This is a genomic window from Dyella nitratireducens (genome assembly GCF_014642835.1).
GTDB lineage: Bacteria > Pseudomonadota > Gammaproteobacteria > Xanthomonadales > Rhodanobacteraceae > Dyella_B > Dyella_B nitratireducens.
Genome location: NZ_BMJA01000003.1, coordinates 479,252 through 594,111, shown reverse-complemented (window position 1 = coordinate 594,111; position 114,860 = coordinate 479,252). Strand labels below are relative to the sequence as shown.

106 protein-coding genes, 1 tRNA gene and 1 pseudogene (1 of these 108 cut by a window edge) are annotated in these 114,860 nt (G+C 60.5%); 70 read left to right on the top strand and 38 right to left on the bottom strand.

What is annotated here, in order from left to right; all coding sequences use genetic code 11:
• Positions 1-2,114 carry the 5' portion of a TonB-dependent receptor plug domain-containing protein gene (locus tag IEX75_RS18475; RefSeq protein WP_188796445.1) on the bottom strand. It extends 706 nt beyond the left edge of the window, so the window shows 2,114 of its 2,820 coding nt (coding positions 1-2,114); it begins with the start codon at positions 2,112-2,114; the stop codon falls past the left edge of the window.
• A 300-nt stretch (positions 2,115-2,414) separates the two neighbouring features.
• Here IEX75_RS18475 and IEX75_RS18470 point away from each other — a divergent pair, with 300 nt between their 5' ends.
• Complete coding sequence (locus tag IEX75_RS18470) at positions 2,415-3,611, top strand: glycoside hydrolase family 27 protein (protein ID WP_188796443.1); 1,197 nt, start codon at positions 2,415-2,417, stop codon at positions 3,609-3,611.
• A 326-nt stretch (positions 3,612-3,937) separates the two neighbouring features.
• Here the strand turns inward: IEX75_RS18470 and IEX75_RS18465 are convergent, their stop codons facing one another.
• Both IEX75_RS18465 and IEX75_RS24245 read right to left on the bottom strand, forming a co-directional pair.
• A complete protein-coding gene (locus tag IEX75_RS18465) occupies positions 3,938-5,158 on the bottom strand; it encodes an SGNH/GDSL hydrolase family protein (protein WP_188796441.1) in 1,221 nt (406 codons plus the stop codon).
• Positions 5,159-5,427: 269 nt separating this feature from the next.
• Positions 5,428-5,604, bottom strand: a pseudogene (locus tag IEX75_RS24245) (response regulator transcription factor); the annotation flags it as partial.
• A 633-nt stretch (positions 5,605-6,237) separates the two neighbouring features.
• Here IEX75_RS24245 and IEX75_RS18455 point away from each other — a divergent pair.
• Positions 6,238-7,857, top strand: coding sequence for a glycoside hydrolase family 28 protein (locus tag IEX75_RS18455; protein WP_188796437.1), 1,620 nt, complete (start codon positions 6,238-6,240; stop codon positions 7,855-7,857).
• Positions 7,858-8,727: 870 nt separating this feature from the next.
• Positions 8,728-9,768: an AraC family transcriptional regulator gene (locus tag IEX75_RS18450; RefSeq protein WP_188796435.1), complete on the top strand. Its 1,041-nt coding sequence runs from the start codon at positions 8,728-8,730 to the stop codon at positions 9,766-9,768.
• Positions 9,769-9,971: 203 nt separating this feature from the next.
• Here IEX75_RS18450 and IEX75_RS18445 read toward each other — a convergent pair whose 3' ends face one another.
• Genes IEX75_RS18445 through IEX75_RS18430 form a run of 4 tightly spaced genes read right to left on the bottom strand, consistent with a single transcriptional unit; the run spans position 9,972 to position 12,390 of the window.
• A complete protein-coding gene (locus IEX75_RS18445) occupies positions 9,972-10,502 on the bottom strand; it encodes a GTP-binding protein (RefSeq protein ID WP_188796433.1) in 531 nt (176 codons plus the stop codon).
• Positions 10,495-11,427 (bottom strand): hypothetical protein, encoded by a 933-nt coding sequence (locus IEX75_RS18440; RefSeq protein ID WP_188796431.1) that lies wholly within the window; start codon positions 11,425-11,427, stop codon positions 10,495-10,497. The genes IEX75_RS18445 and IEX75_RS18440 overlap by 8 nt, the downstream gene beginning before the upstream one ends.
• 39 nt (positions 11,428-11,466) lie before the next feature.
• Positions 11,467-11,826 (bottom strand): roadblock/LC7 domain-containing protein, encoded by a 360-nt coding sequence (locus tag IEX75_RS18435; protein ID WP_188796429.1) that lies wholly within the window; start codon positions 11,824-11,826, stop codon positions 11,467-11,469.
• 45 nt (positions 11,827-11,871) lie between these two features.
• Complete coding sequence (locus IEX75_RS18430) at positions 11,872-12,390, bottom strand: roadblock/LC7 domain-containing protein (protein WP_229720947.1); 519 nt, start codon at positions 12,388-12,390, stop codon at positions 11,872-11,874.
• 387 nt (positions 12,391-12,777) lie between these two features.
• Between IEX75_RS18430 and IEX75_RS24235 the strand changes: the two genes are divergently transcribed.
• The 7 genes from IEX75_RS24235 to IEX75_RS18395 all read left to right on the top strand — a co-directional run bounded on the left by IEX75_RS24235 (position 12,778) and on the right by IEX75_RS18395 (position 22,320).
• Positions 12,778-13,194, top strand: a complete 417-nt coding sequence (locus tag IEX75_RS24235; RefSeq protein ID WP_188796424.1) for a type IV pilin protein — start codon at positions 12,778-12,780, stop codon at positions 13,192-13,194.
• Positions 13,195-13,197: 3 nt separating this feature from the next.
• Positions 13,198-13,710 (top strand): pilus assembly FimT family protein, encoded by a 513-nt coding sequence (locus IEX75_RS18420; RefSeq protein ID WP_188796422.1) that lies wholly within the window; start codon positions 13,198-13,200, stop codon positions 13,708-13,710.
• Positions 13,694-14,143 carry a type II secretion system protein gene (locus IEX75_RS18415; RefSeq protein WP_188796420.1) on the top strand — a complete coding sequence of 150 codons (450 nt, stop codon included), beginning with the start codon at positions 13,694-13,696 and terminating at the stop codon, positions 14,141-14,143. The genes IEX75_RS18420 and IEX75_RS18415 overlap by 17 nt, the downstream gene beginning before the upstream one ends.
• Entirely contained in the window at positions 14,122-15,072 is a 951-nt protein-coding gene (locus tag IEX75_RS18410) for a PilW family protein (RefSeq protein WP_188796418.1), read from the top strand. The genes IEX75_RS18415 and IEX75_RS18410 overlap by 22 nt, the downstream gene beginning before the upstream one ends.
• Positions 15,072-17,261, top strand: coding sequence for a hypothetical protein (locus IEX75_RS18405; RefSeq protein WP_188796416.1), 2,190 nt, complete (start codon positions 15,072-15,074; stop codon positions 17,259-17,261). The genes IEX75_RS18410 and IEX75_RS18405 overlap by 1 nt, the downstream gene beginning before the upstream one ends.
• 83 nt (positions 17,262-17,344) lie before the next feature.
• Positions 17,345-19,711: a winged helix-turn-helix domain-containing protein gene (locus IEX75_RS18400; RefSeq protein WP_188796414.1), complete on the top strand. Its 2,367-nt coding sequence runs from the start codon at positions 17,345-17,347 to the stop codon at positions 19,709-19,711.
• A gap of 221 nt (positions 19,712-19,932) precedes the next feature.
• The gene (locus IEX75_RS18395) at positions 19,933-22,320 is read left to right on the top strand and encodes a winged helix-turn-helix domain-containing protein (RefSeq protein ID WP_188796412.1); all 2,388 of its coding nucleotides are present in this window, start codon (positions 19,933-19,935) and stop codon (positions 22,318-22,320) included.
• A gap of 199 nt (positions 22,321-22,519) precedes the next feature.
• On the opposite strand, the gene IEX75_RS18390 is transcribed toward IEX75_RS18395, so the two are convergent.
• The gene (locus tag IEX75_RS18390; RefSeq protein WP_188796410.1) at positions 22,520-22,705 is read right to left on the bottom strand and encodes a hypothetical protein; all 186 of its coding nucleotides are present in this window, start codon (positions 22,703-22,705) and stop codon (positions 22,520-22,522) included.
• A 179-nt stretch (positions 22,706-22,884) separates the two neighbouring features.
• Here IEX75_RS18390 and IEX75_RS18385 point away from each other — a divergent pair, with 179 nt between their 5' ends.
• The 11 genes from IEX75_RS18385 (at position 22,885) to IEX75_RS18335 (ending at position 33,852) form a co-directional block, all read left to right on the top strand.
• Positions 22,885-23,259: a hypothetical protein gene (locus IEX75_RS18385; protein ID WP_188796408.1), complete on the top strand. Its 375-nt coding sequence runs from the start codon at positions 22,885-22,887 to the stop codon at positions 23,257-23,259.
• 76 nt (positions 23,260-23,335) lie between these two features.
• Positions 23,336-23,560: a hypothetical protein gene (locus IEX75_RS18380; RefSeq protein ID WP_188796405.1), complete on the top strand. Its 225-nt coding sequence runs from the start codon at positions 23,336-23,338 to the stop codon at positions 23,558-23,560.
• A 170-nt stretch (positions 23,561-23,730) separates the two neighbouring features.
• Positions 23,731-25,389, top strand: coding sequence for a PQQ-dependent sugar dehydrogenase (locus tag IEX75_RS18375; RefSeq protein ID WP_229720946.1), 1,659 nt, complete (start codon positions 23,731-23,733; stop codon positions 25,387-25,389).
• 308 nt (positions 25,390-25,697) lie between these two features.
• A complete protein-coding gene (locus tag IEX75_RS18370; RefSeq protein ID WP_188796403.1) occupies positions 25,698-27,104 on the top strand; it encodes an NfeD family protein in 1,407 nt (468 codons plus the stop codon).
• A complete protein-coding gene (locus IEX75_RS18365) occupies positions 27,101-27,850 on the top strand; it encodes a slipin family protein (protein WP_188796401.1) in 750 nt (249 codons plus the stop codon). The genes IEX75_RS18370 and IEX75_RS18365 overlap by 4 nt, the downstream gene beginning before the upstream one ends.
• A gap of 98 nt (positions 27,851-27,948) precedes the next feature.
• A complete protein-coding gene (locus IEX75_RS18360; protein ID WP_188796399.1) occupies positions 27,949-28,110 on the top strand; it encodes a hypothetical protein in 162 nt (53 codons plus the stop codon).
• Positions 28,111-28,476: 366 nt separating this feature from the next.
• Entirely contained in the window at positions 28,477-29,754 is a 1,278-nt protein-coding gene (folC, locus tag IEX75_RS18355; protein WP_188796397.1) for a bifunctional tetrahydrofolate synthase/dihydrofolate synthase, read from the top strand.
• 135 nt (positions 29,755-29,889) lie between these two features.
• The gene (locus IEX75_RS18350; RefSeq protein ID WP_188796395.1) at positions 29,890-30,849 is read left to right on the top strand and encodes an SPOR domain-containing protein; all 960 of its coding nucleotides are present in this window, start codon (positions 29,890-29,892) and stop codon (positions 30,847-30,849) included.
• 32 nt (positions 30,850-30,881) lie between these two features.
• Positions 30,882-31,484: a CvpA family protein gene (locus IEX75_RS18345; RefSeq protein ID WP_188796393.1), complete on the top strand. Its 603-nt coding sequence runs from the start codon at positions 30,882-30,884 to the stop codon at positions 31,482-31,484.
• A gap of 7 nt (positions 31,485-31,491) precedes the next feature.
• Positions 31,492-32,967 carry an amidophosphoribosyltransferase gene (purF, locus tag IEX75_RS18340; protein WP_188796391.1) on the top strand — a complete coding sequence of 492 codons (1,476 nt, stop codon included), beginning with the start codon at positions 31,492-31,494 and terminating at the stop codon, positions 32,965-32,967.
• Positions 32,968-33,042: 75 nt separating this feature from the next.
• Positions 33,043-33,852, top strand: coding sequence for a ferritin-like domain-containing protein (locus IEX75_RS18335; protein WP_188796389.1), 810 nt, complete (start codon positions 33,043-33,045; stop codon positions 33,850-33,852).
• A 70-nt stretch (positions 33,853-33,922) separates the two neighbouring features.
• On the opposite strand, the gene IEX75_RS18330 is transcribed toward IEX75_RS18335, so the two are convergent.
• Positions 33,923-34,789: a transporter family protein gene (locus tag IEX75_RS18330; RefSeq protein WP_229720945.1), complete on the bottom strand. Its 867-nt coding sequence runs from the start codon at positions 34,787-34,789 to the stop codon at positions 33,923-33,925.
• Positions 34,790-35,064: 275 nt separating this feature from the next.
• Here IEX75_RS18330 and pdxR point away from each other — a divergent pair, with 275 nt between their 5' ends.
• Together pdxR and IEX75_RS18320 are read left to right on the top strand one after the other, a co-directional pair.
• Positions 35,065-36,537: a MocR-like pyridoxine biosynthesis transcription factor PdxR gene (pdxR, locus tag IEX75_RS18325; RefSeq protein WP_188796386.1), complete on the top strand. Its 1,473-nt coding sequence runs from the start codon at positions 35,065-35,067 to the stop codon at positions 36,535-36,537.
• Between the two features lie 259 nt (positions 36,538-36,796).
• Positions 36,797-37,774, top strand: a complete 978-nt coding sequence (locus IEX75_RS18320; protein WP_188796385.1) for a hypothetical protein — start codon at positions 36,797-36,799, stop codon at positions 37,772-37,774.
• Between the two features lie 173 nt (positions 37,775-37,947).
• On the opposite strand, the gene IEX75_RS18315 is transcribed toward IEX75_RS18320, so the two are convergent.
• Positions 37,948-38,024 (bottom strand) — tRNA-Pro (locus IEX75_RS18315).
• A gap of 183 nt (positions 38,025-38,207) precedes the next feature.
• Here IEX75_RS18315 and hisS point away from each other — a divergent pair.
• Both hisS and IEX75_RS18305 read left to right on the top strand, forming a co-directional pair.
• Positions 38,208-39,581, top strand: coding sequence for a histidine--tRNA ligase (hisS, locus tag IEX75_RS18310; protein ID WP_188796384.1), 1,374 nt, complete (start codon positions 38,208-38,210; stop codon positions 39,579-39,581).
• 162 nt (positions 39,582-39,743) lie between these two features.
• On the top strand, positions 39,744-41,636 hold the full coding sequence (locus IEX75_RS18305; protein WP_188796383.1) for an HAL/PAL/TAL family ammonia-lyase: 1,893 nt from the start codon (positions 39,744-39,746) through the stop codon (positions 41,634-41,636).
• Here the strand turns inward: IEX75_RS18305 and IEX75_RS18300 are convergent.
• Positions 41,633-42,268, bottom strand: a complete 636-nt coding sequence (locus IEX75_RS18300; RefSeq protein ID WP_188796382.1) for a DUF998 domain-containing protein — start codon at positions 42,266-42,268, stop codon at positions 41,633-41,635. The genes IEX75_RS18305 and IEX75_RS18300 overlap by 4 nt on opposite strands.
• A gap of 205 nt (positions 42,269-42,473) precedes the next feature.
• Here IEX75_RS18300 and IEX75_RS18295 point away from each other — a divergent pair, with 205 nt between their 5' ends.
• The 9 genes from IEX75_RS18295 to hisIE all read left to right on the top strand — a co-directional run bounded on the left by IEX75_RS18295 (position 42,474) and on the right by hisIE (position 50,093).
• Positions 42,474-42,809, top strand: coding sequence for a YerC/YecD family TrpR-related protein (locus tag IEX75_RS18295; RefSeq protein ID WP_188796381.1), 336 nt, complete (start codon positions 42,474-42,476; stop codon positions 42,807-42,809).
• On the top strand, positions 42,806-43,699 hold the full coding sequence (gene hisG / locus IEX75_RS18290; protein WP_188796380.1) for an ATP phosphoribosyltransferase: 894 nt from the start codon (positions 42,806-42,808) through the stop codon (positions 43,697-43,699). Before IEX75_RS18295 ends, hisG begins: the two co-directional genes overlap by 4 nt.
• 10 nt (positions 43,700-43,709) lie before the next feature.
• Complete coding sequence (gene hisD, locus IEX75_RS18285; protein ID WP_188796378.1) at positions 43,710-45,017, top strand: histidinol dehydrogenase; 1,308 nt, start codon at positions 43,710-43,712, stop codon at positions 45,015-45,017.
• Positions 45,014-46,102, top strand: coding sequence for a histidinol-phosphate transaminase (gene hisC / locus IEX75_RS18280; RefSeq protein ID WP_188796376.1), 1,089 nt, complete (start codon positions 45,014-45,016; stop codon positions 46,100-46,102). The genes hisD and hisC overlap by 4 nt, the downstream gene beginning before the upstream one ends.
• 9 nt (positions 46,103-46,111) lie before the next feature.
• The gene (gene hisB / locus IEX75_RS18275) at positions 46,112-47,176 is read left to right on the top strand and encodes a bifunctional histidinol-phosphatase/imidazoleglycerol-phosphate dehydratase HisB (protein ID WP_188796374.1); all 1,065 of its coding nucleotides are present in this window, start codon (positions 46,112-46,114) and stop codon (positions 47,174-47,176) included.
• The gene (hisH, locus tag IEX75_RS18270) at positions 47,176-47,766 is read left to right on the top strand and encodes an imidazole glycerol phosphate synthase subunit HisH (RefSeq protein ID WP_188796372.1); all 591 of its coding nucleotides are present in this window, start codon (positions 47,176-47,178) and stop codon (positions 47,764-47,766) included. The genes hisB and hisH overlap by 1 nt, the downstream gene beginning before the upstream one ends.
• Positions 47,767-47,954: 188 nt before the next feature.
• Positions 47,955-48,683 carry a 1-(5-phosphoribosyl)-5-[(5-phosphoribosylamino)methylideneamino]imidazole-4-carboxamide isomerase gene (gene hisA / locus IEX75_RS18265; RefSeq protein ID WP_188796370.1) on the top strand — a complete coding sequence of 243 codons (729 nt, stop codon included), beginning with the start codon at positions 47,955-47,957 and terminating at the stop codon, positions 48,681-48,683.
• Positions 48,677-49,468 carry an imidazole glycerol phosphate synthase subunit HisF gene (hisF, locus tag IEX75_RS18260; protein ID WP_188796368.1) on the top strand — a complete coding sequence of 264 codons (792 nt, stop codon included), beginning with the start codon at positions 48,677-48,679 and terminating at the stop codon, positions 49,466-49,468. Before hisA ends, hisF begins: the two co-directional genes overlap by 7 nt.
• Positions 49,461-50,093, top strand: coding sequence for a bifunctional phosphoribosyl-AMP cyclohydrolase/phosphoribosyl-ATP diphosphatase HisIE (gene hisIE, locus IEX75_RS18255; RefSeq protein WP_188796366.1), 633 nt, complete (start codon positions 49,461-49,463; stop codon positions 50,091-50,093). Before hisF ends, hisIE begins: the two co-directional genes overlap by 8 nt.
• Positions 50,094-50,209: 116 nt before the next feature.
• On the opposite strand, the gene IEX75_RS18250 is transcribed toward hisIE, so the two are convergent.
• The 4 genes from IEX75_RS18250 to IEX75_RS18235 all read right to left on the bottom strand — a co-directional run bounded on the left by IEX75_RS18250 (position 50,210) and on the right by IEX75_RS18235 (position 53,271).
• On the bottom strand, positions 50,210-51,226 hold the full coding sequence (locus IEX75_RS18250) for a C13 family peptidase (RefSeq protein ID WP_188796609.1): 1,017 nt from the start codon (positions 51,224-51,226) through the stop codon (positions 50,210-50,212).
• A 19-nt stretch (positions 51,227-51,245) separates the two neighbouring features.
• A complete protein-coding gene (gene mtnC / locus IEX75_RS18245; protein ID WP_188796364.1) occupies positions 51,246-51,932 on the bottom strand; it encodes an acireductone synthase in 687 nt (228 codons plus the stop codon).
• A gap of 134 nt (positions 51,933-52,066) precedes the next feature.
• The gene (locus IEX75_RS18240) at positions 52,067-52,627 is read right to left on the bottom strand and encodes a 1,2-dihydroxy-3-keto-5-methylthiopentene dioxygenase (protein ID WP_188796362.1); all 561 of its coding nucleotides are present in this window, start codon (positions 52,625-52,627) and stop codon (positions 52,067-52,069) included.
• On the bottom strand, positions 52,624-53,271 hold the full coding sequence (locus IEX75_RS18235; RefSeq protein WP_188796360.1) for a methylthioribulose 1-phosphate dehydratase: 648 nt from the start codon (positions 53,269-53,271) through the stop codon (positions 52,624-52,626). The genes IEX75_RS18240 and IEX75_RS18235 overlap by 4 nt, the downstream gene beginning before the upstream one ends.
• A 155-nt stretch (positions 53,272-53,426) precedes the next feature.
• Here IEX75_RS18235 and IEX75_RS18230 point away from each other — a divergent pair, with 155 nt between their 5' ends.
• On the top strand, positions 53,427-53,759 hold the full coding sequence (locus IEX75_RS18230) for a high-potential iron-sulfur protein (protein WP_188796358.1): 333 nt from the start codon (positions 53,427-53,429) through the stop codon (positions 53,757-53,759).
• Positions 53,760-54,173: 414 nt separating this feature from the next.
• Here the strand turns inward: IEX75_RS18230 and IEX75_RS18225 are convergent, their stop codons facing one another.
• The 3 genes from IEX75_RS18225 to IEX75_RS18215 form a co-directional block, all read right to left on the bottom strand.
• The gene (locus IEX75_RS18225; RefSeq protein WP_188796357.1) at positions 54,174-55,643 is read right to left on the bottom strand and encodes an amino acid permease; all 1,470 of its coding nucleotides are present in this window, start codon (positions 55,641-55,643) and stop codon (positions 54,174-54,176) included.
• A gap of 78 nt (positions 55,644-55,721) precedes the next feature.
• Positions 55,722-57,206 carry an amino acid permease gene (locus IEX75_RS18220; RefSeq protein WP_188796355.1) on the bottom strand — a complete coding sequence of 495 codons (1,485 nt, stop codon included), beginning with the start codon at positions 57,204-57,206 and terminating at the stop codon, positions 55,722-55,724.
• 199 nt (positions 57,207-57,405) lie between these two features.
• The gene (locus tag IEX75_RS18215; RefSeq protein WP_188796353.1) at positions 57,406-58,383 is read right to left on the bottom strand and encodes a transporter; all 978 of its coding nucleotides are present in this window, start codon (positions 58,381-58,383) and stop codon (positions 57,406-57,408) included.
• 153 nt (positions 58,384-58,536) lie between these two features.
• On the opposite strand from IEX75_RS18215, the gene IEX75_RS18210 reads away from it, so the two are divergent.
• On the top strand, positions 58,537-59,064 hold the full coding sequence (locus IEX75_RS18210) for an NUDIX hydrolase (RefSeq protein WP_423373286.1): 528 nt from the start codon (positions 58,537-58,539) through the stop codon (positions 59,062-59,064).
• Positions 59,065-59,067: 3 nt separating this feature from the next.
• On the opposite strand, the gene IEX75_RS18205 is transcribed toward IEX75_RS18210, so the two are convergent.
• From IEX75_RS18205 to parE, 3 genes are all read right to left on the bottom strand, one after another.
• Entirely contained in the window at positions 59,068-59,589 is a 522-nt protein-coding gene (locus IEX75_RS18205; RefSeq protein ID WP_188796349.1) for a 3-hydroxyanthranilate 3,4-dioxygenase, read from the bottom strand.
• Positions 59,590-59,886: 297 nt separating this feature from the next.
• A complete protein-coding gene (locus tag IEX75_RS24230; protein WP_229720944.1) occupies positions 59,887-60,303 on the bottom strand; it encodes a hypothetical protein in 417 nt (138 codons plus the stop codon).
• 216 nt (positions 60,304-60,519) lie between these two features.
• A complete protein-coding gene (gene parE, locus IEX75_RS18195) occupies positions 60,520-62,409 on the bottom strand; it encodes a DNA topoisomerase IV subunit B (RefSeq protein ID WP_188796347.1) in 1,890 nt (629 codons plus the stop codon).
• 288 nt (positions 62,410-62,697) lie between these two features.
• On the opposite strand from parE, the gene IEX75_RS18190 reads away from it, so the two are divergent.
• Positions 62,698-63,252, top strand: coding sequence for a hypothetical protein (locus IEX75_RS18190; RefSeq protein WP_188796345.1), 555 nt, complete (start codon positions 62,698-62,700; stop codon positions 63,250-63,252).
• Between the two features lie 176 nt (positions 63,253-63,428).
• Here IEX75_RS18190 and IEX75_RS18185 read toward each other — a convergent pair whose 3' ends face one another.
• Positions 63,429-65,228 carry an aminopeptidase P family protein gene (locus IEX75_RS18185; RefSeq protein WP_188796343.1) on the bottom strand — a complete coding sequence of 600 codons (1,800 nt, stop codon included), beginning with the start codon at positions 65,226-65,228 and terminating at the stop codon, positions 63,429-63,431.
• A 209-nt stretch (positions 65,229-65,437) separates the two neighbouring features.
• Between IEX75_RS18185 and cyoA the strand changes: the two genes are divergently transcribed.
• From cyoA to truD, 11 genes are all read left to right on the top strand, one after another.
• Positions 65,438-66,367 (top strand): ubiquinol oxidase subunit II, encoded by a 930-nt coding sequence (gene cyoA, locus IEX75_RS18180; RefSeq protein WP_229720943.1) that lies wholly within the window; start codon positions 65,438-65,440, stop codon positions 66,365-66,367.
• 3 nt (positions 66,368-66,370) lie between these two features.
• Positions 66,371-68,386 (top strand): cytochrome o ubiquinol oxidase subunit I, encoded by a 2,016-nt coding sequence (gene cyoB / locus IEX75_RS18175; RefSeq protein WP_188796341.1) that lies wholly within the window; start codon positions 66,371-66,373, stop codon positions 68,384-68,386.
• Positions 68,387-68,389: 3 nt separating this feature from the next.
• A complete protein-coding gene (gene cyoC, locus IEX75_RS18170) occupies positions 68,390-69,010 on the top strand; it encodes a cytochrome o ubiquinol oxidase subunit III (protein ID WP_188796339.1) in 621 nt (206 codons plus the stop codon).
• Between the two features lies 1 nt (position 69,011).
• Positions 69,012-69,383 (top strand): cytochrome o ubiquinol oxidase subunit IV, encoded by a 372-nt coding sequence (gene cyoD / locus IEX75_RS18165; RefSeq protein WP_188796337.1) that lies wholly within the window; start codon positions 69,012-69,014, stop codon positions 69,381-69,383.
• 359 nt (positions 69,384-69,742) lie between these two features.
• Complete coding sequence (locus tag IEX75_RS18160; protein WP_188796336.1) at positions 69,743-70,753, top strand: terpene synthase family protein; 1,011 nt, start codon at positions 69,743-69,745, stop codon at positions 70,751-70,753.
• A 184-nt stretch (positions 70,754-70,937) separates the two neighbouring features.
• On the top strand, positions 70,938-72,611 hold the full coding sequence (gene pyrG / locus IEX75_RS18155; RefSeq protein ID WP_188796334.1) for a CTP synthase: 1,674 nt from the start codon (positions 70,938-70,940) through the stop codon (positions 72,609-72,611).
• Complete coding sequence (kdsA, locus tag IEX75_RS18150) at positions 72,608-73,441, top strand: 3-deoxy-8-phosphooctulonate synthase (RefSeq protein WP_188796332.1); 834 nt, start codon at positions 72,608-72,610, stop codon at positions 73,439-73,441. The genes pyrG and kdsA overlap by 4 nt, the downstream gene beginning before the upstream one ends.
• Positions 73,442-73,454: 13 nt before the next feature.
• Positions 73,455-73,670 carry a hypothetical protein gene (locus IEX75_RS18145; RefSeq protein ID WP_188796330.1) on the top strand — a complete coding sequence of 72 codons (216 nt, stop codon included), beginning with the start codon at positions 73,455-73,457 and terminating at the stop codon, positions 73,668-73,670.
• Positions 73,671-73,690: 20 nt separating this feature from the next.
• Positions 73,691-74,989 (top strand): phosphopyruvate hydratase, encoded by a 1,299-nt coding sequence (gene eno / locus IEX75_RS18140; protein ID WP_188796328.1) that lies wholly within the window; start codon positions 73,691-73,693, stop codon positions 74,987-74,989.
• Positions 74,990-75,009: 20 nt separating this feature from the next.
• Positions 75,010-75,336 (top strand): cell division protein FtsB, encoded by a 327-nt coding sequence (ftsB, locus tag IEX75_RS18135; RefSeq protein ID WP_188796326.1) that lies wholly within the window; start codon positions 75,010-75,012, stop codon positions 75,334-75,336.
• Positions 75,337-75,464: 128 nt separating this feature from the next.
• Positions 75,465-76,481, top strand: coding sequence for a tRNA pseudouridine(13) synthase TruD (gene truD / locus IEX75_RS18130; protein WP_188796325.1), 1,017 nt, complete (start codon positions 75,465-75,467; stop codon positions 76,479-76,481).
• A 96-nt stretch (positions 76,482-76,577) separates the two neighbouring features.
• Here truD and IEX75_RS18125 read toward each other — a convergent pair whose 3' ends face one another.
• Together IEX75_RS18125 and IEX75_RS18120 are read right to left on the bottom strand one after the other, a co-directional pair.
• A complete protein-coding gene (locus tag IEX75_RS18125; protein ID WP_188796323.1) occupies positions 76,578-76,958 on the bottom strand; it encodes a gamma-glutamylcyclotransferase family protein in 381 nt (126 codons plus the stop codon).
• Positions 76,959-76,968: 10 nt separating this feature from the next.
• Positions 76,969-77,514: a Smr/MutS family protein gene (locus tag IEX75_RS18120; RefSeq protein WP_188796321.1), complete on the bottom strand. Its 546-nt coding sequence runs from the start codon at positions 77,512-77,514 to the stop codon at positions 76,969-76,971.
• Positions 77,515-77,672: 158 nt separating this feature from the next.
• On the opposite strand from IEX75_RS18120, the gene surE reads away from it, so the two are divergent.
• The 4 genes from surE to IEX75_RS18100 are packed head-to-tail and all read left to right on the top strand — an operon-like array spanning position 77,673 to position 80,752.
• The gene (surE, locus tag IEX75_RS18115; protein ID WP_188796606.1) at positions 77,673-78,464 is read left to right on the top strand and encodes a 5'/3'-nucleotidase SurE; all 792 of its coding nucleotides are present in this window, start codon (positions 77,673-77,675) and stop codon (positions 78,462-78,464) included.
• The gene (locus IEX75_RS18110; protein WP_188796319.1) at positions 78,461-79,153 is read left to right on the top strand and encodes a protein-L-isoaspartate(D-aspartate) O-methyltransferase; all 693 of its coding nucleotides are present in this window, start codon (positions 78,461-78,463) and stop codon (positions 79,151-79,153) included. The genes surE and IEX75_RS18110 overlap by 4 nt, the downstream gene beginning before the upstream one ends.
• Positions 79,153-79,761, top strand: coding sequence for a YqaA family protein (locus tag IEX75_RS18105; protein WP_188796317.1), 609 nt, complete (start codon positions 79,153-79,155; stop codon positions 79,759-79,761). Before IEX75_RS18110 ends, IEX75_RS18105 begins: the two co-directional genes overlap by 1 nt.
• A gap of 28 nt (positions 79,762-79,789) precedes the next feature.
• A complete protein-coding gene (locus IEX75_RS18100; protein WP_229720942.1) occupies positions 79,790-80,752 on the top strand; it encodes a peptidoglycan DD-metalloendopeptidase family protein in 963 nt (320 codons plus the stop codon).
• A 145-nt stretch (positions 80,753-80,897) separates the two neighbouring features.
• Here the strand turns inward: IEX75_RS18100 and IEX75_RS18095 are convergent, their stop codons facing one another.
• A complete protein-coding gene (locus IEX75_RS18095) occupies positions 80,898-81,275 on the bottom strand; it encodes an Mth938-like domain-containing protein (protein WP_188796315.1) in 378 nt (125 codons plus the stop codon).
• A 10-nt stretch (positions 81,276-81,285) separates the two neighbouring features.
• Positions 81,286-81,582: a ribosome assembly RNA-binding protein YhbY gene (yhbY, locus tag IEX75_RS18090; protein WP_188796313.1), complete on the bottom strand. Its 297-nt coding sequence runs from the start codon at positions 81,580-81,582 to the stop codon at positions 81,286-81,288.
• Between the two features lie 77 nt (positions 81,583-81,659).
• Here yhbY and rlmE point away from each other — a divergent pair, with 77 nt between their 5' ends.
• The 3 genes from rlmE to IEX75_RS18075 all read left to right on the top strand — a co-directional run bounded on the left by rlmE (position 81,660) and on the right by IEX75_RS18075 (position 84,975).
• Positions 81,660-82,310, top strand: a complete 651-nt coding sequence (rlmE, locus tag IEX75_RS18085) for a 23S rRNA (uridine(2552)-2'-O)-methyltransferase RlmE (protein WP_188796311.1) — start codon at positions 81,660-81,662, stop codon at positions 82,308-82,310.
• Entirely contained in the window at positions 82,307-84,244 is a 1,938-nt protein-coding gene (gene ftsH / locus IEX75_RS18080; RefSeq protein WP_188796309.1) for an ATP-dependent zinc metalloprotease FtsH, read from the top strand. Before rlmE ends, ftsH begins: the two co-directional genes overlap by 4 nt.
• Before the next feature lie 134 nt (positions 84,245-84,378).
• Positions 84,379-84,975 carry a DUF2239 family protein gene (locus IEX75_RS18075; RefSeq protein ID WP_188796307.1) on the top strand — a complete coding sequence of 199 codons (597 nt, stop codon included), beginning with the start codon at positions 84,379-84,381 and terminating at the stop codon, positions 84,973-84,975.
• A 163-nt stretch (positions 84,976-85,138) separates the two neighbouring features.
• Here the strand turns inward: IEX75_RS18075 and IEX75_RS18070 are convergent, their stop codons facing one another.
• Positions 85,139-85,519: a hypothetical protein gene (locus IEX75_RS18070; protein ID WP_188796305.1), complete on the bottom strand. Its 381-nt coding sequence runs from the start codon at positions 85,517-85,519 to the stop codon at positions 85,139-85,141.
• 208 nt (positions 85,520-85,727) lie between these two features.
• Between IEX75_RS18070 and IEX75_RS18065 the strand changes: the two genes are divergently transcribed.
• On the top strand, positions 85,728-86,444 hold the full coding sequence (locus IEX75_RS18065) for an AraC family transcriptional regulator (RefSeq protein ID WP_188796303.1): 717 nt from the start codon (positions 85,728-85,730) through the stop codon (positions 86,442-86,444).
• Positions 86,445-86,509: 65 nt separating this feature from the next.
• On the opposite strand, the gene arsC is transcribed toward IEX75_RS18065, so the two are convergent.
• Genes arsC through IEX75_RS18045 form a run of 4 tightly spaced genes read right to left on the bottom strand, consistent with a single transcriptional unit; the run spans position 86,510 to position 90,156 of the window.
• Positions 86,510-86,860, bottom strand: coding sequence for an arsenate reductase (glutaredoxin) (arsC, locus tag IEX75_RS18060; RefSeq protein ID WP_188796301.1), 351 nt, complete (start codon positions 86,858-86,860; stop codon positions 86,510-86,512).
• A gap of 6 nt (positions 86,861-86,866) precedes the next feature.
• Positions 86,867-88,225 carry a pseudouridine synthase gene (locus IEX75_RS18055; RefSeq protein WP_188796299.1) on the bottom strand — a complete coding sequence of 453 codons (1,359 nt, stop codon included), beginning with the start codon at positions 88,223-88,225 and terminating at the stop codon, positions 86,867-86,869.
• A complete protein-coding gene (scpB, locus tag IEX75_RS18050) occupies positions 88,222-89,172 on the bottom strand; it encodes an SMC-Scp complex subunit ScpB (RefSeq protein WP_188796297.1) in 951 nt (316 codons plus the stop codon). The genes IEX75_RS18055 and scpB overlap by 4 nt, the downstream gene beginning before the upstream one ends.
• A gap of 51 nt (positions 89,173-89,223) precedes the next feature.
• A complete protein-coding gene (locus IEX75_RS18045) occupies positions 89,224-90,156 on the bottom strand; it encodes a segregation and condensation protein A (protein WP_423373165.1) in 933 nt (310 codons plus the stop codon).
• 770 nt (positions 90,157-90,926) lie between these two features.
• Here IEX75_RS18045 and IEX75_RS18040 point away from each other — a divergent pair.
• Entirely contained in the window at positions 90,927-91,298 is a 372-nt protein-coding gene (locus tag IEX75_RS18040; RefSeq protein WP_188796295.1) for a PilZ domain-containing protein, read from the top strand.
• A gap of 115 nt (positions 91,299-91,413) precedes the next feature.
• Here IEX75_RS18040 and IEX75_RS18035 read toward each other — a convergent pair whose 3' ends face one another.
• Complete coding sequence (locus IEX75_RS18035) at positions 91,414-93,099, bottom strand: AMP-binding protein (protein ID WP_188796294.1); 1,686 nt, start codon at positions 93,097-93,099, stop codon at positions 91,414-91,416.
• Positions 93,100-93,248: 149 nt separating this feature from the next.
• On the opposite strand from IEX75_RS18035, the gene IEX75_RS18030 reads away from it, so the two are divergent.
• A complete protein-coding gene (locus IEX75_RS18030; RefSeq protein WP_188796291.1) occupies positions 93,249-93,683 on the top strand; it encodes a nuclear transport factor 2 family protein in 435 nt (144 codons plus the stop codon).
• 102 nt (positions 93,684-93,785) lie between these two features.
• Here IEX75_RS18030 and acnA read toward each other — a convergent pair whose 3' ends face one another.
• On the bottom strand, positions 93,786-96,536 hold the full coding sequence (acnA, locus tag IEX75_RS18025; RefSeq protein WP_188796289.1) for an aconitate hydratase AcnA: 2,751 nt from the start codon (positions 96,534-96,536) through the stop codon (positions 93,786-93,788).
• Between the two features lie 299 nt (positions 96,537-96,835).
• On the opposite strand from acnA, the gene acnB reads away from it, so the two are divergent.
• On the top strand, positions 96,836-99,427 hold the full coding sequence (gene acnB, locus IEX75_RS18020) for a bifunctional aconitate hydratase 2/2-methylisocitrate dehydratase (RefSeq protein ID WP_188796287.1): 2,592 nt from the start codon (positions 96,836-96,838) through the stop codon (positions 99,425-99,427).
• A 103-nt stretch (positions 99,428-99,530) separates the two neighbouring features.
• Positions 99,531-100,430 carry a LysR family transcriptional regulator gene (locus IEX75_RS18015; protein WP_188796285.1) on the top strand — a complete coding sequence of 300 codons (900 nt, stop codon included), beginning with the start codon at positions 99,531-99,533 and terminating at the stop codon, positions 100,428-100,430.
• A 66-nt stretch (positions 100,431-100,496) separates the two neighbouring features.
• Here IEX75_RS18015 and hflD read toward each other — a convergent pair whose 3' ends face one another.
• From hflD to IEX75_RS18000, 3 genes are read right to left on the bottom strand one after another with little or no spacing between them, the layout of a single operon-like run.
• Positions 100,497-101,111: a high frequency lysogenization protein HflD gene (gene hflD, locus IEX75_RS18010; RefSeq protein WP_188796602.1), complete on the bottom strand. Its 615-nt coding sequence runs from the start codon at positions 101,109-101,111 to the stop codon at positions 100,497-100,499.
• A gap of 10 nt (positions 101,112-101,121) precedes the next feature.
• Positions 101,122-102,249, bottom strand: coding sequence for a tRNA 2-thiouridine(34) synthase MnmA (gene mnmA, locus IEX75_RS18005; RefSeq protein ID WP_188796283.1), 1,128 nt, complete (start codon positions 102,247-102,249; stop codon positions 101,122-101,124).
• Positions 102,246-102,737, bottom strand: a complete 492-nt coding sequence (locus tag IEX75_RS18000; RefSeq protein WP_188796281.1) for an NUDIX hydrolase — start codon at positions 102,735-102,737, stop codon at positions 102,246-102,248. The genes mnmA and IEX75_RS18000 overlap by 4 nt, the downstream gene beginning before the upstream one ends.
• A gap of 135 nt (positions 102,738-102,872) precedes the next feature.
• Here IEX75_RS18000 and clpS point away from each other — a divergent pair, with 135 nt between their 5' ends.
• On the top strand, positions 102,873-103,199 hold the full coding sequence (gene clpS / locus IEX75_RS17995) for an ATP-dependent Clp protease adapter ClpS (protein WP_188796280.1): 327 nt from the start codon (positions 102,873-102,875) through the stop codon (positions 103,197-103,199).
• Positions 103,200-103,320: 121 nt separating this feature from the next.
• On the top strand, positions 103,321-105,591 hold the full coding sequence (gene clpA / locus IEX75_RS17990) for an ATP-dependent Clp protease ATP-binding subunit ClpA (protein WP_188796279.1): 2,271 nt from the start codon (positions 103,321-103,323) through the stop codon (positions 105,589-105,591).
• A gap of 71 nt (positions 105,592-105,662) precedes the next feature.
• Here the strand turns inward: clpA and infA are convergent, their stop codons facing one another.
• Together infA and IEX75_RS17980 are read right to left on the bottom strand one after the other, a co-directional pair.
• Complete coding sequence (gene infA, locus IEX75_RS17985; RefSeq protein ID WP_126686694.1) at positions 105,663-105,881, bottom strand: translation initiation factor IF-1; 219 nt, start codon at positions 105,879-105,881, stop codon at positions 105,663-105,665.
• 100 nt (positions 105,882-105,981) lie between these two features.
• The gene (locus IEX75_RS17980) at positions 105,982-106,260 is read right to left on the bottom strand and encodes a polyhydroxyalkanoic acid system family protein (RefSeq protein ID WP_188796278.1); all 279 of its coding nucleotides are present in this window, start codon (positions 106,258-106,260) and stop codon (positions 105,982-105,984) included.
• Between the two features lie 261 nt (positions 106,261-106,521).
• On the opposite strand from IEX75_RS17980, the gene IEX75_RS17975 reads away from it, so the two are divergent.
• The 8 genes from IEX75_RS17975 to pgsA all read left to right on the top strand — a co-directional run bounded on the left by IEX75_RS17975 (position 106,522) and on the right by pgsA (position 114,846).
• Positions 106,522-107,295, top strand: coding sequence for an FHA domain-containing protein (locus IEX75_RS17975; RefSeq protein WP_188796277.1), 774 nt, complete (start codon positions 106,522-106,524; stop codon positions 107,293-107,295).
• A 57-nt stretch (positions 107,296-107,352) separates the two neighbouring features.
• Positions 107,353-108,438 (top strand): 3-phosphoserine/phosphohydroxythreonine transaminase, encoded by a 1,086-nt coding sequence (gene serC, locus IEX75_RS17970; protein ID WP_188796276.1) that lies wholly within the window; start codon positions 107,353-107,355, stop codon positions 108,436-108,438.
• Positions 108,439-108,477: 39 nt separating this feature from the next.
• Positions 108,478-109,566 (top strand): prephenate dehydratase, encoded by a 1,089-nt coding sequence (pheA, locus tag IEX75_RS17965; protein WP_188796275.1) that lies wholly within the window; start codon positions 108,478-108,480, stop codon positions 109,564-109,566.
• Entirely contained in the window at positions 109,563-110,870 is a 1,308-nt protein-coding gene (gene aroA, locus IEX75_RS17960; RefSeq protein WP_188796273.1) for a 3-phosphoshikimate 1-carboxyvinyltransferase, read from the top strand. The genes pheA and aroA overlap by 4 nt, the downstream gene beginning before the upstream one ends.
• A gap of 198 nt (positions 110,871-111,068) precedes the next feature.
• Positions 111,069-111,839 (top strand): 3-deoxy-manno-octulosonate cytidylyltransferase, encoded by a 771-nt coding sequence (gene kdsB, locus IEX75_RS17955; RefSeq protein ID WP_188796600.1) that lies wholly within the window; start codon positions 111,069-111,071, stop codon positions 111,837-111,839.
• Positions 111,821-112,303, top strand: coding sequence for a low molecular weight protein-tyrosine-phosphatase (locus IEX75_RS17950; RefSeq protein WP_229720941.1), 483 nt, complete (start codon positions 111,821-111,823; stop codon positions 112,301-112,303). The genes kdsB and IEX75_RS17950 overlap by 19 nt, the downstream gene beginning before the upstream one ends.
• Positions 112,304-112,357: 54 nt before the next feature.
• Entirely contained in the window at positions 112,358-114,184 is a 1,827-nt protein-coding gene (gene uvrC, locus IEX75_RS17945) for an excinuclease ABC subunit UvrC (RefSeq protein WP_188796271.1), read from the top strand.
• A 44-nt stretch (positions 114,185-114,228) separates the two neighbouring features.
• Complete coding sequence (gene pgsA, locus IEX75_RS17940) at positions 114,229-114,846, top strand: CDP-diacylglycerol--glycerol-3-phosphate 3-phosphatidyltransferase (RefSeq protein WP_188796269.1); 618 nt, start codon at positions 114,229-114,231, stop codon at positions 114,844-114,846.
• Positions 114,847-114,860 lie beyond the last annotated feature (14 nt).

The window sequence follows — 114,860 nt, the reverse complement described above, 5'->3', positions numbered from 1 at the left end:
GCGATATGCAGGAAATCCGCACTCAGGCTCAGGTTTCGCACCGGTGCCCACACAGTGCCGAAGGTCCAGCTTGCGGAGTTGGTGGGTTGCAGCTTCTTGCTGGGCAGCACATTGATCTTCACGCCATCGGTGTAGTCGGCCGTGCAGTTCTGGTTGTTGCCCTTCGTTGCGCACTGGTAGTAATCCGTCACGCTGTTGTATTGCCCGGACGGCCCAAGAAAGATCGACGACATGTCCGGTGCAATGAAGCCCGTGGCGTAATTGCCGCGAATCAGCCATGTCTCGAACGGGCGGTATTCAAGGCCGATCTTATAGGTGAACTTGGTATTGGGTGATCCGTCCTTGACGGTGTAGCGATCGGTGCGCCCCGAAAGATCGAGCGTGAGCTGGGAAAGCACCGGCAAGTTCAGCTGGAACGCAGAGGCGACATGGTCGCGCTGTCCGCCGCCGGATACGCCGGTATTGCCCCAGAGCAATCCGTCCGCCACCAGCGGATTCACCGGGTTGTACCAGGCCTGGTTGCCACCTTCCACCAGCCATGCAAAGCCTGCGTCGCCGCCCGGCAAATGGAATAGGCTGTCGTTGCTGACGGTGCCGCGCAGGTCATTGATCCAGGTGTTGTACAGCGCGTTCACGTTGATCGTGAAGCTGTTGTATTGCGCCGGCGTGATGGGTGAAAAGAATGCAGCGTAGTTGGGGTGATACATGTTGTAGCCGGTGTTGGGATCGACACCCACCACCGGCCCGAGCATGGATTCGAAAAAGCCGTCCACGGCCGCGGCCGGATGCAGGGGGCTGAGATCGGTGGTGCGTTCGCCGGAGCGCAGGAAATACACATCCCAGTTCCAATCCGAATCGCCGAAGGTGCCATTGGCGCCGAGGTCGGCCTGGTACATCAGATCGTCCTGGCGCAACAAGCCGTTGTAGTTGTTGTCGCCCACTTCTTCCGGTGCAAAGAAACGCTCGGGATACAGCACGTGGTGCGTGGTGGCATCTTCGATCATGCCGCCGGGAAGATCAGCCGGACCCCACCAGTTATAGGCGATGCCCGCGGTGAACTTCTGCTGTTGCCAGCTCGCCAGCACGTCGCCATACAGGCGTACGTAGTCGTTGAGCGCGTAGCGCAGCTTCAGCATGCTGCTGTAGCTGCGGGCCTGGTTGATGAAGGTGCCGTAGCTATAGGTTTTGGGCGAGCCGCAGAAGCTGCCGCTATATGGCGCGCGGTATACCTGCGTGGTGGTGCCCGCGAACAAGCCGCTCAACGCGCCGCATCCATTGGGTGGCGGAACAAAACCCTGCAATGGGCTGCCCAGCCCTGTGCCGTAATCCCACATCGCTGCCACGATGATGGGACGCGGCGCCGCCGTGGTGAGGTCGCGCTGGTAATACCACGCGGGCGATTGATTGAAGAATTCGAACGTGCCGACCACATCCAGCCTGCCGAACTGATGCCCGAACGATACGGAAACGCGCTGATTGGCGCCGCCGCCGAGGCTGTAGTTGCCGGTGCGTACGCTTACATCGGCGCCGTCCATATGTTGCTTGGTGACGATGTTCACCACGCCCGAGATCGCCTGCGAGCCGTAGATCGACGAGCCGCCACCGGGCAGGATGTCGATGTGGTCGACGATGCTCATCGGGATATTGCCGACATTGGTGAAATCGCTCACGCCGCCGTAGAGCTGGCCGAATTGCGAGATCGGCTTGCCGTCCAGCAAGGTGAGCGTGTATTCCGGATTCAGTCCGTAGAAGCTGAAGGTTTGCGAGCCCTGGTTGAACCCCGGCGTCTGCGAACCCGGCACCGTGCCGGTGGCGAAGACCGAGTTCTGCAGCACGTCTGCGACGCTGTTGTAGCCGCGCGCCTGCATGTCCTGTGCCGTGATGGTGTAGGTGGGGGTGGCTGTCTGGATTTGCGCGTTGTTGATCAGCGACCCGCTGACGATCACCGTATCCAGGTTCTTGGCCTTGTCTTTTTTGTTGCTGCCGGACGATGGCCCGTTGTCTTGCGACGATGTGCTGTCCTGCGGCGTTACCGTCGTTTGCGCTTGCAGACCGGCAGCCATGACGAGCGACAGCGCGGCCAGGATCGCCACGGCGATCGGATGTTTCGACATGTTGTTCTCCCCTTCGTTCTTGTCTGCCAACGCATTTCAATGACGCGTTGCCGTGTTGGATGGATGCCTGCACGACGGCACACATCCGTGTGCGCCGTCACGGCGAAGATCATTGGCCAGGCATCAGGAGCGGGTCTTGATCAAAATTTTTCACGAGAGATGCGCATGTCTGCACAATCGAACACATTGCGGCGAGAATGCGAAAAAATGCTTGCGTTCGTGTATCGCGAACTTAATATCTGGCGCGCAAAGCGGCATGCACGTTGCTATGCCTGCCAACACTCAACAGCGAGGTCATCCATGCGCTTTTCGTGTATTGCTGTCGCAGTGCTCACTCTGCTGGCCACCAGCGTGCGTGCTGAAACGCCCGTGGCGAAAACACCACCCATGGGCTGGAACAGTTGGAATTATTTTGCCGAGAAAGTCACCGACGCCGACGTGCGCGCAGCAGCCGATGCGATGGTCAGCAGCGGCATGCGTGATGCCGGTTATATCTATGTGAATATCGACGATGGCTGGCAGGGCGAGCGCGATGCCAAGGGCGTGATTCATTCCAACGCACGTTTCCCGGATATGAAGGCATTGGCCGATTACGTGCATGCCAAAGGCCTCAAGCTCGGCATCTACAGTTCGCCGGGCCCCAAGACTTGCGCGGGCTACACCGGTTCGCTCGGCCACGAAAAACAGGATGCGCAGACTTACGCCGCATGGGGCGTGGATTATCTCAAGTATGACTTGTGCAGTTATCTGGACGTGATGAAGGCCAAGGCGCCGAACGATCCAGAAGCGCAGATGCGGCTGATGGAAAGTGCTTACGAGACGATGCGCGATGCCTTGGACACCACGCATCGTCCCATCGTGTATTCCTTGTGCCAGTACGGCATGGATGCGGTGTGGGAGTGGGCATCCGATCCGCGCGTCGGCGGCAACCTGTGGCGTACCACGGGTGATATCTCCGCTGACTGGGATCGCATCTACGCGCTGGCTTCGCAGCAGGCGGGGCTGGCGGCTTATTCACGTCCTGGCCATTGGAACGATCCGGATATGCTGGAGGTTGGCAACGGCCAGCTCACCGCCGCAGAAAATCGTTCGCATTTCAGCTGGTGGGCGATGCTTGCCGCGCCGCTGCTGGCGGGTAACGACCTGTCGCACATGTCACCGGCGGTGCGGGATATTCTCACTCGCCGCGATGTGATCGCGGTGGATCAAGATGCGCTCGGCAAGCAGGCAACCCGCGCCTATGCCGACGGCGAAACGGAAGTGTGGACGCGCCCCTTGCAGGGCGGTGCACTGGCGGTGGCCGTATTCAATGTTGGCGGTACGCGTTATGCAGGTACGCACCCGTTCCATCTGGATCTGGCCAAGCTTGGCTTGCGTGGAACGCAGCAGGGCGAGGATTTATGGACGGGGAAGGCGGTGACGCTGCAGGATCACCAGCCGATTGCACTGCATACGCATGATGTGTGGCTGGTGCGGATCGCTGTGCCGAAGCGGTGAGAGAACTACGCTGTAGCGCGATGGTTTACATCTTGCCCGATGTCATTCCGGCCTGCGCCCATTGCTGTCCGGGGAAGTTTCGTAGTACCTCACCGTCATTCCGGCGAAGGCCGGAATCCATGCTTCGCACTTGCCATGGATTCCGGCCTTCGCCGGAATGACAATAAGGCAAGGTTGAAGACTATGTTGAGAACAAGTTCCTCGCTGCATTCCTTTGCCAAAGCCGCCCATAGAAGGACAGTTTTCCGAGCTCGGCAAAACTTTCCCCGGACAGCAGTGGACCCGCATCAGAATGACGACTCGCTTTATGCGAGTCGTCCGATGGTTTATGGCGCGCTAAACCACTTCAAATCAATCGCCTGAGCCATCACCTTGTAGCCCGCACTGCTGGGATGCAGATGATCGCCGCTGTCATAGGCGGGTAGCATTTTTTCCGGCGCGGATGGATCGCGAATGGCTTTGTCGAAATCCGCCACGCCGTCAAACGCGCCGGCGTTGCGGATCCAGTCATTCACTTCCTCGCGTGTCTTTTCGCCTGCAACGCTGTGATAAGGCCAGCCGTTGCCGCCGTAAGGCGTCAAGGTGGCGCCATAGATCTTCACGTGTTTCGCATGGGCACGGGCGATCAGGGTTTTCATGCCTTCGATAAGCTGCTGCGCGGAGATCTTGTCCTTGGCATCCCACGCGTAGCCCGAGCCGCCGATATCGTTGATGCCTTCCAGCAGCACGATCCAGCGCACGCCGGGCTTGTCCAGTGCATCGCGATCGAAGCGGGAGAGGGCACTGGGGCCGTAGTTGTCGTGCAGGATGCGGTTACCGCCGATGCCGGCATTCGCCACGCCGATGGATGAGCGCTTTGCATCGGCTTGCAGGCGTGCAGCCAGGTAGTCGGGCCAGCGCGTGTTGGCATCCGACGTCGAGCCCACGCCATCGGTGATGGAATCGCCGAAGGTGACGACGGTGGATGTTGCGGCAGGGCCGGAGACTTCCACGTCGGTAAGGAAGAAGCGCATGCCACTCACTTCACCCTGCGGGTACTGCGTGGTGGCGGTAGCATCACCGCTTTCAGTGATGAAGGCGGTGGCCAGGCCGGCATTGTGGGTGGTCGACGCGTGGTATGGCGCGTCAGCCGGTGCGTAGAGGCTCACGGCCAATTCCTGCAGCGGCTTCACCTCCATCTTTACCGGATCGCTCAGCACGCTTTCGCCTTTCGCGATGGTCACCGTGGACTGGCCGTTGAACAGCAGCGCGTGATCGCTGCCGGGCACGGTATTGGCGCCGTCAGCATGCAACGCAATATGCGCCGGCCCGAGGGTGACGGGCACGTTGCCGAACAGGTTGGAAAGCCGGATGCGTACTTCCGAGCCGCCCACGCTGGTGCGCACGATCTGGCGCACGGTTTGCGCGTTCAGTACAGGGCCGGCGGTGTCTGGTGCAGCTGCCCAGGTGTCCACCCAGGTGTGACGGTCGGCGCCTGCTGCCATCGTGCACGCCGTGAATCCGCATACCGAGCCGGTCAAAACCCATTTCAAAAGCCGATGACGCATGCCGTTCCTCCCATGTGATCGTGGCATCGAGCACGTATAGCAAAAGGCGGTTTATCTTAATTGTCGGTCGGTATTACAAAAGTGTCTGTTGCGGCGCAAAAATCATCGCAGTCGACGTTTGCCGCAAGGCATGTCCTTGCCTCACGTCATTCCGGCGAAGGCCGGAATCCATGCTTCGCACTTGCCATGGATTCCGGCCTTCGCCGGAATGACGACTCGCGCTGAAATACACCGACGCGGGCGGCCGTGTATCTCGCAGAGATGCGTTTTCAGTGAAAGCCGCACTTGGCCGCATGCACCGCCGCCTGCGTACGATCCGCGCAACCAAGCTTCTGCAAAATGCGTTCGACGTGGCTTTTCAACGTGCTCGCAGCGATACCCAACCGCTTGGCGATGGCCGCATTGGTCAACCCGCGCGGCAACAGTGCGAACACTTCCAGCTCGCGTGATGGCTCATGAGCACAAGCATGCCGACATTCTTGCGGTCGAAGCGCAACGGAATGCAGATCTCGAAGCACGGCAGGGCATCCGTTTCCGGCCGCCAACGGCTGCTTGTTTGCCGATGCACGAGCGGCGGCGCGGAAGCTTCCATCACACTGCGCTTGTTCGACGCTCCGGCAGCATGGCTGCCGGAGCGTTTCTTTTTGCGAGTGTAATTTCGAAGGCTACGCGCAGAATTGTCAGTTAAGGACAATGTGAAAAATCACCTGACAATCGTGATTTATGTGATTTATGAGAGCCATCAATAAAAGTCGTTGTGCGCATCGCTAGCATGTGTGCATCACGGCAGCGGCGCCATGGCGCTGACTTGTCACGCACACGACTCAGGGGGCTGATGGTGCGGGAACAACGAGTGCCTGCTGGCATGGCTACATGTGCGCGGCGGCTGCGCGTCGGGCAAAACATGTCATAGCGTCGACATCGTTAGCTGTCTGGCTCGAATGTCCTTCGGTCGGTCCATCGTGAGACCGATGCATCGATCCCTTCCATTGTTTTCACGAGTGCATGCGCGGCGCTCTGAGTCTTGTTGCGCCGGTTTTGAAAAAAATCTTTGTTGTACCCACCCATCGGAGCATTGCATGAGAGCACGTCCCTTATCGCAGAAAGTATTGTCTCGCACGGTTTGCGCTGTGCTGGGAACGGTTGCGTTTGCCTGCGCGGCGCAAACCACCAGCCTGCAGACGCCGTGGGGCACCACGGTCAATGAACCGTTGCTGCCTGCTGCCACGGCAGTGTGCGCTGTTGTCAAAGCCACGCAGACGCCGGTAAACGGCTTGCTGCCGGCTTCGCTCGATAGCGATCCGGCCAAGTCGGCGCCAGACACCGCCAGCATGCAGGGCAAGATCAATCAGTGCGCCTCGGGCGAAGCGGTGCATCTGGTGCAAGGTGATGCGGGTCAATCCGGCTTCCTGATCGGGCCGATCACGCTGAAGTCCGGCGTGACGCTGTGGATCGACAAGGGCGTGACCGTGTTCGGTTCGCGCAATCCGGCTGACTACGACAATGGCGTGGGTCTGTGCGGCATTGCCAACACCGATGCCACCGCGTCGTGCAATGCGCTGATCAGCGCGAGCAAGGTGACGGGTGCCGGTATCGTCGGCGAGGGTGTGATCGATGGACGCGGTGGCGCCGTGCTTACCTCCGGCCAGAATGCCGGCGTGAAAACCTGGTGGGATGTTGCCTATCAGACCAAGACTGCCAATGTGACGCAGCACAATCCGCGCCTGCTGGACGTGGAAGGCGGCAGCAACTTCACGCTGTATGGCGTGACGTTCCAGAACTCGCCGAACATGCATGTCGTGCTCGACAAGCTCGATGGCGTGACGGCGTGGGGCATCAAGATTCTGTCGCCGAGCGCGGCTTATACGCAGGGTGCGTATGCTTGCCCGAAGAACACCACGCCTGACCAGGTGTCCGGAACCTACGCCACCTGCTTCACGCCGGATACGGTGAAGAACACGGATGGTTTCGATCCGGGCGAATCCAGCCACATCGTGCTGGCGTATTCATACATCAGCGACGGCGACGATCACGTGGCGGTGAAGGCCGGTTCGGGTACTGGTTCGCAGCATCTGCTGTTCGCACACGATCATCTGTATTACGGGCACGGCCTGTCGGTCGGCAGCGAAACCAACACCGGCGTGAGCGATGTGACCGTGCAGGACCTGGTGGTGGATGGCCACGACAGTCCCAATGGCGTGGGTATTCGCATCAAGTCCGATGCATCCCACGGCGGCGTGGTGAATGGCGTGACCTATCAGGGCGTGTGCATGCAGAACGTGCGCCAGCCGCTGGTCTTCGACAGCTACTACAGCTCTTCCAAGGGCAAGAAGTATCCCTGGTTCAGGAACGTCACGATCAATGGCCTGCATGACCTGGGCAGCGTGGCTTACGGTGGTGGCCAGGCCGTGTTCGCCGCCTATGCGAAAGAACCGCTGCAGATCGCGTTGAGCAACGTGCAGTTCGATGGCGCACAGCCGACCACGTACATGAAGGGCCACAACGGCAGCCCGAGCGTGTTGCCGGCCAATACGGTTTTTACCTTCGGGCCGGGCCCAGTCAGCTTTGCGCAGGATCTGACGCAGCAGCACGGTACGGGTGTGTCGTTCGACGGTTCCATCACCGCGAGCCCGGCGCCGGTGGATTGCAGCCATGCGTTTGTGAAGTTCAGCAGCGTGCAAGCCAACGCGCCGATCTGATCGGGAACCATCGTGCCGCGGCCGTCGGTCGCGGCACGATCGTAGGTTGGGGTGCAAACCCCAACTTTGGGTTGGATGGAGAAGGCGATGTTGGGGTTTGCACCCCAACCTACGCGCTGAATCGAAGGTGCTCGGATAGGCCGCAACCAGCGGCGCGATAAAAACGGGGCCGACAAAGCCAGACAACACGCTCTGCCGGCCCCGCCAGTCCAACCGGAGACTCTGCGGGAGAAAGCCACATCAGTTTCAGAGTCGGGAACTCGCCGCGATTCGCGCCATGAAGTCCGCGAAACCGCATGGACGGAATGGATGCGGCGAGTGATTGGGTGGATGGGAAGTGTAGGAGCCGGCACGACGGAATCGCAGGGCCTGGTGGGACACATTGCTGTGCTTAGGGGCCGTTGTGAGGGACGCTGCGGCCCGGAACCATACATACATATGTATGAGCGTGCTCGTAGGTTGGGGTGCCAACCCCAACATGGAGGGCGACGTTGGGGTTGGCACTCCAACCCACGACGATTAGGCAATCCGGCCGATTCGGAAAAACGCAGGCATCGGTCACTACAGGTCACCGCTTGTCCGAAGGGGTCATATATCCCTGAAACGACCGGACAAGCCCATGACCCGTCATCACCAGACATGACAGGCCATGTTCCGGGCTGTTTTAGCCGGCTCGAACGGCGCGAATCCAGTGCTTTTTTGTACGCCTAACTTGCTGATTTAAAAGCTTGTCATGGCAAACGCATAGTCCGCATAGGCAAAGCGCATGCGTGACATGACATCCGTCCCGATGATCCACACCGCTTCCGAGGGTGACAGGTCGAAACTGGGTCGGCCGGCCTTCGGAGATTGAACACAGAGGGCTGGGTCATGAACGAGTGGTACCGGGGCGACGTCTCGGCGGAATATGCGATTGGGTTGCTTGAGTACCTTGAGCTGTTGGGTATCGGCGTGGATCAGGCATTGGCCGACACGGGCATCGGATCGGCCCAGTTGGAAGGCGATTTGCGTCTCACCACGCAACAAGACGCGGCGTTGAGTGAAAACGCGGTGCGCCTGACCGGCGAACAGGGTCTCGGCTTCGAGCTCGGCCTGCGCTGCACGCTGACCTGGCACGGCATCCTGGGACTGGGGCTGATGAGCTGCCGCACCCTGCGTGATGCGCTGCGCCTGTGGACCGGCTATCTGGACGTGCGCACCACCTCGTTCTGCATCTACCTGCACGAACACGACGGATTGGCCGAGCTGAACATCCAGGACCTGGCCCCCGGCGCCCTCATGCGCAACTTTGCGCTGGAGCGTCTGGCCACCATGACGGCACGCCTTTCCACCCACCTGACCCAGCAGGAGTTGCCGGAAGTGGAGATGTGGTTCAAGGACGAAGAGCCGTCCTACGCCGCCACTTACGCCGATCGCCTGCCGAAGGTGCGCTTCTCCACCGGGCTGTGCCAGGTACGCATGCCCAGCACCTACCTCGATCTGCCGCTGTCCACCGCGCACACGCTGGTGCTGAATCAGGTGAAACAGCATTGCGAGCGCGAGCGCATCTCGCTCGGCCAGAACAACTGCCTGATCGCGCGCATCAAGGGCTTGTTGCCGCTGGAAGACGGCACGTATCTCGGCATGGAAGAAGTGGCGCAGGCCTTGTGCATGTCCAGCCGCACGCTGAAGCGCAAGCTGCGCCATCTGGGCTTCAACTTCCGCCAGTTGGTGGACGAGGCGCGCAAGCAGGAAGTGTTGCGTGATGTGTTGAATACGACGATGACGATCGATGAGATTGCCAATCGCCGTGGATATTCGGATGCGGCGAATTTGACGCGTGCATTCCGGCGTTGGACGGGGGAGTCGCCGAGTCAGTATCGGGCGAAGTTGCCGTACAAGTTGGAGCGGGGGATGGCGCAGGTGGCGTGATGGTGAATGCAGAGGTTGGGGTGCAAATCCCAACATCGCTATGCATGTAGCTTGATGTATGTAGCTTGCGTTGAGCGTCGATCTTTAGCGAGCCGTCATTCCGGCGAAGGCCGGAATCCATCGCCAGTACGAAGCATGGATTCCGGCCTTCGCCGGAATGACGGTGAGGAAGGGGAGAGAGGACTGGTTTGCCGGAAGCGGTGTCACAGCAAATACAACAACGCCCGCACCAACTGCCGCACCTGCGCCGGATCGCGCGGATCGATACAGAACATCGGCACGTACAAACTCATCCGTCGCGCGAGCGCGTACATCGTTTCCATCGAAAAGCTGGGGGTGATATCGCTCTTGCTGATGCCGATCACGAACTTGAGGCTCGGGTCGATGCGCGCCAGCTGTTCGACCACCGTGCGGCAATCCTGCGCGAGGGTTTGCGAGGAGGCATCAAGCAGCAACACGGCGCCGAGTGCGCCGGGGCCGACGATCGGGCCCATGAAGTCCAGGTAGTCCTGACCCGGCAAGCCATACACATGCAAGGTCTCGTCCGGGTTGAGTTGGATGGTGCTGTAGTCGAGCGCAACTGTCGTACTGGTTTTTTCGCTGGACCCGGCATCCGTCCATGGCACTTCCGACGACACGGGAGGGGTATCGGAAATGGCGCGAATCGCCGTGGTTTTACCGGAGCCAAGCGGGCCTGCGAACAGGAGTTTGATCGTCTTTTCAGAATCAAGCATGCGAATAACCGAGCTTCAGCCCGAAGTGCCGTGCTACGCGTTGAATGAGGGAAGAGGCCGTGGAAGCTGCCGCAGGCGGCGCAGCGAATGTCACCGTGCTGCCGTCGGCGCAAGCGAGCGCGCCACTGGCCAGCGTCGCCCAGAAGAACGCATTGATGTGGTGGGCGGCGATGCCGGTGTGTTGCGCCAACGCATCGGCCGACCAGGCGGAGCGTTGCAGCAGCGCGGAAAGGCGCAGCGCTTCTTCGTTCTCCGTCACGCTGCCAAGATCGGGCCAGCGCGTAAGCCGATACAACTTGCCGCCGAGCGAGGGCAGGCTGGCCCGGTGCCTCGCACAGGCATTGATAAGAAAGCTTTCCAGGCTGCGCGATACCAGCCACTCGTTGGCATAAGGATCGTTCGCAGGGCGCACCACGCACAGCCAGGCGTTTTCCAGCAGGCGCGTTTCCGCTGCCGGCACGTCGCTGACCGAACGCGTGATGATGCGGCCCGCGGCATGCCGCAAGATCAGTGCAATGCTGCCGCGCTTTACCAAGAGATCCTGATGGCAGCCGGCTTCGCGGATGCAAATGCCCAGCAAGCCTTGCACGTCGTCGGAGGTCGGTTCCGACGAAGGCTGCAGCTTTTCTTGCAGCGCCCGTGCAATGGCGGCGGCGGGAGCGTCCCGGTCGAGTTTCGAAGGGTAGGATGTTTCGCTATCGCCGCTGCGCGGAAAAACCATCACTGGAAGATTGCGCCGCGCCGCCACTTCATAAGCCAGGCGGCCATGGCCACTGTCGATGTCGACGATCAGGATGTCGCTTTCGTTGCCCCGCCAGTCCTGGATGTCGACGTGGATTTGCGAGGCAGCCAGCAATCCGCACGCCAGCGACAAGCGCAATGCCAGCTCGTCGGAGAGACCCGCCGTGCCGAGCTTGATATGCATGGTATTTGCTTCCGTCATGATGCAGCCGGGCGCTTTCGATCAAGAAAAGTCGAGCGTCTTCTCGAATGCTTTCAAGTGATGGCGCGCCATCGCCAGGTTCGACTTCTGCCGATCGATGATCACGTACAGGAACACGTGCTTGTTGGTCGCCAGTGGACGAATGAGGTGGTACTGGCGCTCGAGGCTGATCAGGATGTCCTCGATCGTGTCGTTGAGTTTCAACGCCGCGGCCACCTTGCGCTTGGCGCGCACCACTTCGGCATTGCCGGCCGCGGCCAATTCCAGGTCGATGTCGGCGAGGCTGTCGCCCGCCATCAGCATGCCGCTGTCGTCGTCGACCAGGGCGCCGGCGATGTAACCGTCGATGGTGCGCAGCGTTTCAAGGCTGAAATGACTCATGTTGTTCGTTCCGTACGCAAGAGGAGGAAGGGGAGTGAGGCGTGCTTACGTCATGTTCTGCACGTGGGAAGAAATGCGCGTGGCCAGATCCAGCGCCAGGCGGCGCGAAAGCGCCAGCAGGATGTTGTGTCCCACGCCGATCGCCAGCGCCAGCGGGTGGCGTGGATCGGCAATGCGCACGAAGATGCAGGTGTACTGGTCCATCGACACCACGGTGGATTGGCAACTGCCGGCAGCAAGCTCGCGCGCCAGCGATTCGCACAAGCCCAGCAGCGAGCCGGCCATGGCTGCAATGCGATGGCCATCTTGCTGGATGGAAGAACGCATGCTGATCAGCCGCGCATCGGCCGTAGCGACCACGGCAAGACTGATTTCAGGATAGTTCTGGCAAAGATCGGCCAGCTCCCGGTCGCAAATCGCGCGGAGCTCCGCCAGCCTTCGAAAGGTGGCATTGGCGACAAGAGGTTCGTGCATGTGTTTCAACCAGGCGGCGGCGTAACGGTCGTGACTGTAGGGAGTCGTGATGAGCGCGGTGCGATATCCATGCCGCTGCAGTGCGCTCATCGTGGTGTGGTGCGCATGATCGCTTTACGTATGGATGACGACCATCGCCTTTGCGGGTCGATTAACTGTCACTTGAGGTCATCGGCGCCCGGTCGCGCAAATAACGGGGAAAAATTATGTGTCGCATGTCCCACTGTGACAGAGATTGGGTTGGGTAATGCCATGGTTTGCTTGGCAGCACAGCTCTACGATTCTTAACAATCGGAATCGAGCAAATCATCGCCATCCGGTACCGGAAACGTTGCGAAGAAAACGCTGTAAAAAACTGTAGAAAAATGGCTTGTGCATGTCTGGCACGCATCGTTCGCTGCCGCGTGGCACGGTTAGTTGGCCGTGCAGGCTGCAAGACGATGCTCACGTGACATAAGTAAGTTAGGGGAAATCCTTATGAACAGTACGCGCTCGCAGCGCGGCTTCACCTTGATCGAGCTGATGGTGGTGATTGTGATCGTCGCCATCCTGGCGGTGATCGCGGTGAATGCCTACGGCAATTACCTCACCCGCGCGAAAGTGCAGGCAGCGAAGGCTGATCTGATGGCGCTGGCGCTCAATCTCGAAAACGAGTTGCAGCGAAATCTGGTGTATGGCAGCCACGGCAGTATTACGACCGACGACATCAAGGGTTTCTATAAGGGTTGGTCTCCTTCGCAAGCGGCCAATTTTACGTACACGCTCAAATCCACGGCGACGTCTTACACGCTGACGGCGCAGGGTATTGGCGGCTCGCTTGCAACCTGTCAGTTGACGCTGGACAGCACTGCAACGGGTTCCGTTTCCGGCTGCGGTTCCATAACCACCTGGTGAGCCATGACGATACGCAACAGGGGCGTAGCGCTCGGCTTCTCGCTGATCGAGCTGATGGTGGTCATCGGATTGGTGGCCTTTCTTCTCACATTGGGCGTGCCGCTGGCGCGTGAATGGGTGCAGTCCGCGCATCAGCGTGACAGCGCAGGCAAGCTGGCCGAAGCGCTGGGGCGCGCGAAAGCACTGGCGCTGCGCAATCCGCAAGCGTTGACCGACCAGAGCTTGCCGGCCGCTGCCGTGTGCTTGATCGGACAGCAACTGAGTGTCGTCGGTGCGGATACGAACAAGCAGATTGCTTGCACCAACCAGTCCGACTGGACGCAGCAAATTTCGTCGGATGCGTCGGTCGTGCTGACCAATACGAATATTCCGTTCCAATGCGCGGCCTATAACGAGCGAGGGGTGTTGCTGGTGACGTCGTTGTCCGGCCTCTCGTGCATGCAGGCATCGCCAAACCACGCATACGTTGACGTCAATGTTGGTTCGGAGGAGGCATTCAATGTATTTCAGCCGTAAACCAAGGTCGCAACGCGGCGACGTGTTGCTGGAAGCATTGATCAGCGTACTCGTGATGGGTTTCATTGGCGCAGGTACGGCCTACGCGGTGGGCCGCATGACGGTGAGCGCAAAAAACACGCGTGTCGACGGCGTGGCGGCGAGCCAGATGCGCTTGCTGCTGCAGCAATACGGATCGACGCTTTGCCCGGGACAGGCCAACAACGCCCAAGCCAAGATCACCTTGCCGCTGACTAATACGTCGTATCCCGTACAAGTGCAGTGTCTCCCGGGCAGCTCGATCACCGTGGGCGGCATTGCCGTGACGCAGCCTTCCAGCGTGGTGTTGTGCATTCCTCAGAGCAACACGGCTTTCGACGGCTCTATCGTGGTGGGAACGGACGCCTCTGCCATTGCGACGGGAGTGACGGCATGCGCTACCAAGCAAAGCTGATCGCTGCACGCGGGCGGTCTACCGGTTTCACTCTGATCAGCACGCTGGTGGGTTTGGCCGTCGGGCTGATCAGCATCGCTGCCATGCTGACGCTTTATCGCAACCTGGTTACCGAAGCGCGCAGTATCAACGAACAATCCTTGCGCGATGGGCAGGTGGCGACCAGTTCGCTGGCCGCGCAGGAGGAAATCCAGCAGGCGGGCTTTGGCATTGCCGGAGCCGCGGTGGGTACTGACCTGGTGGTGTTGAGCAATGCCACGTTGACGACCGATAGCAAGCTCAAGGGCACTGCGTTGACCTCCTACAGCGCGGCGGCCAACGGCAATGCGGTGATTTGGGGCTTCAACCCCACGGCGGCAACTGGCACGATCGATCCTGCGGGCTATATGTGCGAAGGGCTGATCGTCACCGCGGACGGTCTGCAGTTACTGCCGCCGACGAGTTGCAAGAGCGCCGCCAATTGGCAGAGCGTGACATGGAAACCCCAGCAGCTTGCACCGACAAAAAGCCTGGGGCCACTGTCGATGTTCCAGGCCAACGCGGGCAGTTGCTGGCCTTATCAGCAGCAGACCACGTCAGGCAGCAGCCTGCAGCTGAGTTATTACCTGCCGACGCAACAGCAGGCGAACAGTGGGCAGACCAATCTTCCCGGCAGTTCCGGCGATTCGAGCAGCGGTTCGAGCAATTCAGGCGACGGTAGCCAACACAGCGACAACGGCCAGGGCAACGACTACGGCGCCGACAAGGGCAACGGGAACGGTGGATCAGGTTCTTCCGGTTCCTCCGGCGGTTCATCGGGTTCCTCCGGATCTTCCGGTGACAACCCCGCCGGTTCGTCCACCAGCGCCACGTCAACCAGCTCCGCCGTCACCAACGTGCCGACCTTCTCGGTATGCCTGCCCAATTTCCAGCAGCAAGGAACCAACTAATGCGACGTGCCAAGCAACACGTCTCGCCGTCGCGCCAGCGAGGCGTGATGAACCTGCTGCTGGTCTTGCTGGTGGGTTTGGCGATGACCGTCACCACCATGGGCGTGGTGCACACTGTGCGCAGCTCGCAGGAAGGGCAGCTCAGCCTGCACTCGATCACGCCTGCGCAAGGTTCCACCTGGATGGATGCGGAAGTGGTGCGCCGCTATCTCGCCGCGGCGAACATGGCCACGTTGAAATCCGGCCCGTTGCAGGTTTCTGGCGATGACATGACCGTCACCATTCTCAACATCAAGCCGACGTCGTCCAGCTCGGGTACAAGCGGTACGACCTACCAGGTGGTGGCGAACATCACGGCCGGCGCGGCCACGGGAACGCCAGCCGCCAGCAAGGCCACCCTGCAGGTGGTCTATAACGTCACGCCGAATGCGACCAAGGGAACCGGCAGCAACAACAGCAACGGGAATGCTTCCGTCAATGTCGACACGCTCAACTTCTACAAGGATTTGAATCTTACCGGCGGCATCACCGTGCTTGGTGGCGCGCAGAACGCCAACTTGAACGTGCAGGGCAACGTGACACTGGACAATGCCACGATCACGGGCGTCAACAGCATCCGCTCCACCGGCAACGTGACGGTGGGCAGCGGTATTCACGTCAATCAGATTTATGCCAATGGCGATGTTACGGTGACGGGCGCCGCGAGTGCCGATCTGATCAATGCATTGGGCAACGTCACCATCGACGGCGGCGCCAATCCGTTCGTCATCCAGGCCAACGGGTCGGTGACTTTCAATGGCGGCAATGCCACCAGTGTCACCGCGATTGGCGACGTCAACGTGCCGGCCGGCGGCGTGAAGATCGGTACCATCACCACTCAGGGCAACGTCGATTGGACGGGATCGGGCGGTAGTGTTTCCACCATCCAGGCCAATGGCAATGTGATCTATGACGGTGGTAACAACCAGACCAGCATCACCGCCGGTGGCAATGTCACCTTGAACGGCGCTGGCGTGGCAACCGTTACGACGCCAGGCAATGTGTTCGACAACGTCAACGACGGCGAGAGCACAACGATCAAGGCCGGCGGCGATCTCACGCTCAATAGTTGGCAGCCCGGTTCGGCGACGATCGGTGGCAAGTTCAACAACGTTTTGAATCGTTCTTCGGGGTTCACCGTTACGCAGCAGTCCGGCTATGTCGTGACCGTACCGACCATTACCATTACGCCGCTGCCGCCGGTCACGATTTCCCAGCCAGGCATCGACGCTTACGCATTGCAATCGCTCGCCAACTATCAGTTTCAGTTCGTGCAAGGCGCCATCCAGGTAACGGTGTCGAATGTCGCCAATATTCCTAACGGCACGTATTACCTGGGCTGGTATCCGGGCTCATCCTTGAATGGAGCGCCCTGGCGCGGCTACGAGGATTTTCTGTGCACCAAGCTGGTTCCCAATAGCGTGAACAACGGTATCGGTCAATGCCTGGAGCCGGTGACGCCGGCGCATACGATTTGCCAGGGCCAATCGGAAGAGAACAATTGCTTCTCCTATAACAATGGTGTGTGGACCCTCAGCGGCAAGAGCCTGGCGCGCGGCATCCTGTGGTTCCAGGGCGATCTCGATTTCAACGGCGGCTACTACCTCGATACGGCGATTGCCACCGGCAACATCAACACCGCTGGTGCGTTTCGCATCGATGCACCGAATTACGCCGGCTACGACGAAATGTGCGCCAACGTCACGCCCGCAGGACTCACCTTGGACGCGACACAGCAAGCGGATTTCGCCGGCATGTATCCGACCAATCTGTGCGATACCGCCAACAAGCAGCTGTTCGACAATTCGATCGGTAACGTCGCCTTGCTGGCCGGCGGCTATGTCGACGGCACGTTCTCCGGCGGCGATATCAACGTGGGTGCGAGCTCGGTGATCAACGGCAGCGTGATGGCCGGCAACGTGCTCAATACCGGCGGCAGCACCACCATCAACGGTTCGATCACCGCGGCTGCGCAGAACCCGAACGACAACACGCCGAACAACATCAGCGGCGCCACGCTGATGAACATGAATCAGCTGCCCGGCACCTACAAACCAGGCACCGTACCGTGCATGCAGAGTTGTACCTCGGCCACGGCGGGTTCCAATGGCAGCAATACCAGCACGATTACCTGGACACGCTATTTATAAAGCTATGCGATGTCGCCGCAGCAAGGCGCTTCGGCGACGAGGCAACGTGGCAGTCGCACCGTATGAAACAAGGGGCGTGATCCGTGGATGGTAGACTTCAGGCCATGGGGACCCACGTTTACTATTTCGGCGATTTCTCGCTCAATCCTCTTACCAGGGAATTGCGCCGAAACGATGAACCGGTCGTCTTGGCAGCGAGCGCGTTCGACTGCCTGGTCTATCTGATCGAACACCGCGAGCGCCCGGTAGGTCGGGACGAACTTATTTCCGCGGTGTGGGGACGCGCGGACGTCAGCGACAACCTGCTTGCGCAAACCATCGTGCGCTTGCGGCGTGCGTTGGGCGATGCGGGCACCGAGCAACGCTGCATCAAAACGATGGCGCGCGTGGGCTATCGCTGGATGCTGGAGACCTCGGTGGAGGTCCAGTCTGCCGGGTCGACGATGCCTGTGCCGGAGCCGGAATCGGATGATGCAGGCGCCATCGTTGTCGACGCGCCTGAGCAACGCGTGCGGCGCCCGTTCTTGCTGGCGCTGGCGCTTACCTTGATCGTTGCGACCGGCTACGTGGTTTGGCAGTTCTCGCAGCCCAGGCAGGCGCATTCGCCGATGCATTTCAACCAGGGTACGGCCATCGTGCTGCCGGTCGAGGTGCAGGCATCCGACGACTGGCAATGGCTGCATCTTGGGCTGATGGATCTGATCTCCATGCAGCTGCGTCAAGCCCAGGTGCCGACCGAGAACAGCCGGGACGTGCTCAACATGCTCAAGCAGGCAGACACGGCGACCAGCGCTCAGTTGGCGCCATTTGCGCTGGTGGTGACGCCACGCGTCGCGCTGTCCGATAACCGGTGGCATGTACATCTGGATGCCAAGGCCAAGGATGGTCGCGATTGGCAGGCAGAATCCTCATCCGAGGATGTGCTGGCCGCCGCGCGCGCAGCCAGCGATCTGCTGCTGGCGCAGCTTGGCTTCAATGCCGAGCCCGGGAACATGGCAGGTGGCGGCGAATCGCAGCAGGAATATCTGTTACGTGTTCAAGCCGCGCAGCTGGCGGGGCAGCCTCAGCTTGCCCATCAGCTGATCGACAAGGCGCCGCCGCCGCTGCGCCATACACCCGAACTGGCCTTTGCGCAGGCTCAGCTTTATTGCGTGGAAGGGAATATCGACGCGTGCGAAACATCGCTGACCGATCTGCGCAAGCAACTGTCTCCTGCCACCCAGCCAGTGTTGCGCGGCAAGGTGCTCACGGCGCTATGGTTTCCCTATCGGCGCAGGGATCAGTTGGATAAAGGAGAAACGGCGCTCGACGAAGCGGTGCGGCTGCTGCAGGGCCAGAAGGACGCCGATGCACTCGCCGAGGCCTATCTGGATCGTTCCCACCTGGAGAATTACCAGGGCAAGTTGGACGAAGCGAGTGCCGATCTCGGCCGCGCCCGTATCAATTTCGCCTTGGCCGGCGATACGGTCGGCCAGGCGAGGGTGGATCGCGCGATGGGCGAAATCGCCATCGAGCGTGGTCAGTTCGGTACGGCGCTGCCTTTATTGCAGCGTGCTTACGATCAATATCAGCGCATGGGAATGCGGCAGCTGCTTTCGTCGGCGCTGGATGCGATGGCCGATGCACAGAAAATGTCGCTGCAATATACCGACGAACTGGCGACCACCGACCGCTTCTGGCCATTCGACCAGAAACATATGGATTTTGTGGACAACTACACGCGTCACCAGCTCAGCAAAACGCGCGCTGTCGCGCTGGCCGACAACGGCCATACAGCGGATGCAACCAGCCTGCTCGAGCACACGCTGGCCGATGCGAATGCCGATGTGGAAGCTGGCCTGCGTGCGGAGACGAACATGCTGCTGGCCAAGCTTGCGTTGCAGCGTGGCGATGATCGAGCCGCGCTGTCATGGATAAGCAAAGCCTTGCAAGGATCGGTGCTTGAGGCGTACGACCAGCGCGATTACGCCGAAGCTTGCTATATCCATGCCGTTGCTTTGCAGCGCGCCGGCCAGACGGATGAACTCAGGCGCGCCGTATCCGCGATGCAAGCGTGGGTGACCAGCCTGTCGAAACCCGATGATTGGGTGGCGATTTGGTTGCTGCGCGCGAAAGCCGTGCAAGCCTGGGGTGAAGGGCAGCGCGAGCAGTCACTGGCGCAGCTGAGGCTTGCCATGACCGCGGCGGATTCGTCGGGTGTGCCGGAGTTTATGGTGGGTGTCGGCCAGTCTTATGCCTTGGCTTTGCTGGCTGCGGGGCATACCGATCAGGCGGCGGCGGTGAGTGGTCAGCTTTCCACTTGGAGCAACGTGGATTGGCGTGCCGCTCAGGTGGAGGCGAGTGTGTTTCAGGCGCTGGGGCAGGGGGATCCGGCGCAGACGTCGTGGAACAAGACACGGAAGCTGGCAGGCGACAGGCCCATAGAGACATCGCTGGCGATGGTTTTCTGAATGGATGAGGCATTTGTAGGTTGGGGTGAAAACCCCAACATCGCTATATCCGCATACATGACAACGTTGGGGTTTGCACCCCAACCTACGCAACCATCGCGGCGTAGCAAGGCACCCATGCCAACGTCATATCAATAGCCACGGCAGCATGCACACCGTCATCACCGGCTTGTCATGAGGCATGTATCATCCCCAAAAATGGGTCGATGCAGACAAGGACAATGACGGACAAGGGGGCGGCTACCGTTGTTTTTTGCTTCGAAGAGTTCCAGCTCAATCCGCTGGCGCGCGAGCTGAGCCGTAACGGTGAGCCGGTCGAACTGGCGGCGAGCGCGTTCGACTGCCTGGTCTATCTGATCGAGCACCGCGAGCGTCCCGTGGGAAGGGACGAGCTGATCTCCGCCGTCTGGGGGCGTGCAGATGTCAGCGACAACCTGCTTGCACAAACCATCGTGCGCTTGCGCCGCGCGCTCGGTGATGCGGGCACCGAACAGCACTGCATCAAGACGGTGCCACGCGTGGGTTATCGGTGGATGCTGGAGACGCAAGTGGTGCGGCTGGAGGCTGTGTCCACGGAGGGCGCAGTACCCGACCAGGCATCGCATGACGGCACGTTCGATGCCACCCAGCCGACGCCAGCACCGGCGCTGCGCCGTTCCATGCTGGCAGCGCTGCTCTTCACGTTTTTGTTTGCCTTGCTCTACGCCAGTTGGCAACTGCTCAGCAGCCGGGCGGCCAAGGCCAGCTTTCAATTCAATCGCAGCGCGGCGATCGTATTGCCGGTCGACGTGCAGGCGCCGGACGATTGGAAATGGCTGCACCTGGGCATGATGGACATGATCGCGAATCGCCTGCGCGATGCGAAGGTACCGACCGAAAGTAGCCAGGAGGTGCTGGAGTTGCTCAAGGAGAACGGTGACGAGTCGGACACCAGGCTTTCTTCCTTCGCTTTGGTGATCCGTCCGCGCGCGGAGTTGTCGGGCGATGGTTGGCACATTCACCTGGATGCGAAAAGCAAGGACGGCCGCAGTTGGACATCCGAATCCACGGCCGGCGACGTGCTGGCGGCAACCCGTGCGGCCAGCGACTTGCTATTGGCGCAGCTTGGTTATGGCGCTGGCGAGCCGTCGTCCACGCGTGGCGACGCGCTGGAGGAATTCATGCAGCGCGTCGACGCCACGCGGTTGGCCGGCCAGCCGCAGTTGGCAAAAGAGCTGCTTGAGAAAGCGCCGCCGGCGTTGCGCGAGCAGCCCGAACTGGCCTATGCCTTGGCGTCGATTGATTGCGATGAAGCGCGTAACGATTCGTGCGAACAACGGCTCGAGGCATTGCTGAAGCGCTTGCCCGAAGACCAGCATCCCATCCTGCGCGGCCAGATTCTTACAGTGCTTGGTCAAATCTATCTCGACCAGCGTCGCAACGCGGACAGTGAAGCGGCGCTCGAACAGGCGGTGCGGATACTGGAAGCGGCCCGCGCTGCGCACGGGCCAAGAGATATGGAGGCGCTCGCGACGGCCTATCTGGTTCGCTCCTACATCCATACCGACTTGTGGCGGCTGGAAGAAGCAACGGCGGATATCGGTCGCGCACGAGTGAACTACACCCTGGCGGGCGACCTCGTCGGCGTTGCCAAGGCAGACCAGGCCATGGGCGATTTGGCCTTGCGCCGCTCACAACCCGATGCGGCCGTGACCTTGCTGCAGCATGCGTACGATCAGTTCGTAAGCATGGGCATGCGTTCGATGCTGCCGTCCACGCTGGATGGGCTGGCTTATGCGCAGCAGATGCTGCTGAAATTTCCAGATGAATTGAGCACCACGGATCACTTCTGGCCGCTGGAGGAAAAAAGCAAGGATTTCGGCTTTATCGGCGATGACATGCGCCACGAGCTGACGATGGTGCGTGGCGCTGCATTGGCCGATAACGGGCGTACCGCCGAAGCCATCGCATTGTTCCAGCAAGTGCTGGATGAAACCGATGCTGCCAAAGAGGCGGGCCTGCGTGGCGAAGTCAACAAATGCCTGGCGCGTTTGGCCCTGGATCGTGGCGACAATGAGCACGCCGCCGCGTACGCGACCGACGCACTTACTCCTGCCTTGCAGGACGACGACCAGCGCGATTACGCCGAAGCATGGCTGATCCGCATTTCAGCGCTGCAGCGTGCCGGCAAGAGCGACCAGGCCAAGCACGAGATTGCCGCGATGCTGGATTGGGACGCGCACTTGCCGGTCAAAAACGACTGGACCCATATCTATGTGCTGCGCGCGCAAGCTGCGCAAGCCTGGATCGATGGCGAACACGACAAGGCGCTCGACCAACTCAAGCAGGCGATGGCGCTGGCGGATCGGCTGGGTGTGCCGGAAGCGATCGTGAGCGTCGGCAAATCCTATGCGCTGGCGTTATTGGCGGCAGGGCACGTGGATCAGGCCGTCGCGATCAGCGGCCAGCTTTCCTCGTGGCGCCAGGCCGATTGGCGCGCAGCGTGGGTGGAAGCGCGCGTGTACCAGGCGCTGGGGCAAAACGATTCCTGGGAGAAGTCGCACGATATGGCACGGCAGCTGGCCGGTGATCGGCCCGTGCCGGCGGCTTCCACGGCATTTGAATTCTGAGCTGCGCGGACTGGGCGTCTGGCAAAAAAAGAGGCGCGGCAGCGAGAAGCGGAGAATCGCTGCCAACGCCATCAGTCTGGAAGACTGTTAAGGGTGGATGTCCGTTGACTATAGAGCCGGGGGTCATCCATATGGCATTCCGGAGGGTGCCACCTGGCTGTCAAATTGGGCCGATATTTTGTTCGCTAGGGTTTGTTCGCTAGGGCAGGACGGCGTGCTGCTCTTCCAGCGTGCTGATCTTGCGCAGACTTGAGGCGGCTTCCAGCGCTACGCGGCGCGGCCAACTGTCCTCGATGTGTTCGGCAACCAGACATGGCTCGGCCGCCCGGCATTGGGGGCAGGAGAGGTTGTGCAGCATCAGATCTTCGACTACCGATAGGGTCATGGCGGATTCCCCTTGGTGTGGTGTGCGAAGCCTCGCCGAAGGGCGAGGGCTGTGAGTGCTATCGGCTGATGTGATGAGCAACTTGAGCAGTCGTTTCCCGTTGCCCTGGCGAACCCCGAACAGGCACGACCTATGCATGAATCCTTGCATTCATGACGTCGATTCGCCGGGGCATGCCCATGACAACCAAGCGCTTGGAAGAACTGGCTCGCGAAGGCTTTTCCTTTGCGCTATGGCTGGCCGCGGTGATGCTGAACATGGCATCGGTGTTGTGGTTGGGTTTTCAGGGTTTGCAGTGGCTGCATGACGGGCATTGGACCAAGCAGCCGCCGGTGATGGCATGGGTTCATGGGGTTTGCCCGGGGGCCTGCGATTTCGTGACCAATCCCCATTCCTGGTACGGCGTCGCCAAGCTGGTCCGGTTCCTGTACGACGTGCCGTCCGGTCTTGCGCTGGCGCTGATCGGGATCGCCCTCGGTGTACTCAGCGTGTCAGTTTCTGACCGCCGGCCCCTGGCGCCCAGCGTCACGAAGGTACGCATCGGGGCGTTTTGATCGTCGACTTGTTCTGCCAGGAAGCCTGCTTCACTTACACTTGCGGCCTCACGAACCACCGGCAGGCACGCAACGCATGAGTTCCGATCAGCAGTCCGGCGAGTACCGCGGTATCAAGTTCACGCACGAAGACGATGGCGGCGCCGGTTCGCGCAGCGGCGTCATCTATTTTCCGGAAGAGCCCCAGCACCACGGCGTGGCGAGTGGCGGCGGCGCGCAATGGGAAGCGGAAGCGCGCAGCCTGATCGATCACTACTTCCGTGAAATTGACGTGGAGCCCGATGACGATTCAGAAGCCTGACGCGCCGCGCATCAGGCATGACTCATGGCAGGGGTCACTGGAATCGGCAATTTTCACGTAGCATCGTGCACCCACCTGCAACGGTAATGGTCTGACAATTCCCATGGCTTGCGCCAGTTCGCGACACGCATGGCGCAGCTCCTTCCGTTTACCGCGATCCGAGGCAGCTCATGACGAAGCATTCTTTCGTGTGGTCGGCAGCATCTCGCGCAGTACCCCTGGTTCTCGCAAGTGGCCTTGCTTTCGCGGCCATGGCGTATGCCGCCGACAGTTTCCATGATGCACCGGCTGCTGCGTCATCCGTACGCAATCCCTATCACGGTCAGGCGGATGCCGCGCGTGCAGGTGGCCAGGCTTATGGCATGTATTGCGCCAGCTGCCACGGCGCCACGGGGCAGGGCAGCGGCAATATTCCCGCGTTGCGCCAAGGGGCTACGCAGCAGGCAACGGAGGGCGCGTTGTTCTGGTTCATCACCCAGGGCTCGGTGGCCAACGGCATGCCTTCCTGGGCCAGCTTGCCGGAGCAGCAGCGCTGGCAGATCGTGACGTATCTGAAAACGCTGCCGACGGTGAAGGCTGCGGCAGCGGAAACAGCTGCCGTCAACTCACCCATCAACACGCCGCCGCCGACACCGCCGTTCACGGATTTTCGCTACGAAGAACCCGGCCGGTCGCGCAAGATCACGCTGAATGATCTGCCGCCGCCTTACGCCACCCGCTCCGCCGGCAACGCGCCGCAAATGGCACCGCGTCCCGACGGTGCTTTGCCCAAGGCGCCGGCGGGCTTCAAGGTCAATCTGTTTGCCGAGGGCCTGCATACGCCGCGCGTTATTCGCACGGCGCCCAATGGCGACATCTTCGTCGCCGAAAGCGGCAGCGGCCAGGTCCGCATCTATCGCGGCATGACGGCGGATGGCAAGCCTGCGCAAACGGCCGTGTTCGCAACGGGTCTCAATCGTCCGTACGGCATCGCGTTCTATCCGGTGGGACCGAATCCGCAGTGGGTATACGTGGGTGACACGGATGCCGTAGTGCGCTTCCCCTATCGCAACGGTGACCTCAAGGCGCGCGGTGCATCGGAACACATCGCCGACCTGCCGGCCGGCGAAGGACATTGGACGCGCGACGTCGCTTTTTCGCTCGACAACAAGACGATGTTCGTCGCGGTTGGCTCGGCCTCCAACGTCAATGATCCGGACACGTCGCCCGCAGAGAAAAACCGCGCGGATATTCTTGCGTTCAATCCTGATGGCTCCAATCAGCGCGTGTATGCCTGGGGCATCCGCAATCCTTCCGGCATCGCGATCGATCCGAACAACGGGCAACTTTGGACCACCGTCAACGAGCGTGATGGCCTGGGCGACAATCTTGTGCCGGACTACATCACGTCCGTGCGCGAAGGCGGCTTCTATGGATGGCCGTGGTGGTACATGGGCGGCCATCAGGATCCGCGCCACGAAGGCAAGCATCCTGAGTTGAAAGACAAAGTGATCACGCCGGATGTGATCCTGCAGCCGCATAACGCATCGCTGCAAATTACCTTCTATGAGGCCAATCATTTCCCTGCCGAGTACCATGGCGATGTGTTCGCTGCCGAACACGGTTCCTGGAACAAGGCGACGCGCGTGGGTTATGAGGTGATCCGCATTCCGCGTCATCACACTGGCAAGGCGAGTGGCGAGTATGAGGATTTCCTCACCGGTTTCGTGTTGCCGGATGGACGCGTATGGGGGCGGCCGGTGAGTCTGACTACCGCACCGGATGGTTCGTTGCTGGTGACGGATGATGGGTCGGATTCGATCTGGCGGGTGGATTGCGTCGGGAAGTAAAGCTTTTACTCCTCCCTTATCAGGGCGAGCATCTGCATAACTTTCGACACGCTTCCCACGTGCCTCACCGTCATTCCGGCGAAAGCCGGAATCCAGTTCAATACGTCGTGCGCAGCACTCAGCATAAAAGGTGTTGTGTCCTTCGGACGCGTATTTACACTGGATTCCGGCTTTCGCCGGAATGACAACCCGCAAGCGCATGGCTTGAGACGCTAACCTACGCGCTTGCATCGATCGGCGTAATATCCCACCCACAGCCGCCACGCACGACGGCTGCGCGTTGAACATGCCGGCCGAGGGCCAAAGCCATGTCACGGAAAGGCTGGATCGTGTGGGGAGCCATTCTCGGCGCTGCATTGGCGCTGGCATGGACGCGCCCGGCCACAGAAGCGCCGGCTGATGAAAGCTTCGTTGCACGCATCGAATTGAACGGCCCGATCGGCCCGGCTGCTGCCGAATACGTCGACAACGCCATCCAGCGCGCCACGAACGACGGCGCGAAAGCCATCGTGCTGCAAATGGATACGCCGGGTGGTTTGCTGGAATCCATGCGCGGCATCATCGCGGACATTCTTGCGGCAAAGATTCCCGTGCTTGGCTATGTGGCGCCAAGCGGTGCGCGTGCTGCGTCAGCCGGCACATACATTCTTTATGCGTGCCCGATCGCAGCCATGGCGCCTGCGACACATTTGGGCGCGGCCACACCGGTGGAATTGGGCGGTCGCTCGCCGATGCCGTCGCCGTTGAACGACAGTGCACCGTCATCGGGCAAATCGAGCGATAAGGCCGGCAGCAACAGTGAGGACGACGCCGAAAGCCACAAGATTCTCAATGACGCGATCGCCACTATCCGTTCGCTGGCGCAAATGCACGGACGCAACGCCGCATGGGCGGAACAGGCCGTGCGCGGCGCGGCTACGCTCACCGCAACCGAAGCGGTGTCGCAGCACGTGGTCGATTTCATCGCATTGGATAGCGAGGCGTTGCTCGCACAGGCGGATGGCCGCACGGTGCATGTGAATGGCGGCGCGATGACGCTCAGCCTGCGCGGCTTGCCGGTCCGCGATTATCCGCCGGATTGGCGCGCGCACTTCCTAGGCATCATCACCAATCCCACGATTGCGTACATTTTGCTGCTGGCCGGCATTTATGGCTTGATTCTGGAAGCCTTTCACCCGGGTTCGTTCTACCCGGGCGTTACCGGCGGTATCTGTCTGCTGATCGGCCTGTATGCCTTGCAGCTGTTGCCGGTGAACTATGCGGGACTCGCGTTGATGGCGCTGGGCGTTGCGCTGTTGCTGGCGGAAGTATTCATACCTACCGCAGGCGTGTTGGGCGTAGGTGGCGTGATCGCCTTCGTGCTCGGTTCGATCATGTTGTTTCATGCCGGTGTGCCGGGTTACGCGGTGAACCTGGGCGTGATCGCCGGCATTGCGTTCTGCGCCATGGCGATACTTGCGATGTTGTTGCGCCTGGTCATGCGCGCACGCCGCGCACGCGCCTTCAACAGCGAGGAGAAGATGCTGCAGAACACGGGCGAATTGTTGCAGCCCGTTGCGGCTGACGGTGAAGGCTGGGCGCGCATCGACGGTGAACGCTGGCGTGTGCATAGCGATGTGCCGCTTCCAGCCGGCGCACGAGTGCGGGTGATCGGCCGCCAAGGCTTGCTATTGCAGGTGGCGGCATTGGGTACGGGCAAAGGAGAATCTTCATGATCGGTTTTGTTGGCGTCATCGTGATTTTCGTGATTGCGCTGCTGTCGTCGTCGATCAAGGTATTGCCGGAATACCAGCGTGGCGTGGTGCTGACGCTGGGCCGTTATACCGGTACCAAGGGGCCGGGCCTGGTGATCCTGGTGCCGCTTGTGCAGCGGATGATCCGCGTGGACTTGCGCGTGACGGTGATGGACGTGCCGCCGCAGGATGTGATTTCCCGCGACAACGTTTCCGTACGCGTGAACGCGGTGGTGTACTTCCGCGTGGTGGAGCCGGACAAGTCGGTGCTGAAAGTGGAGAGCTTCTACCAGGCCACCAGCCAGCTGTCGCAAACGCGTCTGCGCTCGGTGCTGGGCCAGCACGATCTGGATGACATCCTTTCGCAGCGCGATTCGATCAACCACAGCTTGCAGCAGATACTCGACGAGGCGACCGATCCGTGGGGCATCAAGATCACCAACGTCGAGATCAAGGACGTGGACATCAACGACACCATGGTGCGCGCGATCGCCCGCCAGGCCGAGGCCGAGCGCGAACGCCGTGCCAAAGTGATTCATGCCGATGGCGAACTGCAGGCCGCCGAAAAACTGCGCGATGCGGCAACCATGCTGGCGCAGCAGCCGCAGGCCTTGCAGCTGCGCTATTTGCAGACTCTGGCGAGTATGTCGAGCAGCGGGCAGTCCAGCACCATCGTGTTTCCGTTGCCGCTGGATTTGTTGAAGCCGTTGCTGGATAAGGGAACATGACGTCTGTCAGATTCGACTGATGACTCGCGCACCTGCCACCGTTCGGCCTCGAAGCAGATGATTCCTCACGCACCAACGGGGTGCGGGGAGGACAAGCCATGAACACCATCAACGACACGCGCAGCACGCTCGACAAATACATGCCCTGGCTGCTCGCCCTGCTGGCGGCATTCCTGGCCGGCAAGGCGCTCAAGCGCATGTTCTGGACGGTGTTCGGCATGTATTGGATGCTGCATGCAAGCGGTATACGTATTTTCTGACGAAGGTTTTACTAGGGATGCTCTGATCTATTCCACGCACCCGGCATGACGTCCAGAAGGCCTGCAGGGTGTGCCGCGTGGCGCAGGGCAGACTGGCCGTCTGTTCAAGCCGCGCGGTGCAGCCTGCAGGCCTTCTGGACGTCACCCCGTCATTTAAATTCAAAATATTGGGGCCGCACGGTATGCGCCTCTCACGGCGTTCCGGCGTCTCGACAGACAGCCAGTCTGCCTTCACCGCCGGAACGCCGTGAGAAGCGCATACCGTGCGGTGACGGGTGCGTGGAATAGATCAGAGCATCCCTAGGGGAGGATTGTGCAACCACGCCACTCCCTTTATGTTGCGCGAGCTTGAAACCGGAGCCGCGCGTGAAACCCACCACGAAACCTTCCACGCTTGCCGAATGGCTGGATTACCAACAACACGTCCATGCATTGGGTGTGGATATGGGTTTGGATCGGGTGCGCGCCGTGTGGCAACGCATGGGCGCACCGGCGATCGCGCGGCAGGTGATCACGGTCGGCGGTACCAACGGCAAGGGTTCCACCGTGGCGTTTCTGGAAGCCATGTTGGCGGCGGCGGGACAGCGCGTGGGCTGCTATACCTCGCCGCATCTCATTCATTACAACGAGCGCATTCGGGTGGCCGGCGTGGATGCCGACGATGCGATGCTGATCGAGAGTTTCGAGCGCATCGATCTGGCGCGTGGCGACATCACCTTGACCTATTTCGAATTCGGCACGCTGGCCGCGCTCGATCTGTTCGCGCGGGCAGATCTGGATGTGGCCGTGCTGGAAGTAGGTCTTGGCGGGCGTCTCGATGCGGTCAACATCATCGACGCCAATGCGGTCATCGTCACCACGGTGGACCTGGATCACGTGGAATGGCTGGGGCCAGACCGCGACAGCATAGGACGTGAGAAAGCCGGCATCGCGCGCCGCGACCGGCCGGCCATCGTGGGTGAAACCGAGCCGCCGCAAGGCTTGCTGGAAGCATTGGCTAAACAAGGTGCCCACATCGAGCGGGCGGGGCACGATTTCTATGTGGAGCGCGAGGTGCATCGCTGGCGCTGGCATCATCGCGACGGCACCGTGCTGGATTTGCCCGCACCCGAACTCGCCGCGCCGGTGCAATACGCGAACGCATCCGCCGCCATCGCCGCGTTGCACGCTCTGCAGGCGGTCAGCGAGGTGGAACTGGAGCGGATCGCCGCGCTGGGCATGCACTTTCCGCATGCGCCGGCGCGCTTGCAGTCGTTGGGTGGTGATCCTGCGTTGATCGTCGACGTTGGCCACAACCCCCAAGCGGCGCGGGCATTGGCGGCGTGGCTGGATGCGCAGCCGGGCGGCCGTGTGCATGCCGTGTACGGTGCGCTGGCCGACAAAGACGTGGGCGGCGTGATGACAGCGCTGGGATCGCGCATTGCGCACTGGCACTTGGCGAACTTGGATCAGGACACCCCGCGCGGACTTACCGCTGACGTGCTGGCAGGTGTCCTGCGCCAGGTGTTGCCGCGCGCGAATTTCGATACGCACGACAACGTGCATCAGGCGCTCACCGCCGCGCGTGCCTCGGCACGGCGCGGGGAGCGCATTCTTGCGTTCGGTTCGTTTTTCGTGGCGTCGGCAGTGCTGACTGAATCGTAGGTTGGGGTGCAAACCCCAACATCGCGATGCTATGAGATTGGCCTGCACGCCGGATCGTCGTCCATTTGTCATGTAACCCAGCATGGGCAGGTATAATCCGCCGCGTCACGCACAAGTGGTTGTCTGGAGTCCGTCTTGAACACACGCCTGTTGGGAGCTGCCGTACTCGTTGCGTTGGCCATCCTGTTCGTGCCGATGATGTTTTCGAGCAAGCCGCCCTCGACCAGCAGCACCGACCAATCGGTCAGCCTGGCAATTCCCCCGGCACCCGATCGCGACCTGCAAACCAAGACGATGAGCTTGTCTGGCCCGGCTGCCGCGAGCAGTGCCATGCCGGCACCGGCCAGCACGGCGGCCAACGTGGAAGGCATGACGCCGGTGAACACGGCTGCCGCCAACCCAGCCCAACCGGCCCCGGCCCCGCAACAACAAGCTGCGGCACCCCAGCCGTGGCAGCCGGTCATTCCCGCCCTCCCGCCGAAGACGGCTGCTGCGCCAAGTCGCCCGGTCACGCCGCCTCCCGCGCCTGCGACGCCGGTCATCCCGGACACCCCGCCGGCCACCGCGGCGCGCGGCATTTATGCCGTCAACCTGAGTGCTTACGGCACCGCCGATGGCGCCAATCGCCTGATGCAAAAGGTGCGCGCCATGGGCTATCCGGTGCGCAGCCAACCCATCCAGCGAGCCGGCAAGACGCTGACCCTGGTCAGCGCTGGCCCGTTCGAGACCCGCGCCCAGGCCGAAGCCGCGCGGCTGAAGATCGCCCAGACCATTCCCAGCGTGCCGGCTCGCCTGGAAAGTGGCGCCACCACACCACAAGGCGACGCGCCGGCACCGGCCGCGGGCGCGCCGGTCAGGGCAGGCGCCTGGGCTGTGCAGGTGGCGGCCATGGGCAGCCAGTCCGATGCGCTGGCGCTGCGCGACAAGCTGCGCGCCAATGGCTTCGATGGTTTTGTGGATTCGGTGAACGCCGGTGGCCGCCAGCTGTGGCGCGTGCGCGCCGGTCCGCAGACCCAGCGCAGCGATGCCGTCTCGCTGCGCGACCAGATCAAGGCCAAGCTGGGTCTTGACGGCAATATCGTCAGCGCCAACTAACATCCATTAACAAGCCGGAAACGACTTCATACATGAACGCGGTTGACCTGATCATCATCGCGGTGCTGGCGCTTTCGGTCCTTGTAGGTCTGTGGCGCGGCCTCATATCCGAGGTATTGGCGCTGGCGACGTGGGTCGCGGCGTTCTGGGTGGCATGGACGTACGGCCCGTCGGTATCGATGCATTTCGAGCACTCGATCCAGACCCCGTTGCTGCGCCTGCTGATTGGCTACGGTTTGTGTTTCATCGCCGTACTGATCCTTGGTGCCCTGGTACGGTTCGCCATCCGGACACTGGTGGACAGCACGGGCTTGGGCGGCACGGATCGCTTGCTCGGCATGATTTTCGGTTTTGCGCGTGGCCTGTTGCTGGTGACGCTGATCGTGTTCCTGGTCAACCAGACGGGTTTTGCGCGCGAACCGATGTGGCAGCAATCGACCCTGTTGCCGCAGTTCAACAGCTTGGCGACGTGGCTGGAAAGCGAAATGCCGCCTGACGTACGTCAGCACCTGCGCCCGGAAAATTTCCCGGTGCATCTGCCCAACGTGTTGCCGAAGGGAATGCCGGCGCACCTTTCCACTTCACCGGCTGCAGCTTCGAGCGCGACCGGTACAACGCATCACACTAACGGGTAGCAACACCATGTGCGGAATCATCGGCATAGTCGGTACCACCGAGGTGGCATCGGCGCTTTATGACGGCCTCACCGTCCTGCAACATCGCGGGCAGGATGCGGCTGGTATCGCCACCGTGGACGGTGCGCGGCTGCGGCTGCACAAGGACAACGGCTTGGTGCGCGACGTCTTCAACCAGTCCGCCATGAACCGTCTGCGCGGTCGCGTGGGCATCGGGCATTGCCGCTATCCCACGGCGGGCTCCGAGGGCGCCACCGAGGCGCAGCCGCTCTACGTGAACTCGCCCTACGGCATCGCCATTGTGCACAACGGCAACCTGGTGAACACCGAAACGCTGCGGCGCGAAATGTTCGAAGACGACCGCCGCCACATCAACACCGATTCCGATTCGGAAGTGCTGCTCAACGTGCTGGCGCATGAGCTGCAGATCCAGGATCGCATGGCGTTGACGCCGGACCATATCTTCAAGGCCGTGGCGGGCGTACACGCACGTGCGCGCGGCGGTTATGCCTGTCTTGCTCTGCTGTTGGGCTACGGCCTGCTGGCGTTCCGTGATCCGAATGGCATTCGTCCGCTGGTGCTGGGTGAGCGCATCAGCTCGGAAGGCCGTGAATATGCGCTGGCTTCCGAATCGGTAGCGCTGGACATTCTCGGCTTCAAGCGCTTGCGCGACGTGGCGCCGGGCGAAGCGGTATTCATCACCAACGATGGCCAGCTTCACACCCGCCTGTGCGCGGAAGGCGCGGTGCATGCACCGTGCATCTTCGAATACGTCTACCTGGCGCGTCCCGATTCGATGATCGAGAACGTGTCGGTGTACAAAGCACGTCTGCGCATGGGTCAGAAGCTGGCGGAAAAAATCCTGCGCGAGCGGCCCGATCACGGCATCGACGCGGTGATTCCGATTCCCGACACCGCGCGCACGGCAGCCAGTGCACTGGCCGAAATGCTCGGCGTGCCGTTCCGCGAAGGCTTCGTCAAAAACCGTTACATCGGCCGCACCTTCATCATGCCGGGGCAGGGCGAACGCGTAAAATCCGTGCGCCGCAAGCTCAATCCGGTGGAACTGGAATTCCGCAAAAAGAACGTGCTGCTGGTGGACGACTCCATCGTGCGCGGCACCACCTCGCGCCAGATCATCCAGATGGCGCGCGACGCCGGCGCCAAGAACGTGTATTTCGCCTCTGCCGCGCCGCCGGTGCGCTATCCCAATGTGTACGGCATCGACATGCCCGCCGCTTCGGAATTGGTCGCTGCTGGCCATAGCGAAAAAGAAGTGGAGAAAATGCTTGGTGCCGATTGGCTGATCTACCAGGACTTGAAGGATTTGATCTGGGCAGTGCAGGACGGCAACGAAAGCATCAAGCATTTCGATACGTCATGCTTCTCGGGCGAATACATCACTGGCCTGGACCAGCATTACTTGGAGCAGATCGAAATGCTGCGTTCGGATGATGCGAAGGCAGCGCGGCGCAGCGCGTAGTTTTTAGTTTTCCTTCTACCGGCATCTGTTCGGCTCCCTCCCCTACAAGCCGGGGAGGGAGCGATACTTCGCGCCATGACTGATCTCCACACCGCCGCCAAGCGCTGCCTCGACGCCACGGATCCCGCCGAGAAACTTCGCCTCACGCACGCGACATGGGATGCCTTGCAATCAGGCCTGTTGCGCGCGGATTCAACATCACCCGCACCTGATCCCATCGGCGCACCCGGCCGCCCGGCACTCCCGCGACTCGTCCCGCAACGCCAAGTGCCTCACCGCGGCCTAGGCACTCCCGAAGGCCGCGCGGCACTCGTGCATGCCGTCGCGCATATCGAATTCAACGCCATCAACCTCGCCTGGGACGCGGTCTACCGCTTCCGCGGCATGCCACCGGACTACTACCGCGATTGGGCCAGCTGCGCCAACGACGAAGCTCGCCATTTCGCCATGCTGTCCCAGCGCCTGGCCGAACTCGATCACGCATATGGCGATTTCGACGCACACAACGGCTTATGGGAAATGGCCGAGAAAACCGCTCATCACGACACCGCGCGCATGGCTTTAGTACCGCGCGTGCTGGAGGCGCGTGGCCTCGATGTCACGCCCGGCATGATCGAACGCCTGCGCGGCGTCGGCGATGAAAACACCATTGCGATATTGGAAGTGATTTTGCGCGAAGAAGTCGCGCACGTAGCCGCCGGCACACGCTGGTTCAAATGGTGCTGCGAGCGTGATGGTGTTGATCCGCGTGAAACGTTTCTCGATTTCGTGCGCGATTACATGGGGCGTAACTTGCGCGGTCCGTTCAATCGGCCGGCACGTTTGCAGGCGGGTTTTGATGAGGCGGAGCTGGATCAACTCACCCAACTGGCACTCGCTTCGTAGCGTCGTAGGCTGGGATGAAATCCCGGCATTACCATGCATGGCGATGCCGGGATTTCATCCCAGCCTACGGTCAATACACATAATTGACTGCCACCGCCGGCGTCACACTCCCCGTACTGTTGTGCCCCCCAAAAATCACCCGCGTCCCCAACAACACGCCAATCCTCGGCGACCAGTTGTACTCAATCGCCGGCGCCACTCCAAACGACGTGCTGGGGCCTGAATTCAAGCGCACATCCTGCGGATAAGGCACGCCATTCGGATCCACCATGTCCACCCCCGCCAGACGCGTGTTGTCGCTGTGGCTATAAGTGAAATCCATCGCCAGCACCCATCGCTGCGTCAGGCTATATTCGAACGCCAGATCGGCAAAGAAACCATTCCCGGGTTTTACTCTTCCGTTAAATCCCTCATCCGTGTCGTATACGCTCACGCCTTTCACCGATGCACTTCGCGAAAACGACCGCGATACATTGAAACGCGTACGCAGGATGCGCCCATTCGGCAGCCAGAAATACATCTGCGAATTGAGCCATATCGTGGTGGTATAGATACCGCTGCCAAGCCCATTGCCGGGCCGGCTGCCAAGCTGATCGTATCTGCCGGTGGGCAAGGTTTCCTGCAGCAAGATGGCCGTGGTTGGCATCCAGCTGCCTTGCTGGAATTCAGTCAACCGGTACTGTGCCTGCAAGGTCCAATCGCCGATGCCAACGCTTGAACTGTTCGGGCCATGGCTGACCTTGTTGTAGCCGATCACGGGAATCATCCCGATCGAAAGCCGGTCGACCAAACCGTAAAGAATGTATGAGTTCGAGCCGAACGTATCGGTATGCGAGCGCCGGACGTCATAAACATAGGGCTCGAACAAAAAGTGCCCCGGCGGCAGCGTTTCGGCCGAGTTCGCCAGCATGGGGCCCGTCCACCAGGCATCGCTCATCGCCTCCTGTCCGGATGGCGTGGCCATTGTTTGCGCGAAGGCACGAAGCGGAGCGATACAGCCAAGCATGCAGAGCAAAAGTGCGGTGCGTTGCCTTGTTCTCATGATGGGCCTTGTGTCGGATGACCGACAAGCTTCGGGTGGCGGCTCTACGTTCGCCATCCGGAACATGCGCGTTGCTATGGGCGGGGATAGGGGCAAAAAGTAAGCCCGCCAGTGGTTCGCGAAAATAGCCACTTCGGTATGATTTGGGGCGACCACTTCAGGCCACTGGTATGAAACGACTCTCCAAGGGTTTCCTGCCCCCGGTCGCGCTCGATGCCGCCAGCGCCGTACCGATGTATGACCAACTCTCCGAGTGGTTTCGCCGCGCCATTCTCGAGGGGCAATTGCGACCCGGACAGCGCGTTCCCTCCACCCGCAGCCTGGCGAAGGAACTGAACATTTCCCGCGTGCCGGTGCTGAGCGCTTACGAGCAATTGTTCGCGGAGGGCTATCTGGAAACCTTCGTCGGCGCCGGCACCTGCGTGGCGCGTGCAATACCTACGGACACTAAGCCGGTGAATCCCGCGCAGCGCGCATCGCAGCGGCTTTCACAAAGCGCCCCACGTAACATTGCCCGGCGCGTGGAGAGCTTGCGCACGCCACCGCAAACCTGGGCCAACAATCAAGGCGCGTTTCGCATCGGCTTGCCTGCGATCGATCACTTCCCAAACACCGCCTGGGCCAAGCTCGTCAATCGCTATGCTCGCCAAGCACCCATCGACCACATGGTCTACGCAGGTCCGATGGGCTACCGGCCATTGCGCGAAGCCATCGCCGAATACCTGGGCACCGTGCGCGCCGTGCGCTGCGACGCGTCGCAAATCATCATCACCACCGGATCACAACACGGCTTGCAGCTGTGCGCTCATGCGTTGCTGGAAGCGAAAGACCATGTGTGGATGGAAGACCCCGGTTACCCCGGCGCACGCCAGGCATTGCGCACCGTAGGCGCGCATATCGTTCCGGTTCCTGTCGATGACGAAGGCTTGAACGTCGACCAAGCCATCAAGCTAAGCCGCCATGCACGCGCCGCCTACATCTCCCCATCGCACCAGTTCCCACTCGGCGTCACCATGAGTGCCGCACGACGCATGCAACTGCTGAACTGGGCCGCACGCACTGGTGCATGGATCATCGAAGACGACTACGACAGCGAATACCGCTTCGGCGGCCGACCACTTGCCTCGCTGCAAGGCATGGACACCGACGACCGCGTCATCTACGTCGGCACCTTCAGCAAAGTGATGTTCCCTGCGCTGCGTGTCGGCTACATCGTAGTCCCCCAAGACCTCGTCGATGCCTTTGCGGTCGTTCGCGACGCTTTCGATACATTCTCGTCCACGCTCTATCAAGCCGCACTGACCGATTTCATCCGCGACGGCCAATTCGCACGACACATCCGCCGCATGCGCACGCTCTATCTGGAACGTCGCATGGCTTTGCTCGAAGCCATTGATCAATACATGGACGACAAACTCGAAGTCATCGGCACTCACGCCGGCATGCAACTGGCGGCACTGTTACCGCGCGGCGTCGATGATGTCGCGCTTTCCATCAAGACCGCCAAGCTGAGTGTCTCCACGCGGCCGCTGTCCCTTTGCTATGCCAAGCCGCCGAAGCGGGGCGGGATGATTCTTGGTTATTCGGGGGCGAATGTGCAGGAGATTCGGGAGGGGGTGCGCAAGCTCAAATCTTGTTTATAAGGAGCCGTTTACTCCCGTACAAAATCAATGGCGCGCGAACGGTAGCTGACTGCTGGACAATGCATTCCCTCAACACATGACCGCGTCAGTAGGAAACGCAGGGGTATCTCAGGTTTTACTTTTTCCCTTGGCAATTTCCCAGCGGTTGCGTAAAACTCTGCTTGTACAGGGGAAATTCGTTGCACGCTATCCATGCTCCAGTAAGGGGACAGCATGACGTGCGCCAGCATTCCCCCTGTACTCGAAGCGCTTGCGTCGCATGGCGCAAGAAAATGAGGACGAAGACATGGCAGGGGACCCAATGAAGCGCTTTGTATTGATCGCTGCACCGTTAACTTTGGCTTTGACCGGCTGCGCACCTCCCATCACGCTTAACTACGCACCCAGCTCCACGATGATTGTTTCCGGGAGCGAACAAGTTGGCACTTTTAAATACACTCCCGGCGATTCCGGCAAGGTGAAGGAAAACCAGCTCCGTAATACGGCGCTCGGGAACATCATGATCGACCGCAACGTAGGTGATTACTTTAAACAGGCATTCTTTGAAGAATCACGTTTCGTAGGCATCAAAATGGACCAAGGTCCGCTAGTCCACGGAACCATCAACGACCTGCTCATCGACGATCTTGGCTATAGCGTGGACTGGACACTGGATGTCACCTACGTGGTCGATACTGTTGGAGGTGGCGCGTCTTGTTATAACCAGCAAAAGGTTTTCAAGAAGCACACCGCCAAATTCGTGAATGCGTTCGGTACGCTCAACGAAGTCATCAAGGACGGTATTGAAGAGGTATTCAAAGATTCTGCTTTTGTGAGTTGCATTCAAGGGCATGCAGGCTCTTCGGGCATCGCGATAGCCACCGTAGCTAATACTGTCACGCCAACGCCAACGCCAACGCCAACGCCAACGCCAACGCAGGCATCGGCACCGGCACCGGCACCGGCACCGGCGTCTGTAGCTACGACCACGTTACCAGCAGCCGATCCATCGTCCGCGCCCGCCGCCAATCCTGAGCCTGCTCAACAAGTGACACCTGTGGTCGCAGCCTCCGCTCCAGATGGCGATGCCAACCTCGCGCTTGCTCAGTCCGTCGCGAACGGTCTGGGGTGTGGCGCAGTTCAAGCGAACGGAGGCACGACATTCACAGCGCCTTGCGGCAGCTACAGCGTGTTGATTGATTGCAACGGCGGTCAATGCCGTCCCATGCATACGGTCAGCGCCAAGCATGATGAGTAGTTGGGTTGTAGCGGAGGCTTAGCTCAATACGCGCAGTTACGTGGCATCTGTTCCATCGCTCGCCGAAACAGTGCGCACAGGCGTGGCACTGTGCAGCTGATGCTAACGAGACAGCGGCTTCGTCGCCCTAACAAAAAAGCCGGCCACAAGGGCCGGCTTTTTTTAAGAAACTTTGGTCGGGGTGACATGATTCGAACATGCGACTTCTACGTCCCGAACGTAGCGCTCTACCAGGCTGAGCTACACCCCGCGGGAGCCGCGTATCTTAACGGTCCTAAGGGGTATTGGCAACAGGCGGCCGGTGCCGGCGACTGGATTCTGATGGAGCAAGGGCGGGGTAGGCGGGTGCTTCTGCTACGCTATTGGGCTGCCAGCGGGATGCTCTGAATCGGGGAATCCCAACGCGGCATTTTCCACCTTCAACGAGGATTCCATGGCGCTTACCCAGGCCCGCACCATGCCCGGCGTGCTCGAGCTGTTGCCGCTCGACCAGATTGCTTTCCAGCGCATGCTCGACGTGATCCGTCGCAACTATGAGCGCTTCGGCTTCCTGCCGGTCGAGACGCCGGTGATCGAATATTCGGATGTGCTGCTGACCAAGACCGGTGGAGAGACCGAGCGGCAGGTGTATTTTGTACAGTCGACCGGCGCGCTGGAGCAGGGCGAGAAGCCGGAACTGGCCTTGCGCTTCGATCTGACCGTGCCGCTTGCCCGCTACGTGGCCGAGCACGAGCACGATCTCAACTTCCCCTTCCGCCGTTACCAGATGCAGCGCGTTTACCGCGGCGAGCGTGCGCAGCGCGGGCGGTTCCGCGAGTTCTACCAGTGCGACGTCGACGTGATCGGCAAGGACAGCTTGTCGGTCCGCTACGACGCCGAAGTGCCGGCGGTGATCTACAGCGTGTTCCGTGAACTGAACATCGGTGCGTTCACCATCCAGCTGAACAACCGCAAGTTGATGCGTGGCTTCTTTGAAAGCCTCGGCGTGACGGATCCGGAGCAGCAGACCCTGGTGCTGCGCGAGGTGGACAAGCTGGACAAGCGCGGCGCCGATTATGTGCGCGACACTTTGACCGGCGAGGCGTTCGGCCTCAGCGCGGAGGTGGCGCAGAAGGTGCTGGATTTCGTGCAGGTGCGTTCTAGCTCCTTGCAAGATGCCTTTGCCAAGCTCGATGCCCTGGGCGCTGGCCCGGAGGCGATGGAGCAGGGCCGTGCCGAGCTGAAAGAGGTGCTGGGCCTGATCCACGATTTCGGCGTGCCGGAAACGCATTACGCGTTGAATCTGTCGATCGCGCGTGGCCTGGATTACTACACCGGCACGGTTTACGAGACCACGCTCAACGATCACCCGCAGATCGGCTCGATTTGTTCGGGCGGGCGATACGAGAACCTGGCCGGGCAGTACACCAAGTCACACCTGCCGGGCGTGGGTATTTCCATTGGCCTGACGCGCCTTTACTGGCAGTTGCGCGATGCCGGCCTGATCAACACGGCGCGCAGCACGGTGGATGTGCTCGTCACGCAGATGGATGCGGCGCAGTTGCCGGCGTACCTGGCGCTGGCGAGTGAGTTGCGCGCGGCTGGCATTGCCACGGAGGTGGTGCTGGAAGGCGGCAAGCTTGGCAAGCAGTTCAAGTATGCCGACCGCGCTGGCATACGCTTTGTGATCGTGCTGGGTGAAGACGAGTTGGCGAAGGGCGTGGTGACGGTGAAGGATTTGCGTCGCGAGGACCAGTTTGAGGTATCGCGTGCGGAATTGGTGAAGACGCTGCGGGTGGAGCTGGAGCAGGCGGCGGTGATGGGGTGAGGAGTTTTCTATCGCTCTGCGCGTAGGGCTGGAATGCCGATTGTAGGTTGGGTTAGCGCAGCGTAACCCAACAATGCCGCCCAAATATGTTGGGTTACGCTGCGCTAACCCAACCTACGCAACTGCGCGTAGTCATGACATCGACAACACGTTGGAGTTCTTGTGAAGCAAACCATTCTCCTCGACGGTAATAGCCTCAGCCGCCAACAACTCGTTGCTGTGGCGCGTCATGGTTACGGTGTAAGACTTGATACCGAACAGCTCACGCGCGTGCGCCGCACGGCGGATTTCCTGTCGGAGAAGGTGAGCTGCGGCGAGCCGATCTACGGTGTGACCACCGGCTTCGGCAGCAATGCAGACAAGTTGCTGGGTGCTTATCGTTTGCGCGATGAGTTGCCCGGCGGCAATCCGCACAAGCCGGAAGGCACGCTGCTGGAGGAGTTGCAGCACAATCTCATCACCACGCATGCCGTATGCGTGGGCAAGCCGTTTTCTGCCGAGGTAGTACGCGCGTTGTTGGTGATCCGCATCAACACGCTGATGCGCGGCCATTCGGGTATTCGCGTCGAGACGCTGGAGGCGCTGACCGAATTGCTCAACCGCGATGTGATTCCGGTGGTGCCGGAGAAAGGTTCCGTTGGTGCCAGTGGCGACCTGGCACCGCTTTCCCATCTGGCGATCGTGCTGCTTGGTGGTGGCGAGGCGTTCTATAAGGGCGAACGTTTGCCGGGTGCCGAAGCGCTGCAGCGTGCGGGCCTGAAGCCGATTCGTCTTTCCTTCAAGGAAGGCCTGGCGCTCAACAACGGCACGGCGCAGATGCTGGCCACCGCGGCGCTGGCGTTGGATACATTGGAATATCTGCTCAACGTGGCAGACCTTGCCGCGTCGATGACCTTGGATGCCTTTGCCGGCCGCAGCGGCGCCTTGCGTCCGGAAGTGCATGCACTACGTCCGCATCCGGGCCAGGTGCATGCCGCCGACCATGTGCGTGACCTGCTCACCGGTTCCACCCTGGTCGACATCCCTTATCACTTGGTGCCGCGTTTCCGTCCCTGGAGTGCTGAAGCGTGGAGCACGCCGGAAGATCACGCGTTGAGTTTCGACATCGGCTGGGATTGGGTGCCGGCCAACCAGCGTCACGGCCGCGAGGCGTTCTACAGCCGCTTCCTGCCATTCAAGGGCGGCAAGAAGCATCAGCCGCAGGATGCCTACTGTCTGCGCTGCATGCCGCAGGTGCACGGCGCGGTGCGCGATGCCTGGGCGCAGGCTTGCCGCATCATCGATATCGAGTTGAATGCGGTGACCGACAACCCGCTGATCTTCCCGGATAACACCGATGCCCAGCATATCGAGGAGCAGGTGATTTCGGCGGGTCACTTCCACGGCATGCCGCTGGCGCTGGCGATGAGCTATGTGAAGGCAGCGATTCCGGTACTGGCTTCGATTTCCGAGCGCCGTCTCAACAAGCTGGTCGATCCGGCCACCAATGATGGCTTACCGGCTTTCCTTACCGGCAACGAAGACGGCACCGATTCGGGCTTCATGATCGTGCAGTACACGGCAGCGGCGCTGGTGAATGATCTGGCCACGCGCGCGCATCCGGCCAGTGTGTATTCGGTACCGACCAGCGCGAATGCCGAAGACCATGTTTCCATGGGCGCCAACGAAGCACGCCACGTGCTTGAGATGACTGAAGACCTCAGCCATGTGCTGGCGCTGGAGCTCTACACCGCCGCCCAGGCGCTGGACTACCGCCAGGAAATGCTCAACGCTGCCCGCCGCCTTGCCGCGCGTGGCGATTGGCAGGCGCTGGCCTCCAAGGTGAACAACGCGCCGCGCGAGGATCATGCGCACTATGCGCAGTTCGTGGAAGAAGTGAAGCAGTTGACTGCCGCGCTGGCCGAAGTCGGCGAATTCCATGCGGGTGAATCCGTGCGCAAGGCTTATGAAACGCTGCGCGGGCGGATCAGCTTCATCCATCGCGACCGTGCGATGGATGGGGATGTGCGTACCGTCTGCGAGCTGGTGCAGCAGCGCGCGTTCGCAAGCGCTTAAACGCCTGCGTACCGTGGCCGGGCTGCACGCAGCAATTGGCGTGCAGCCCAGGCCAGCCACAGCAGGATCAATACGATCAGCAGCTTCTGCATCAGCCCATGCGGAAGCGTGCGCATGAAGGTTTGCAGCCAGAGTATGGCCGTGGCCAGCCAGGCGAGCGACACGCCCAGGTAGCGGCTTGCGCGCAGGCGCGGATCGCGGCGCCAGCGGCTGGAAAGCAGCAGCATGCCGAAGCTCAGTGTCAGAAAAGTGGACTGCGCTGCCAGGCCGTGAATCAAGGCAGCCTGGCCTTCATAGGGCGTGTCTTTGAATAGTTCGGTAGCTGCCACGATGGGTAGCAACAGTCCGGGCACGGCGAACAGCACGAGTGCCAAGCCACTACGCAACGGCACTGCGGTGGCGCGATAGCTGCTTACGGCAAAGAAGATCAGCGCAATGCCCATCAAGTAGTACGTCATGCGCACGTACGCACCGCCAGGGCCGGTGAGATAGATGCTTAGTGGCACGGCGATGGGATCCAGGTCCGTGCGCCAGAACTGCGCGGCACCGCAGATGGCGGCAAATGCAATGACCGCAACGGTCATCAGATGGGCGGCATAGCGCGTCGTTGGGGAAGCAGCGCCGTTATTCATAACGTCTCCATGTCAAGGCGGTAGGGATGGCCGCTCAACCCTGAATGATACAGATGCCGGTTGCCTTTCGTAGGTTGGGGTGAAAACCCCAACGTCGCCACGCTCATGCGTCCTGATGTTGGGGTTTTCACCCCAATCTACGAACTTGCGTCGGTCACGTCGGGTCGCTAGAATGCGTTCCACTGTGTTAACGCGTTAGTACACTATGAAGCGCCGATCGATCGATCCCGAAACCCCGGAAGAGTCCGCCAGGCTCAGCCTGTGCCGCGCCTTGCTCTCGCTGAAGAACGCCGAGGAAATGAATGCTTTCCTCAACGACCTGTGTACGCCGGCCGAGCTGGAGGTACTGGTCGATCGTTGGCGGGTGGTGCCATATCTGCTGGAAGGGGTGTCCTATCGCGAGATTCACGATCGCACTGCGGTGAGCATCACCACCATCGGGCGCGTAGCGCGTTATCTCAACCAAGGTAGTGGCGGGTATCTCGCTGCGGCGGCGCGTGCGACGCGTGCTCGTGCGGCAGCAAAAAGGGCGCGCGCATGAAGCCGCGGGATCGTTTGCGTATCGCCATGCAGAAATCCGGCCGGTTGACCGAGCCGGCGCTGGATCTGCTCAATCGCTGTGGCCTTACCTTTCGTCAGAGCCGCGACAAGCTGTTCTGCTTCGGTGAGGGCGAGCCGGTGGACCTCTTGCTGGTGCGCGATGACGACATTCCTGGATTGATTGCCCAGGGCGTATGCGATCTCGGCATCGTCGGGCGCAATGTGCTCAATGAGTTCAAAGGCACTGCCGGCGACGGCGCTGCGACGCTGACGGAATGGCGGTCGCTGGGCTTTGGCCGCTGCCGTCTTTCCATCGCCGTGCCGCAGGATGTGGCATACAACGGGCCGAATGATCTTTCCGGGCTGCGCATTGCGACGTCGTATCCAGGGCTGCTTGGCACCTGGCTGCGGGAGCAGGGTGTGGTGGCCACCACCATTACCTTGGCCGGCTCGGTGGAAATTGCGCCCAAGCTTGGCACGGCCGATGTGATCTGCGATCTCGTGCAAAGCGGCGGCACGCTGGTCGCCAATCAATTGCGCGAAACCGACGTGTTGCTGCAGAGCGAAGCCGTGCTGGCCGGCCCGGATGCGCTGCCCACCGACGAGCGTGGCGACATGATCGAGCTGCTGCTCAAGCGTTTGGACGGCGTGATCCAGGTGCGTGAATCACGACTGCTGCTGCTTCAGACCTCACGCAACACGCTCGATGCGGTAACCCGTCTGTTGCCGGGTGGTCCGCAGCCCACCTTGTTGCCGGTGGCTGGGCAACCCGATCAACTGATGCTGCAGGCCTTGTGCGCAGGTGAAGTGAGCTGGCGGCAATTGGAAGAAATCAAGAAGGCCGGTGCGCGCGAGATGTTCGTGCTGCCGGTCGAGAAGATGCTTGCTTGAGACGTTTGGGATGAAGCGAATCGATTGGAATACGTTGAACGACGCCGAGCGTAACGACGCACTGGCGCGGCCTGCACAATCACGTGCGGAGGAGCTGCGCCACGGTGTGGAGCGGATCATTGCGGAAGTGCGTGCCAAAGGCGATACGGCCTTGCGCGAGCTTTCTACGCGTTATGACCGCTGCACGCTGGATGCCATCGAGGTCAGCGAAGCAGAATTCGCGGCAGCCGAGGTCAAGCTGGCGCCGGAATTGAAAGCGGCCATCCGTGAGGCCGCTGCGCGCATCGAATCCTTTCATAGCGCCGCCGCGCCACAGCCGATCGGTGTGAATACCGCTGTGGGCGTACGCGTGGAACGCATTCTTCGCCCCATCAATCGTGTTGGCTTGTATGTGCCGGCTGGCAGCGCGCCTTTACCTTCCACTGCGCTGATGCTGGGTGTGCCCGCGCGCATTGCAGGTTGCCGCGAAGTGGTGTTGTGTTCGCCGGCACGTGCGGATGGCACATGCGATGAAGCCGTATTGTTTGCTGCACGCACGGTAGGCGTGCATCGCATATTCAAACTTGGCGGTGCGCAGGCGATTGCGGCGATGGCTTATGGCACCGAGAGCGTACCGCGTTGCGACAAGCTGTTTGGTCCGGGCAACGCGTGGGTGACTGAGGCGAAGCTGCAGGTATCGTCCGACCCTAACGGCGCGGCCATCGATATGCCCGCCGGACCTTCCGAAGTACTAGTGATTGCCGACGCCCAGGCCAATCCCGTGTTCGTGGCGGCGGATCTGCTGTCGCAAGCCGAGCACGGGCCGGATTCACAGGTAGTGCTGGTCAGCCCGTCTGCGGCGTTGCTCGATAAAGTGGCTGAAGAAGTGGATCGCCAGTGCGCGCAATTGCCGCGCGGCGCCATCGCGGAGCAGGCCTTGGCGCAAAGCCGTCTGATTGAAGTTCAATCGCTGGCCCAGGCTGTCGAAGTCAGCAATCGCTATGCACCAGAGCATTTGATTCTGCAAGTGAATAACGCACGCGAGCTGGTGGCCAGCATCGAAAGCGCGGGTTCCATTTTTGTGGGCGCATGGACGCCTGAATCCGTGGGCGATTACTGCAGCGGCAGCAACCACGTATTGCCGACGTATGGTTACGCGCGCAGCTACAGCGGTGTGTCGGTGGCCAGCTATCTGAAGCAGATTACGGTACAGGAACTGGACCCCAATGGCTTGCGCGCGATAGGTCCGTGCACGGCCACGTTGGCCGCCGCGGAGCAGCTTGAGGCGCATCGCCGTGCCGTCACGCTTCGTTTGGCTGCGCTGGGGACTCGTCTATGAGTGTCCTGGATCTGGCACGACCGGAAATTCGCACGATGCAGCCGTATTCCTCGGCACGTACGGAGGCAAGCGGCGGGCAGGTCATGCTCAATGCGAATGAATCCGCCTGGGAACCGACCGGCGAGGCGGGCGCAGGATGCAATCGCTACCCTGATCCGCAGCCGCAGGCCTTGCTACAAGCCTTGGCCATGCTCTACGGCATACGGACCGAGCAATTGCTGGTGGGGCGTGGCAGTGACGAAGCGATCGATTTGCTGGTTCGCGCTTTTTGCCGCGCTGGGCAGGATGCGATCGTGATCCAGCCGCCAACCTTCGGCATGTATGCCGTCTGCGCGCGCATTCAAAATGCTGTGGTGATCGACGTGCAACTGGCCGATGACTTCAGCCTCGATATTCCCGCTCTGCTTGCTGCGATCACGCCGGCAGTAAAGCTGGTGTTTCTCTGCACGCCGAACAATCCCAGCGGCAAGTCGATGTCGCTTGCGGATATCGAACAGGTAGCGCAGGCCCTGGTTGGTAAAGCCTTGCTGGTCGTGGATGAGGCTTATATCGAGTTTTCCGATCAAACGAGCGCGATCGAACTGATTGACCGCTACGAACATCTTGCCGTGTTGCGTACCTTGTCCAAGGCATGGGCGCTGGCTGGTGCGCGCATCGGCAGTCTGCTGGCAAATCCAGAAGTGATTGCGCTGCTCAGGCGAATCATGCCGCCGTATCCGCTGCCGTTGCCTTGTGTTGCGGCAGCGCTGGCGGCGCTCTCGCCATCGGGACAGGCTGCGGCAAGCGCGCATATCCAGATCGTGCGTGAGCAGCGCGCCTTCATGCGCCGCTCGCTGGCCGAGTTGCCAGGTGTGCGGGAAGTGCTGTCTTCCGATGCGAATTTTCTTGCTGTGCGCTTCGATGATGCGGGTGCGGTTTACCAGCGCTTGCTGCAGGCTGGCATCGTGGTGCGCGATGTGCGCCGCTATCCCAAGTTGCAGGATGCGCTGCGTATCACGATCGGTACGCCTGACGAGAACGCCAAGGTGCTGGCTATTTTAAAGAGCATGGTCGATGACCGGCGTTTTGCCGATGGATCGGCATAAGGTAATGAGATGAGCCGCAAGATATTATTTGTTGACCGTGATGGCTGCCTGATTGAAGAGCCGGCTGACGAGCAAATTGATAGCTACGAAAAGCTCGCCCTTTTGCCGGGTGTGATCGCAGCCCTGCAGCGTATCGTGGCGGCTGGCTATGAATTGGTGATGGTGACCAATCAGGATGGTCTGGGCACCGACAGCTTTCCGCAGGCGCATTTCGAGGGGCCACACAATCTCCTGATGCGTATCTTTGCCTCGCAAGGCGTGCGTTTTCGCGAAGTGCTGATCGATCGTAGTTTCCCGCACGAAAGACTGGATACGCGCAAGCCAGGCATTGGCATGATGCGCGACTATCTGGCCGACGACGGCTGGACGCGTGCCGAATCCGCGATGGTAGGCGACCGTGAGACGGATCTGCTGTTTGCGGCCAACATGGGTGTGCGTGGTTTTCGTGTCGGGCCGAACGGCATCAGTTGGGAAGCCGTCGCGCATCAATTGCTCGATCGGCCGCGTATTGCGGAGGTAGTGCGCAATACGAAGGAAACACGCATCAAGGTGCGAGTGGATTTGGATGCGCAGACGGAACCGGTGGCGCATACGGGCTTGGGCTTTTTCGACCATATGCTGGAGCAGATCGGCAAGCACGGCGGTTTCGCGCTCAGTCTTCAATGCGATGGCGACACCAAGGTGGATGAGCACCACACCATCGAGGATTGCGCGCTCGCTTTGGGTCAAGCCTTGCGCCAGGCGTTGGGTGACAAGCGCGGTATCGGCCGTTATGGCTTTACGCTGCCGATGGACGAGTCGCTGGCCAGTGCCGCGCTGGACCTCTCGGGCCGCCCGTACTTCGTGTTTGAAGGCCAGTTTCCGCGCGAACGCGTGGGCGATGTGCCTACCGAACTGGTACCGCACTTCTTCCGTTCACTGTGCGACACGCTCGGTGCCAATCTGCGTCTAAGCGTGCAGGGTGAGAACGCGCACCATATGGTGGAAGCCTGCTTCAAGGTGACCGCGCGTGCCTTGCGCCAGGCGATCCGCCGCGAAGGCGATGAATTGCCAAGTACCAAGGGGGCCTTGTAATGAGTGTGGTGCTGGTCGATGCCGGCGGTACCAATATCGGTTCGGTGCGTTATGCCTTGCAGCGGCTTGGCGTGGATGCCGCGTTGACGGCTGATGCCAAAAGTATTCGGGCAGCGGACAAGGTCATTCTGCCTGGCGTCGGTGCGGCGGCGCCGGGCATGGCGCGATTGCGCGAGCTGGGCCTGGTGGATGTGATTCGTTCGCTGACGCAGCCGGTGTTGGGTGTGTGCCTGGGGATGCAACTGTTGTGTGAGCACTCCGAGGAAAGTGACACCGCTTGCCTGGGGGTGATCCCTGCCAGTGTTCACAAGTTCGAGGAAACGCCGGAACGGTGTGTACCGCATATGGGTTGGAATCGCCTGTCGCCGGTGAGCAGCCATCCGTTGCTCAAAAATCTGGAAGAGGGCGATTGGGCCTACTTTGTTCACAGCTATGCGGTGCCGACGGGTAAGTACACCTTGGTGAGCAGCGATTACGGTGGCCTGTTTTCGGCGGTGATCGCGAGCGGGAATTTTCATGGGATGCAGTTTCATCCGGAGCGCTCGGCAAGGGTGGGGGCGAAGCTGTTGAAGAATTTTCTTGAGCTTTGATGAACCCGGAAGGCTCATCGGTACAAGAAGGCCGTCATTCCCGCGAAAGCGGGAATCCATTTTCACGGAGGCATCAGAGCAAGATGGATTCCCGCTTTCGCGGGAATGACGGCCGGGCAGGATTGAGCGTTGTCGGATGCGTGTAGAGCCTGTGTCTCTTTGCATAGGGAATTTAAGAGCTGATCAGCATGAATTTTGAAGTCATCCCTGCCATCGACCTGCGCGGTGGCCAAGTAGTCCGCTTGCGACAGGGCGATTACGCGCAAGAAACGCAATACGCCTCTGCGCCGAGTGATCTGGCTGCCAGATATGCACAGGCTGGTGCACGCTGGCTGCACGTGGTGGATCTCGACGGTGCGCGTGCAGGTAATCTGGCCAATCTCTCGGTTATCGAAGCGCTGGTTAAAGCCGGCATGCAGGTGCAAGCGGGGGGCGGTGTGCGTGCAGACGATGACGTACGCCGGTTGTTCGATGCAGGTGTAAGCCGGGTCGTGGTAGGCAGTGTTGCCATTCGCGAGCCGGAGCGTGTGGTGGAGTGGCTGAACATATACGGTGAAGAAGGTTTCACCATCGCGCTGGATACCCGCCGTCGTGAGAATCGTTGGACCTTGCCGAGTGCCGGCTGGACGGAAGACGAAGCGCGTACTTTGGACGAACTGGCACCGTGGTATGCCGCGCGCGGTGCGCGTCATCTGCTGTGCACGGATATCGAGCGGGATGGCATGCTGGCCGGTTTCAATCTGGAGCTTTACCGGCATCTGGCGCAAACCGTTCCGCAGCTGGCGGTGCAGGCCTCCGGTGGCGTGCGTTCATTGGATGATATCCGCGCGGCACGCGACGCTGGTGCACGGGGGGTGATTCTTGGACGCGCCTTGCTGGAACAGCGCTTTACGCTGGAGGACGCTTTGGCATGCTGAGTCGCCGCATCATTCCCTGCCTGGACGTGCGCGACGGCAAGGTCGTCAAAGGCGTGCGTTTTCGCGATCACGTGGTGATGGGCGAAATTGTCGAGCTGGCCTTGCGCTATCGCGATGAAGGCGCCGACGAACTGGTGTTCTACGACATCACCGCCAGTCCGGAAGGGCGTCGCGTGGATCGCGGCTGGGTGGAGCGTGTCGCGCGTGAGATCGATATTCCCTTCTGCGTGGCGGGTGGTATCCGCTCGGTCGCGGATGCGCGCGAGGTGTTGCATGCGGGCGCAGACAAGGTTTCGATCAACTCGCCAGCATTGGAACGCCCTGAGCTGATCGACGAATTGGCGGCAGCGTTCGGCGTGCAGTGCGTGGTGGTGGGTATCGATTCCATGCGTGATGCGGATGGCGAGTGGCGTGTGCGCCAGTACACCGGCGATCCGTCCAAGACGCGTTCGCTGGCACGTCGCACGCTGGACTGGATGATGGAGGCGCAGCGTCGTGGTGCGGGCGAGATCGTGCTCAATTGCATGGACACGGATGGCGTGCGTGAAGGTTATGACTTGGTACAGCTGACGGCAGCGCGAAAAGGGTGCACGGTGCCGCTGATTGCATCGGGCGGTGCGGGGGCTATGACGCATTTTCGCGACGCATTCACGCAGGCTCGTGTTGATGGTGCTTTGGCGGCCAGCGTTTTCCATGGCGGCGCCATCGCCATTCCCGAACTCAAGCGTTATTTGCAGCGGGAAGGCATCGTGATTCGCTTGCAAGAGACAGTCGACCATGAGTGAAACCGTGAGCAATTTTGATTCGCTTGATCTGAGCCAGATCGACTGGGAAAAGTCAGATGGACTGGTGCCCGCCATCGTGCAGCACTGGTTAACCGGCGAGGTGTTGATGCTTGGTTATATGGACGCCAAGGCGCTGGCTCTTACCCAGACCAGCAGCAAGGTGACGTTCTACAGCCGTAGCAAGCAGCGCTTGTGGACCAAGGGCGAAAGCTCGGGGCACGTGCTGCACGTGAAGTCGATTCGTGCTGATTGTGATGGCGATACCTTGCTGGTGCTGGCCGATCCGCATGGGCCGACCTGCCATCTTGGCACTCGCAGCTGTTTCGGCAATGAAGTGCGACCGCCACTGGGTTTTCTGGCGCAATTGGATGCGTTGGTGGAAAGCCGGAAAAGGGAGTTGCCCCAGGACAGCTACACCACGAAATTATTCGAGGGTGGCACGCGACGGATTGCGCAGAAAGTGGGCGAGGAAGGCGTAGAGACGGCGCTTGCTGCCGTGGCACAGGGGGATGATGAGTTGCTGGGCGAAGCGGCCGATCTGGTGTTTCATCTCACCGTGTTGCTGCGTGCACGGGGATTTGGGCTTGCTGATGTGGCGCAGGTGTTGGTGGAGCGGCATGGGTAATCTTTACTGCCGCCATTTCCGCGAATGCTGGGCTGCGTAAGTTTGTTGGTTGGGGTGTAAATCCCAACATGGCCTTGCACACACATCCGGATGTTGGGGTTTGCACCCCAACCAACCTACTGGGCACTCGCATTGCTAGCCGATGGCGGCGGTGGCATGAATGGCACGGCCGGTGCTGGCGCCACTTCCTTGCGCCATGCTTCCAACTGCTGGGCAATGCCCGCACCAACATCCATCTGCGGCTCGGACGGTGTGAGCTTGTCCTGAGCCTCCCAACCGGAAATATCGCGCTTGGCGATCTGAAAGGCGTCGACGAGGTTGTCTGTCTTGTTCAGCGCATCCACCAGCCAGGCCTTGCCGAAGTAGGTGATATCGGAATCGCTGCCGCAGCCGAAGGAGCTGCGATCCGTGCGGGCTGCGGTTAGCACCAGCGTGCCTGGGCCACGCAGGTCGGGCACGAAGCCGCCGGAGTAGCAGGCGTTTACCACCACCACTTTCCATTTGAACGCGCGCTTTTTCAGAATACCGGCAAGATCGGGCGCGCCGATCTGGTCCAGCGGCAGTGGATCCATATCGACCAGCAGGTTGTGGTCTTCATCGCCGTGTGAGGTCATGTACAGCACCAGGATGTCCTGGTCTGGTTTCATCACGGTGGTGAGTTGATCGAGCGTGGCTTCGAGATTGCTCCAGCTGGCCAGCGGGTGCGATTGCAAGGTGGTGGGGTTGTTTTCCAGCACCACGGCATGGGCGGTCGGGCCGAAGCGCTGGGTGAATAGCTGTGCGGCGTATTCGGCTTCGTTGCGGAACACGTCCTCGCCGCCATCGCCGGCAAAGGTGACCAAGTAGAGGTTGGTCTTGTCGGGTACGCGCGGCGAGAGTTTCGACACCGCTTGGCTGACCATGGTCGGCTGCGAGTAGATCACCTGCTCAGGCGAAGGGCCCTGGCTAGGCCAGTTATCGTTGTCATCGTTATCGTCCGTATCGCTACTGGACGAGGCGGGCGCCGGCGCTGCACTGCTGCTGGCTGCCACGCTTGGTTTTTCCTGGTTGGGCGGCGCCCGGTGGCCGGTCACCAGCAACATCACCAGCACGCCGGCGGCGAAGGAGAGCAAGGCGGTTAGTAGGGTGCGCATGCGCATGGCGAACTCACGCTCAGGGCTGGATGGCGTCGAAGCTGGCGTAGGCAGGATGCGCAGGCTGGGGCGGAACCTCCAGCGGTGGACGCAGCAGCCAGCCGGTATGCAGGCCGGCGGCGCGTGCAGCGTCGAGTTCCTGCACCACGTCAGACAGGAACAACACGTGCTCGGGCCGCTCACCGATGGCTTCTACGATGCGCTGGTAGGAGACCTGCTCACGCTTGGGGCCAGTCTCGGTGTCGAAGTAACCGGCGAATAGCGGGGTGAGATCGCCCGATTCGCTGTAGCGGAAGAACAGCTTCTGCGCTTGCACCGAGCCTGAGGAGTACACGTACAGATGCAGCCCCTCGCCGCGCCACGCGTGCAGGCGCGAGGCGACTTCCGGATACATGTGCGCGCGGTATTCGCCGGATTCGTAGCCTTCCTGCCAGATCATGCCCTGCAGGGCCTTGAGGGCGGTGGATTTGCGGTCCTCGTCGATCCAGCCCAGCAGCAGCTCGATGATCTCCTGCCGGGTTGCCTCCACGATATCGGCTTCCTTGGCGGCTTCGTGCAGCCAGTGCTGCACTTCGGACGTGTCGCCATGGGTTTCCACATAGGCCGGCAGGCGTTGGCGGGCGTAGGGAAACAGCACGTCCTTGACGAAGCTGATCGAGCTGGTGGTTCCTTCGATATCGGTGACGATGGCGCGGATGGCGGTCATGGGAGCATCGGGGGATGGGGGCTCCCAAGCTTAGCGTGGGCTTGCGTGGGCGCAAGCGGTTGATTTCCTGGGCTGGGATGCAAATCCCAGCATTGCCATGCACATACGCCCGAATGCTGGGTTTGCGCCGCGGCTTACGCCGCGGTCGCCAACGGCTGCATCCGCGGGAACTGCCCTGCAATGTCCGATCCGGTGAAATTGGCTACCCAGCCTTCCTTGTTGGTGAACAGGCGGATAGCCACGAAGTAGGGCGACTCGCTCATGTCGAACCAGTGACGGGTGCTGTCGGGGACGCCGATTAGATCGCCCTGTTCGCACAGGACGTCATAAACCTTGTCGCCGATGTGCAGGGTGAACTGCCCCGCGCCGGCGACAAAGAAGCGCACTTCGTCTTCGCTGTGCGTGTGCTCGCTGAGGAACTTCTGGCGCAGCGCGGCGCGGTCGGGGTGGTCTGGCGTCAAGCTGATCACGTCGACCGATTGGTAACCTTCTTCGCGCATCAGGCGATCGATGTCGGCACGGTAGGCGGCGATGACTTCGTCCTGGCCGGCACCGGGTGCAACCGGCTGGTTCGCTTCCCATTGCTCGAAGCGCACGCCCACTTTGCCCAGCTCGCGAGCGATGCCAGAGTCATCCTCGTGCACCGATAGCGGGCTTTGCGGGTGGCGCTCGTCGAAAATGCGCAGGCGGCTCATGCGTTCAGTCTCCTCAAGTCCAGTTCGCAGCCGAGCAGGAATTCCAGCGCCTCCAGATGGCGGCGCGCTTCGGCCATGTCATGACCCCACGTATAGATGCCGTGGCCATTGATCAAGTAGGCGTGCAGCGGTTTGCCGGAATCGATCCAGGCATCCACCTGCGCCACCAGTTCGGGCATATGTTGCGTGTTGGGGAAGACGGGGATGTTCAGCACGCTTTCGTGTGTGGTATGGCCGCGGATCGCTTTCTGCAATTCCCAGCCTTCCAGCCGGATCACCTGATCGGCGGCGAACAGGCGCGATGCGACGCTTTGCGTGCGCGAGTGCGTATGCAGCACTACATTCACATCGGGCCAACGGCGATATACCTGGGTGTGCAATTCGGTTTCTGCACTGGGGCGCGAGGCAGTGCCGACGGCTTTGCCTTGCATATCCACCAACATGATGTCGTCGCGTCCAAGCTTGCCTTTGTCGCGTCCGGAGATTGTTATCGCTGCGTGATCGTCATCGACACGCATCGAAAAATTGCTGCTGGTTGCGGGCGTCCAGCCGTGTTGCGCAAGTTCACGCGCAGCGTCGGCGATGGCGTCGGCACGTTCGTAGAAAAGCGCGGCGGGAATGGAGACGGGCAGATCTTGGCTCATGGCAAATGGACGTCCAAATGAGCGGCGACTATAGCATGGACGGGAACTGGCGAAATGCGAGTTATTCGCGAAAAGGCTTCGGCATGGTGCGTGGCGTTAGGATGCCGAAAGCATCGCCGCAGCCCCGCGGCGAACAACGTGCCATGAGGGTGGTTATGTCAGAACGAGAAGATATCGAAGCACGCCGTCGTTTCCTCAAGTTTGCAGCAGGTAGCGCCGCCGCGGCGATGCTGGTGAGCGGATTGCCGCGTGTCGCACGCGCCGATGATCTGCCGCACGTTTCCGACGCTGATCCGACAGCCAAGGCGCTCGGCTACGTCGACGACGCCTCGACCACCAAGGACCCCAAGCACAAGGCTGGCGATACATGCGCCAACTGTCAGTTTTACACCGGCGGTGCGACAGGTTACGGACCGTGTCAGCTGTTTCCAGGCAAAGCGGTGTCGGCGAAGGGATGGTGCATCTCGCACACTGCCAAGCAAGCGTGACGCTTTGCTTGACGTTGGCAAGGCCGGCCTCGCGCCGGCCTTTTCGTTTGTACGAACGTGTCCATAAAAAAATGCGCGCATAAAAAAACGCCTGTACGAGACAGGCGTTTGTAAAAGAAACGAAGGGGTGTTGCTGAAAGGTGCTTCCCGGACGCGTCAGGACGAGGAGCTAACTGGCCTGACGCGCCGGGTCGCGATCCGGGGCCCACTGCCAAGTGATCAACCCACGGGCCACCGATGATACTCCGGTTGACCGAAATGCGGCGGGGTGGGGCAGGAAATTTGTATGGTCAAAAAAATTTATTCTTTAAATTCAAATAGTTAAGAGATAAATCGATGATTCAACATTTAGTTCATTAAAACGTCGTTAGCGGCAGTTTGGCGGAAGTTCGCGGCACCTGACCGCAGATCGCGTCAAATTGCCGACGTTTGGCTCTTTATTGAATCATTGGCAATTCGCAGCCGACTATGGCGAACCCCATAGGTGAAATAAATCGCAAAGCCGAACAGCGTCCAGACCACCATCAACGCCCAGTTGAACCAGTCAAACGTGGCCAGCAAGCCCCCGCAGCTCAGCACGCCGGCAACACAGATCACCGGAGCCCACGGCACCCGGAACGTGCGCGGCAACTCCGGCGAGGTGTAGCGCAGGATCAACACGCCTGCGCACACGGCAACGAAGGCGATCAGCGTACCCATGGAGGTGAGGTTCGCGAGCAGATCGAGCGGGAATATGGCGGAAAGCAACGCAATGCTCCCGCCCGTGATGAGCGTGTTGATGTGCGGCGTGCGATGACGCGGATGGATACGGCTGAACACGCGCGGCAACAGTCCATCACGCGCCATGATCATGAAGATGCGCGGTTGCGCGATGATCATCACCAGGATCACGGACGACAGGCCGATCATGGCGCCGATTTCCACGATCAGGCGCAGCCAACCGAGTTCGGGGTGCACCTTGATCGCCGTGACGACCGGCTCGGCGGTGCCAAGTTGCGTGTAAGGAATGAGTCCAGTCAGTACGGCGGCCATCGCCAGGTACAGCACGGTGCAGATCACCAGTGACACCAGCGTGCCAAATGGCAGATCGCGCTGCGGATTCTTGCATTCTTGCGCGGCGGTCGAGGTTGCCTCAAAGCCGATATAAGCAAAGAACACCATGCCTGCACCGCGCAGGATGCCGTCCCAACCGTATTTGTGCTCACCTTGGGAGGGTGGAATGAAGGGATGCCAGTTGGCCGGGTTGACGTAGCGATAACCGGCAACCACAACCACAATGATCAGGCCGACCTTCAGCAACACCATCAGGAAGTTGATGCCGGCAGATTCGCGGATGCCGATATAGCACACCCAGGTCAATGCCAGCACGATGGCGACAGCAGGCAGATTGAACAGGTGGCCCGTGCTGACAAGCGTGCCGTTGGTGTAAGCGAATGGGGCATCCGTTAGCGTGGCCGGCAGTTCGATACCGACGTGATCGAGCAGGCTGACGAAATAGCCGGTCCAACTCGTCGCCACGGCTGACGCGGAAATGCCGTATTCCAGCACCATGTTCCAGCCGATGAACCACGCTACCGATTCGCCGAGTGTGGCGTAGGCATAGGAATAGGAACTGCCGGAAATCGGAATCAGCGTGGCGAATTCCGAATAGCAAAGCGCGGTGAAGCCGCTGCAGATCGCGGCCAGGATGAAGGAGATGAGTACCGCCGGCCCTGCATGATCCGCCGCCGCCTGACCTGTCACCACGAAAATGCCGGTGCCGATGACGGCACCAATACCCAATGCGGTAATGCCCCAGGGACCGAGTGTCCGGCGCAGGCTTGGGCCGTGCGCGTTCTCATCCTCGGAAAAATCGGTTTTGCGGGCGAACAGCTGTTTCAGCATAGGGTCCCCTGAAAGAAAGTCGGCACGGTGTTGTACACCGTGCCGGACCGGATTCACTTTATAGCGTGGCGCACGACCTCAGGCAGGTTCGGTGCCGTTGGCCAGATGACTCTTGCGACGGCCATACAGGTAGTACACCACCAGGCCAACGATACCCCAGCCGAAGAACACTTCCAGCGTCCTCAGCGGCAGGTTGACGAAAAGCAGCAGGCAACCCGCCACTGCGAGCGGACACACCACCCACACCAGTGGCGTGCGGAACGGACGCTTGCGATCAGGTTGCGTCACGCGCAGCACCATCACGCCGACGGCTACCATCATGAACGCGAACAGCGTGCCCGAGTTGGTGATGTCGGCAAGTTGACCGACAGGATAGATCGCGCCGAACAGCGATACGAACAGGCCGGTGGTCAGTGTGATCACGTGCGGCGTGTGGAAACGTGGATGGATCTTGGAGAATGATGCGGGGAGCAGGCCGTCGCGCGCCATGGTGAAGAAGATGCGCGTCTGGCCGTAGGTCATGGTGAGGATCACCGAAGGCAACGCAATGCTCGCTGCCGCGCCGATCACGTCACCCCACCAGTTGTGGTGCAGCACGCGCAGGGCATGCGCAAGCGCTTCCTTGCTGCATACCAGTGCGGCGGAGCCATTGCAGGCTTCCGCCATTTCCGGCGTGCCTGGCTGCAGCATGATGCCGCCGGGACCGGTTACCGGCTGCGCACCTACCGAACCAATCGCGCCATAGCTCACCAACAAGTAGTAGACAGTGCAGATGCCGAGCGAACCGATCAGGCCGATGGGGATGTTCCGATTGGGGTTCTTGGTTTCCTCGGCAGCGGTGGAAACGGCGTCGAAACCTATGTAGGCGAAGACGATGGAGGCGGCCGCCCCCAGCACGCCGATGCCACCCATCGGGCTGCCCCAGCCGTTGGGAGTGAAAGGATGGAAGTTGGTGTCTTGCACCTTGGGCAGGGCGATGACGATGAAGACAGTCAAGGCGATGACTTTGATCAGCACCAGAATCGAATTGACTTTGGCGGACTTCGACGTACCGATGATCAGCAGGAAAGTGACCACGGCGCCGATAAGGAAGGCCAGCAGATTGAACATGCCGCCATCCATCGGACCGGCGCGCAGGAAGGCTGGCAAACCGAGTCCATGATTGGCGAGCAGGCCGTTCATGTAGCCGGACCAGCCCACGCACACGGTACTGGCCGCGATCGTGTATTCAAGCACCAGCGCCCAGCCGACGATCCAGGCCAGGCCTTCACCGAGCACGCCATAGGTGTAGGTGTAAGCGGAGCCGGCCACCGGCACCATCGATGCAAGTTCTGCATAGGCCAGTGCGGCCAGCGCGCAGACGACTGCGGCAATCACGAACGAGATCATCATGCCGGGACCGGCCTTCTGACCGGCTTCCGCAGTAAGTACGAAGATGCCGGTGCCGATGATCGCACCCATGCCGAGCATGGTGAGCTGGAACGCGCCAAGCTGTCGAGTGAGCGCTTTCTTTTCCGCCGTGGCGAGAATCTGGTCGAGTGGCTTGACGCGTTTGAATAGCATTGAGTAGTCCCCATGAGAACGAACTGCCTCGCTTAATAGACACCTAAGAATGAGCCCAAGGGCCCGAGGCATCGGCGAACCATAGCCCAGCGGAGGGCGGTGGTACAAGCTGCATTGCAGTTGAAATCACGGGGTGTGAATCAATCCGACACCGTTTTTTCGACATCGGATGGCACTTGCGTTTTTGTCGCGACGACCGTCAGAAAACCATGTTGAAGGCCGCCATCGGTGTCATGAACGCATCGTTGTTGCGCCCAGCAAAGCTGAATTGCACGCCGGCAATCAGGCCGAAGCGATCATTGAAGTTGTATTCCACGGCGGGCGCGAGGCTGTAGACGTTCTGTAGCGGATCACGTCGTGAAAACGCTGACGTGTTTTCACCTTCGCCCCGCACACCATTCAACTGCGAAGCAGACGTGCGGTTGTAGGCCAAGTCCAGCGCCAGTGCCCATTTGGAGTTGATGCTGTATTCCACCGCGGTGGAGATGCCGAACGAATTGCCCAGTCGAATGCCACCGCGAAAATCCTGCGGTGTGCCGTAAGCACTTGTGCCTTTCACGTCTACGCGGCTTGGCGGCAGCGAATAGGATATCGATGCGCGAAAGCGCAGGGGCCGACCATTGGGTAACCAGGCGTACTGCTGCGCGAGCAGCGAGAACGTATCGACATGCGCACCATTGCCGGTGGCATTAAGCGGATTTTCGTTGAGTTCGTCATAGGCGCCGGTGGGGAACCGGTGTGTGTAGCGCACGGCCAACGCGGGCGAAGTGCGGTCTTCGTTATGCGCGAGCAACTGGTATTGGCCGCCGATGGTTGTGTCAGTAGCGCCCCAGCCGTCCGTGTGCATGCCACCGGACATGGAATGTGCCGCACCGACGGAGGCTGTCAGCATGAAACGGTCGGTGACGCTGTAGAAGATCGGAACCAGGGTTTGCCATTGGCGGACGCTGTTGGTCTTGGGCTGACTGTTGCCTTGATCGTCGTAGGCATCCGCACTCTTGTAGTACATGAGGTAGGGTTCGATCATCCATGTGCCTTGGGGCGGCACGTTGGGACTTGGTGTCAGCAGCGGTCCGGTGAAGTTGACATCCGAATCCGCGGCGCTGGCTTGTGCGCACCAACCAAGGGAGGCGAACAGCAGCGCAAAGGTCGTATGTTTCAGGCCAAATCGTTTCATCGGAAAAGTCCCAATCGTGTGGAGGAGTAGGAAGGGGCCGTAGGCGAGCGCCGACACACGATTGAAACTAAAGAAGGCTTTGCAGCCGATCTATCGGATTACTTTTAAAATGACCCGGCTATCAAGCGTATTCATTGAGGTGGATGTGTGACCTTGCACCAGACTTTGCGCCGCTATGCAGAAACGTTTCCGGGCGATCCACATGTCGTGGCATGTCTGGCTTTTCTGGAGGAGGCGGAGCGGCCATTCGATCGCGAGCATGTAACGGGCCATTTCACGGGTTCGGCCTGGCTGGTAAGCGGCGATGGCGAGCGCGTGCTGTTGACGCATCACCGCAAGTTGCAGCGCTGGTTGCAATTGGGCGGTCACGCCGACGGCGATAGCGATTTGGCCGCAGTGGCATTGCGCGAAGCGGAGGAGGAGTCAGGACTGCAGGGTCTGACGGTCGAGCCAGGCATTTTCGATGTCGATCGGCATTGGATACCGGAACGCAAGCATGAGCCAGGACATTGGCATTACGACGTGCGTTACATCGTGCGCGCTGGTGAGCATGAGGATTTCTTGGTCAGCGATGAATCCCTGGAGCTTGCCTGGGTGGCCATACGTGAGTTGGCGGAAGCGCACGATACGGACGAATCGCTGCGCCGCATGGCGCGCAAGTGGCTGGCGAGTTCAGCTTGAGCGTCAGCCGTAACGTGCTGGCGCCGGATTGAGGTGCCCGCACGCCTTGCACGTGCGTGCATCTTTCGACGCATAGAATCGATCGAATACCGGTGGAAAATCCGCTTCGATGCTCTGCAGTATGAAATATTCCTCATACAGCTTGTGATTGCAGCGCTCGCAGAACCACAGCAAGCCATCTTTCTCATGAGCAAGCCGACGGCGTTCGATCACCATGCCAATCGATTCGGGCATGCGTTGCGGCGAATGCGGTACGCGTGGTGGCAGATAGAAAATTTCGCCGGCACGGATGGGAATGTCGCGGGCGACACCGTCGTCTTGCACTTTCAGTACCATCTCGCCTTCGAGCTGGTAGAAGAACTCGGGACCTTCGTCATGGTGATAGTCGGTACGTGCATTCGGACCGCCGACGATCATGATGATGAAATCGCCATCGACAATGCATTTATTGCCAACAGGCGGTTTGAGTAGGTGACGGTGTTCGTCGATCCAGCGTTGCAGGTCGAAGGAAGGTAGCAACGACATAAGCCCGATCCGGTGGAAGCCGGGCGTCACCATAACGCTGACGCGGCATTAGAGGGAAGACGCGGCGCCAGCGACTTCGCTTACTGGCAGAAATTGTAGGAATTGTCCACCAACGAAGCTTTGCCCATAGTCGATCACCGCGCGGCGATATTTTTCGGAGGTGAATTCCGCCACCAGGTCGGTTCGCCCGATGATGCCGCCGAACAGGCGCTCGAAGCTGAGGTTCTGCCCCTGATCGGACAGCGCATTGGAGAGCAGCAGCGGATGTCCAGCACTGTCTTTGCGCTGGGACAGCAGTCACATGGCAATCTCCACGTTGCGCGCGGCGTTGTAGACACGCTGGGCGTCAAGCCCGTCAATGAGATAGAACACGTGCTTGCCGCCGTGCGCGGTGACCAGCATGTCGCCGATGCCATAGATGAAGGTGGCGACGCGATCGCCCTTGAAATGCGGATCCAGTGCCAGCTCCATGGCCTTGGTGTCGCGCGCGTCCAGCCCAGGCAGCGGCGTGTGCTGGTCGATGGCATGGCGTATTTGTGTTTCCGCTGCATCGCGGCTGGATGCGCTGCCTTTTTTCCATTCCGAAGGATTGCGCTTGTAGAGCTTGTCCATCAACAGGTACAGCGCCTCGAGATTGTTGCGCATCTCCAGGTTGGCCATGCGGTTGGGGTCGGACTGGATCAATTGGCCCTTGCTGAGTTTTGCTTCGGGCACGATGTGGCCATTGACGGGGGGAGTGGGCTTGCATCCCGCGCAAGCTAGGGCAAGGAGCGCCAACCACCATCTCGAGAACTTCTTCATGCCCAATGCGCCTGTCCATATGCGCACAAAAAAATGCGCCGCGTGTAGCGGCGCATTGTGTCCGACGTTTCGTAGCGGCCCTACTCGGCGTGTGCCTCGCGTTCGTGAAGGCGAATGCTGTTGTCGGGTTCAGACTTCCAGCGTGGCCAAATCGCCTTTCTCTTCCAGCCAGCTCTTGCGATCCGAAGCGCGCTTTTTCGCCAGCAACATATCCATCAGCTTGGCCGTGCCATCGCTGTCTTCCACCGTAAGTTGCACCAGACGGCGCGTGTCGGGATGGATGGTGGATTCGCGCAACTGCCCTGGATTCATTTCACCCAGGCCCTTGAAGCGGGTAACGGTGACCTGGCCCTTCATCTTCTCGCGCTCGACTTTCTGCAGCATGGCCTGTTTTTCGTTTTCGTCCAGGCAGTAGAACACCTGCTTGCCAACGTCGACACGGAAAAGCGGCGGCATGGCCACAAATACATGGCCTTCACGCACCAGGGCAGGGAAGTGACGCAGGAACAATGCGCTGAGCAGGGTGGCGATGTGCAATCCGTCGGAATCCGCGTCGGCCAGGATGACCACCTTGCCGTAGCGCAAGCCGCTCAAATCATCCTTGCCCGGATCGCAGCCGATAGCTACGGCGAGGTTATGCACTTCTTCCGAAGCGAGCACGGAAGTGGATTCCACTTCCCAGGTGTTGAGGATCTTGCCGCGCAGTGGAAGGATCGCCTGGAATTCCTTGTCACGTGCCTGCTTGGCGCTGCCGCCAGCCGAATCGCCTTCCACCAGGAACAGCTCAGTGCGCGTGAGATCGGTGGCCGTGCAGTCGGCCAGCTTGCCCGGCAGGGCAGGGCCTTGAGTGATTTTCTTGCGCACCACCTGCTTGGCGGCTTTCAATCGTGCGCTGGCGCGTTCAATCGCGAGCTGTGCGATGCGTTCGCCGAGATCGACATGCTGGTTGAGCCAAAGACTGAAGGCGTCATGCACCACACCTTCCACCAGTGCCGCGGCGTTGCGCGAGGAAAGGCGTTCTTTGGTTTGGCCGGCGAACTGCGGGTCCTGCAATTTGGCTGATAGTACGAAGGCCAGCCGTTCCCACACATCTTCCGGCGCGAGCTTCACACCGCGCGGCAGCAGGTTGCGGATGTCGCAGAATTCGCGCACCGCATTGGTCAGGCCGCTGCGCAAGCCGTTGACGTGCGTGCCGCCTTGCACGGTAGGAATCAGGTTGACGTAGCTTTCCTGCACCAACTCGCCTTCCGGTAGCCAGGTGAAGGCGACGTCGAGGCCTTCCGTGTCGCGTGCGACGTGGTGCACGAACAGGTCGGCCGGCACGCATTCGGCACCGTCGAGTTCGCCGCGCAGGTAGTCACGCAGCCCGTCCTCGTAATACCACTCGCTGACTTCGCCGCTGGCTTCGTCGAGGAGTTTCACGTTGAGGCCGGCGCACAGCACCGCCTTGGCGCGCAGCAGATGCTTGAGCTTGGAAAGCGAAATCTTCGGCGAGTCGAAGTATTTGGGATCGGCCCAGAAGCGCACGGTGGTGCCGGTTTTCTTCTTCGGGACCGTGCCGATGGTTTCCAGCGGACTGGCGCGGTCGCCGTTGGCGAACGCCATGCGGTATTCGTTGCCGTCGCGGCGGATGGTCACTTCCACCTTGTTCGACAGTGCATTCACCACCGACACGCCCACGCCGTGCAGGCCGCCGGAGAAGTTGTAGTTCTTGCCGGAGAATTTGCCGCCCGCATGCAGGCGGGTGAGGATCAGCTCGACGCCGGGAATGCCTTCTTCCGGGTGGATGTCCACCGGCATGCCACGGCCGTCGTCGGTCACTTCCACCGAGCCGTCGGTATGCACGATCACTTCGATCGATTTGGCGTGGCCGGCCAGCGCCTCGTCGACCGAGTTGTCGATCACTTCCTGCGCCAGGTGGTTCGGGCGCGTGGTGTCGGTGTACATGCCCGGTCGGCGTTTGACGGGGTCTAGGCCGGAGAGGACTTCGATGTCGGCGGCGTTATAGCGGCTGCTCATGCGGATGCTGGATACGGGAGTGAGCGCGGGAGGATGGGTGGTGAGGCCGGAGAGGTCAAGATGGCGGGGCGATCTCGCCTTGTCCTGCTGCCGAGTATTAGCCTCTTAGATGCTGTTTTCAAATCTATCTGATCCGGCGGTAAATCGCCGCGCGCCCCCCGTTGCTCACATACGTCATGCGCCTTCGAAGCAAGAGGAGAAAGAACGCTTTGAGCGAAATATAGGAATGCCGCAGATTCGTGTTCTCTAAGTTCTAGCCTGTGTGCTCTTCCAGCGGAGAGTCTCCCCATGATTAATCCTGTTCAATCGAACTGCCCGACGACGCTTGCGCCCACAGTACCCTCATCGAGTGCAGCTGGCGCCGCTTCCAACGCGCAAGCAGGGCCGTCTACAACCAATGTAGGTAATCCGTTCAATACGGATACTAAGCAAAGCACAAATACAGCAACGCACTACCCGGCGACACTTCTTCAAGCGAACAACCCGGCACCTGCTGCCGGAGGATCCTCATCGAGTGCAAGCTCTGATTCACGTGCAAGTGTCGCTCCGGTAAAGTTTACCAGCCCAGCTGACGGCACAGTCATTCACCCATATGAAACTGTCACTTTCAAAGGAACCGCGAACCCGAATGCAGAGGTGGTACTTCATGACCCTAGTGGTCGCCAAGGGACCCTTGATGAGCAAGCCGAATGGTCAATTCTCGGCCGTACGACCGCGGACGCCAACGGCAATTGGCAAATCGATTACACCGCTAACGATAGGGGTTTTGGTACAGGCTCTCTTCAGGCCAATGCCGCCGAGACAGTGACTTTCCTCGGCGTCACCTTTGCCCCTTCCCGGTAACGCGGTTTCCCGACACGAGCAATCTCCACAACAACTCAGGTGAGGGCTCGATCGAGGTCATCTGGGTGCCTTGATCTTGCCCCTGAATCACGGACACTCAGTTAAGCGACATGTCGTATAAGCGACATGTCGTAGCTCAAACTCGACTGGGAGCAAGGTATCGTTGAGTCGGCTTCTTATAGCGGTGCGCAGTGCTTCTGCAGCCACGCCAGATCCGCTCCCTCCAGCAACGGCGCCAGCGCCGCTCGCACGGTGGCGTGGTAATCGTCCAGCCATGCGCGCTCCTCAGGATTGAGCAGGCTGGGTTCCAGTGCGCGGCGGTCGAACGGGCACAGCGTGAGTGTTTCGAACGCGTAGAAATCACCGAACTCGGTCTGGTCGGCTTCCACCACCACAGCGAGGTTCTCGTGACGGATGCCATGGCGGGCCGGCTTATATAAGCCGGGCTCGATCGAGGTGATCATGCCGGGTTCGAGCGGCACCAGCGTGGTGCCGGAAACCGGTGGGCGGATGCCGTGCGGCCCTTCGTGCACATTCAAGAAATACCCGACACCGTGGCCGGTGCCATGGCCGTAGTCCATGCCGCTGGCCCAGAGCGGAGCGCGGGCCAGCGCGTCGAGTTGCGGGCCGCTCGCGCCTTTCGGAAAGCGAGCGCGCGAGAGCGCGATCATGCCTTTCATGACCAGCGTGGCATCACGCCGTTGTTCGGAGGTAGTCGGCCCCAGCGCCAATACGCGCGTGATGTCGGTGGTGCCGCCCAAGTATTGTCCACCCGAATCGACCAGCAACAGACCGTGGCGCTGCAAGGTGTTATGTGCTTCCGATGTGGCGCGATAGTGCGGCAGCGCGCCGTTCTCCATGTAGCCGGCGATGGTGGCGAAACTTTCGCCAACGAAGTTCGGTTGGGCCGAGCGCTCATCACGCAGCAGCGCATCCACATCGAGTTCGGTCTGCGTCATACCGGCGGCGAGCCGCTCTTCCAGGCGGCGAAATGCGCGTACCAGCGCAGCGCCATCGCGGCGCATCGCTTCGCGGATATGCGCCAGTTCGCTCTTGCTCTTGATCGCCTTGAACGCCGTGGAGGGGTTTTGCGCCTCAACGCGTTTTACGTCCGGCGCGACGGCTTGCAATACCAGACTTACCACGCGGCCTGGATCGAACAATAAGGTGTCGCTGGCTTTCAATTCACCAAGCGCATCGGCCAGCGTAGCGTAATTGGCGATGCGGATGCCGTCGGTATGGAGCGCCGCGACGATATCATCGTTGAGCTTGTCCCGATCGACGAACAGCGTGGCCTGTCCGGATAATTCTGCCAACAAGTGCGCCAGGAACACCGGATTGCATTCGACATCACTGCCACGCAGGTTGGTGAGCCAGGCGACGTCGTCCAAGCTGGAGACGAGATGATGCGTGGCGTGCTGCTTGCGCATCGCGTTGCGCAGCTTCTCGAATTTTTCGGCGCGGGTCGTGCCGGCGTAGGTGAGCGGATGTTCGAACACCGGCGCATGCGGCAGGGTGGGACGGTCATGCCACACCATGCCAGGCAGGTCGAGATCGACGCGCAGCGTCGCGCCCACGCTGCCCAGCAGACGCTCGATCTGGCGTTGTATCGCCACCGATACGCTGTCGCCGGCTACTGCCACCACGTCGCCCTGATGCAGGTGCTGCTGCAACCACGTCAGATGTTCCGGCGCATGCGAAACGCGTTGCTTCATCAAGGCAATACCACTACCCGCAAGCTGTTGTTCGGCCTGTGAGAAATAGCGCGAATCGGTCCACACCCCAGCATCCTTGGCGGTGACAAGCAAGGTGCCTGCCGAGCCGTCGAAACCGGATAGCCATTCGCGTGCCTGCCAATGTGCGGGCAGGTATTCCGACAAATGCGGATCGGCGGTGGGAACAAGACAGGCGGCGATGCCATGCCTGGCCATCATTTCGCGCAAGGCGGCGATGCGGGCGGGAATCGGAGTGCTCATCGGCGCATGGTAGCAGGCATATCGTGCGTACTTTATCTACACAGATGCACCCTGCGTTAGTCGCGACACATTGCGTTGCGCATCGCCCGCGACATTCTGTCTGGCGGATGTAACAGCCTGCAGGCTAGTCACACCTTGCTGCAGCGCGATAACATATCTGAGTCGTTTCCCCACGACACCTCCCAATCAGTCCTTCTTAAGAGTCGTTCGTGAACAAGCGTTCCCTCGTCTCCGCCGCACGCTGGTCGTGCGTAGGCTTCGCTGCGCTCCTGCTCAGCGGTTGCAATTTGGAACTCATGTCGCCCATGGGCGATATCGGCGCCCAGGAAAAGTCGTTGATCCTGATCGCCACGGGTTTGATGCTGCTGGTCGTGGTCCCGGTCATTGCGATGACCCTGATCTTCGCCTGGCGCTATCGTGCTTCCAATACCAAAGCCAAGTATGCGCCGAAGTGGTCGCATTCGACCGCGATCGAGGCAGTGGTGTGGATCATTCCCTGCATCATCATCGCGATTCTCGGCACGATCACCTGGCGCACCACGCACGAGCTTGATCCGTACAAGCCGCTGGATCATCAGGCCAAGGCGATCACCATCCAGGCCGTGTCAATGGATTGGAAGTGGGTGTTCATCTATCCGGAATACGGCGTAGCCAGCGTCAATGAATTGGCGCTGCCGACCAACGTGCCGGTGCATTTCGAGATCACGTCCGACTCGGTGATGAATGCGTTTTTCATTCCGCAGCTCGGTAGCCAGATCTACGCGATGGCGGGCATGGAAACACAGCTCCACCTGATTGCGAACCAGCCGGGCACCTATGCCGGCCTGTCCAGCAACTACAGCGGTGCGGGTTTCTCGGACATGCACTTCACGGCGATCGCGACGTCGCAGCAGGGTTTCCAGGACTGGATCAACAAGGCCAAGGCCAGCCAGCTCAGCCTGGATGACCAGACCTATCACACGCTGGCGCAACCGAGCGAAAAGGTGCCGGTGACGTACTACACCAACGTCAAGCCCGGCCTGTTCAACGCCATCATTGCCCAGTACATGGGCGACATGAAGATGGACAAGATCGGTGCCGAGCCTGCGCAGGCCAGCGCCATTCCTTCGCCAAACGATCACGCCAAGGCTGCGGAGTAGGCCATGTTCGGAAAACTTTCTCTATCGGCCATTCCTTATCATGAGCCGATCATCATGGGCACCCTGTTGATGGTGTCCCTCGGCACCGCGGCACTGCTTGGCTGGGTCACCTTCCAGCGCAAGTGGGGTTATCTGTGGAGTGAATGGTTCACTACGGTGGACCACAAGCGCATCGGCATCATGTACGTGATCCTGGCGATCGTGATGCTGCTGCGCGGCTTTGCCGACGCCATCATGATGCGCGCCCAGCAAGCGGTCGCTTCGGCGGATGCGGCCGGCTACCTGCCGCCGCATCACTACGATCAGATTTTCACCGCGCACGGCGTGATCATGATCTTCTTCGTGGCCATGCCGTTCGTGGTGGGCCTGATGAACCTGGTGGTGCCGCTGCAGATCGGCGCACGCGACGTGGCCTATCCGTTCCTGAACTCGCTCAGCTACTGGCTCACCGCTTCGGGTGTGGTGCTGGTCATGATCTCGATGTTCGTGGGTGACTTTGCCGCCACCGGCTGGCTGGCGTATCCGCCGCTGTCGGAGCTGAAATTCAGTCCCACCGTAGGGGTGGATTACTACATCTGGGCACTGCAGCTATCCGGCTTGGGCACTACGCTGAGCGGTATCAACTTCATTGTGACCATCCTGCGCATGCGTACGCCGGGCATGAAGATGATGCAGATGCCGGTGTTCACCTGGACGGCGCTGGTCACCAACATCCTGATCGTGGCGGCCTTCCCGATCCTGACGGTGGCGCTGGCGCTGCTGGCAGCCGATCGCTATCTGGGCATGCACTTCTTCACCAACGAGCTTGGCGGCAACGCCATGCTGTACATCAACCTGATCTGGATCTGGGGCCATCCCGAGGTGTACATCCTGATCCTGCCGTGCTTCGGTGTATTTTCCGAGGTCGTGGCGACGTTTAGTGGCAAGCCGCTGTTCGGCTACAAGTCGATGGTATACGCCACCGCGGGTATTGGCGTGGCGTCCTTCGTGGTGTGGCTGCATCACTTCTTCACCATGGGATCGGGCGCGGACGTGAATGCCTTCTTCGGCATCTCGACCATGATCATTTCGATCCCGACCGGCGTGAAGCTGTTCAACTGGCTGTTCACCATGTATCGCGGCCGCATCCGCTTCACCTTGCCGATGATGTGGACGGTGGCGTTCATGGTCACGTTCACCATCGGTGGCATGACTGGCGTGTTGCTGGCGGTGCCGGGTGCGGACTTCGTGCTGCATAACAGTCTGTTCCTGATCGCGCACTTCCATAACGTGATCATCGGCGGTGTGCTGTTTGGTCTGTTTGCGGCATTGAACTACTGGTTCCCGAAGGCTTTCGGCTTCAAGTTGGAAGAGCGTTGGGGCAAAGCCTCGTTCTGGTGCTGGGTGATCGGCTTCTATATGGCCTTCATGCCGCTGTATGTGCTGGGCCTGATGGGCATGACGCGCCGCATGAATCACTATGCGAACCCTGCGTGGCAGCCGTACCTGATCGTGGCGGCCGTCGGTGCCGTCTTCATCGCCGCGGGCATTGGTTTCATGCTGCTGCAGTTCGTGGTGAGCATCCGCAACCGCGCTGCGAATCCCGACCTGACTGGCGACCCGTGGGGCGGCCGTACGCTGGAGTGGGCGACAAGCTCGCCAGCGCCGTTCTACAACTTCGCGGTGTTGCCGAAGGTGGAAGAGCTGGATCAGTTCTGGGCCGACAAGGAACACAAGCGCGCCTACCCGCAGCATGCGCACTACGACGATATCCATATGCCGCGCAACACGGGTGCGGGCCTGATCATGGCGGCATTCGGCACAGTGTTCGGCTTTGCCATGGTGTGGCACATCTGGTGGCTGGCCATTGGCGGTCTGCTCTGCATGATCGGCACGTTCCTCGTGCGGGCCTTCGACACCGACGTGGATTACTACGTACCGGGTGCCGAGGTCGAGAAGATCGAGCGTGCACGCCTGGTGCCGCTGCACAAGCTGATCGAAAACGTGGGCCCGGCATCGGCCGGCGAGAAGGTGGCTTAAACCATGAGTACCGCAATTACTGCTAACGGCGCCGTCGCACACGGCGGTGCCCACGAGCATCACGACGACGGTTCCAAGACCTTGCTGGGTTTCTGGATCTACCTGATGAGCGACTGCCTGATCTTCTCGGGCCTGTTCGCCACCTTCGCCGTGCTGGGACACGCCACCGCCGGTGGTCCGACCGGCAAGGAGCTGTTCAATCTCAAGTTCGTGTTCGGCGAAACCATGCTGCTGCTGATCAGCAGCTTCACCTTCGGCTTGGCCATGCTGAACATGCACGCGGGCAAGCGCGGCAAGGTGATCGCCTGGTTGTTCGTCACCTTCCTGTTCGGTGCAGGCTTCGTGGGCATGGAAGTCTACGAATTCCACCACCTGATAGCGTTCGAGAACGCGGGCCCAAGCCGCAGCGCCTTCCTTTCGGCGTATTTCGGCCTGGTCGGTACGCACGGTTTGCACGTTACCTCCGGCTTGATCTGGCTGGCAGTGATGATGGTGATGGTGGGCAAGTTCGGTCTCAACGATGCCGTGCAGCGCCGCCTGTCGTGCCTGAGCTTGTTCTGGCACTTCCTGGATCTGGTGTGGATCTGCGTGTTCAGTTTCGTCTATCTGTTCGGAGTGCTCTGAAATGTCGAGCCAACATGGTCATTCTGATGCCCACGCACACAACGCACACGGTAGCCTGAAGAGCTACACCGTCGGCTTTGCGCTGTCGCTGATTCTCACGGTGCTGTCGTTCGGCTGCGTGATGAGCGGGGCAGTGCCGCAGCACCTGGTGGCGCCGGGCATCGTGGTGTTCTGCATTGCGCAGTTGCTGGTGCAGTTGGCGTTCTTCCTGCACATGAGCGCTGCCCCGGGGCAGCGCGACAACCTGTCGATCGGCGTATTCACCTTGCTTATCATCGCCATCGTGGTGGTGGGTTCGTTGTGGGTGATGCACAACATGAACCTCTACATGATGCATCCGGTGACGCAGTCCATGTCCTCAAGCATCGGCTAAAGGCGTATGCGATCCCGCCCATCTCTGTGGGCGGGATCGTGGGTCTTTTTGTACCGACCCGAAGAATGAGCCTCCCCGTGCGGGAGGCTTTTTTTATGCGCAGCTTCTTTGCTGCGGCGTAGTGCTCGAAATGAATTGCATGAAATAAGAAGGGGGACACGTTGCCGATTAGGTTTTTAACGGCAATTTATTCCAAGGTTTATAGCTGCACGCATAGCATCAGCTGCGTGCCGATACGGGTGCGACTCCTAAGTTGCGAGTGCCGCTCGGAGCGTGAATGCGCTAGGTGGTACGTGTCGCCTTGTCGATAGTCATTCGTTGCTGCAGTCACTTCTCGCCACACGAGGTGGACGATGGGAATGGATTCGGTTAACGAGTTGCGGATGCAGGCTCCGGCGAGCTCGCGCATGCCTGTACGCCATAAGCTAAGTCTTTCGCATGTGAAACTTTCGCCCTATGCGTATGAAGTAGAGCGCGAAACGATTGCCTGGATGGAGGTCTCGGGCCTTATCCCTGATGAGCGTTATCTAGAAAGCGTGAGCAACATGGCGGTGTGGGGATACGCAGGCTTTTCACATCCCTTTGCCAAAAACGAAGAGCTTTTGCTGTATTCGAAATACATCACCTTATGGTTGCTCTGGGACGACGTGGTGGTGGAAAGGGCCACGGATCTGAGTGCCATCTTGCATGGCTTGGCGAATGCATTTCGATGGGATAGCGGCACCTGGCACGAAAAGGACCCCTATCTACGAGCTTGGAGGTCGATCGTAGAAGGCTACAAAGGATTGGGCGTTTCTCCCGACTATCTGCACCGGCTCAATCGAAAGATGGGTACCTGGGTGAAGACGGTCGCCTGCGAAAATCAGTCCGTATGTTCGGCTGGCGTGGTGAATCCTTGGTCTCATCTACGCAGGCGCCTCGTCACGATCGGCGTGATTCCTACCGCGCAGCTTCTCGATCTGGATGTTGGGGACGTGGATTGCGTGCCGGTGGCCCGGCGCGTCGTGATGGCGGCGTCCGCCGTCGTCGCTATCGTGAATGAACTGGTAAGTGTGGAAAAGGACGCCGATCGCGTAAATCTCGTTGCGCTGGTTCAGAACCGGCATCAATGCGATGTCGAATCGGCATACGACCGGGTGGTTGGCATGTGCCGCACGGAGTTGGCGAAACTGTCAGCCTTGGTCGATGCACTGCCTGCCGGGCTGCAAGGGTGGGGCCGGCTCATGCTTCACATGGCCGAGGGTTTCAGTTATTGGCATTTTGTTTGCCCGCGCTATGACCGGAAGCGCATTACCTGCCAAATTCCATCCACTTGCCAAAAGCCGCCGGCTCTCGTCGAACGAGCACTGCCCGCTGTCCTTAGCCCGTAGGTTGGGTTAGCGCAGCGTAACCCAACATTCGAGGCGGCATCGTTGGGTTACGCTGCGCTAACCCAACCTACAAATGGGCTGACCGGCGTCCTGCAACAGAATATTTCGGCCTTTGTCCGCGCAGCCATCTCGCGGTAGAAGCGATCTGCCGCTAAAATGCCGATTTCCAGCACGGCTGCTTTCCATGACCCCCCTGATTTTCGTCACTGGCGGTGTGGTGTCCTCGCTTGGCAAGGGCATCGCGGCGGCGTCGCTCGCGTCCATTCTTGAGGCCCGGGGCCTCTCGGTCACCATGATGAAGCTCGATCCCTACATCAATGTGGATCCGGGCACCATGAGTCCGTTCCAGCACGGCGAGGTCTATGTGACCGACGACGGCGCCGAGACCGACCTGGACCTTGGCCATTACGAGCGTTTCGTCCATACCCGCCTCACCGGCAAGAATTCCATCACCACCGGCAAGATCTACGAATCGGTCATCCGCAAGGAGCGCCGTGGCGACTACCTGGGTGCCACCGTTCAGGTCATTCCGCACATCACCGACGAGATCAAGCACTGCATCCACGAGGCCACCCGTGGCTTCGATGTGGCCCTGGTCGAGATCGGCGGCACGGTGGGCGATATCGAGTCCCAGCCCTTCCTGGAGGCGATCCGCCAGCTGCGCATCGAGCATGGCCCGGAAAAGTGCCTGTTCATGCACCTGACCCTGGTGCCGTACATCAAGGCCGCTGGCGAGATCAAAACCAAGCCAACCCAGCACTCGGTGAAGGAGCTGCGCTCCATCGGTATCCAGCCGGACATCCTGCTGTGCCGCTGCGAACAGCCGCTGCCGGATAGCGAGCGCCGCAAAATCGCGCTGTTCACCAATGTGCCGGAGCAGGCAGTGATCAGTGCGGCCGATGTGGACATCATCTACAAGCAGCCGCTTTGGCTGCATCAGCAGGGCCTGGATGACATCGTCGTCAAGAAGATGGGCCTCGACGCCAAGCCGGCTGATCTTTCCGGCTGGCAGCGTACGGTGGATGCGGTTGAGCACCCGAAGGACGAGGTCACGGTCGCCATCGTTGGCAAATACGTTGAGCACAAGGATGCCTACAAGTCGCTGGGTGAGGCGTTGCGCCATGGCGGGATCAAGCAGCAGACGCGCGTAAACCTGAAGTGGATCGACTCCGAGCAGATCGAAGCCGAAGGTGCGGCCAAGGTGCTCAGTGGCGTTGATGCGATCCTGGTGCCTGGCGGCTTCGGCAAGCGCGGCTTCGAGGGCAAGATTCTGGCCTCCAAGTACGCGCGCGAGCATGGCGTGCCGTATTTCGGCATCTGCTACGGCATGCATGCGGCGGTGGTGGATTTTGCGCGCAACGTGGCCAATCTGGCGGACGCCGATTCCAGCGAGAACGACCGCCACACGCCGAATCCAGTGATCGGACTGATCACCGAATGGACCACGGCGACCGGCGAAGTCGAGCAGCGCAGCGAGCGCTCTGATCTTGGCGGCACCATGCGCCTGGGTGCCCAGGAATGCCGCCTCAAGGCCGGTACGCTGGCGCGCCAGCTTTATGGGCAGGACATCGTGCGTGAGCGCCATCGCCATCGCTATGAATTCAACAACCGCTATCGCCAATCGTTCGAAGATCTGGGCATGGTGATTTCGGGCAAGTCGATGGACGATCTGCTGGTGGAAATCGTCGAACTGCCGATGCAGAAGCATCCGTGGTTCCTTGGCTGTCAGGCGCATCCGGAGTTCACCTCCACGCCGCGTGACGGCCATCCGTTGTTTATCGGTTTCGTGCGCGCCGCGCGGGAATTCAAAGCCGTGCGCGACGGCGAAAAGCTGGCTGCAAAGGAGTCGGTTGCATGAAGTTGTGCGGTTTCGAGGTCGGCCTGAATCAGCCGCTGTTCCTGATCGCTGGCCCTTGTGTGGTGGAATCCGAACAACTGCAGCTCGATACGGCGGGCAAGCTGAAGGAAATCACCAGCCGGCTCGGCATCAACTTCATCTTCAAATCCAGCTTCGACAAAGCCAACCGTTCGTCGGGCAGTAGCTTTCGGGGTCTTGGCATGGAAGAAGGCCTGCGCATTCTGGCGGAAGTGAAGCGGCAGGTGGGCGTGCCGGTACTTACCGACGTGCACGAATACACACCGATGGATGAAGTGGCTGCGGTGGTGGACGTGCTGCAGACGCCCGCCTTCCTCTGCCGTCAGACCGATTTCATCCAGAAGGTGGCCCGCGCCGGCAAGCCGGTGAACATCAAGAAAGGCCAGTTTCTCGCACCATGGGACATGAAGAACGTCGTGGCCAAGGCCAAGGATGTCGGCAACGATGACATTCTGGTCTGCGAACGCGGTGCCAGCTTCGGTTACAACAATCTCGTTTCCGACATGCGCTCCCTGAGCGTGATGCGTGAAACGGGCTGTCCGGTAGTGTTCGATGCTACGCACTCGGTGCAGTTGCCGGGTGGGCAAGGCACCAGTTCAGGTGGTCAGCGCGAATTCGTGCCGGTGCTGGCGCGCGCAGCGGTCGCGGTGGGCATTGCCGGCTTGTTTGCGGAGACTCATCCAGACCCGAGCAAGGCACTCAGCGACGGGCCGAATGCCTGGCCGCTGGGCAAGATGGAAGCGTTGTTACAGACGCTGCTCGAGCTCGACCAGGTCACCAAGCGCCACGGTTTCCTCGAGAGCACGCTTTAGCCTAAGGACGCGCATGGCCACAGACGAATCGCTGATCCGATTACTGACTGAGATTCGCGATATTCAGCGCGAGCATTTGGAGCTGTATCGGAAACACAGCGAACTGGCCATCGCCAAGCAGGAGCAGGCGCTAGATGTCACCCGGCGCTTCCAGAAGTTCTACCGCATGGTGGTCGCGGTGCTGTTCGTGGGCATCGCGGTCCTGATGTTTTGGCTCTTCAAGCACTAATCGATTAGGGATACGACTCAATGACGACGCAGATCACCAACATCCACGCCCGTGAAATCCTCGACTCCCGCGGCAACCCCACGCTCGAAGCAGAAGTAACGCTGGCCAGTGGCGCATTCGGTCGCGCTGCGGTGCCGAGCGGCGCATCGACCGGCACGCGCGAAGCGGTGGAACTGCGCGATGGCGATAAATCGCGTTACCTGGGCAAGGGCGTGAAAAAGGCAGTCGGCAACGTCAACGGCGAAATCGCCAACACGCTGAAAGGTTTCGATGCGGTCGATCAGAAAGGTCTGGACAAGAAGCTGATCGACCTCGATGGCACGCCAAACAAGGGGCGTCTTGGTGCGAACGCACTGCTCGGCGTCTCCATGGCTGCCGCGCATGCCGTGGCGGCTTCGCGTCACGAACCGCTGTGGAAGTACCTCTCCCACGGCAAGCCGGGCGCGCTGCCCGTGCCGATGATGAACATCATCAATGGTGGTGCCCATGCCGACAACAACGTCGACGTGCAGGAATTCATGGTGCTGCCGGTGGGCCTGCCGAGCTTTTCAGAAGCGTTGCGTGCCGGCACGGAAATCTTCCATGCGCTGAAGAGCGTGCTGAAAGGCAAGGGCCTCAACACGGCGGTGGGTGACGAAGGCGGCTTCGCGCCAAACCTGCGTTCCAACATCGAAGCGCTGGATACCATCCTCGAAGCTGTGAACAAGAGCGGCTACAAGATCGGCAGCGACATCCTGCTCGGCCTCGACGTCGCCAGTTCCGAATTCTTCAAGGACGGCAAGTACGATCTGGAAGGCGAGGGCAAGGTTTACACGCCGGCGCAGTTCGTCGATCTGCTGGCAAGCTGGGCACAGCAATATCCGATCGTCACCATCGAAGACGGCATGGCTGAGGGTGACTGGGACGGCTGGAAGCTCCTCACCGACAAGATCGGTAACAAGGTGCAGCTGGTCGGCGACGATCTGTTTGTGACCAATCCGTCGATCTTCCGCGAAGGCATCGAGAAGAAGGTCGCCAATGCGATCCTGATCAAGGTGAACCAGATTGGTACGCTGTCGGAAACCTTGGAAGCCATCGCCATGGCCGACGCAGCCAAGTACGCGGCGATCGTCTCGCATCGCTCCGGCGAAACCGAAGACACCACCATCTCCGACATCGCCGTCGCCACTACCGCCACGCAGATCAAGACCGGTTCGTTGTGCCGCACTGACCGCGTGGCGAAGTACAACCAGCTGCTGCGCATCGAAGAAGCACTGGGCGCCGAGGCTCGCTACGCTGGCCGCAATGCGTTCCCGAGCCTGACTCATTTGCCTGGCTGAGCGAGGTTATCGCCTGAATCATGTTGCGTTGGGTCGCCTTGATCCTGCTGCTGATACTGATTGGACTGCAGTTTGAGCTGTGGTCCAGTCACGGTGGCATGTCCGAGGTAACAAACTTGCATGCTGCAGTTCAAAAACAGCAGGACGAAAACGACAAGCTCACTCAACGCAACCAGGCGCTTGCTGCGGATGTGGACGATCTCAAGCATGGCGAGCAGGCGGTAGAGGCGCGTGCTCGCGGTGAACTGGGTTTGATCAAACCGGGCGAGACGTTCTATCAGGTGGTGCCGAAGCCGGCGGCGAGTACAGATGCGCCAGCAGCTTCGGGGACAAGCGGCGGTCATTGAGCTTTTCTAGCCGTCATTCCCGCGGAAGCGGGAATCCATTTTGGCCTCTCGCCTGAAAGCAACGTGGATTGACCAGCTTCGCTGTTGTAAAGCGCCTCTGCTTCCGCGGGAATGACGGCAAGGTATGTATGAATACTCCTGAATCTGAACTCCCCCGCGCCTACGGCAAGCCACCTTTGACGGGAGTGCTGCGTAGTACGCCCGAAGACTTCCGCGTCGACGAAATCCTCGGCTACGAACCCGACGGCGAAGGTGAGCATGCCTTCCTATGGGTAGAAAAGCGTGATGCCAACACGGACTGGGTTGCGCGTGAACTGGCACGCTTCGGAGGCGTGTCACCGATGAATGTCGGCTACGTAGGCTTGAAAGACCGCCACGCTGTCACACGCCAGACTTTCACCGTGCAATTGCCTGGCAAAGCCGATCCAGACTGGAGTGCGTTTCCACACGCCGAAGTAAAGGTGCTTTCGAGTACGCGCCACAAACGTAAACTCAAGCGCGGCGCTTTGCGCGGTAATCGCTTCGTGCTGGTATTGCGTAATGTTGGTGGAGATCGATCACGCGCTGAAGAGGTGCTGCAGGCCATCGCTGTTCGAGGCGTACCGAATTATTTTGGCGAACAACGCTTCGGTCGCGAAGGCGGCAACGTGGCGCAGGCGCGCGCGATGTTCGCTGGACGTCGTGTCGATCGGGACAAGCGTTCCATTCTGTTGTCTGCAGCACGCTCGCACATTTTCAACAGCGTGCTAGCTGCACGCGTAGAACGCGATGCATGGGGCAAACCTTTGGAGGGCGAAATCTGGTCGCTGGCCGGTTCGCGTTCGTGGTTCGGTCCGGAAACATTCGACGACACACTCGCTGCGCGTCTGGCACAAGGTGATATTCATCCCTCTGGCCCGCTATGGGGGCAGGGTGAACCACCGACGACGGATGGCGCAGGTGAGCTGGAGCGCGCCATTGCTGCGCAATATACCGATCTCTCCGAAGGGATTGCCGTTGCACGGATGGATCAGGAGCGCCGTCCATTGCGCCTGATTCCGAAGGACCTGCAATGGCATTGGACCGATAAGGAAACGCTGCAACTAGAGTTTGAATTACCCGCCGGTGCCTATGCCACCGTAGTCGTGCGCGAGCTGGTTTTGTAGGTTGGGGTGCGAACCCCAACATAGGAATGTATGCACGCATGACGATGTTGGGGTTTGCACCTCAACCCACGAGCATACGTGGTGCGAGTCGATCGGCTAGCCTTTTGTCGCTTGAGTTGGCGTAGGATCGTATGACGTCGCCAGCCGCGCATCCACATACACCCACGCTTGCAGCCCGGAGACCAGAGTGACTGCGATGCGTTTGTAGTCATCGACTTCGTATTCATCGGCCTGCGCGAGTTCGGTTTCAGTGATGTCGAATACTGTGCCGTTTACGCAATCATCTGGCCGGTTGGTAGATACGAGCATGGGATGGTGGGTCTTCCCGCTGGCTTTGATGACGTCGGGATCTTCGATCTTGATGTCGGTTTGAACGAATCCGATCAGTTGATCGCGATGACCCGCCAATCTGCGACCGAACGTTGCCAGTTGCACGTTTTCCTGCTGCAACGTGCCGTATGAAAAAAGCTTGGGCATGGGCAGCGATCTATCCTTTCAGCAGTACCACTACGGCTCCCGTACCACCCTGCATGGGACGTGCGGAAGCAAAGGCAATCACATCGTTGCGACGGCGCAGCAGACGGTCGGTCAAGATTTTCAGCACCGGGCCGGCAGCCTTCGAGCGCAATCCCTTGCCGTGCACGATGCGCACACAGCGCAGTCCGCGATCGTTGGCTTGCGCAAGAAAGTCTGCAATCGTGGCTTGCGCCGCTGCGGCGTTCATCTGATGCAAATCGATGTCGTCCTGCACGCTGAATTGACCGCGCTTGAGCTGGCGTAGCAGTTTCGGCGGATAGCCATCGCGTAGGTAACTTAGTTCCTCACCCACCTCCATCAGGCCAGGGTCGAAAGCCATGTCCAGCAGCTCGCCCGGTACGGCGGCCTCGTCAGCCTCGAGCATGTAGGGATGTGGTTCCGGCTTGGGGATTTCCGGTGGCGGGGCGACGGGGTCGAACTTGCGAACCTCGCCGATGGCTTCGCGAAAGAGGCGGCTGTCCTCGTTGCTCACGGTGGCGGGGATACGGCGTTTCATGTGCGTCATCGTAGCGAAAGGAGGGCGACGGTGGTGAAAAGAAGGTTGCGAAAATCGCCGGTGAAACAAATGGTCGGCTCGGTTAGACTCATAAATCTAGGGTGCGTGCGGATCATCTTCGGGCCACACGCCAGGTAGACAACCTCGAACGGATCATGATGCGAGTTCTGGTTTCCAATGATGATGGCGTGGACGCGCCGGGCATCCGCGTACTCGCCGAGTGCCTCGGTGCGGTCGGCCAGGTGACGGTGGTAGCGCCGGATCGGGATCGCTCCGGAGCCAGCAATTCCCTTACCCTCGACGCGCCGATTCGCGTCTCGCGCATGGACAACGGCTATTACCGCGTGGCGGGCACGCCGACCGACTGCGTGCATCTCGCGTTAGCCGGCATGCTGGACTACGAGCCCGATATTGTCGTTTCCGGTATCAACAATTCCGCTAATCTTGGCGATGACGTGATCTATTCCGGCACCGTGTCGGCGGCGATGGAAGGGCGTTTTCTCGGTCTGCCAGCGATTGCGGTGTCGCTGGTCAGCAAGGATCACAAGGGCGAGCACTACGAGTCGGCGGCCAAGGCCGTGCTGCTGTTGATGGAGCGCCTGCTGGTGGACCCGCTGCCGGCCGACACCATTCTCAACGTCAATGTGCCGGATCGTCCGTGGGAGGATATCCACGGCTTCGAAACCACGCGTCTGGGCAGGCGTCATCGTTCAGCACCATGCATCAAGCAGAACGATCCGCGTGGCAGACCGATCTGGTGGATCGGGCCGGCGGGTGATGTGGACGATGCCGGCCCCGGTACCGATTTCGACGCCGTGCGTCGTGGCTACATTTCCGTGACGCCCATCCATGTAGATCTCACCCGGTTCCAGGCATTGGAAAAAGTAGGCAACTGGGTCAATGCTTTGAGCGAAGGCATGAGCGATCGCACCAACGGTAAGGCCGCATGATTCATCCGTTGCCGCCATCCGCATTGAAAGGCGAGGGCATGACCTCGCAACGCGCGCGCGACCGGCTCATCGCAAAATTGAAGGAAGAAGGCATTCGCGATCAACGCGTGCTGGATGTGATGCGCAATTTGCCGCGCCATCATTTCATTGATCAGGCACTGCACTCGCGCGCTTACGAAAACACGGCGCTGCCGATCGGTCACGGCCAGACGATTTCTCAGCCATGGGTGGTGGCACGCATGACGGAGGCTTTGCTCGAGCCTTTCGAGCCCAAGTCCGGCCGTCCGCAGAAGGTGCTGGAGATCGGCACCGGGTCCGGTTACCAGGCGGTGGTGTTGTCGCAACTGGTGCCGCAGCTTTATACGGTGGAGCGCATCGAAGAATTGCTGCGCCAGGCGCGTCGGCGCTTTCGCCAGCTCGGCCTCGACAACATCCGCTCGCGCCATGACGACGGCAAGTTGGGTTGGGCGGCCGAAGCGCCGTTCGATGCCATCATTCTCACGGCGGCGGGCGATGCCATTCCTACGCAGGTTCTCGAACAATTGGCGCCGGATGGTGTGCTGGTCGCACCGGTCGGTTCCCCCAGCAGTCAAACCTTGATCCGCATGCGCGGCGACGGAAAGGGCGATTTCATGCAGGAAGAATTGGCGGCGGTCAGCTTTGTGCCTTTGCTGGGCGGTATCGGCTGATGCAGCTCTTCGGAAAGCTTTATGCGCGCGTACTGGTGTGGGCGCGCGATCGCCGGGCGGTTTATTACCTGTGTGGCCTGAGTTTCGTCGAGGCGTTCATTTTTCCGGTCATGCCGGAAGTGATGCTGGCGCCCATGATGCTGGGCAAGCGTCATCGTGCTTTTTTCTACGCGAATGTGAGCCTGCTGTTTTCGCTGCTGGGTTCCTTGGTGGGGTATGCGCTCGGCCATTGGGCCTTTCATGCGCTGACACCGTTGCTGCAATCCTTGCATCTGTACGACTCGATCGAGCACGGCGTGGAAAGCCTGCGCGCGCAAATGAATCAGCATTGGTTGGAGCTGCTGCTGGTGCTGATGCTTGCAGCGATCCAGCCGGTGGTACCGATGAAATTCGTGACCTGGGCATCAGGCATTGTCGGCGTGCCGGTGCTTCCGTTCCTGGCGTGCATCCTGCTCGGTCGCGGCAAACGTGTGTGGCTGCTGGCTTTGCTGATCCGTCTATTTGGCGAGCGCGCTGAGCGGATTCTGCATAAGCACATCGAGTGGATCGGCTGGGCGGCCCTGGTGGCGCTGGTAGCGCTTGGCGCGTGGTGGGCGCTCAAGCATTAACGATGAGCGATCGTTCTGTGTCGATCGCATGAAAACTCTCTACGACCTCGCTATGCTGGCGCGCATGAATGGATTGATGCGATGGTCCTCGTTTGCCGCTATAGCCCTACTCATGACCGGTTGCAGCACGGTGGTGGTGCAGCCGCCGCCCAGTGCGTCGAACAGTGCGCGGCCTGCGCCGGTGCAACATGAGGTCGGCACCTATACCGTCGTGAAGGGGGACACGCTTTATTCGATCGCGTTCCGCAATGGCACGGATTTTCGCGAAGTCGCGAGGTTGAACAACATCCCGCCGCCTTACACAATCTGGCCGGGGCAGGTACTGAAGTTGTCTGGGTCTGGCTCGGCGCCTGCCGTCGCGCATGTGCCGCCCCCGGTTGTGGCCAAGGCATCACCGGCAACGTCGGCTCCCGTGTTCCAGACGGTGGAAACAACGCCAGCCGTGACCACGCCACCGCCCGCGCACGCAAGCCCAGTCGCTTCGGCGCCCGCAACCGTTGCGCATCCTGCACTACCAACCAGCACTACATCGGCGCCAGTCGCCAGCGTTCCCAGCAACCCGCCGCCCGTCGTGGCTGCCACACCGGTGGTCGCTGCAAGCGGCGGCACGCGCACCGCGGGTGGCGTGAAGTGGCGCTGGCCGGCATCGGGTCAGGTGTTCGGTCGTTTTCAAGCCAGCGCGGCGATACCGGGCATCGATATTGCTGGCAAGGCAGGCGATCCGGTCGTGGCTGCAGCAGACGGCACGGTGGTGTATAGCGGCAACGGCCTGGTGGGCTACGGCGAGTTGATCATCATCAAGCACAACGACAGCTTCCTTTCCGCCTATGGCCACAACCGCAAGCGACTGGTGACGGAAGGGCAGCAGGTTAAGGCCGGGCAGCAGATTGCCGAAATGGGTTCGAGCGGCAGTTCGCGCGACGAACTGCAGTTCCAGATTCGCAAGGATGGCAATCCGGTCGATCCACTCGACTATCTGCCGTCGCGCTAGAACCGCTACTTCCCTTTGTGGGAGTGAGTTAGGGTGAGGGGCAATCTGGTTGCGAAGCTGCTTTCGGCGCGTCTAGGCTGGAGAGAGCTTTCGCCACGATTGACCCTCACCCCAATCCTTCTCCTTGGTATAGCGGAGAGAATGTTCAGGCTGCGGGAAGAATGAAAGCAGCCACCACGCGCCGCCCTTCACTGGCGAGCAGGTCGTAGGTACGTGCTGCCGCCGCGTTGTCCATTACTTCAATACCAATACCCTTGCGCAGAAAGCCGGCCATGAAGGCGGCTGGAGGGAACTGCTGGCGCGTGCCGGTGCCGAGCAGCACCACTTCGGGCTTCAGTTCGAGCACGGCATCGACATGATTATCGGTCAGCGCCTGAGCGTGGGTGACGGGCCATTGCTCTACTGCGCGTTCCGGCGATAGCAAGAAGCTCGCGATCAGTTCGCGGTCGACCACCGTGATGCTGCGCTCGGTGACGCGGCGGACGAACAGATACTCACCATGGCGGTCCAGCGAGAGATCCATGACAGCCTCCTCAGCGTGGCAGGGCCAGCCGGGGGTCGTCCTCGTTGCGCCGGAACAGCACCACGACGTGGCCAATCTGTTGCACGCTTTCCGCACCGGTGCCTTCGAGCAGGATCTGGATCTGCGCTTCGCGTTCTTCCTTGTCACCGCCGGAGAGCTTCACTTTCACCAGTTCGTGATGCGACAGCGCCAGGTCCAGCTCCTTCACCACGGCCTCGGTAGCGCCCTTGGCGCCCAGCAGAATCACCGGATGGAGGTCGTGGGCGAGGCTGCGCAGGTAGCGCTTCTGTGAAGGAGATATGGCCATGCGTTCGGTCCGATGCACTGCGAAGTAATCTTAAAGGTTATCATGTCCACCCCCTGTTCCCGGTCCGTTGCCGACCCATGCCTCGCAGCAAGAGCAGTTCCCGCTGGCTCCGGGAGCATTTTGACGATGTCTACGTAAAGAAGGCCCAAGCCGAGGGTCTGCGTTCGCGCGCCGTGTTCAAGCTGGAGGAGCTGATCGACCGCGACCAACTCCTGAAACCGGGCATGCGTGTGGTCGATCTGGGCGCAGCGCCGGGTGGCTGGTCGCAGCTCGTGCGGCAGCGTCTGGGTGATAGTGGTACTGTGGTGGCGCTGGATATCCTGCCGATGCAGGGTATTGCCGGCGTCGATTTTCTGCAGGGCGACTTCCGTGAAGAAAGTGTTTTGAGAGCATTGGAACAGCGCCTGGACAGCCAGAAGCTCGATCTTGTGCTGTCGGACATGGCCCCCAATATGAGTGGTGTGGCACTGGCCGATCAGATCCGGGCGATGGATTTGGCGGAACTGGCGCTTGATTTCTCCAGACACTGGCTGAAACCAGGCGGAGCGTTTCTAATCAAGTTGTTCCAGGGAACAGGCTTCGACGATTACTTGCGTACCTTGCGTGTCGAGTTCTCGCGCGTAAGTATGCGTAAACCTAAGGCCTCACGCGCGCGTTCGCGTGAGGTGTACGCGCTGGCCACCGGGTTCCGACCGGCCGGCCGGCAAACTGGCGAGAACCGCGCATGAATGAGACATGGAAAACTTTGTTGCTCTGGCTGGTCATCGCGGTGGTGTTGATCACCGTGTTCCAGAGCTTCAACCCGCACGGTGGCGCCTCTTCGGACCTGCCTTACAGCAGCTTCGTGCAGAGTGTGGATAGCGGCAACGTCGCTACCGCCAACATCAGTGCCGAAAATCCGGCCACCATCAGCGGCAAGCTGAAAGACGGCAGCAATTACCGCACGGTAGCGCCGGTGCTCGGTTTCTCCACCAACTCGGTGGTGAAGCAGATGCAGGACAAGAATGTCACTGTCACCCAGGATTCCGGCACCGGCTTTTCGCTGATCGGTCTCCTGGTGAACTGGCTGCCGGTCATTCTGATCGTCGGTGTGTTCATCTGGTTCATGCGCCAGATGCAGCAGGGCGGCGGTGGCCGTGGGGCGATGAGCTTTGGGCGTTCGCGGGCCAAATTGCAGGGCGAGGACCAGGTCAAGGTCAATTTCAGTGACGTCGCTGGCTGCGATGAAGCCAAGGAAGAAGTGGGTGAGCTGGTCGAGTTCCTGCGTGATCCGGGCAAGTTCCAGCGCCTAGGCGGCAAGATTCCGCGCGGCGTGCTGATGGTGGGCCCGCCCGGTACCGGCAAGACCTTGCTCGCCAAGGCGATCGCTGGCGAGGCCAAGGTACCGTTTTTCTCGATTTCGGGTTCCGACTTCGTCGAAATGTTCGTCGGCGTGGGCGCCTCGCGCGTACGCGACATGTTCGATCAGGCCAAGAAGCACGCGCCGTGCATCATCTTCATCGACGAAATCGATGCGGTGGGCCGTCATCGCGGCGCCGGTCTCGGCGGTGGTCACGACGAGCGCGAGCAGACGCTCAACCAGTTGCTGGTGGAAATGGATGGCTTCGAAGGCACCGAGGGCATCATCGTTATTGCTGCCACCAACCGTCCCGACGTGCTCGACCCCGCGCTGCTGCGCCCTGGCCGCTTCGACCGCCAGGTGGTGGTGGGCCTGCCGGACGTGAAGGGGCGCGAGCAGATCCTCAAAGTACACATGCGCAAGGTACCGATTGCCAGCGACGTCGATCCAATGGTGATCGCACGTGGTACGCCTGGTTTCTCCGGTGCTGACCTGGCCAATCTCGTCAACGAGGCAGCCCTGTTCGCGGCACGCGAAAATGCCCGTGAAGTACGCATGACCCACTTGGACAAGGCGCGCGACAAGATCCTGATGGGCACCGAGCGTCGCTCGATGGCGATGAGCGAGGACGAAAAGAAGCTCACGGCCTATCACGAAGCCGGCCACGCCATTGTCGGCCGCCTGGTGCCGGAGCACGACCCGGTCTACAAGGTGACGATCATTCCGCGTGGTCGTGCGCTAGGCGTGACCATGTACTTGCCGGAAGGCGACAAGTACAGCATGAACAAGACCGCGATCGAATCGCAGCTGTGCTCGCTGTACGGCGGACGTGTTGCCGAAGAGCTGATCTTCGGTACCGACAAGGTCACCACCGGCGCGTCCAATGACATTGAGCGTGCGACCAAGATGGCGCGCAACATGGTCACCAAGTGGGGCTTGTCGAACGAGCTGGGCCCGGTGACCTATGGCGAGGAAGAGGATGAAGTGTTCCTCGGTCGCTCGGTGACGCAGCACAAGAACGTCTCCAACGAGACGGCGCGCAAGATCGACGAAGTCGTGCGCGAAATCCTCGATCGCGCCTATGGTCGTAGCAAGCAGTTGCTGACCGAGAACATCGACAAGCTGCACATGATGTCGGACGCGTTGCTGCAATACGAAACGATCGACGCACGCCAGATCGACGACATCATGGCCGGTCGGATACCGGGTCCGCCAGCGGATTGGTCCAAGACCACGCCGCCATCGAGCTCGGTGCCGCCGCCGCCGCCACGCAGTGATGCGGGGGCCAAGGTGGGCGACCCGGCCACGCAAAGCCGGATTTGAGCTAGATCGCAGGAAATGAAAAGAGGCCGCCTTCGGGGCGGCCTTTTTGCTGGGCGAGGCAATAATTTTATCCGGGTTATATTGCATGGGGTATTTTTGTCCGGGTATTATTTGGCGCTCCTGGAGGACTCGCCATGACCCACGCTGCACCATCCGCTTCCTACACCAGCTTTGAGGGCTACCGCCGGCTCGCGTCTGGGCCGCTTCACGTCGCCGCTCTTGCCATCAAGCTTGCTGCAGAGCGCGGCGGCACTAGGCCGATCCTGATCTTCGACGACAGCAACGGACGCTCCATCGACGTGGATACCCGCGGCTCCGACGACGACGTGCTTGCCCGTTATCAGCCAACGGCTACCGATGAAGCAGTCACGTCGGATACGGCCCCGGAGGCTCCACGGGGCAGAGGACGCCCCAAGCTTGGCGTGGTCGCCCGTGAGGTCACCTTGCTGCCAAGGCACTGGGAATGGCTGGCCTCGCAGCCGGGCGGCCCTTCGGTGGCGCTGCGCAAGTTGGTTGAGGAAGGGCGCCGTACGCATGGCGAACGCGATAAGGCGCGTGCCTGCCAGGAACGGGCCTATCACTTCATGTCGGCGATAGCAGGCGATATGCCTGGCTTTGAAGAAGCGTCACGCGCTTTGTTTGCGAATGATCCGGCGGCATTTGCCGAACGCATCGCCGCATGGCCGGTTGATGTTCGCGACCACGCCATGCGGCTCGCTTTTGCGCGCTGAAAGGAGTTTCCTCTGCATGGAGTGCTATTTGCAGCGGACATAGGAAGCCGGGCGGGCGCTTGCCGTGCGACATGCCCCGGTAACATCACGACCTTCCTCAAAAAACGAGCACTTCCGTGTGCTCTCAGCTTTCGCAGCTTGAGGAGACGCCAATGTGAAACCTTCAGAACGTATAGCGCACGACCAGGTTGGTAGCGCGCGGTGCCAGTAGGACGGTGACGGTAAGAAAACTGGGGTCGGGCATCAGCAGACCATTGGCAGCAAAATTACCGGTATCGGCCGACACGTAGCGCGTGCGTACGGTCTGGCGATTAGTCACGTTGGTGACGTTCAAGCTGAGGTCCAGCGTGTGATGACTGGCCATTGCCCAGGCATAGCCCACGCCAAGATCCCATTGCCAACTGAAGGGATAACGGCCCAATCCGTTGAGCGGCACCAGTGCACCATTGCAGTAGTGCGTGACTGAAGCAAGGTTCGGGTTTGCTTGCACGGCCGCTGCATTCGGATAAGTGCCAAAACAGCCGTAAGGCGCGCCTTTCGTCATGTCGGAAAACAGTGCGCGTTGACGTCGACGTCTAGAGCAGCTTGATAGCCTTGCGTGCGCAATTTTGCATAATGGGTTTGCTACGCTGCAGCACATTCCTGGCGGGGCACTTGCACGGGTACGCGAGATAACCCTTAAGATGCAGCACCGGACTGCACGATCGTGCAGCCGACCGTTATCACTCCTTGCCAATCCGTATCTTATCGCCATGAAGATTTCCGCCGATGAGTTGGAGCCCTTATTCGATGTCCTGCCGGACGTCGTCTTTTTCGTGAAGGATATGCAGGGGCGTTACACGCATGCCAATCTGACGCTGGTGCGCCGCCTTGGCCTCAAGCAACGCTGTGACGTCATCGGCAAAGACGTCACGGAATTGTTTCCGAGTGCGATGGGTGGCTCTTATGCCGTGCAGGATCGCCGCGTATTGAATGGCGAGATCATCGAGAACCAACTGGAAGTACACATTTTTGCCAATCGCGCGCCGGGTTGGTGCCTCACCTGCAAGCGTCCGTTGCGCGTGCGCGGCAAGATATGCGGTGTGGTCGGCATCTCGCGCGATCTTGGTCTGCCGGACGGTCGCCATCCTATCTACGATCGCTTGAAGCGCGTCCTGACCTATATGCAGGAACATTACGGCGATGGTGTGCGCATACAGTCGCTGGCCGAGCAGGCCGAACTTTCCATCGCGCAGTTTGAGAGGCATTTTCGCCGTGTCTTTCAGCTTACGCCGCAGCAGGTGCTGACCAAGCTGCGCATCGAGGCGGCGATGCGCATGCTGCACACCGACGATAGTGTTGCGTCCATCGGCGTGGCATGCGGGTTTGTCGATCAAAGCGCATTTGCGCGTCAGTTCAAGGCGACAGTAGGAATGACGCCGCGGGCGTATCGAGGGTTGGTGCAAGTGCAGGGTACAGTCATGGCGTAGGTTGGGGTGCAAACCCCAACGTCAGGCGTTGTCGGGCATGACAACGTTGGGGTTCGCACCCCAACTTACGATCGGAGGATATCCAGTACTTTTTCCGGTGGTCGCCCGATCACTGCGCTACCATTCGCAACCACAATAGGGCGCTCGATCAATCGCGGATGCTTCGTCATCGCCGTGATGAGCGCTTGCTCGGTAAGCGACGGATCGTCGAGCCCCAGCTCCCTATACTCGTCTTCGCCCGTGCGCAGCAGCTGCCGCGCGGTGATGCCGAGTTGTGATAGCAGCGCTTTCAACTCGGCGTCGGTGGGCGGAGTTTCGAGATAATGGATGGTCTCGAACGGCTTGCCGTGCTGCTCGAGCAAGGCAAGCGCACCGCGCGATTTCGAGCAGCGACTATTGTGATAGATGCGGATCACGGAAGCTTAGCGATTGCCGGAACGGTTGCCGCCACCGCTACCACCATGCCCTTGCGGGCGATTGCCTCGCTGAGGGCGGCCAGCGGGACGATTGCCGCCGCGGTTGTTGCGGTTGTTGTTCCCGCCGGCGTTGAAGCCACCATAAGGATTCGAGCCGCCACTGCCACCGCCAGCGCGACGATTGCCTTGCGCCTGGCCACCACCTTGACCACGCGCTCCTCCATGGCCACGTCCGCCGCCCTCGCGGGATTCGCCAGCGAACCACGTGCGTGCGGGAGGCAGTTCCTGGCCAGGGCCAATACCACGCTTCTTTTTTTGCACCTTCTTCTGGCGTTCTGGTGCGGCTACGTTACCGTTCACTTCGCGGTTCGGATTGCGGCGCTTCTGTTTGCCGCGCGCGGGTTCTTCGCGGATGCGATCGAAGGCGCGCAATTCGCGTGCTTCGTCGTGATAGCCACCGCTCCATGCCGCGTTACCGCCCTTTTCAGGGCGATATTCGACAACATTGCGCGGCGCGCGGCGCTGGTGCAGCACCGGGCTCAGCGTCAGCACGGGCTGCGGTGCGCCTAGGCCCGCTGTCTTGCGCAGGTCCTTCACGGCATCTTCGTTGAGTGCTTCGCAATCACCGCGGCGCAGCATGCGCGGCAGTTCGATGCTGCCGTAGCGGATGCGCTTGAGGCGGCTGACCAGGAAGCCTTGTGAATCCCACAGGCGGCGCACTTCGCGGTTGCGTCCTTCGCGAATCACCACGCGGAACCAGCTGTGGCTCCCACCACGGCTGATGATGGCGATTTCGTCGAAGCGGGCAGGGCCGTCTTCCAGCTCGACGCCGGCCTTGAGTTTTTCGACCACTTCGTCGGGCACTTCGCCATGTACGCGACAGAGATATTCGCGCTCCATGCCGCTACGCGGATGCATCAACGCGTTGGCGAGATCGCCGTCGGTGGTGAGTAGCAGGAGACCCGTAGTGTTGATGTCCAGGCGGCCCACGGCGACCCAGCGCGCGCCTTTCAGTCGCGGCAGCTGTTCGAACACGGTGGGGCGGCCCTCGGGGTCTTCGCGCGTGGTCACCACGCCTTCGGGCTTGTGGTAGACCAGCACTTCGGCATCGTCGCGGCTGTCGGTGGCAACCACGAATTGCTTGCCGTCGACCGTTACGCGGTCACCGGCGCGTACGCTGGCGCCGATGTTCGCAGGGCTGCCGTTGACTTCGACTTCGCCGGCCTGGATGCGTTGCTCCAGCATGCGGCGCGAGCCGAGTCCGGCGTTGGCGAGCACCTTGTGCAGGCGCTCTTCGATCTGGGGGGCGTTTTCAGGCGGCGTGGCGCGCTTGAGGCTCAATACGGATTTTTGCGGCGCATTCATGCGCGGTACTCCTCGGTGTCTTGCTCGGCGGTGCCTTCAGCGGCATCCGCGGGATTCGCTGCCTCGTCGGCAGTGGCGGGATGGGTTTTGGTTTCTTCGACGGCGTTTGCTTCATCAGCGGACTCGTCGGGATGGGATGGAGCGTCTGCTGTTTCTTCTTCTTGGTGGAGCGAGGGCTTGGGACGTTCCTGTCCTTCGTCCAAAAGTGCTTCGTCGGATGGCGTGTGGTTATCTTCCGCGTCGACGTGTTCTTCGTGTGATTGCTCTTCTAAGGCGTGTTCTTCTTCCGTGTGTACGTGTGCGGTGTGCGCCTGGTCGGCGAATGTTTCGCTTTCGGCTTCTTCTGCATCCGGATCGATTGGTAGATCTCGCACGGGCCTGGGGGGGGGCGAATCATTGTCCAGCCGCAACTGCGGGTCTTCCATGTCGCGGATTTCAGACAGCGGCGGCAGCTCATCCAGCGATTTGAGGTTGAAGTAGTCGAGAAAGGCGCGGGTGGTGCCGAAGAGCGCGGGTTTGCCGGGTACGTCGCGGTGGCCGACGACGCGGACCCATTCGCGTTCCTCTAGCGTCTTGATGATGTTGGAGGACACCACCACGCCGCGGATCTGCTCGATTTCAGGTCGGGTGATCGGCTGCCGGTAGGCGATCAGCGCTAGCGTTTCCAGCAGGGCGCGCGAGTAGCGGCTGGGTTTTTCCGTCCACATGCGTGACACCCAGGGGTGCACGTCGTGCCGTATCTGGTAGCGGAAGCCGGAGGCGACTTCCTTCAACTCCACGCCGCGTCCTTGGCAATCTTCGGCCAGCTGCTCGAGTGCCATCGCGATCTGCGCGCGATCAACCTCGTCTTCCTCGACGAACAGCTCGCCCAGCTGCGCGATGCTCAGCGGCTGGCTGGCAGCCAGCAGAGCGGCTTCGATAATCGGTTTGAGTTGCTCGATCTGCATAGCTTTAGGATTGGGTATCCATAGCGGTTGCGCTTTTGTTTTGGTTGCCCGTTATTCGCCGCCAGAGGCGGCATCCGGTTGCTCGAACACATCGTCGCCGCCGACGTCTTCCATCACTGCTGCTTCCCCTGCGGCGGAGCTGCTGGCTTTTACGTAGATCGGCGCCAACGGTTCTTCTTGCACGATGCTGATCAGGAACTCCTTGGCCAGCTCCAGCATGGCCAGGAAGGTGACCACCACGCCCAGCCGTCCTTCGCTTGCGTCGAACAGTGTTTCGAAGCGATGAAACTGGTCGCCTTCCAGACGGCTGAGCAACTCGCCCATGCGCTGGCGCACACTCAGCGCCTCGCGCTTGATGGCGTGATGCCCGAACAATTCGGCCCGGTGCAGCACGTCCTTGAGGGCCAGCAGCATTTCCTTCAGATCCAGCGGCGGCGGCAGCTTGATCACGTTGCGCTCGCCTGTATCGGCCTGCGCCAGCACGGTGTCGCGTTCCAGGCGAGGCAGGGCATCGATATCCTCTGCGGCCTTCTTGAAGCGCTCGTATTCCTGCAGGCGGCGTACCAACTCGGCGCGGGGATCTTCCTCCAATCCTTCTTCCGTCGGTGGGCGCGGTAGCAGCAATCGCGATTTGATCTCTGCCAGGATCGCTGCCATCAACAGGTATTCCGCGGCCAGCTCCAAGCGCATCACATCGCGCATCATATCGATGTATTCCATGTACTGCCGGGTGATCTCGGCGATCGGAATATCGAGAATATCCAGGTTCTGCCGGCGGATCAGATACAGCAGCAGATCCAACGGCCCTTCGAACGCCTCCAGGATAACTTCCAGCGCGTCCGGAGGAATGTACAGGTCCTGCGGCATTTGCAGAATCGGTTCGCCGCGCACGATAGCCAGCGGCATTTCCTGCTGCTGCGGAACCCCTGCAAACGCATCTTGCGTTGCTTGTACAGGCTGAGACTCGGTTGGCTCAGTGCTCATCAATGCATGTCATTGCCCCGCCCGGCATGGGCTGGCGTTCGTTCTGTTGACGACTCAGAACCCTCTTTCCCACACGGAAACCAAAGAGTTCATGCCTGGAATGCCTGGGTTCTTGAGGCCATTCCGATAAAGCCACTGCGTGATGCTCAACCAAGCGTGCGGTTTCCCGCGATTGCTGGCCCTGATGAACCCCACGGTTGTGGTTCGTGTCAGGCTGGCGGTCTCCGGATGTCAGGTCGGTAACGGAATACTTGCGTTACTGATAAGACCGGACAACAACCGGTGTGACGCCGCTGGCGTCGCCCGCGATTCGTAAAGGTCGGCTGAGTACATCGGGTGGAGGTCATTTCAGCCGGGGCTCCCGGCGATCGTCCCTGCATGGCTCCACGCGCGGGTTACAGATTAGCGGCACGGCCGTGGCATGTCCAGCGAGGGCTTCAGCTGCGGTAACGGCTTGTATAAGCCTGCTTAGCGAATGCAGCAGTTGAAAAGCAGGCCCGAAAGGGACTGCGCAAGCTGCGGCAGCATGTGACCTTGAGTGTCGGCGACAGGTCGCCAGCGCAACATGTCACACCCTTTGTTCAGCGGTGAAATGCGGTTGTAGCAGTGGCATGCGGCTTGCTTCATGATACGCGCACATTCGGGGACACCAGCGGGAATACGCTGGTGCCGACGAGCCATGGAGCCGCTTTCTGGAGGCGCGGTTCATGGCTGCGAAGGTCGGGTCTGGACGTCGCGCAGGCGGCGTAAGCTGTAGGGAGATGAAAAAGATGACGACAAAAGATGGGCACGCCATGGACGGTTCTGACCGGGAGCATTTGCGCCCGGCACGCATGCGCATCAAGACCACTGTATTGATGAGCCACGGCGAGGAATCCCATCCGACCGACCTGATCGATATTTCGGCAACTGGCGCTTTGCTGCGCCGCCCCCTGGAGTGGAACGGACAAGCTGGCGAGAGCTGGGTGCTCGACATGATCTTCGGCGGTGATCTGCACATACACCTGGAAGCAAAGGTGGCGCGCGTGTCAGAGCGGCACATCGGTTTTGCGTACACGCGCATTCCCGAGGACAAGCAAGTGCCACTGTGGAATCTGCTCGGTGGCTATGCCGACATCCTGGAGATGTGGCACGACGAGTAGGTTGGCTGACATGCACGTCGTAGGTTGGGTTAGCGCAGCGTAACCCAACATTTCGGCGGACATTGTTGGGTTACGCTGCGCTAACCCAACCTACGACTCCTGACTTATTTGGCGATTACACGCTAGCCGGCTGCTTCTTCTCATCTCTCAGTTCACGCCGAAGAATCTTGCCTACGTTGCTCTTGGGTAGCGCATCGCGGAACTCGATGGTCTTTGGACGCTTGTAGCCGGTGAAGTTCTCGCGGCAGAACTCCTTGAGCTGCTCTACGGTGAGGCTTGGATCCTTGCGCACCACGAACAGCTTGACCGCTTCGCCAGAATGTTCGTCGGGCACACCGATGGCGGCCACTTCGGCCACGCCCGGATGCTTCATCACCGTATCCTCGATCTCGTTCGGATACACGTTGAAGCCGGAGACCAGGATCATGTCCTTCTTGCGATCGACGATGTACACATAGCCGTTCTCATCCATCTTGGCGATGTCGCCGGTGTGCAGCCAACCATCTGCCCCAAGCACCTTGGCGGTTTCGTCGGGACGCTTCCAATAGCCCTTCATCACCTGCGGGCCGTGCACCATCAGCTCGCCCACTTCGCCGATCGGCAGCGGCTGGTTGTCTTCGGACCAGATCGCCACGTCGGTAGAAGAAATCGGCAAGCCGATTGAGCCGTTGTACTCCTTCAGATCCAGCGGATTGATGCAGGCTGCCGGCGACGTTTCAGTGAGACCGTATGCTTCGGCCAGCGTGCAGCCGGTGACTTTCTTCCAGCGCTCGGCTACAGCGCGCTGCACCGCCATGCCGCCGCCCAGACTCAGATGCAGGTTGGAGAAATCCACGCTTTCAAAACCTGGCGTGTTGAGCAAGCCGTTGAAGAGCGTGTTGACGCCGGTGATCACGGAGAAGCGCGAATGCTTGAGTTCCTTGACGAAGGCAGGCATGTCGCGGGGATTGGTGATAAGGATGTTCAAGCCACCCAGGCGCATGAACACCAAACCGTTCGCTGTCAGCGAAAAGATGTGATACAGCGGCAACGCGGTGATGACGATTTCGCGTTCTTCCTTGAGGTTCGCGCCGATCCATGCGCCTGCCTGCATCATGTTCGCCACCATGTTGCCGTGGGTGAGCATGGCGCCCTTGGCAACACCGGTGGTGCCGCCGGTGTATTGCAGGAAAGCGATGTCATCGTGTGTGATGGAGGGCTTCGGCGCCGCGTGTTTCGCACCAGCAGCCAAGGCATCCTTGAAGCGCAACGCATGCGGCAGCGAATAAGGCGGCACCATCTTCTTGATGTGCTTGAGCACGAAGTTGATCGCCATGCCCTTGGGGCCGAGCAAATCGCCGATACCGGTGGTCACGATGTGCTTGACGTGGGTTTCGGCGACGACCTGTTGCAAGGTCGCGGCGAAGTTATCCAGCACCACGATGGCGACCGCACCCGAATCTTCCAGTTGATGCTTGAGTTCGCGCGCGGTGTACATTGGGTTGGTGTTGACCACCACCATGCCAGCACGCAGCGCGCCAAACAACGCAATCGGATACTGCAGGATGTTCGGCAGCATGATCGCGACACGGTCGCCTTGGGTGAGTTTCAATTCCCCTGTGAGGTAAGCGGCGAATTGCTGACTGAGCGTGTCCATGTCAGCGTAGCTCATCCGCTTGCCAAAGCTGGAGAAAGCGTCGCGCCCGCGGAAGCGTTCAAAAGCTTCTTCCAGTACGGCTACTACCGAGGCGTACTTATTGATATCGATTTCTGCGGGTACGCCATCCGGATAGTTGCTCAGCCACGGACGCTGATTGCTCATGTTCGATCCCAAGTTCCCTGAATTAATGCCAATAGTGACGGGTGTGCGCATCAGGCATCATGACGGCGAGGCATTGGAGCATACGCTAGCGTATAGCGGCAAGCCGCGTCGCAACGAGGTCTTTTTGGGAAAGCTGCCGGATGCCGACCATGAAATATCTGTACCGACTTTCGTTTATAGCCCTGTTGATACTGACCGCAACCGGATGCCATCGTGCGCCGGATGAGGTGCTGATTCGGCAGGCCATTGACCAAGTGGCCAAGGCCACCCAACAGGTTGACGCTTCGGCAGTGGTCGAACCGCTGACCGATGATTTCGACGGCAACAGAGGCACGACGACACGCCAGGATATCGGCAATTTGCTGCGCGCCGCGAAATTTCGTGGTGAGACACTGCATGCCGTACTGGGACCGGTGGATGTCCAGCCGCGCGGTGAGCGATATGTAGCGAGCTTCACCGTCACGCTGACCAGTGGCGGCAAATTGTTTCCGTCGCAACTGGGTGTGTACAAGGTGGAAACCGCGTGGCGCAGGGAAGGGCATGACTGGCGGTGTTATAGCGCGACGTGGACGCAGCAACTCTAATTCCTCTCCTTGCCAAGAATCGCACGTAGGTTGGGGTGCGAACCCCAACATCACCATTCTGATCGACATGGCAATGTTGGGGTTTACACCCCAACCTAAGGGTCAGGCAGCCTTCTTGCTGGCCAACTGCCGCAACACGTACTGCAGAATGCCGCCATGCCGGAAGAATTCCCGCTCCTTCGGCGTCAATAGCAGCACCTTCACGGTAAAGGTCTTCTCGCCCTTGTCACCTTTGACCACGACCTTGGCCTCTTTCGCCTCGCCATCCGTGAGGCCGGTGATCTCGAACGTTTCCTTACCGGTCAAACCGAGCGATTTCGCGTTTTCGCCCTCTTTGAATTGCAGCGGCAACACACCCATGCCGACCAGGTTGGAGCGATGGATGCGCTCGAAGCTTTCCGCGATCACGGCTTTCACGCCAAGTAGCAGCGTGCCTTTGGCCGCCCAGTCGCGTGAGGAACCGGTGCCATATTCCTTGCCGGCGATCACGATCAGCGGCGTCTTGTCGGCCTTGTACTTCATCGCCGCATCGTAGATGGACAACTGTTCGCCGTTTGGCACGTACAACGTGTAACCGCCTTCCACACCATCCAGCATCAGGTTCTTGATGCGGATATTGGCGAAAGTGCCGCGCACCATCACGTCGTCGTTGCCGCGGCGCGAGCCGTAGGAGTTGAAGTCTTTCGGCTCCACGCCTTTGGACATCAGAAAGCGTCCGGCCGGGCTGTCCTTCTTGATCGAACCTGCGGGCGAGATGTGGTCGGTGGTGATCGAATCGCCGAACAAGCCCAGCACGCGTGCGCCGTGGATGTCTTCGAGCTTGCCTGTCTCCATCGTCATGCCTTCGAAGTAAGGCGGGTTCTTGATGTAGGTGGAGTCGGCCCACTTGTACACCGCGCCTTCCGGCGAGGGGATGGCGTTCCAGCGACTGTCGCCCTTGAACACGTCGGCATAGTTCTTCTTGAACATTTCCGGGCTTACTGCACCGGCGATCACGTCGGAGATCTCCTTGTTGCTCGGCCAGACGTCCTTCAAGTACACCGGCTTGCCGTCGCTGCCCGTGCCAAGCGAATCGGTGGCGAGATTGACGTCCAGCGAGCCGGCCAGCGCATAAGCCACTACCAGTGGCGGCGATGCCAGGTAATTCATCTTCACTTCCGGATGCACGCGGCCTTCGAAGTTGCGATTGCCGGACAGCACGGACGCCACGGCAAGATCACCTTCGCCGATGCCCTTGCTGATTTCCTGCGGCAGCGGGCCGGAGTTGCCAATGCAGGTCGTGCACCCGTAGCCGACCAGATAGAAGCCGACTTTTTCCAGCTCCTTCAACAGGCCGGTTTTTTCCAAGTAGTCGGTGACGACTAGTGAGCCTGGAGCAAGTGAAGTCTTCACCCAAGGCTTGGCCTTCAATCCTTTCTCGGCAGCTTTCTTGGCGAGCAAACCTGCACCGAGCATCACGGCCGGGTTGGATGTGTTAGTGCACGATGTGATCGCTGCAATCACCACCGCGCCATCCTGCAATTGAAAGTTGTGGCCGTTCATGGAGACGTGCGGACCTTGCGCCAACGCGCTGGCGTCATGACCCACCGCAGTGCCACCGCCTTCGCCGGCAAGGCGCGACTCCGCGCGTGCTTCGCCACCGTTCTTGCGATTTGCGGTAAGTGCGGCAAGGTTGTCGTGATAGCTCCTCTTGACGTCTTCGAGCAGCACGCGATCCTGCGGGCGCTTGGGACCGGCCAGCGATGGTTTCACGTCGGCGAGATTGAGTTCCAACGTGACCGAGAATTGCGCATGCGGCGTGTTTTCGTCGTGCCACAGGCCTTGCGCCTGTGCGTAGGCTTTGACCAAGGCGATCTGGTCGTCGCTACGCCCTGACAGATGCAGATAGTTCAGCGCTTCCTGATCGATGGGAAAAATGCCGCACGTCGCACCGTATTCCGGCGCCATGTTGCCGATGGTGGCGCGATCGGCCAACGGCAAATGCTTCAAGCCGTCGCCAAAGAATTCTACGAACTTGCCTACCACGCCGAGCTTGCGCAGCATCTGCGTGACGGTCAGCACCAGGTCGGTGGCCGTCACGCCTTCGGGCAGCTTGCCACTGAGCTTGAAGCCCACCACTTGCGGAATCAGCATCGATGATGGCTGCCCAAGCATCGCCGCTTCCGCTTCGATACCACCTACGCCCCAGCCCAGCACGCCAAGGCCGTTGACCATGGTGGTGTGTGAGTCCGTGCCGAACACGGTATCGGGGTAGGCCCAATCCGCGCCGTCCTTCTTGCCGGTGAACACCACGCGCGCAAGGTGTTCCAAATTCACCTGGTGGACGATGCCCGTGCGCGGCGGGACCACTTTGAAATTGTTGAAGGCTTTCTGTCCCCAGCGCAGAAACGAGTAGCGTTCGTGATTGCGCTCGAATTCAATCTCGACGTTCTTTTCCACGGCGGAAGGTGTACCGAACACGTCGACCTGCACGGAGTGGTCGATCACCAGTTCGGCCGGGGCGAGCGGATTGATCTGGTTGGCATCGCCACCCAGCTTCACCACCGCATCGCGCATCGCGGCCAGGTCCACCACGCAGGGGACGCCGGTAAAGTCCTGCAGCACGACGCGCGCAGGCATGAACGCGATTTCCGTATCCGGTTCGGCCTTGGGATCCCACTTGGCGACGGCTTCGATTTCTTTCTTGGTGACGTTGACGCCGTCCTCATGGCGCAACAGGTTTTCCAGCAGGATCTTCATCGAATAAGGCAGATGCTTCAGATCGAAACGCTGGCCGAGCTTGGCGAGGCTGGCGATCTGGTACGTGCTGCCGTTGACCTTGAGGGTATCGCGGGTGGCGAATGAGTCCAGCATGGGGATAGCTCCTGTTGCTTGAAGACTTGAAGACGTACGCGGCGTAAGGCAGGAATGCTAAAGCCACGGACGTTAGGGGAATTGCAAGGCGATCGCGTTCCGGCTTGGGGATGCCCTGAAGTTTGAGCCAATTTCCCCACCGCGCAAGTTGCACGGGGATTGCAAGATTTCGAACGCAGGCGGAAACAGCTTGTCGTTGCTGCGGTTCCGGGGCGACTGGCAAAATAGGCGGCTTCGCAGCTCCCCCTTTTGGGTGAGAGCCGCTCACGGCAACTCGCCATCCCCAAGGATCCGTTCGCATGCTCAACGCCTATCGCCAACATGTTGCCGAGCGCGCCGCGCTGGGCATTCCCGCGCTGCCGCTGTCGGCCCAGCAGACCGCCGACCTGATCGAACTGCTGAAGAACCCACCCGCGGGCGAAGAAGCCTTCCTGGTCGATCTGATTACCAACCGCGTGCCGGCTGGCGTGGACGATGCGGCCAAGGTCAAGGCCTCCTACCTTGCCGCCGTGGCGTTCGGCACCGAGAAGTGCCCGCTGATCAGCCGCGAGAAGGCAACGGAACTCCTTGGCACCATGCTTGGCGGCTACAACATCCATCCGCTGATCGAGCTGTTGGATGATGCGCAAGTCGGTGGCATCGCCGCCGATGCGCTGAAGAAGACGCTGCTGATGTTCGACGCCTTCCACGACGTCAAAGAGAAGGCCGACAAGGGCAACGCCAATGCAAAGTCCGTGCTGCAAAGCTGGGCCGATGCGGAGTGGTTCACCAGCCGCCCAGCCGTGCCGGAGAGCCTCACCATCACCGTGTTCAAGGTGCCGGGTGAAACCAATACCGATGATCTGTCACCCGCGCCCGATGCCACCACGCGTCCGGACATCCCGCTGCATGCGCTGGCCATGCTGAAGAACAAGCGCGATGGCGCGCCGTTCCAGCCGGAAGAAGACGGCAAGCGCGGTCCGATCCAGCTCGTTCAAGACCTCAAGCAGGAGGGGCACCTGGTTGCCTACGTCGGTGACGTGGTCGGCACCGGTTCCAGCCGCAAGTCCGCCACCAACTCCGTGCTGTGGTGGACGGGCGAGGACATCCCCTTCATTCCGAACAAGCGCTTCGGCGGCGTGTGCCTGGGCAGCAAGATCGCGCCAATCTTCTACAACACGATGGAAGATGCCGGTGCGTTGCCGATCGAGCTGGACGTCTCCAACATGGATATGGGCGACGTGATCGAGCTACGTCCGTACGACGGCAAGGCGCTGAAGAACGGGCAGGTGATTGCCGAGTTCCAGGTGAAGTCCGACGTGCTGTTCGACGAAGTGCGCGCCGGTGGCCGTATTCCGCTGATCATCGGCCGTGGCCTGACTGCCAAGGCCCGTGAAGCGCTGGGCCTGTCGCCGTCCAACCTGTTCCGCCTGCCGCAGAACCCGGCCGATACCGGCAAGGGCTACACGCTGGCGCAGAAGATGGTCGGCCGTGCCTGCGGTCTGCCGGAAGGCAAGGGCGTGCGCCCGGGTACCTACTGCGAGCCGAAGATGACCTCGGTGGGTTCGCAGGACACCACCGGCCCGATGACCCGTGACGAGTTGAAGGATCTGGCTTGCCTGGGCTTCTCCGCCGATCTGGTGATGCAGTCTTTCTGCCACACCGCTGCCTATCCAAAGCCCGTGGATGTGAAGACGCACCACGAACTGCCGGCTTTCATCTCCACGCGCGGCGGCATCAGCCTGCGTCCGGGCGACGGCGTGATCCATTCCTGGCTCAATCGCATGCTGCTGCCCGATACGGTCGGTACCGGTGGCGACAGCCACACGCGTTTCCCGATCGGTATCTCGTTCCCGGCCGGTTCTGGCCTGGTCGCGTTCGCCGCCGCAACGGGCGTGATGCCGCTGGATATGCCGGAGTCCGTGCTGGTGCGCTTCAAGGGCGAACTGCAGCCGGGCGTGACCCTGCGTGACCTGGTCAATGCGATTCCGCTTTACGGTATCAAGCAGGGTTTGCTCACGGTTGCCAAGCAGGGCAAGAAGAACATCTTCTCCGGCCGCATTCTGGAAATCGAAGGCCTGCCGAATCTGAAAGTGGAGCAGGCATTCGAGCTGTCGGATGCATCCGCCGAGCGTTCCGCTGCCGGCTGCACGGTGAAGCTCAACAAGGAACCGATCATCGAATACTTGAACAGCAACATCACGCTGTTGAAGTACATGATCGCCCAGGGCTATCAGGATGTCCGCAGCCTGCAACGCCGGATCAAGGCGATGGAGGCGTGGCTGGCCAACCCGCAGTTGCTCGATGGCGACAAGGACGCCGAATACGCCGCGGTGATCGAGATCGACCTCAACGAAATCCATGAGCCCATCGTCGCGTGTCCGAACGATCCGGATGACGTCAAGACGCTGTCCGACGTGGCGGGTGCGAAGATCGACGAGGTGTTCATCGGTTCGTGCATGACCAACATCGGCCACTTCCGCGCAGCCTCGAAGCTGCTGGAAGGCAAGCGCGATATCCCCACGCGCCTGTGGGTAGCACCGCCGACCAAGATGGACCAGAAGCAGCTCACCGAAGAAGGCCATTACGGTGTGCTTGGCACGGCTGGTGCGCGCATGGAAATGCCGGGCTGCTCGCTGTGCATGGGCAACCAGGCGCAGGCGCGCGAAGGTGCCACGGTGTTCTCCACCTCCACGCGTAACTTCCCGAATCGCCTTGGCAAGAACACCAACGTGTACCTGGGTTCGGCCGAGCTTGCCGCGATCTGCTCGCGCCTGGGCCGCATTCCAACCCGCGAGGAGTACTTGGCTGACATCGGCGTGATCAACGCGAATGGTGACAAGATCTATCGCTACATGAACTTCGATCAGATCGCTGATTTCAAGGAAGTGGCGGATACCGTCGAAGCCTGAGCGTGCTCAGGAGCCACTCCCATAGCGAGTGGATGACAAGAAGCCCGGCCAAGTGCCGGGCTTCGTCGTTTATGCTTTGCGCAAATGCACTTGAGGCGAAGGGATGATTTCCAGCCACCTATCTGCCGTGTCATTGCGCGACCTGATCCTGGTACAGGCCGTGCATCGCCATGGCAGCTTCAATAGCGCCGCGCGGGCGATGCATATCAGTCCTTCCGGGCTATCGCATCAAGTGCAGAAAGTGGAGCAGGCACTTGGTGCGCCGTTGTTCGAGCGAGGTGGGCGACGGGTGGTGCCAACAGCCGGTGGGCAGCGCCTATTGGAGCAAATCGATGCAGTGCTGCTCGCCGCCGAGCATTTGCAGCAAGCTGCGCGAGCCGGCGAAACTGCATTTGGTGGTGAGTTGCGCCTGGGCGTATTGGCTACGTTGGGACCGTATTTGCTGCCACATTTGATTGAACCGTTTCCGCAGCACTTTCCGGGTGCGCGATTGAGCCTGTCGGAAGGCAAGCCGCGCGGCTTGCTGCGCCGGTTGCACGAAGGTGAACTCGATGCGGTGCTGGCGCCACCGGCATCATCATTGAGCGGCATCGTGATGTGTCCGCTATTTTTTGAGCCCTGGGAAGTGCTGCTGCGTGCGGACCATCCGCTAGCCGGCAAACGCACGGTTTCGATGGAGCAATTGGATGCCAGCCAGGCAATCCTGATGGCGGAAAGCCACGCCGACGGCGAAGGCTATGTGCAGGATGTGAGCCTGGAAAGCTTGGCCGCACTGGTGACCCTACGCGGCGGGCATGCGCTGGTACCTGCGCTGGCGCATGACCGCTTGGCTTCGATGCCGGATATTGCGCTGGCGAAAATCAAGGGAGAAGCGCCTGGGCGAGAGATTGCGCTGTTTTGGCGCGAAGCGTCACCGTGGCATGGCGATCTGCAAGCTTTTGCGGCGTTATTGCGCAAGCTCGCGAAGCAGCGGCCTGGCTTGCGCTTAATCGACGCGGCGTAGGTTGGGGTGCAAACCCCAACATGGCTATGTGCATATACGCCGCTATGTTGGGGTTTGCACCCCAACCTACAGGGTTGTGCCAGTCAATAAACCACGCGCAAGCATCGTGCATTGCCGCCGATGCAACAGCATCTGCCACTGCCGTCCACCAATCTGCCGCCACAGCACCGCGGAGCGCACCGCCGCCAGCAAGCTTGCACGCACGCGTTCCACCAGCGCAGGCTGCTGCAGCCATTGCGGATTGCCGGTCACCATCACACGCGGCCTGAGCGTGGATAGCGTGCCGGCGTACAACTCGGCGAGGCGGCTGAATACCTGCGGTGAATTCAATCCGAAATGGTCCACCTGCCGCTTGGTGGAGACAATGCCCTGCTGCAGATCATCGAGCAGATCCTTGTGATGCGCGAGGCTGCGCTCGAGGCGCATGATGGTGACCACCATGCGCGTGATCGCCATGTCGCGGCTGTTTTCGTCCAGTTGGCCTATCAACGTGCGAAGCCCCAGGCGTATGCCCGAGACATTGCCATACACACCGACCACCGACGGCGCATCAATGCGAAACACGCTGGCCAGGCTGGCGTCGAGCGCCAGGTCGTCGCAGCGTCCCTCGTTGGCCAGCTGATGTGCCAGGGCGGAGGCCTGGAACAGTCCGGCCAGGGCCAGTACACGTTCCTCGTTGATGGCGAAAGCTTCAAACACGCTGCGGTATTCCCTCTGCAGTTTCATGAACAAGTCCGCCATAAGCGGCATCGGTGGCGGCGATCACCGCTCCGCCCAGGCATTCCTCGTCGGCATAGAACACCACTGACTGGCCAGGCGTGACGGCACGTTGCGGGTCGTCGAACCGCACTTCCAGCCGCTCATTGTGTACTGACACCACGCAGGCCTGATCGTGCTGTCGGTAACGGGTCTTGGCCGTGCAACGGAATTCCTGGGCTGGCGGCGCGCCAGCCACCCAGGTAGGTGTTTCGGCGGTAAGCCGGCGGGACTGAAGCCATTCGTTCTCGCCGCCTTGGGCCACGTAGAGCACATTTCGGGCGACGTCCTTGCCCACCACGTACCAGGGCTCGCCGCCGGCATTTTGACGGCCACCGATGCCAAGACCATTGCGTTGGCCCAGGGTGTAGTACATCACGCCCTGGTGCTCCCCGATCAGGCGGCCGTCCGGGCTGCGCATCTCACCGGGACGGGCAGGGATGTATTGCGTCAGAAACTGACGGAAATCGCGCTCTCCAATAAAGCAGATGCCGGTGGAGTCCTTCTTGGCGTGGGTGGGCAGGCTTGCGGCGCGCGCCATGTCGCGTACCTGTGATTTTTCAATCTCACCCACCGGAAACAAGGTGGCGGCTAATTGGTCTTGTCCGAGGGCGTGCAGAAAGTAGGTTTGGTCCTTGCCGGTATCCACCGCGCGCAGCAGGCGGTAACGGCCGTCCAGGCAGTCCACTCGCGCGTAATGGCCGGTCGCAATTTTTTTCGCACCGAGCGCGCGTGCCTCGTCCAGGAAGGTCTTGAACTTGATTTCGCGGTTGCAAAGCACATCCGGGTTGGGCGTGCGCCCAGCGCGGTATTCGGCCAGGAAATGCTCAAACACCCCATCCCAGTATTCGGCGGCGAAATTGCGGGCGTGGAAGGGGATGCCCAGCCGGCCACAGACGGCCACAGCGTCCTTGCGATCCGCGTCAGCGGTGCAGGGACCGTTGCGGTCGTCTTCCTCCCAGTTCTGCATGAACAGGCCTTCCACCGCGTAGCCAGCCTGTTGTAGTAGTAGTGCGGCGACCGAGGAATCGACGCCGCCGGAAATGCCAAGCATCACTTTCATGGCACGGCACTGCCTGGCATCAGGCTGGTCACGATCGACAATGGCAGCCGTTGCCCGGCCAGCCAGTCATCGATGCTCATCAGCACCATGGGGCTGCGCAGGCACTCACCCAGGGCGGCGATCTCCCCGCGCGTCAGCCATAGCGCGCGGCGGACGCCCGTATCGAGCGGTTGCTGGGGATCATGCGTTAACGGTTTGGCCGCAAAGGTGAAGCGCACGATCACGTCGCCATGCTCCTTGCTGCGCCACTGGTGTACGCCGATCAAATGTGTCAACGCCACGGTCCAGCCGGTTTCTTCACGCGTTTCGCGCACAGCGGCCTGCTGCAGGCTCTCGAAATCATCCAGATGTCCCGCTGGCTGGTTATACGCAATACAGCCGTTGACCTCCTCTTCAACCATGAGATAGCGGTCACGGTCGGTCACAACGCAGGCGACGGTCACATGCGGACGCCATACGTCATAGCTGGAGTTGCCGGGTGTTGTCATCGTCAGGTCAAAAAACTGGGAAAGGGGCACTGGAAATAGCGTTATTGTGCCATTACCTCAAGCGCACTCGCGGGGTAGCAAAATAATCCCAAGGCGTATACTTCAATCGAACAGGCCCGAATCCACTTTTCAAGCATGGCGAACGAATCCGAACACGAACACGGCAGTGGGCATGGGCTCACCGTCGAAGTATCGAAACCCGAGGTGGCGCGCCCGCCTTTGTTTCAGGTATTGCTGCTAAACGATGACTTCACACCGATGGACTTCGTGGTCGAAGTGCTTCGGATGTTCTTTGGCATGGACCAGGAGAAGGCTGTACAGATCATGTTGCACGTACACACTCGCGGTAAGGGCGTGTGCGGGGTGTTCACCCGCGAAGTGGCAGAAACCAAGGTCACGCAGGTGAACGAGTATTCACGTGCCAATCAGCATCCTCTGTTATGCACGATGGAAAAGGTTTGAGGAACTGTTCAAATTTTTGTCAAGGCGGTTCGCGCGCTGAGATATTGATCAGGCCCTTTTGGCCCCCATCTTGCATCCATCGCGGTGAAGCCGCCCAACATTAGCAGTGGAGTAGGTCCGGATGTTCAGCAAGGATCTCGAAGTCACCATCGGCCAGTGCTACAAGCAGGCCCGCGAGCAGCGCCACGAGTTCATGACCGTGGAGCATCTGCTGCTTGCCCTCACGGAAAACCAATCCGCGCTGGGCGCCTTGCGCGCTTGCGGTGCTGACCTTCCGCGACTGACCCATGAGCTGGAAAAGATCATCGCCGAGACCGTGCCGGTGCTGCCGCACGGCGACGAGCGCGATACGCAGCCCACGCTGGGATTCCAGCGCGTACTGCAGCGTGCGGTGTACCACGTGCAGTCTTCTGGCCGTAAGGAAGTGACCGGCGCCAATGTGCTGGTGGCGATCTTCGGTGAAAAGGATTCGCATGCGGTGTACTTCCTGCATCAGCAAGAAATCACGCGCCTGGACGTGGTCAATTACATTTCGCACGGTATTGCCAAGATCGGCGACGAGCCGTCCAGCGGCATTTCCGGTGGCGAACGCGACGCTGAAGAGGCCGGTGAGGGCAAGGGCAATCCGCTCAGCGAATACGCCTCTAACCTCAATGAACTGGCTTTGGAAGGAAAGATCGACCCGCTGATCGGTCGCCAGGACGAGATCGAACGCACCATCCAGGTGCTATGCCGCCGCCGCAAGAACAATCCGCTCTACGTCGGCGAGGCTGGCGTGGGCAAGACCGCCCTGGCCGAAGGCCTGGCCAAGCGCATCGTCGACGGTGAAGTGCCGGAAGTGCTGGAAAACGCGACCATCTGGGCGCTGGATCTGGGCGCTCTGGTAGCGGGCACCAAATATCGCGGCGATTTCGAGAAGCGTCTGAAAGCCGTCATCAGCCAGCTTAAGAAGCAGCCTGGTGCGGTTCTCTTTATCGATGAGATTCACACCATTATTGGCGCCGGTTCCGCTTCGGGCGGCACCATGGATGCCAGCAACCTGATCAAGCCAATGCTGGCCTCAGGTGAGCTGCGCTGCATCGGCTCCACCACGTTCCAGGAATTCCGTGGCATCTTCGAAAAAGACCGCGCGCTCGCGCGTCGCTTCCAGAAGATCGACGTGGTCGAACCCAGCGTGGCGGAAAGCCTGGAAATCCTCAAAGGGCTGAAATCGCGCTTCGAGGAGCATCACAACGTGTCCTACACGGTGGAGGCGCTCAAAGCCGCCGTGGATCTGTCGGTGAAGCACATTCCCGACCGCCTGTTGCCCGATAAGGCCATTGACGTGATCGATGAGGCTGGCGCACGCCAGCGCCTGCTGCCGGTCGAACAACGTACCGGCAAGGTCGATGTGCCCGAGGTGGAATACATCGTCGCCAAGATGGCGCGCATTCCGGCCAAGCAGGTGTCGGCGTCCGACCGTGACGTGCTGAAGAACCTGGAACGCAATCTCAAGATGGTGGTGTTCGGACAGGATCCGGCCATCGAAGCGCTGGCCGCGTCGATCAAGATGGCGCGTTCCGGCCTGGCTGATCCGACCAAGCCGATCGGCTGCTTCCTGCTCGCTGGCCCGACAGGCGTGGGCAAGACGGAAGTCACCAAGCAGCTGGCCATGCAACTCGGCATCGAGATGATCCGCTTCGACATGTCCGAATACATGGAAGCGCACTCGGTATCGCGCCTGGTCGGCGCACCTCCGGGCTATGTTGGTTTCGACCAGGGCGGCCTGCTTACCGAGGCGGTCACCAAGCATCCGCACGCAGTACTGCTGCTCGATGAGATCGAGAAGGCGCATCCGGATGTGTTCAACATCCTGCTGCAGGTGATGGACCGTGGCGTGCTGACCGATACCAACGGTCGCGAAGCGAACTTCAAGAACGTGATCGTGGTGATGACCACCAACGCTGGCGCACAGCAGGCTTCCCGTCGCAGTATCGGCTTCGTAAAGCAGAACCACTCGATGGACTCGATGGAAGTGATCCGCCGCACCTTCACCCCTGAGTTTCGCAATCGCCTTGATGCGATCATCCAGTTTACCCCGCTGGACTTCGACCACATTCTGCGCGTGGTCGACAAGTTCCTGATTGAGCTGGAAGCACAACTCAGCGAGAAGCATGTATCGCTGGACGTGGATGCCGATGCTCGCCGCTGGCTGGCCGAGCACGGCTTCGATCCGCAGATGGGCGCCCGCCCGATGGCACGCGTGATCCAGGAGAAGATCAAGCGCGTACTGGCTGACGAGCTGCTGTTCGGCAAGCTGGCCGAGGGTGGCAAGGTAAGCCTCAGCGTGAAGGACGGCGAGTTGGCAGTAGGCACGGAAGCCGCCGAGCCGGTACCGGCAACGATTTCTTGAGCAAGATCGCTCAGGGCAACAAAAAAGCCGCGCCTCTGCAGCGCGGCTTTTTTATGGAGACACCGTCATGCTTATTTCATGCGGTAGGTAATGCGGCCCTTGGTGAGATCGTAGGGCGTCATTTCCACCTTGACCTTGTCACCGGTGAGAATGCGGATGTAATGCTTGCGCATGCGGCCGGAGATATGGGCAATCACGACGTGGCCGTTTTCAAGCTTTACTCGAAACATGGTGTTGGGCAGGGTCTCGATGACCGTACCATCCATTTCAATGACGTCGTCTTTGGCCATGCGTTCCGGGAGATGTGCGCGAGCCACCATGGCCGCGTAAGCCATCCATTATGCCACGTAACGGGGACGGGTCAAAGAAATCGATCTAGGATCCCGCCGCTCAGCTGAAATGCTCGTCCAACTTGCGCCGAATTTCTTGCTCGATCATGCCTTTGAGCGGCGAGAACAGCATGCCGAGCTCTGCGCTCACGCGAACTTCATCCGCAGCGATAGCGATCTTGCCGCTGATGCCGGAGCGCTGGAAGGTGAGGGTACTGTCGCTCTGCCACTGCGTCGCCACCTGGAATTTCTCCCGCATGCGTGCGGCTACGTGGTCGATGACGGCATGCGCTTCGGTGGATGACAGACGATGCGGGCGGCGGATGTCGATGCTGGGCATGATGGTGCTCAAATGGATCAACTAAGCATGATAAACGCAAATCCTGTCGATATTTTCTGCGCATCTGCTAGAGTCCCGCCGTCACTTTGCCGGTCATCGAGCCTGCTCAATAACGCCGCGTGGCCCGCATTGCGTCTGAGCGGCCACCATGCGGCAGCGCGTGGCTTGACCAGACGGCCAGTCTGACGCTGCGTCGCGCACTACTACCTGGCTGCCGCTCAGACGCAATGCAAACTACGCGGAGTTATTAAGCAGGCTCTTATGCGCATCGAGTTTCCCAACTCAACCAGGGCTGATTTCAGCTGGAATCAGGCGCTGTTGCGCATCGGCAGCGATTCCGACAATGACTTGGTACTGGCTGCCGGCCAAGCCGCTGCCCATCACCTGCGCATCAGTCTGGACAAGCGTGGCTGGGTGCTCGACGTGCTACCCGACGCCACCCGCATTTACGTCAATGCGCGGCCCGTACGTGAGCGCGCGATTCTCCGCGCGGGCGATACGTTGAGTGTGGGTGATTGCCGCATGCTGCTTTGTGCGGATGAAGCCCCCATCGGGCGCACTTCACCCGAGATGCCGGAGCAGGAACGCTGCACGGTTGCCTTGCGTGCCGTCGCCGGGCCGCTTTCCGGCCAGGTACTCCCTTTGGCTGATCGCCTGGAATTGAGCCCCCAGGGACGTATTCCACTGGATCTGCCGCAAGGCGAATCCGCCACGGTGACAATTTTCTGGCGTGAAGGCCAACTACGCACGGAAAGCAACCAGCCCATCGATGGGCGTTACCCCATGCGGGTAAACGGCACTCCCGTGCAGCAAACCGAGCTGCTGCCGGGCGACCAGATCGGCATCGGCATGCATCGCTTTCTGATCGATGCACCGGGCCTGGAGCTCGAGCCGGAAATCGTGCTCTCTCCTGAGCCTGCCGAACCCTTGCCGGAAGACACGGCTGGCCCACGCGGGGAGGTCTGGTGGCTGATTGCCACCGCCGCAGTACTGGCCTTAGGAATAGCCCTCCTATTGTTGTTGCACGCGCATTGACGTTTGGTTGCTGCGTCGCGGCATAATGCGGCGATCCCTTAAGACAGGAACCAGTGCGTGAGCAGGGTTTGGAATTTCAGCGCAGGTCCGGCGGCGTTGCCTTTGCCGGTGCTCGAACGCGCGCAGCGCGAGCTGCTGGATTGGAACGCCAGCGGCGCCTCGGTGATGGAGCAATCCCATCGCGGCAAACGCTTCATCGCCATGGCCCATAAGGTGGACGCGGATCTTCGCGAGTTGATGGGTATCCCTGACAACTACGCCGTGCTGTTCGAGCAGGGTGGGGCGACGCAGCACTTTGCGCAGATACCGATGAATCTTGCCCGCGAAGGCGATAGCGCTGACTACATCATCACCGGGCACTGGAGCGAGAAAGCTGCCAATGAAGGCGCGCCATACGTGCACGTCAATGTGGCGGCCACGAGCAAGGCTGAGAGCTTCCTGCGCATGCCGGCGCGTGAAACGTGGCAGCTCGATCCCAAGGCCGCATACGTGCACATCGCTACCAACGAGACCATCCACGGCGTGCAATTCAAACAGGTGCCTGAAGTAGGCGATGTGCCGCTGGTGGCGGACATGTCCTCCGACATTCTTTCGGGTCCTGTCGACGTCAGCCGCTATGGACTGATTTATGCCGGTGCGCAAAAGAACATCGGCCCTTCCGGCCTTGTGCTGATCATCATTCGCCGCGATCTGCTTGAACGGCCCATTCGCCCGATGGCGAAGATCTTCCGTTACCTGGAACACGCGGCCAACGACTCGATGCTCAACACGCCCAACACTTGGGGCTGGTACCTGGCCGGCCTGACCTTCGAATGGTTGAAGGACAACGGCGGCCTTGTTGCGATGGCGGAACGCAATCGCCAGAAGTCCGAATTGCTGTATGCGACCATCGACGGCTCCGGTGGTTACTACCGTAATCCCATCGATCCGCCGGTGCGCTCGCGCATGAATGTACCGTTTACCTTGCACGACAGCGCGCTCGACGCCGCTTTCCTGCAGGAGTCGGAAGCAGCTGGACTGATGGCGCTGAAAGGCCATAAGGCGCTGGGCGGCATGCGTGCATCGCTCTATAACGCCGTGCCGCTGGAAGCTGTACACGCGCTGGTGGATTTCATGCACGACTTCGCGCACCGGCACGGCTGATACACTGCTAGCCATATTTACGTCTGGACATCCATCGCAATGAATGAACCCAAGCTATCGCTGGTACAGGTGCGCGATCGCATCGACAGCATTGACCGGCAGATCCAGGAACTGATCTCCGAACGCGCCAACTGGGCACGCGAAGTGGCCAAGGTGAAAGGCGAGGGGCTTTCGGCGATTGACTATTACCGCCCCGAACGCGAGGCGCACGTGTTGCGCATGGTGGTGGACCGCAACCATGGGCCGCTGTCCGACGCGGAAATGGTGCGGCTGTTTCGCGAAATCATGTCCTCCTGCCTGGCGCAGGAAGATCCACTCAAAGTAGGTTACCTCGGGCCGGAAGGCACCTTCAGCGAACAGGCCGTGCGCAAGCATTTCGGTCATGCCGCCTATGGATTGCCGCTGGGCAGCATCGAGGAAGTATTCCAGGAAGTCGCTGCCGGCCACGCGGATTTTGGCGTGGTGCCGGTGGAGAATTCCGGGCAAGGCATGATCCAGGTGACGCTGGACATGTTCCTGACTTCCGAGGCGCGAATCTGTGGTGAAGTGGAGCTGCGCGTGCATCAATGCCTGCTTTCGCAGCGCGACTCACTGGTAGGCATCAAGCGCGTCTACGGTCACGCGCAATCGCTACAGCAGTGCAAAACCTGGCTGCGCGTAAACCTGCCGAATGCGGAATGCATTCCTGTGCACAGTAATGCAGAAGGCGCGCGCCTGGCACGTCATGCCGATGATGCAGCGGCCATTGCCGGTGCCACCGCGGCGAAAGTTTATGGTTTGAAGACCGTGGCCCAGGCGATCGAGGATCGTGCCGACAACACCACGCGCTTCCTGGTGATCGGCCGCTCGCTGTTTCCGTCATCGGGCAATGACCGTACTTCACTCTTGATTACCGTCAACGACAAACCGGGCGCGCTCTACGAAATCCTGAGTCCGTTCGCCAAACATGGGGTCAGCTTGAACCGCATCGAATCGCGCCCGGCGCATACGGGCAAGTGGCAATACGCTTTCTTTATCGACGTTTCCGGCCATATCGATGACGCGTCGTTGCAGGCCGCCTTGAAGGACATGGGTCCGCATGCAGCTCAAGTGCGCGTACTCGGCGCCTACCCGGTGGCCCTGCCATGAGCGGTACGCAGCGTCTGGATTGGGTCAGTCGGCCCGCAACGGCTCTGCATGGCGACGTGATTGTGCCGGGCGACAAGTCGGTATCGCATCGTTCGATGATGCTGTCGGCCATCGCCGAAGGCACCTCGCACATCCGCGGCTTTCTGGAAGGCGAAGACACGCGCGCAACGGCTGCCGTGCTGGCGCAATTGGGTGTGCGGATCGAAGCGCCGTCGTCAGGCGAGCGCATCGTGCATGGCGTGGGTTTGCACGGTTTGCGCGCATCGGACAAGCCACTCGACTGCGGTAATGCAGGTACCGGCATGCGTCTGCTGGCTGGCTTGCTGGCGGGGCAGGCTTTCGATTGCACCTTGGTTGGTGACGAATCGCTCTCCAAACGACCGATGCGTCGTGTTACCGAGCCACTGGCGAAGATGGGAGCACTGATTGATACGCAGGATGGCTTGCCGCCGCTACAGGTACGTGGTGGACGCAAGCTGCATGGCATTCGCTACGAATTGCCCGTCGCCAGTGCCCAGGTAAAATCCGCATTGTTGCTGGCTGGCTTGTACGCCGAAGGCAGCACGGAAGTGATCGAGCCTCATCCCACGCGTGATTACACCGAACGCATGCTGCAGGCGTTCGGCTGGCCGATCGAATTCTCGCCTGGCCATGCCAAGCTCGAAGGCGGTCATCGCTTGCTGGCCACGAATGTCGTCGTGCCGGCGGACTTTTCTTCAGCGGCGTTTTTCCTGGTGGCGGCCAGCATTCTGCTAGGCTCGGTGCTGCGATTGCCTGCAGTAGGTTTGAATCCACGCCGTACCGGCCTGCTCGAAGCCTTGCGCTTGATGGGCGCGGATATTCGCATCGAAAACCAGGGCGAGAGCGGTGGCGAAGCCGTAGGTGATCTGGTCGTGCGTCATGCGCCCTTGCACGGCATTGAATTACCCGAAACATTGGTGCCGGACATGATCGACGAATTCCCTGCTTTGTTCGTCGCAGCGGCGGTCGCGAAAGGGCGTACCGTGGTGCGCGGCGCGGCAGAGTTGCGTGTAAAAGAGTCGGACCGCATCGCCACGATGGCGGCCGGCTTGCGTGCATTGGGTGTGCGTATCGAGGAAACACCCGATGGCGCGATCATCGATGGTGGTGTCATCGATGGTGGCACGGTGGATAGCCATGGCGATCATCGTATTGCGATGAGCTTCGCGGTGGCCGGGTTAGTAGCGAGCGATGCCGTGACCATTCGCGATTGCGCGAATGTGGCGACGTCTTTCCCTGGGTTTTTGGGGCTGGCTGGTAGCTGTGGATTTGCGCTGAGCTGACGTTTTTCTCCCGTAAGGGACAAATCTCGCCGGAACCCATAGGTTGGGGTGCAAACCCCAACATCGCCGTGCTCATCATTGCACCATGTTGGGGTTTGCACCCCAACCTACGACCGGCATGTTTTATCCTCAGTGCACTGATCAAACCCTCACCTCAACCCCTCTCCTCAAAGGAGCAGGGCTTTGCAGCGAACCATCATGCCGCAGATCCCCAATTTCGTCGTCGCCATCCCCGCCCGCTATGGCTCCACCCGTCTGCCAGGCAAGCCTCTGCGCACGATCGCCGGCGTGCCGATGGTCGTACGGGTGGCGCAGCGTGCGCAGCAGGCCGGTGCTGCTCAAGTAGTGGTAGCAACGGATGACGAGCGCATCGCCGATGCCTTGGCGATGCAGGGTGTAGATGTCTGTATGACTCGTGCCGAGCACGCCTCAGGCAGCGATCGCCTGGCCGAATGCGCGGCGTACTACGGGTGGTCACCCGACACCATTGTGGTGAACTTGCAGGGCGATGAACCATTTGCGCCCGCTGCAGGTATTCGCGAAGTGGCACGCGCGCTCGCCGAAGACACGGCACCCGTGGCGACGCTTGCCACGCCGATTACCGATGCGCACGAGTTGTTTGATCCCAACGTGGTAAAGCTGGTGCGCTCCTCCAACGGCCGCGCGCTTTATTTCAGCCGTGCACCGTTGCCGTGGGCACGTGATGCCTTCGCGTCTGATCCAAACACACTTCCGCAAGGCTTCCCATTCCTTCGACACATCGGCATCTATGCCTATCGCGCCGGCTTCTTGCAGCAATACACCGGCTTGCTGCGTACGCCTCTGGAACAGGCTGAATCACTGGAACAACTGCGTGTGCTGGAACACGGCTATCCCATCGCCGTTCGCTTGACGCCAGAGCCGTTTCCACCGGGCATCGATACGGAAGCCGATCTGCAGCGAGCCGAAGCGTGGGCAAGCAGCCCGTGACAGTTGGCAGCATTCTGTTTATTTGCCTCGGCAATATCTGCCGCTCGCCCCTGGTCGAAATGGTGGCCCGCCAATGTTTTGCCGACGCGGGTCTCGGTATAGAGGTGGCATCCTGCGGCACCGGCGGCTGGCATGCAGGGGAACAAGCCGATCCGCGCATGTGCGCTGCTGCGGCAAAAGCGGGGTATGACCTCGAACCTCATCGCGCACGCCAGCTTCGGGTTGACGATGCCGAACGCTACGACCTGTTGCTGGCGATGGACAGCAACAATCTGCGCGACATGCGGCGTGTATTCGACGGCAAGTGGCACGACCGGCTGGCCTTGTTCCTGGATTGGGCCGGCACCGCACCACCGCGGGATTTTCCCGATCCCTACTACGAGCAACTTACCGCTTTCGCACAATCGGTGGCATTGGCCGAGCGGGGTGTTCAAGGCCTGATTCAGCGCCTGCGAGCGGGCTGAACTTGCTGCACCCGCAGGCATTGAAAACGCAGCAATCGGGCTAAGATCCTTCCCATGCAGCCCGCTCCCTCCCAGGCCTTCGACGGCAAGGCCTTTGTCAGCACGCTCACCACGTCTCCAGGCGTCTATCGTTACTTCGACGAGGGCGGCGAATTGCTGTACGTGGGCAAGGCCAGCAGCCTCAAGAAGCGCGTCGGCAGCTACTTCCTGAAGCCGCGCATGGAGCCACGCATTGCGGCGATGGTGTCGCAGATCGCCCGTTGCGAAATCACCGTTACCCGCACGGAAGCCGAAGCGCTGCTGCTGGAATCCCAGCTGATCAAGGCGCTGAAGCCGCGCTACAACATCCTGCTGCGTGACGACAAAAGTTATCCGTACATCTACCTTTCCGGTGGTGAGGATTACCCGCGACTGGCGTTCCATCGCGGCGCGCGTAATCAGCCGGGACGCTACTTCGGGCCATTTCCCAGCGCTTTCGCCGTGCGTGAAAGCCTCAACCTGATGCAAAAGCTGTTCAAAGTGCGTCAGTGCGAGGACAGCTACTTCCGCAATCGTTCGCGGCCTTGCCTGCAATATCAAATTGGCCGCTGCACCGGCCCTTGCGTGGGCTTGATCAACACCGAGGACTACCGCAGCGACGTGCGCCATGCGGAGATGTTTCTGGAAGGCCGCGGCAGCGCCGTGATCGATGAGCTGGTTGCTTCGATGGAACAAGCCAGCACTGCGCTGAACTTCGAGCGTGCTGCTGCCCTGCGTGATCAGGTGGCCACGTTGCGCAAGCTGCATGCGCAGAACCACGTGCAAGGCGCGACGGCGGACATGGACGTGATCGCCTGCCGCATCGAAGCCGGTATCGCCTGCGTCAGTGTGCTGTTCTTCCGCAACGGCATCAGCTTGGGTACACGCGATTTCTATCCGCGCTTGCCGTTGGATGCGGAACCCGCCGACGTGCTTGCGCAGTTCGTGGCGCAGTATTACCTGGATCGTCCGGTGCCGCGCGAGATCATTCTCGGCGAGCCGGTCGAAGACGAACAACTGCTCAGCGAGATGCTGTCACAGCAATGCGGCCACATGGTGGAAATCAAGACGCGCGTGCGTGGCGACCGTGCGCAATTCCTGCAGATGGCTGAGCGGAATGCGCAAGCATCGCTTACCTCGCGTATCGCCAGTCGCCAGACGCTGGGCGCACGCTTTGATGATTTGCAGAACGTGCTCGGTCTGGACGAGCCTCCCAAACGCATCGAATGTTTCGACATCAGCCATACGCGCGGCGAAGCCACGGTGGCGTCATGCGTCGTGTTCGGGCCGGAAGGGCCGGAGAAATCGCACTACCGCCGCTTCAATATCGCAGGCATCACGCCCGGCGATGACTACGCCGCCATGCATCAGGCGCTGACTCGCCGGTTCCGTAAAGTGGCGGAAGGCGAGGGCGTCCGGCCCGACGTGCTGCTGATCGACGGCGGCACGGGGCAGGTGGCGCAAGCGCTGGACGTACTGCGCGAGCTTGGCATTACAGGCATCGAAGTGGTTGGCGTGGCCAAAGGGCCGGGCCGGCGCGCAGGCGAGGAAACGCTGGTACTGGCTGGTTCCAACCGCGAGATTCACCCTGGGCCGACATCGCCTGCGCTGCACTTGGTGGCTGCGGTGCGCGATGAATCCCACCGCTTTGCCATCAGCGGACACCGCAAACGCCGAGAAAAGGCACGCGAGCGCAGTGTGCTGGAAGACGTGCAGGGTGTCGGCGCACGTCGTCGCACTGCGCTGCTGAAGGCATTCGGTGGTTTGGCGGGCGTGGAAGCGGCCGGCGTCGAAGAACTGATGCAAGTAAAGGGCATTGACCGCAGCCTGGCCGAGCGTATCTATGACGCACTCCATGCCTGATCACACGCGTTCGTGAGACACTGCACATCTATTGGAAGGAGCCCATGCGCATCAATCTACCGACCTGGCTGACGCTGTTCCGCGTAGCGCTGCTGCCGGTGATGGTGCTGGTGTTCTACCTGCCGTTTCATGGCCACAACTTTACTGCCGCCGTGGTGTTCACCCTGGCCGGCGTCACCGACTGGCTCGATGGCTATCTTGCACGGCGTCTGGACATGACCTCCAAGTTCGGTGCCTTCCTGGACCCTGTCGCGGACAAGCTGATGGTGGCCGTCACGCTGTTCATGCTGGTGGCTTCGCATCGCGGCGACTGGTCGGGCATCGTGATGGCCATCACCTCGGCCATCATCGTTGGGCGTGAAATCAGCATTTCCGCATTGCGCGAATGGATGGCGGAGATCGGCATGCGCGCCACCGTGCGTGTGGCCTTTATCGGCAAACTGAAGACTGTCATGCAGATGATTGCCTTGATCGTGCTGATTTTGCAGCACGAAAAGGAAGCTGAAGCCCTGCGCTTGTATCACATTGGCGAGGGCCTGCTGGTGGTTGCCGGCGTGCTCACCATCTGGTCGGGCCTGCACTATCTGCGCGCCGCGTGGCCGGCTCTGCACGACGATGCATCCGTCATTCCGTCCGTGCCGGAGCAAGACAGAAAAGCTTGACGGTTTCGTTGCAG

Coding starts and splice junctions, on each gene's coding strand:
- IEX75_RS18470 (WP_188796443.1), top strand. CDS start 2,415: ATGCGCTTTTCGTGTATTGCTGTCGCAGTGCTCACTCTGCTGGCCACC.
- IEX75_RS18465 (WP_188796441.1), bottom strand. CDS start 5,158: ATGCGTCATCGGCTTTTGAAATGGGTTTTGACCGGCTCGGTATGCGGA.
- IEX75_RS18455 (WP_188796437.1), top strand. CDS start 6,238: ATGAGAGCACGTCCCTTATCGCAGAAAGTATTGTCTCGCACGGTTTGC.
- IEX75_RS18450 (WP_188796435.1), top strand. CDS start 8,728: ATGAACGAGTGGTACCGGGGCGACGTCTCGGCGGAATATGCGATTGGG.
- IEX75_RS18445 (WP_188796433.1), bottom strand. CDS start 10,502: ATGCTTGATTCTGAAAAGACGATCAAACTCCTGTTCGCAGGCCCGCTT.
- IEX75_RS18440 (WP_188796431.1), bottom strand. CDS start 11,427: ATGCATATCAAGCTCGGCACGGCGGGTCTCTCCGACGAGCTGGCATTG.
- IEX75_RS18435 (WP_188796429.1), bottom strand. CDS start 11,826: ATGAGTCATTTCAGCCTTGAAACGCTGCGCACCATCGACGGTTACATC.
- IEX75_RS18430 (WP_229720947.1), bottom strand. CDS start 12,390: ATGAGCGCACTGCAGCGGCATGGATATCGCACCGCGCTCATCACGACT.
- IEX75_RS24235 (WP_188796424.1), top strand. CDS start 12,778: ATGAACAGTACGCGCTCGCAGCGCGGCTTCACCTTGATCGAGCTGATG.
- IEX75_RS18420 (WP_188796422.1), top strand. CDS start 13,198: ATGACGATACGCAACAGGGGCGTAGCGCTCGGCTTCTCGCTGATCGAG.
- IEX75_RS18415 (WP_188796420.1), top strand. CDS start 13,694: ATGTATTTCAGCCGTAAACCAAGGTCGCAACGCGGCGACGTGTTGCTG.
- IEX75_RS18410 (WP_188796418.1), top strand. CDS start 14,122: ATGCGCTACCAAGCAAAGCTGATCGCTGCACGCGGGCGGTCTACCGGT.
- IEX75_RS18405 (WP_188796416.1), top strand. CDS start 15,072: ATGCGACGTGCCAAGCAACACGTCTCGCCGTCGCGCCAGCGAGGCGTG.
- IEX75_RS18395 (WP_188796412.1), top strand. CDS start 19,933: ATGACGGACAAGGGGGCGGCTACCGTTGTTTTTTGCTTCGAAGAGTTC.
- IEX75_RS18390 (WP_188796410.1), bottom strand. CDS start 22,705: ATGACCCTATCGGTAGTCGAAGATCTGATGCTGCACAACCTCTCCTGC.
- IEX75_RS18385 (WP_188796408.1), top strand. CDS start 22,885: ATGACAACCAAGCGCTTGGAAGAACTGGCTCGCGAAGGCTTTTCCTTT.
- IEX75_RS18380 (WP_188796405.1), top strand. CDS start 23,336: ATGAGTTCCGATCAGCAGTCCGGCGAGTACCGCGGTATCAAGTTCACG.
- IEX75_RS18375 (WP_229720946.1), top strand. CDS start 23,731: ATGACGAAGCATTCTTTCGTGTGGTCGGCAGCATCTCGCGCAGTACCC.
- IEX75_RS18370 (WP_188796403.1), top strand. CDS start 25,698: ATGTCACGGAAAGGCTGGATCGTGTGGGGAGCCATTCTCGGCGCTGCA.
- IEX75_RS18365 (WP_188796401.1), top strand. CDS start 27,101: ATGATCGGTTTTGTTGGCGTCATCGTGATTTTCGTGATTGCGCTGCTG.
- IEX75_RS18360 (WP_188796399.1), top strand. CDS start 27,949: ATGAACACCATCAACGACACGCGCAGCACGCTCGACAAATACATGCCC.
- IEX75_RS18345 (WP_188796393.1), top strand. CDS start 30,882: ATGAACGCGGTTGACCTGATCATCATCGCGGTGCTGGCGCTTTCGGTC.
- purF (WP_188796391.1), top strand. CDS start 31,492: ATGTGCGGAATCATCGGCATAGTCGGTACCACCGAGGTGGCATCGGCG.
- IEX75_RS18335 (WP_188796389.1), top strand. CDS start 33,043: ATGACTGATCTCCACACCGCCGCCAAGCGCTGCCTCGACGCCACGGAT.
- IEX75_RS18330 (WP_229720945.1), bottom strand. CDS start 34,789: ATGAGCGATGCCTGGTGGACGGGCCCCATGCTGGCGAACTCGGCCGAA.
- pdxR (WP_188796386.1), top strand. CDS start 35,065: ATGAAACGACTCTCCAAGGGTTTCCTGCCCCCGGTCGCGCTCGATGCC.
- IEX75_RS18320 (WP_188796385.1), top strand. CDS start 36,797: ATGGCGCAAGAAAATGAGGACGAAGACATGGCAGGGGACCCAATGAAG.
- hisS (WP_188796384.1), top strand. CDS start 38,208: ATGGCGCTTACCCAGGCCCGCACCATGCCCGGCGTGCTCGAGCTGTTG.
- IEX75_RS18300 (WP_188796382.1), bottom strand. CDS start 42,268: ATGAATAACGGCGCTGCTTCCCCAACGACGCGCTATGCCGCCCATCTG.
- IEX75_RS18295 (WP_188796381.1), top strand. CDS start 42,474: ATGAAGCGCCGATCGATCGATCCCGAAACCCCGGAAGAGTCCGCCAGG.
- hisG (WP_188796380.1), top strand. CDS start 42,806: ATGAAGCCGCGGGATCGTTTGCGTATCGCCATGCAGAAATCCGGCCGG.
- hisD (WP_188796378.1), top strand. CDS start 43,710: ATGAAGCGAATCGATTGGAATACGTTGAACGACGCCGAGCGTAACGAC.
- hisC (WP_188796376.1), top strand. CDS start 45,014: ATGAGTGTCCTGGATCTGGCACGACCGGAAATTCGCACGATGCAGCCG.
- hisB (WP_188796374.1), top strand. CDS start 46,112: ATGAGCCGCAAGATATTATTTGTTGACCGTGATGGCTGCCTGATTGAA.
- hisH (WP_188796372.1), top strand. CDS start 47,176: ATGAGTGTGGTGCTGGTCGATGCCGGCGGTACCAATATCGGTTCGGTG.
- hisA (WP_188796370.1), top strand. CDS start 47,955: ATGAATTTTGAAGTCATCCCTGCCATCGACCTGCGCGGTGGCCAAGTA.
- hisF (WP_188796368.1), top strand. CDS start 48,677: ATGCTGAGTCGCCGCATCATTCCCTGCCTGGACGTGCGCGACGGCAAG.
- hisIE (WP_188796366.1), top strand. CDS start 49,461: ATGAGTGAAACCGTGAGCAATTTTGATTCGCTTGATCTGAGCCAGATC.
- IEX75_RS18250 (WP_188796609.1), bottom strand. CDS start 51,226: ATGCGCACCCTACTAACCGCCTTGCTCTCCTTCGCCGCCGGCGTGCTG.
- mtnC (WP_188796364.1), bottom strand. CDS start 51,932: ATGACCGCCATCCGCGCCATCGTCACCGATATCGAAGGAACCACCAGC.
- IEX75_RS18240 (WP_188796362.1), bottom strand. CDS start 52,627: ATGAGCCGCCTGCGCATTTTCGACGAGCGCCACCCGCAAAGCCCGCTA.
- IEX75_RS18235 (WP_188796360.1), bottom strand. CDS start 53,271: ATGAGCCAAGATCTGCCCGTCTCCATTCCCGCCGCGCTTTTCTACGAA.
- IEX75_RS18230 (WP_188796358.1), top strand. CDS start 53,427: ATGTCAGAACGAGAAGATATCGAAGCACGCCGTCGTTTCCTCAAGTTT.
- IEX75_RS18225 (WP_188796357.1), bottom strand. CDS start 55,643: ATGCTGAAACAGCTGTTCGCCCGCAAAACCGATTTTTCCGAGGATGAG.
- IEX75_RS18220 (WP_188796355.1), bottom strand. CDS start 57,206: ATGCTATTCAAACGCGTCAAGCCACTCGACCAGATTCTCGCCACGGCG.
- IEX75_RS18215 (WP_188796353.1), bottom strand. CDS start 58,383: ATGAAACGATTTGGCCTGAAACATACGACCTTTGCGCTGCTGTTCGCC.
- IEX75_RS18205 (WP_188796349.1), bottom strand. CDS start 59,589: ATGTCGTTGCTACCTTCCTTCGACCTGCAACGCTGGATCGACGAACAC.
- parE (WP_188796347.1), bottom strand. CDS start 62,409: ATGAGCAGCCGCTATAACGCCGCCGACATCGAAGTCCTCTCCGGCCTA.
- IEX75_RS18190 (WP_188796345.1), top strand. CDS start 62,698: ATGATTAATCCTGTTCAATCGAACTGCCCGACGACGCTTGCGCCCACA.
- IEX75_RS18185 (WP_188796343.1), bottom strand. CDS start 65,228: ATGAGCACTCCGATTCCCGCCCGCATCGCCGCCTTGCGCGAAATGATG.
- cyoB (WP_188796341.1), top strand. CDS start 66,371: ATGTTCGGAAAACTTTCTCTATCGGCCATTCCTTATCATGAGCCGATC.
- cyoC (WP_188796339.1), top strand. CDS start 68,390: ATGAGTACCGCAATTACTGCTAACGGCGCCGTCGCACACGGCGGTGCC.
- cyoD (WP_188796337.1), top strand. CDS start 69,012: ATGTCGAGCCAACATGGTCATTCTGATGCCCACGCACACAACGCACAC.
- IEX75_RS18160 (WP_188796336.1), top strand. CDS start 69,743: ATGGATTCGGTTAACGAGTTGCGGATGCAGGCTCCGGCGAGCTCGCGC.
- pyrG (WP_188796334.1), top strand. CDS start 70,938: ATGACCCCCCTGATTTTCGTCACTGGCGGTGTGGTGTCCTCGCTTGGC.
- kdsA (WP_188796332.1), top strand. CDS start 72,608: ATGAAGTTGTGCGGTTTCGAGGTCGGCCTGAATCAGCCGCTGTTCCTG.
- IEX75_RS18145 (WP_188796330.1), top strand. CDS start 73,455: ATGGCCACAGACGAATCGCTGATCCGATTACTGACTGAGATTCGCGAT.
- eno (WP_188796328.1), top strand. CDS start 73,691: ATGACGACGCAGATCACCAACATCCACGCCCGTGAAATCCTCGACTCC.
- ftsB (WP_188796326.1), top strand. CDS start 75,010: ATGTTGCGTTGGGTCGCCTTGATCCTGCTGCTGATACTGATTGGACTG.
- truD (WP_188796325.1), top strand. CDS start 75,465: ATGAATACTCCTGAATCTGAACTCCCCCGCGCCTACGGCAAGCCACCT.
- IEX75_RS18125 (WP_188796323.1), bottom strand. CDS start 76,958: ATGCCCAAGCTTTTTTCATACGGCACGTTGCAGCAGGAAAACGTGCAA.
- IEX75_RS18120 (WP_188796321.1), bottom strand. CDS start 77,514: ATGAAACGCCGTATCCCCGCCACCGTGAGCAACGAGGACAGCCGCCTC.
- surE (WP_188796606.1), top strand. CDS start 77,673: ATGCGAGTTCTGGTTTCCAATGATGATGGCGTGGACGCGCCGGGCATC.
- IEX75_RS18110 (WP_188796319.1), top strand. CDS start 78,461: ATGATTCATCCGTTGCCGCCATCCGCATTGAAAGGCGAGGGCATGACC.
- IEX75_RS18105 (WP_188796317.1), top strand. CDS start 79,153: ATGCAGCTCTTCGGAAAGCTTTATGCGCGCGTACTGGTGTGGGCGCGC.
- IEX75_RS18100 (WP_229720942.1), top strand. CDS start 79,790: ATGAAAACTCTCTACGACCTCGCTATGCTGGCGCGCATGAATGGATTG.
- IEX75_RS18095 (WP_188796315.1), bottom strand. CDS start 81,275: ATGGATCTCTCGCTGGACCGCCATGGTGAGTATCTGTTCGTCCGCCGC.
- yhbY (WP_188796313.1), bottom strand. CDS start 81,582: ATGGCCATATCTCCTTCACAGAAGCGCTACCTGCGCAGCCTCGCCCAC.
- rlmE (WP_188796311.1), top strand. CDS start 81,660: ATGCCTCGCAGCAAGAGCAGTTCCCGCTGGCTCCGGGAGCATTTTGAC.
- ftsH (WP_188796309.1), top strand. CDS start 82,307: ATGAATGAGACATGGAAAACTTTGTTGCTCTGGCTGGTCATCGCGGTG.
- IEX75_RS18075 (WP_188796307.1), top strand. CDS start 84,379: ATGACCCACGCTGCACCATCCGCTTCCTACACCAGCTTTGAGGGCTAC.
- IEX75_RS18070 (WP_188796305.1), bottom strand. CDS start 85,519: ATGACGAAAGGCGCGCCTTACGGCTGTTTTGGCACTTATCCGAATGCA.
- IEX75_RS18065 (WP_188796303.1), top strand. CDS start 85,728: ATGAAGATTTCCGCCGATGAGTTGGAGCCCTTATTCGATGTCCTGCCG.
- IEX75_RS18055 (WP_188796299.1), bottom strand. CDS start 88,225: ATGAATGCGCCGCAAAAATCCGTATTGAGCCTCAAGCGCGCCACGCCG.
- scpB (WP_188796297.1), bottom strand. CDS start 89,172: ATGCAGATCGAGCAACTCAAACCGATTATCGAAGCCGCTCTGCTGGCT.
- IEX75_RS18045 (WP_423373165.1), bottom strand. CDS start 90,156: ATGAGCACTGAGCCAACCGAGTCTCAGCCTGTACAAGCAACGCAAGAT.
- IEX75_RS18040 (WP_188796295.1), top strand. CDS start 90,927: ATGACGACAAAAGATGGGCACGCCATGGACGGTTCTGACCGGGAGCAT.
- IEX75_RS18035 (WP_188796294.1), bottom strand. CDS start 93,099: ATGAGCAATCAGCGTCCGTGGCTGAGCAACTATCCGGATGGCGTACCC.
- IEX75_RS18030 (WP_188796291.1), top strand. CDS start 93,249: ATGAAATATCTGTACCGACTTTCGTTTATAGCCCTGTTGATACTGACC.
- acnA (WP_188796289.1), bottom strand. CDS start 96,536: ATGCTGGACTCATTCGCCACCCGCGATACCCTCAAGGTCAACGGCAGC.
- acnB (WP_188796287.1), top strand. CDS start 96,836: ATGCTCAACGCCTATCGCCAACATGTTGCCGAGCGCGCCGCGCTGGGC.
- IEX75_RS18015 (WP_188796285.1), top strand. CDS start 99,531: ATGATTTCCAGCCACCTATCTGCCGTGTCATTGCGCGACCTGATCCTG.
- mnmA (WP_188796283.1), bottom strand. CDS start 102,249: ATGAAAGTGATGCTTGGCATTTCCGGCGGCGTCGATTCCTCGGTCGCC.
- IEX75_RS18000 (WP_188796281.1), bottom strand. CDS start 102,737: ATGACAACACCCGGCAACTCCAGCTATGACGTATGGCGTCCGCATGTG.
- clpS (WP_188796280.1), top strand. CDS start 102,873: ATGGCGAACGAATCCGAACACGAACACGGCAGTGGGCATGGGCTCACC.
- clpA (WP_188796279.1), top strand. CDS start 103,321: ATGTTCAGCAAGGATCTCGAAGTCACCATCGGCCAGTGCTACAAGCAG.
- infA (WP_126686694.1), bottom strand. CDS start 105,881: ATGGCCAAAGACGACGTCATTGAAATGGATGGTACGGTCATCGAGACC.
- IEX75_RS17980 (WP_188796278.1), bottom strand. CDS start 106,260: ATGCCCAGCATCGACATCCGCCGCCCGCATCGTCTGTCATCCACCGAA.
- IEX75_RS17975 (WP_188796277.1), top strand. CDS start 106,522: ATGCGCATCGAGTTTCCCAACTCAACCAGGGCTGATTTCAGCTGGAAT.
- pheA (WP_188796275.1), top strand. CDS start 108,478: ATGAATGAACCCAAGCTATCGCTGGTACAGGTGCGCGATCGCATCGAC.
- aroA (WP_188796273.1), top strand. CDS start 109,563: ATGAGCGGTACGCAGCGTCTGGATTGGGTCAGTCGGCCCGCAACGGCT.
- kdsB (WP_188796600.1), top strand. CDS start 111,069: ATGCCGCAGATCCCCAATTTCGTCGTCGCCATCCCCGCCCGCTATGGC.
- uvrC (WP_188796271.1), top strand. CDS start 112,358: ATGCAGCCCGCTCCCTCCCAGGCCTTCGACGGCAAGGCCTTTGTCAGC.
- pgsA (WP_188796269.1), top strand. CDS start 114,229: ATGCGCATCAATCTACCGACCTGGCTGACGCTGTTCCGCGTAGCGCTG.